This window comes from Sphingopyxis solisilvae (assembly GCF_015475875.1).
GTDB lineage: Bacteria > Pseudomonadota > Alphaproteobacteria > Sphingomonadales > Sphingomonadaceae > Sphingopyxis > Sphingopyxis solisilvae.
Window position 1 is genome coordinate 225251 of the sequence record NZ_JADKYM010000001.1, and the last position, 111420, is coordinate 336670.

Below are 111420 nucleotides of genomic sequence, written 5' to 3' on the forward strand. Positions count from 1 at the left end.
CAATCTACATGGTGGCCGTGGCCACTGCCGGTCTTGGCCTTGCAGGCTGCAACAGCAGCCCCGAAACGCCTGCCACCGAAACCACGACCGTTGCCGAGGGCGAAACTGTTGCCGCCGATGACGTCGGTGGCAATCCGATGGTGGGCGGCGCCGAAATGCTGGCGACCAAGAATATTGTCGAAAATGCGTCGGCATCGGGCGAGCACAAGACGCTGGTGACGGCGGTGAAGCAGGCCGGACTGGTCGAAACCTTGTCCGGTCCGGGGCCGTTTACGGTCTTTGCGCCGACCGACGCTGCTTTTGTGCAGGTGCCGCCCGTGACCCGCGATGGCTGGATGCGTCCGGCACAGAAAGAAGTGTTGGCGGGCGTGCTGAAATATCATGTCGTTCCCGGCAAGGTAACGGCCGCCGATCTGGCCGCGCGGATCACCGAGGGTGGCGGCAAGGCGGTGCTGAAAACTGTCGAAGGGCAGGATCTGACCGCGACCAAGAGCGGCGACGCGATCATCCTGACCAGCGCCAGCGGCAACAAGGCCGCGGTAACGCAGGCGGACGTCAACCAGTCGAACGGTGTCATCCACGTCGTCGACGCGGTGCTCGTTCCCAAAATGTAATATCGTCGCCGGGTAAAACCGGCGCGACGACATATTCTGTCGTGACCGGCCCGCATTTCTCTTGTCCGAGAGGTGCGGGCCGCATCTTTTGGCTGCTTTGGAGTCGACAGGTCCGAATGCGCACGGCAAGAGGTGCGCCAAGCGGAATCAGCAGGGGAGCGTGCCGTGGATTTCATCGCGATATTTTCGATTTTCATCCTGGCGTGCTTCGTCGGCTATTTCGTCGTCTGGTCGGTGACCCCGGCGCTGCACACGCCGCTGATGAGCGTGACCAACGCGATTTCGTCGGTCATCATCGTGGGTGCGCTGATCGCCAGCGCGGCGGCGGGTTCGGCCACGTCGAAATGGCTCGGGCTGGCGGCGGTCGTGATGGCCAGCATCAACATCTTTGGCGGTTTCGCGGTCACCGCGCGCATGCTGGCGATGTACAAGAAGAAGGAGCGCTGAGATGGACATCCAGTCGCTCCTTGCCGCCGCGACCGATGGTCATGGCGCGGTAAACCCCTGGGCCGCGGTCGCCTATCTGGTGTCGGGCGTCTTCTTCATCCTCGCGCTGCGCGGCCTGTCGTCGCCGGCGTCGTCGCAGCGCGGCAACCGGTTCGGCATGATCGGCATGACGATCGCGGTCGTCACGACACTGGTCACGCATGTGCCGATGAAGATTGGCGATGCGACCAACAGCTATGTCGGCATCGATGCCGTCGCCATGGCCGAAATCCTCGCCGCGATCGGCATCGGCGCGGTCATCGGCATCGTCATGGCGCGCCGCATCGCGATGACCGCGATGCCGCAGCTGGTCGCGGCGTTCCACAGCCTCGTCGGCCTGGCCGCGGTGGCGGTGGCTGCGGCGGCCTATCTCAACCCGCTGGCGTTCGGAATCGCAGACGCCGCAGGACAGATTTACACCGTCAGCCGCATCGAAATGGGGCTGGGCATCGCGATCGGTGCGATCACCTTTTCAGGTTCGGTCATTGCCTTCCTGAAACTCAACGGCAATATGTCGGGCGCGCCGATCATGCTGCCCGCGCGGCATGTCATCAACCTCGGCACGCTCGCTGCGATCATCGGCCTCGTCGCCTATTTCACCTTCGACCAGTCGCCTTGGGTGTTCTGGACCGTCACCGCATTGAGCTTCCTGATCGGCTTCCTGCTCATCATCCCGATCGGCGGCGCCGACATGCCGGTCGTGGTGTCGATGCTCAACAGCTATTCGGGGTGGGCCGCGGCGGCGATGGGCTTCACGCTGGGCAACACCGCGATGATCATCACCGGCGCGCTCGTCGGCTCGTCGGGCGCGATCCTGTCGTACATCATGTGCCGCGCGATGAACCGCAGCTTCATCAGCGTGATCGCGGGCGGCTTCGGCGGCGACGATGCCGCCGCGGGAGCGGGCGGGGCGAAGGAACAACGGCCGTGGAAGCCGGGCAGCGCCGACGACGCCGCTTTCCTGATGAGCCAGGCCGAAAATGTCATCATCGTTCCCGGTTACGGTATGGCGGTGGCGCAGGCGCAGCACGCGCTGCGCGAAATGGGCGACCTGCTCAAAAAGGAAGGCGTTAACGTTAAATATGCGATCCATCCGGTCGCGGGGCGCATGCCCGGCCATATGAACGTCCTGCTCGCCGAAGCGAATGTGCCCTATGACGAGGTGTTCGAGCTGGAAGACATCAACGGCGAGTTTGCGCAGTGCGACGTGGCGTTCGTCATCGGCGCCAACGATGTCACCAATCCTTCGGCGAAGACCGACAAGAGCTCGCCGATTTACGGCATGCCCGTGCTCGACGTCGAAAAGGCGAAGACCGTGCTGTTCGTGAAGCGCTCGATGGGCGGGGTTGGCTATGCGGGCGTCGACAACGACGTCTTCTACATGGACCAGACGATGATGCTGCTCGGCGATGCCAAGAAGATGGCCGACGACATTGTGAAGGCGCTGAACGGCGGCGGGCATTGACATAATCCGTCGCCCCCGCGAAGGCGGGGGGCGTTATGAAGCGTTTGCCCCTGCGGCCGCGTCCAGAGTCACCTGCCTCTGAACGCCCTTCGCGGGGGCGACGTGTTTCCATAAGGGTTTTTATGCGTAAAATCGGCCTGATCGGCGGCATGAGCTGGGCGTCGACCGAACTTTATTACCGGCACCTCAACAAGGGGGTGCAAAAGCGCCTTGGTACGGCTTGTTCGGCGCCGATCCTGATGGAAAGCCTGAACTATTGCGACCTGTCGCGGATTACGACCGACGAACAATGGGCGCACGCGAAGGACGTGCTGATTGCGTCGGCGCAGCGGCTGGAAGCGGCGGGAGCGACGGCGCTAATGATCGCCGCCAATTCGATGCACAAGGTGGCCGAGGATGTCGCCGCGGCACTCGCGATCCCGCTGATTCACATCGTCGACAAAACCGGCGAAAAGATGAAGGCCGACGGGATCAAGGCGGCAGCGGTCATCGGGACGCGCAACGTGATGACCGAGGCGTGGTTTCGCCAGCGGCTCGTCCGTCACGGGCTGACCCTGGCGCCCTATAATTCGGACCGCGCCGACGAAATCGACCGGATCATTTACGACGAACTGATGCAGGGCAAGGTCAACGAAGCGTCGCGCCGCACGATGAAGACCTTCATCACCGACATCGCCAAGCAAGACATCCAGGCGATCGTGCTCGCCTGTACCGAGCTCGTGATGCTGGTCGACCCCGACGCCAACGTCCTGCCGATCTATGACACGACGCGGATTCATGTCGCGGCGGGGGTCGACTGGATTTTGGGGGATGCGGGGTAGCTAGATCCTCCCTGTGGCGAAGCCATGGGGAGGGGGACCGTCCGCGAAGCGGATGGTGGAGGGGCCGCGAAGGTAGTGCAATTGCCCCTCCGTCAGCGCTTCGCGCTGCCACCTCCCCATGGATTCGCCACAGGGAGGATCAAAATTTACCCCATCTTCGTCCAGGTCACCGTGCGGCAGAACAGACTGACGCATCCCTTCATCGTCAGTTTGTTGCCGTTTACGCGCAGATGCGCCTTGTAATAACGGCCGTCCTCGGGGCTATAACCTTCACCCTTCCAGCCATCACCAGTCGGGGCGAGATCCCAATAGATCTGCATCCCTTCGACCTTGCGGTCGCGCTTGGCCTTGTCGGGATTGCGTTCGTCGCGTTGCCCTCCGGCCGGTTCCTTGACCAGCAAGCGGTCGATCCGTCCGCACATCCTGGCACCGCACGGCGCCATCGCGACAATCGCCTTGCCATCATCGGTTTTCCAGCGGCCCGTGATCGGCGCCGGTGCGGCGGCGAGCGACGGAACGGCAGCCAGCGCCACGAGCGTCAGCGAACAGCGATACAACAATGCGACCTCCCCGGTTTTTCGTTTTCGCCTACAGCCTTGTCAGCAACATGGCTTGGCAGGCACGCAGTCTTGCACCATGCTGGCAAAAAACAAGGGAGAGTCTGATGCGATTCCATCATCTCGTCGTATCGCTGGCGACAGCGCTGGTCATTGCCGCGCCGGTATCGGCCAAGACCATCAAGGTCAGCGCGGATACGACCGACGCCAACGAGAAGCTGCAGGAAGCGTTGATCCTGGCCGAACCGGGTGATGTCGTACAACTCGCGGCGGGGGTGTGGCAGTTGACCGACGGCTTGTCGCTCGCTGTCCCCGGCGTCACCATCCGCGGCGCCGGGGCGGGCGAGGGCGGATCGATCCTGGATTTTTCGGGTCAGGAGGGCGCGGGCGAAGGGCTGCTCGTCACGTCCGACGACGTGTTCCTGACCAATTTTGCCGTCGTCAACACCAAAGGTGACGGCATCAAGTCCAAGGGCGCCGACCGCATCGTCTATCACCAACTGCGCGTCGAATGGACCGCGGGGCCGAAGGAAACGAATGGCGCCTATGGCATTTATCCGGTCGAAAGCACCGACGTGCTGGTCGACAGCGTCTATGTGCGCGGCGCGTCGGACGCAGGCATCTATGTCGGCCAGTCGAAAAACATCATCGTGCGCGAATCGGTCGCGACCGAAAATGTCGCGGGGATCGAGATCGAGAACAGCTATAACGCCGACGTCCACGACAATATCGCGACAAAGAACACCGGCGGCATCCTGGTGTTCGACCTGCCGAGCCTGCCGATGCAGGGCGGGCACAATGTCCGGGTGTTCGAGAATATCATCAACGACAACAGCACGCCCAATTTTGCGCCCAAGGGCAACATCGTCGCGAGCGTGCCCACCGGTACCGGGGTGCTGGTGATGGCGAACCGCAACGTCGAGATCTTCGACAATATCTTTGACAATAACGGAACCGCCAATGTGATGATCGTCGGGTACCGCTACGAGCATAAGGATCCGAAGTACCAGCCGCTGCCCCGCGCGATCGTGGTGCGCGACAATGTGCATGGCAAGGCGGGTTATGCGCCGAAGTTTCCCGGCGGCGACCAGATCGCGGCGGCCATGGGCGGGGCGATCCCGCCGGTGCTGTGGGACGGGTCCGGCGATGCGATCGTGCTGGACAAGGTCGGTGTGCTGTCGCTCAACCTGCCCGACGTCGCGACGCCGCAAAGCGATGCCAAGCCGTCGCCGGCCGATTTGTCCAAAGGAACGCCGCCCGCACCGCTGCCGGCGATCAAGCTGCCCGAAAGCATGGAGGCGAAGGTTCGGTGAAGCACGTAGTTGCCGTACTGGCGGCGATGCTGCTGCCGGCGGCCAGCGCCGCGACGATTATTGAAGAGGGGCCTGACAAGGTCGCGATACTGGGCGACGCGAACCCTGCGAAGCTGTCCGAATTCGCTTTTGGTCTGGGCAATGGCAACGACCGTCCGCGCGGCGCCTATGCCTATTCACTGCGGACGCCGCTGTTCAGCGATTATGCGGAGAAGGATCGCTATATCTATATCCCGCCTGGAACCCAGGCTCGGCTCGGCGCGGACGGCGCAATCGCCTTTCCGGTTGGCACCGTAATTTTCAAAAGCTTTGGATGGCCCGACTGGAACGACGGCAGGCCGGTCGAGACGCGACTGCTGATCCGCCGTGAAAAGGGCTGGGTAGCGCTGCCCTATATCTGGGATGCCGACGGCAGAGATGCAACGCTGGCGCTGGGCGGGCGCCGGGTGCCGGTGGCGTTCAAGAGCCCCGATGGCCATACGCACAACATTCGCTACGCGGTGCCGAACATGAACCAGTGCAAGGAATGCCACAGCCTGAACGGGGCGATCGTGCCGATCGGTCCAAAGGCGGCGAACATCGATTTCGAGGCAGCGAGCGCGGCCTATCTGCCGCTTCCCTCCGCCGCGCGGTCGGTAGCCGCCATGCCGCGTTGGGACGACCCCGCGACCGGCAGCGTCGCCGACCGTGCGCGCGCCTATCTCGACGTCAATTGCGCGCATTGCCACAATCCGGCGGGCAGCGCGTCGAACAGCGGCTTGTTCCTGCGCTGGACCGACGATCCCTCCGGCGTCAATTACGGCATCGGCAAGCGCCCGACCGCGGCGGGTCGCGGCAGCGGCGGCATGGATTTTGCGATTGCGCCGGGCGACCCCGCGCATAGCTTCATGATCTATCGCCTCGAAAGCACCGATCCCGGCATCGCGATGCCCGAGGTCGGGCGGTCGACGGTGCATAAGGAAGGCGCGGCGTTGCTGCGGCAATGGATTGCCGAAATGCCGAAGGACGGCGGATAGCCTGACTTTCGCGTTTCCACATTTCGTCATTGCGAGGAGCGAAGCGACGCGGCAATCCAGCGCGTGCGTAAACTGCTCTGGATTGCTCCGCTACGCTCGCAATGACGTGGGTTTCTATGCCGACCGCTTGGCTCTAAGGAGCGTTGCATGACCCAACTCGTCCTCCACGATTACTTCCGCTCCTCGGCCAGCTATCGCGTTCGCATTGCATTGAACCTGAAAGGGCTGGATTACGAGCGCGTCGAGGTCAGCCTGATCGCGGGCGAGCAGCGCAGCGATGCCTATCTGGAGCTCAATGCGCAGGGTTTTGTTCCGATGCTGGTCGCCGATGGCGAACCGATCATTCAAAGCATGGCGATCATCGACTGGCTCGACCGTGCCTTTCCCGAACCGCGGCTGATCCCCGAAGCCGCGATGCCGCGCGCTGTCGCGCTGGCGCAGGCGCAGGTCGTGGCAAGCGATATCCACCCGCTCAACAATCTGCGCGTGCTCAAATATCTGACCAAGGATCTGGGGTTGAACGAGCAGACCAAGGACCGCTGGATCGCGCGGTGGATCGCCGAGGGGTTCGAGGCGCTGGAGGCAATGGCGGGCGACGGAACCTATCTGGGCGGCGACACCCCCAGCATCGCCGACTGTTGCCTGGTGCCGCAAATGTACAACGCGCGCCGGTTCGAAGTGCCGCTCGACGATTATCCGCGGCTGGTCGCGATCGACGCCGCGTGTATGGATCTGGAGGCGTTCCAGAAGGCGCATCCCGACGCGGTAAAGCCCGCGTGATCCGCCTGCTGACCGGGGTTGCGCTGCTGGTTATGCCTGCGGCGGTGGCGGCGCAGGACGTAGTGTCCGACGAAGCCCCGATATTGATTGCGGAGATGCGCCGTCCCGATCGACAGGAAATCGTCGTCACCGGCTCGGGCGCGCTGCGGCCCGCAAAGAGCGACGCAGTGCAGGGCATCGCACTGATCGGCAACCTCGACTCCGGCCTTGGTGCCCGGATCGAGAACCGCTTGCGTGACGAAACCGGGATCGTTCAGTTCCGGCGCAGCGACGGGCGCAGCGCGCATCCCACGAGCCAAGGCGTAACACTGCGCGGGCTGGGCGGAAATGCTTCCGCGCGTGCGCTGGTGACACTCGACGGTGTTCCGCAGGCCGATCCCTTCGGCGGTTGGGTCGCCTGGTCGGCTTACGATGCAGTCAACCTGGGTGGCATTATCGTCGCGCGCGGCGGCGGAGGAGGAGCGGACGGTCCCGGCGCGCTCGCGGGAACGATCGGGCTGTATTCGACGATGACCGACGGGATTGCCGCGAGCGCCGCCTATGGCAGCCGCGGTAGCTGGGACCTGTCGGCGAGTGCAGGGGGCGAGCTGGGTCATGGGCAGGTCGCGCTCGACGGCCGCTACAGCCGCGGCGACGGTTTCATTCCGATTTCGCAGGGCCAGCGTGGCCTCGTCGACCGCGCCGCGCCTTACGAACAGGGCGGCCTCGGCGTTCGCCTGCGTTTCGACGCGGGCGCCGCAAGTCGCATCGAAGCAAGCCTGCGCGGCTTCGCCGACCGCCGCGACCGCGGTACTGATTTCTCTGCGAGCAAGACCGACGGCGTCGATGCCAGCCTGCGTTTCGTCCACGACCCCGTCGGTGCGACGCAATGGCTCGCGCTCGCCTATGTGCAGGTTCGCGATTTCGACAGCGGTTTTGCGAGTGTCGCAGCCGGGCGGAACAGCGTCGCACCGGCGCTGTTCCAGCGCGTACCGGCGACCGGGCTGGGCGCCCGCTTCGAACTTCGCCCGGCGATCGGTGGCGCGAACCCGCTGCGCATCGGCGCCGACTGGCGCCGCACGTCGGGCCGGACCGAGGAGGATTTCTTTTTCAGCGGCGTCACGCCGGGACGCCACCGCATCGCGGGCGGCAGCAGCGACACGGTGGGCACGTTTGCCGAATGGACGTCGGGCGACCGCGGCGACGGCCTGCTCTGGACGTTCAGCGGTCGCCTCGACCGCTGGTGGCTGGGTACGGGGTATCGGCTCGAGCGCAATATCGGCGGACCGACGATCACCGATCTTCGTTTCAAGGCGCGCGAGGGCTGGGAGGGGAGCGGCCGCGTCGGCGTTCGCTGGACCTCGGGCGCGCTATCGTTGCGCGCAGCGGGCTATCGCGGTTGGCGCTTGCCCACGCTCAACGAACTTTACCGGCCCTTCCGGGTCGGCGCAGACGTGACCAACGCGAACGAGGCATTGGAGCCCGAGCGGCTGTGGGGCGGCGAGGTTGGCGCCGATTGGAACAGCGGCGACACGAAACTGTCGGTGACATTGTTCGCCAATCGCCTGACGAACGCGATCGCCAATGTGACCCTGGCGCCGAACCTCAACCAAAGACAGAATCTGGACGCCATCGACAGCAAGGGCGTCGAGGTCAGCGCCGAACAGCGGATCGGCCCGGCAACGCTTCGCGCAACTTACGCATTCACCGATGCCAAGGTTGATGCGTCGGGCGCCGCGATGCGGCTCGACGGGCGCCGTCCGGCCCAGATCGCGAAGCATGGCGGCAGTGTTTCGCTGCGCAGCAATGGTGACGGGCCGTTCGGGGGCTTTGCGACGCTGCGCTATGTCGGCAAGCAGAATGAGGATGATCTGGGGCTGTTGGTGCTGGGCGATGCGCTTACGCTTGACGCGGGGTTATCGTGGCGGCTGACCGATGCAATCAGCCTGGAGGCACGCGGCGAAAATCTGTTCGATGAACTGGTGCCCGCTGCCATCTCGTCGGCGGGGATTGTCGAGCGCGCGACGCCGCGGACGTTGTGGATCGGCGCGCGCTTGTCGTTCTGACCTTCACAGGACGCCGATTGTCGATAAGAACGAGGCATGGCCGCCAAAAAGCTGAACCTCGACAATTTCCTGCCCTATCGCCTGTCGATCGCGTCGAACGCGCTGTCGGAGCGGATCGCCGCCGAATATCAGAACCGCTTCGGGCTGAAGATCCCCGAGTGGCGATTGATGGCGGTGCTGGGGGAAGGGAAGCCAAAGACGCAGCGCGAGCTGGTCGAGGCGACGCGGATGGACAAGGTGACGGTCAACCGCGCCGCCAAGGCGCTGGCCGAACGCCAGCTGATCGCGCGGCAGGCGCATGCGGTTGACGGCCGCTCGCACCATCTGGAACTCACCGAAACGGGCTGGTCGCTGTACGACGCGATCGTCCCGGCGGCGCTTGCGAGCGAGGCGCAGCTGGAATCCAAGATCAGCGCTGCCGAGCGCGCGACGATGATGGCGATCCTCGCCAAGCTGACCGCCGCCGCCGAAGATTATGCCTGACCCGGCCTTTCGCGCCGCGCCGCCCGACGCGCTGCGCATCGAGCCGCTGGGCGAACTGACCGCGATTTTCGACCGGCGGTCGATGCAGACGCATCTGGTGGTGTCGCCGATGCCCGAAATCCTGGCGGCGATGGGGGCGGACGATTGGGACGCGGCGACGCTTGCGAAGCGGCTCGCCGAAAGCTTCGACTTCGACGGCGTGGATGATGTTCGGACGATCCTCGCCGAGCGGTTGAGCGAGCTGGCGGCGATGGGGCTGGTGGCGCACGCGTGAGGCACAATATCCGCATTGCGGTCGGCCCGGTGCAATTCCGTATCGGCAGCGACTGGGCCGAACCGATTTCGGCGCTGGAGCAATTATACGCCGGCTATCCGCAAGACGACGCGCGCCCCGCCGACGCCACCGTGCGGTTGTTCGCCGCGCGGCCGTGGCGCCGCTGGGTCCGGCCGTCGGTCCACATCGGCGGCGACTTCGTCGTTCCCGATGCGCTGCCGCTGCCGCTGTCGATGGGGCTGCTTGCGGCCGAGATGGGGATGAATTTGCAGGTCGCGCTCGGATGGCGGCGGCATATGCTGCTCCATGCCAGCGCGGTCGCGAGGGATGACCGCGCGCTGATCATGTCGGGCGAATCGGGGTCGGGCAAATCGACGCTCGCGGCGCTGCTCGGTGAGGGCGACTGGCGGTTGATGGGCGACGAATTTACGCTGATCGACCCGGCGAGCGGCGACGCGCTGGCCTTTCCGCGCGCAGTCAGCCTGAAGAATGAAGCGATTGCCGCGGTCGCGGCGCAGGTCGATGCCGCGCGATTGGGGCCGCTGATGGCGGGAACGCCCAAGGGCGACATCCGTCACCTGATCCCGCGCGCCGATGCGATTGCGGATATGCACGAACCCGCGCGGCCTACGCTGCTGCTGTTCCCGCGCTTCGGCGGCGCGGCAGCGATCGAGCCGATGGGCGAGGGCGAGGCCTTCGTACGGCTGACCGAGGCGTCGACCAATTATGTCGCGCTGGGCGAAGCAGGATTTGCGGCACTGACGCGGCTGGTGCGCGAGACGCCGGCGTTCGGCGTGTCCTATCCTGACAGCGCGACGGGTATCGCATTGGTCGAGCAGCTATGGGCCGAGGTAGCGAAGTGAGCGCAGTACAGACTTTCGTCGACCTGCTCGCCGGGCGCCGCGAGGCCGCCGCGTTAGCCCCACGCGAGTGGGACGGGGTGATCGGCGTCGCGCGCAGCGAGGCGATGCTGCCCACGCTCGCGCACCGGCTCGACGGCGCCGACCTGCCGCCGACCGTCGCGGCGCTGTTCGCCGACCAGCGCGCCGCCGCGGCGGTCGCGCAGCGGCAGGCGCTGTGGGAGGCCGAGATGGCGCGCCGCGCGCTGGCACCGCTAGGGATCGAATTTGTGCTGCTCAAAGGCGCGGCCTATGCCGCCGCGAACATGGCATGTGCGGCAGGGCGCCAGATCGGCGACCTCGACATATTGGTGCTCGCGTCGGATATCCGCCGCGCCGAAAACGCCTTGCTCAACGCCGGATGGGAATGGGTCAAATCGGACCCCTATGACGATTTCTATTATCGCGAACATATGCACGAGCTGCCGCCGCTGATCCACAAGTCGCGCGACCGGATGATCGACGTCCACCACACCATCCTGCCCCGCACCCACCGGATTACCCCCGATGCTTTGGCGCTGGTCAGCGATGCGGTGACGAGTGCGGGCGGCTTTGCCGTGCTGAATCCCGCCGACATGACGTGCCACTGCGCCGCGCATATGCTGGCCGATGGCGATTTGCAGGGTGGCCTGCGCAACCTGTGGGATTTCAACCTGATGACGCGCGATTTTGCCGCGGCCGATCCGCGGTTTTGGGAGCAGCTCGATGTGCGTGCGCGATTGCATGGGTTGCGTGATGCGGTGCAGCGTGCGGCGCGGATGTCGCGGGATCTGTACGGCGCGGTACTACCCGCAGGATGGAACGGGCCGGAGACGACCGACCGCTGGTTTCGCCAGCGCCTCGTCGCCCGCGACGACTGGGGGCGGGTGACCCGACCGCTGCTTGAGCAAGCCTTCTACATCCGCTCGCACTGGCTGCGGATGCCGCCGACGATGCTGGCGCAGCATTTATGGACCAAGTGGCGGAAGCGTTAGAGGCGCGTCAACAGCGGCACAAGGTCGTCGAAATGGTCGATGACATGATCCGCGCCAAGCTCGTCGGCAGGCCGATCCAGAAAGCCGAAGCTGACCGCAATGCTGGTCACCCCGGCGCTGTTGGCTGCCATCACGTCATAGATGCTGTCCCCGACAAACGCCGCACGGCCGCCGGCGCAGCGGGCGACCATTTCAATGATCGGCGCGGGGGAGGGCTTGGCGTTGCCTGGCCCCAATGTATCGCCGCCAATGATCGTCGCCATCCGCTCGGCCAGCCCGAGCTCGCCGAGCAGCTTGCGCGCCATATCTTCGCGCTTGTTGGTGACCACTGCGGTCTGTACCCCTAGCGCATCGAGCCGGTTCAGCGCCGCGATCAGGCCGGCAAAGGGCCGACTATGGACCGCGATATTGGCCTCGTAGAACCGCAGCAATTCGCGATAGAGCCGCTCGAAATCGCCGCCCGGAATGCCGCCGGTTGCGGCGAATCCCTGTTCGAGCATGTGCCGTGCGCCCAGCCCGATCATCGGCCGCACCTCGGCTTCCGACAGAGGCGCGCGCGCGGCGAGGCCCAGCGCATGGTTGACCGCCGCGCTCAGGTCGCCCGCGGTATCGACCAGCGTACCGTCAAGGTCGAAGCCGACGATCGCGAAAGGAAATCCGTTCATCGGCTGCGCATGGCGCGACGCTCTGGAAACCGCAATGATTTGCTGGCATGGCAGCGCGCATGAGCAATCCAATCGCCGCTATCGTCCTTGCCGCGGGCAAGGGGACCCGCATGAAATCCGACCTGCACAAGGTGCTGCACCCGATCGCCGGGCGACCGATGCTGCTGCACCTGATGGCCAGCGTCGACGCGCTGAACCCCGCGAAGAAGGTGGTGATTGTCGGCGACAAGGCCGATCAGCTCGAAGCCGCGCTCGGCGGCACCGCCGATCTTGCGGTGCAGGATCCGCAGCTCGGCACCGGCCATGCGGTGCAGCAGGCGGAAGGCGCACTCGCGGGTTTCGACGGCGATGTCCTGATCCTCTATGGCGACGTGCCGTTCGTTCCCACCGCGACGATGCAGGCGATGATCGACCGGCTCAATGCCCCCGACGCGCCCGCGGTCGTGGTGCTCGCGTTCGAGCCCGCCGATGCGCAGCAATACGGCCGCGTCATCACTGAAGGCGACCGCGTGACCAAGATGGTCGAGCATAAGGACGCGACCGACGCCGAGCGTGCAGTCCGGCTATGTAATTCGGGGCTGATGGCGGCGAAATCGGCGGACCTCTTCGCCTTGCTGGCGCGCGTCACCGACGACAATGCGGCAAAGGAATTTTACCTCGTCGATATCGTCAATATCGCCAATGCGGACGGGCGGCATTGTGCGGTGGTCGTCACCGACCCCTATGACGTCGCCGGGATCAACAGCCGCGGCGAACTTGCTGCGATGGAGAGCGAATGGCAGGCGCGGCGGCGGGTGCAGGCGATGGCCGAAGGCGCCAGCCTGATCGCGCCCGACACAGTGTGGTTCGCCTGGGACACGCAGCTGGGTCGCGACGTGCTGATCGAACCCAATGTCTTCTTCGGCCCCGGCGTCACCGTGGCAGGCAATGTGAAAATCCGCGCCAATTGCCATATCGAGGGCACCACGATCGGCACCGGCTGCGAAGTCGGCCCCTTTGCGCGGCTGCGCCCCGGCACGGTGCTGGGCGAAAAGGCCAAGATCGGAAACTTCGTCGAAACCAAAAAAGCGGTGCTGGGCCAGGGCGCCAAGGCGAACCACCTCACCTACCTCGGCGACGTCACCGTAGGCGCTGGCGCGAACATCGGCGCGGGTACCATCACCTGCAACTATGACGGCTATTTCAAATATCAGACGGTGATCGGCGAAAACGCCTTCATCGGCAGCAACAGCGCGCTGATCGCCCCCGTCACCATCGGCCGCGACGCGATTGTGGCTGCCGGCAGCGCGGTGTCACGCGACGTCGCCGCAGGCGACCTGCGCATGGTCCGCGCCGAGCAGCTGGTCAAGCCGGGCTGGGCCGACCGTTTTCACGACGCGATGCGCAAGAAAAAATCAGGCAAATAGCGCCATGCCGTTGCCGACGCTGACCACGCCGCGGCTGGTGCTGCGCCAGATCCGCCCGGACGACGCACCCGCGCTGTTCCCGGTGCTATCCGACCCCGAAGTGATGCAATGGTGGTCGAGCGGCCCGCATCAGTCGCTCGCCGAAACCGCCGACTATGTCGCATCGAACGCCGCCGAAGGGCAGGGCTTCGCCTGCTGGGCGATCACCCCGCACGACGATGTCGCGATCGGCTGGGTGATCCTGATCGACGCCAAGCCCGATGTGAAAGAAATCGGCTACATCCTGCACCGCGACCATTGGCGCGGCGGGATCGCGCGCGAAGCCGTGGCGCGCGTCATCGACTATGGTTTTGCCGAACTGAAGCTGCGACGCATCTTTGCCGATACCGATCCGGAGAACAGCGGATCGATCGCCCTGCTCGAACGGCTCGGCTTTCAATATGAAGGCCGTCTGCGCGGCGAATGGGAAACGCATATCGGCGTGCGCGATTCGCTGATTTATGGCTTGCTGCGCGACGAATGGATAATGGAGAAAAAGCCGTGACCGACCGCTATACCGACAAGCCGTTCCTGCGCTTTGTCGACGCCTGGGTGCTGAAAGCGATCGGACACCTGGATCCCGAGACCGAAACCTATTGCAAGGCGATGGTGCCGCAGCTCGAGCAAAGCTTTGGCTTGAAGGGCAGCTGGGAACAGATCGTCCAACAGCAGATGAAATTCGGCCCCGAACTGCCCGCGCAGATCCGCAAGATCTGGACTGACGGTAAGGCGCGCTTTGAAGAAGGCAACGGTGCTGCGCCCGATCCGGTGCAATTCGCCTATCTTTTCGTCGACAGGAATCTCCAGAAAGCTTGACATGATATCATGATATGATATCAGTATATCATGACTCGCATACTTACCGAGGTTCCGGACGAAGACGTGAAACGGCTCGACGCCATTGCGCGACGTGACGGCAAATCGCGCGCGGCTGTTTTGCGGGAAGCCATCCAGAATTATCTCGATGCCGGTTCCAAACAAGGCTTCGAGAAATATTTCGGCTTGTGGGAACGGCACGGTTCGCGCGTCGATGGTCTGGAATATGAACGCCAGTTGCGTGACGAATGGCCCGATGTCGGCGACATCGCGCCACCCAAAAAGAAACGCAGCGCCGCGTGAGCGAGCGCTTTTTCGATACCAATATCGTCATTGATATGCTGCACGATCGCCCTGCAGCATGGGCCGAGGTGCGTAACGTCACCCGCGCATGGATCAGCAGGATGACATGGATCGAGGTTATGTCGGGCGTTCCCGACAGCGCGGCGACTGAGACGGAGGAGTTTCTGCGTCTCTTTGCGATGAGCGAAATCGATGAAGAAATCGCCCGACGGGCGGCGGCGCTTCGCCATCAACGCAAGTCACTGAAATCGCCCGATGCCATCATCCTTGCTTCGGCACAGGTTTCTGGCCGTATTCTCGTGACAAGAAATACAAAGGATTTCCCGGCAGAAATGCCCGGCATCCGCGTCCCCTACAAAGTCGGATCAAAGGCAAAATAAATGTGCGGAATTATCGGAATTATCGGCAAGGACCAGGTCGCCGATCGCCTCGTCGACGGGCTGAAGCGGATGGAATATCGCGGCTATGACAGCGCAGGCGTCTGCACCGTGCAGGATGGCCAGCTGATCCGCCGCCGCGCCGAGGGCAAGCTGGCCAATCTGGTCAAGGAACTCGCGGGCAATCCCGCCTCCGGCACCGTCGGCATCGCGCACACGCGCTGGGCCACCCACGGTGCGCCGACGACGAGCAATGCGCACCCGCATGCGACGGGCGAGGTCGCGCTGGTCCACAACGGCATCATCGAAAATTTCAAGCCGCTGCGCGAAGCGTTGCAGGCGCGCGGCCGCAGCTTCGAGAGCGAGACCGATACCGAGGTCGTCGCGCATCTGGTGAGCGAACAGGTCGAGGCGGGCAAGTCGCCGCAGGAAGCGGTGCAGGCGGTGCTGCCGCAGCTCCGCGGCGCCTTCGCGCTCGCCATCGCCTTTCGCCAGCATCCCGACCTGCTCATCGGCGCGCGGCTCGGTTCGCCGCTCGTCGTCGGTTATGGCGAAGGCGAGACCTATCTCGGCAGCGACGCGCTCGCGCTCGCGCCGCTGACGCAGAAGATCGCCTATCTCGACGAGGGTGACTGGGTCGTCATCACCCGCGACGGCGCGCAGATTTACGACAGCGCGAACAACCCGGTAACGCGCGAAATCACGACCAGCGGCGTCACCGCCGCGGCGGTCGAAAAGGGCAATTACCGCCACTTCATGCAGAAGGAGATTTTCGAGCAGCCGACCGTCGTCGCGCAGACGCTCTCCTCCTACATCCGCCCGCTCGAACAGACCGTCGCGTTGCCGCAGATGGATTTTGACCTGTCGGCGATCGACCGCATCACCATCGTCGCGTGCGGCACCAGTTTCTATGCCGGGATGGTTGCCAAATATTGGTTCGAAACCTTTGCCCGCGTCCCCGTCGACATCGATGTCGCCAGCGAGTTCCGCTACCGCGACCCGGTGCTGCAACCCGGCGGGCTCGCGCTGTTCATCTCGCAATCGGGCGAGACCGCGGACACGCTCGCGGCGCTGCGTCACTGCAAGGCGAACGGGCAGACGATTGCGGTCGTCGTCAACGTCCCGACCAGCAGCATGGCGCGCGAGGCCGATCTGCTGTTGCCGACCCACGCCGGTCCCGAAATCGGTGTCGCCTCGACCAAGGCCTTTACCTGCCAGCTCGCGGTGCTCGCCGCGCTCGCCGCCCACCTCGCGCTCAAAAAGGGCAAGCTCAGCGCCGACGAGGAGCATGAGATCGTCAAACATCTGATCGAGGCGCCCGCCGCGCTCAACGCGGCGCTGAGCCACGACGACGACATTGCTGCGATGGCGCATCTAATCGCCCCGGCGCGCGACGTGCTCTACCTCGGCCGCGGCCCCGACTATCCGCTGGCGATGGAGGGCGCGCTCAAGCTCAAGGAAATCTCGTACATCCACGCCGAGGGCTACGCCTCGGGCGAAATGAAGCACGGCCCGATCGCGCTGATCGACGAATCGGTCCCGGTCATCGTCCTCGCGCCCAGCGGCCCGCTGTTCGAAAAGACCGTCAGCAACATGCACGAAGTGATGGCGCGCGGCGGCAAGGTCGTGCTGATTTCGGACGCCGACGGCATCGCCGAAGCAGGCGATGGCTGCATGGCAACGATCGAAATGCCCAAGGTCCACCCGCTCATCGCGCCGCTGGTGTATGCGGTGCCGGTGCAGCTGCTCGCGTACCATGTGGCGGTGGCGAAAGGGACGGACGTGGATCAGCCGCGCAATCTGGCGAAGTCGGTGACGGTGGAGTGAGCTGGGACACCACCTGCCACTGCGGCGCTGTCTCGGTGAGGCTTGCCAAGGCGCCCGAAGAAATCGCCGAATGCAATTGCTCGCTCTGCTTCTCGCACGGCATCCTCTGGGCCTATTACTCGCCGCGTGATGTCGTGATCGAAGGAAAGACGCGGACCTATAATCGCGCCGACCGTGCAAACCCCAATTCGGACCTGCATTTTTGCGCGACCTGCGGCTGCGTGACGCACTGGTCGGCGACCGCGGGGCTGATCGAGCGAATGGGCGGGGAGGTCGATATGATGGGCGTCAACATGCGGCTGTTCGATCCGGTGCAGCTCAGCGGGTTGAAGCTCAGCTTTCCCGATGGGCGCGGCTGGTCGGGTGAGGGGCCGTGGGGCTTTGTCCGCGACGCGGCGGTTATGCCCTGAATGGGCGGTTACGCCGCCGCGTTCGCCTGGGCCAGAATCGACTCCGCGACATCCTCGATCTTGCCGGCGACCAGCAGTGGTGCGCCTCCGACCATGCCGACCTGGGTCTGGCCATTTTCATAGTCGCGGAGCCAGGCGACATTTTCGGCGACGACCAGATAATTGCCGCCGCGCGACTTGAGTTCGATGAATTTCATGCCGATGTCTCCTGTTCGCCCGGGCTCTAGGTACGAAGTATGAAGATTGTAGGATTCTGATGAGCTTCGCCGCGATCATTTTCGATTTCGACGGTGTGATTGCCGACAGCGAGGTGCGCGCGAACCAGTCGCTCGCCGAAAGCCTGACCGCGGCCGGGATGCCGTCGACCTATGACGAGTGCCTGCGCGACAATTATGGCCACAACTGGCAGGAGACACAGCGGCGGATCGAGGCGCGCTTCGGGCGGGCGCTGCCCGCCGATTTTCGCGAGCTGCATCGCGAGCGCGCGCGGGGCCGGTTCATGGAGGGGCTTGACGCGGTCCCCGGCGCCGCCGATTTCCTCGCGACGCTGGGCCCGCTGCCGCGCGCGATCGCGTCGTCGAGCCGCGCCGAATATATTGGTTGGGCTCTCGGCTTATTCGGGCTGGGGCATCATTTCGGCGATCATGTGCACAGCGCCGACGGCTGGGAGCGCGGCAAGCCGTTTCCCGACATCTACCTCGCCGCCGCCAAGGGGCTGGGCGTCGATCCTGCACGGTGCCTGGCGATCGAAGACTCGCCGACTGGGGCGCAGGCGGCGCTGGCCGCGGGGATGACCGTGGTCGGCTTTTGCGGTGCGGGGCATATCGTTGATCGCGCCGCGCATGGCGAGATGTTGCGCGCCGTCGGGGTGCATCATGTGGCGCTGACCTTTGGTGAGATCGGGGCACTGACATTCGTCGCACGATAATCCTCCCCGTGGCGAAGCCATGGGGAGGGGGACCGTTCGCGAAGCGAATGGTGGAGGGGCATAGCGACGATAGCGCCGAAGGCCCTCCGTCAGCGCCTCGCGCTACCACCTCCCCATGGCTTCGCCACAGGGAGGATATTTGCAGCAAAAAAACGCTGTCCTACAAAATCCGGCTGGATTAGCCTGACATGTGCTTCGACCCCGAACACGGGACGAAAATGTGAATCGCGAGTGAAGTTGCGCAGTTTTCTGCCACTTTCCGACGAATCCCCAAGGAGAGAGCCCCGATGTGTACCGAAAAAATGGAAGCCGATCGCGACCGCGCCGGAATGCCCGTCGCGCGCCGCAGCTTTGCCGCGCTTGCGGGTGCGGGCGCGCTGATCGCGGCGCTACCGTCGCGCGCGATGGCGGGCAAGCCGGTGAAGGGCCGCGACGTCACAATCACCACCGCCGACGGCGTCTGCGATGCCTATTTCGTGGCACCCGCCGATGGGAAGCATCCCGGCGTGCTGATGTGGCCCGACATCCGCGGGCTTCGCCCCGCCTTTCGCCAGATGGCCGACCGCCTGGCGGGCGAGGGCTATGCGGTGCTGTGCGTCAATCCCTTCTACCGCTGGCAAAAAGCGCCGGTCGTCGATGCCGAAAACAACTGGGGCGTTCCTGCGGTGCGCGAGAAGCTCTTCGGCTATCTCAAGCTGCTGACAAAAACGCTGGTCGATACCGACGCCGCGGCGCATATCGCCTTCCTCGATGTGCAGAAAGAGGTCGACAAGACGCGCAAGCTTGCCACGACCGGTTACTGCATGGGCGGCCCGATGACGATCTACACCGCGGCGTTGAAACCCGATCGGGTCGGTGCGGCAGCAAGCTTCCATGGCGGCGGGGTCGGCACCGACAAACCCGACAGCCCGCATTTGCTGATCCCCGGCACGCGAGCGGGCTATCTGTTCGCGATCGCCGACAATGACGACAAGGAAGCGCCGAACGAAAAGGTCTTGCTCAAAGCGGTGCTGGAACCGCGCAAGCAATGGCACGAGGTCGAGGTGTATGCAGGCGCGATGCACGGTTGGTGTCCGCCCGATGGCCGTGCGTATAATGAGGCGGCGGCCGAAAAGGCGTGGGGACGAATGCTGGAACTGTTCAAAGCTGAACTAACATAGAGCGCCGCAGTTGAAGGAGGCAGCACAATGTTGTGGATAGCGGTTGGCCTATTTTTAGCTGCACTGTTGGTGATTGGATCTATCCGTCTCCAGGATTTCCGGCGTCAAAAGACACGTTATGGTGGCGATTCCGGGTATTCAACTTCGATGGTTGTTGGCGATGACAGTCCTGCACATGGGCGCGATGCTAACGCCGCCGATTGGGGCGGCAGTGAGGGAAGTTGCGGCGGTGGGGACGGCGGAGGAGGTGGCGACTAAAGGTCAGCGGCTCGCAGCGTAGCTCGCATAAACGCGATGACCGCCGCTCCCGAAGGTCATGACCTTATACGCCTCACGGTGGTCGCCGTGCTCCATCCCCGGCGACCCCATCGGCATCCCTGCAACCGCGAGGCCTTTGACGCCCTTGGGCTTTTCGCGGAGCAGGCGAGCGATTTCTTTGGCGGGGACATGGTCCTCGATCACATAGCCGCCGACGAGCACGGTGTGACAGCTGCGCAGCGCCTGCGGCACGCCCTGCTTGTCCTTGATCGCCGCCATGTCGGCCGAATTGACGATCACCGCCTTCTGCCCGAACGACGCTTTGACCTGTTCCAACCATTTGAGGCAGCAGCCGCAGCCCGCGTCGCGGAACATCGTCGGATTGGCAGCGTGGGCGCCACCGATGGTGGCAGAGAAGGCCGCGAGGGCGAAGAAGAAGCGGCGGGCGGGGGACATGGCAGGGTTCCTTGCTGAATTCGAACGAAGAGTAGCAGCCGCGGCGCGCCGCACAAGCGGTTCAGCCCATTGGATAAAGGATGTCTTTGCTCACTTTATGCAATGCCGTCATCACCTCGTCGCTCAGCACCAGATCCATCGCATCGAGGATCGGCTGGAGCTGGTCATCGGCGCTGACCCCGACGATCGTCGAGGCGACGAAGTCATGCTGTTTCGACCAGGCGGTCGCCATCGTGACCGGGTGCAGCCCGGCGTCTTCGGCGATCTGCAAATAGCGCGCGGTCGCGGCAAGGCTCTTCTCGTTGACGAAGCGCTGGCCCATCGCGGCCTGCCGCCCCTCCATCTTCAGATAGCGCGAGAAGCGCGCGCCCTCGGGTGTCGCACCGCCCTGATATTTGCCCGAGAGCACCCCGCCGGCGAGCGGCGAATAGGGGATCAGGCTGACGCCTTCCTGGCGACACACCTGTTTCAGCTCATCCTCGAAACGGCGGTTGTTGAGGCTGAAATTATTCTGGATGGTGTGATAGCGCGCTACGCCCAGCTGTTCCGACGCCGCAAGCGATTTCATCAGCCCCCAGCTCGTTTCGTTCGAGCAGCCGAGGATGCGGACCTTGCCGACGCGGACCAGCTCGTCGAGCGCGTCCATCACCTCGTCATAAGGCGCATCATGGTCAGGCCAGTGCGTCTGGTAGAGGTCGACATAGTCGGTTTGCAGCCGCGTCAGGCTGTCGTCGATCGCCTGGAAGATATTCTTGCGGTCGAGCGCGGTCATGCCGCCTCGGCATGGCGATTTGAACCACACATGGCTCGGCCCCGACACCTTGGTGGCCAGGATGATCGCGTCGCGCGGCTTGGTCTTCAGCCAGCGCCCGACGATCTCTTCGGTGCGGCCGACCCATTTGATGTCGGGTGGCACCGGATAACCCTCGGCGGTATCGTAGAAGTTGATCCCGGCCTCAAAGCAACGATCGAGGATGCGGAACGCCGCGGCCTCGTCGGTCTGGCTGCCAAAGGTCATCGTCCCCATGCAGATGTCGGACACATGGATGGCGCTCTTGCCAAGACGGCGACTCTGCATGGCTCTGTTCTCCGGTCAGAAGAGGGGAGCGCCGTCTTTAGGTTGCGGGATGCAACCTTGCAATCAGATCAGCAGCGCGAGCGATCCGACGAGCAGCATCGCCATCGTCCAGTTAAACGCGCGCAGCCGTGCCGGGCTGGACAGCCAGCCGCGCAGCACCTGACCCATCACCGCCCACAGGCTGGTCGAGGGCAGGTTGATCAGGCCAAAGATCACGGCGACGAGCAGCACCGCGCCCAGATTGCGGTCGGGCGCATAAAGCGCAATCGCGGTCAGCGCCATCGACCAGGCCTTTGGATTGACCCACTGGAACAGCATGGCCTGGACAAAAGTCATCGGCTTGCCGCGCGTGCCGCCTTCCGTATCGGGCGCCGCCGCGTTGGCGATCTTCCACGCCAGCCACAGGAGATAAGCGACGCTCACCACATTGAGCACGAGGTTCAGCACTGGAAACAGGTCGAACAGTCCCATCAACCCGACGCCGACCAGCACGATCATCAAAGTAAACCCGATGCCGACGCCGAGCGCGTGCGGCACCGTGCGGCGGAGCCCAAAATTGGCCCCCGACGCCATCAGCATCATATTGTTCGGCCCCGGCGTGATCGACGAAACGAGCGCGAAGGCGGCGAGCGCGGCGAGGGTGGTCTGACTCATGGACGCAACATAATCGGCATCTGGACGGTGCGGGTTGCAAAGAATCGCAAAAATTGCGTACTGGATGCAATCTATGAGCAAGATGGATGATATCAGCCGCAAAATATTGCGCGAACTGTCCTGCGACGGACGAATCTCGAACCTCGAACTCGCCGAGCGCGTCGGGCTTTCGCCTTCGGCCTGTTTACGGCGGGTGCAGGAACTAGAGCGGAGCGGGGTAATCACCGGCTATCGCGCCGCGATCGATCCGGCAAAGCTGGGGCTGGCTTTCATGGCGTATGTGACCGTCGGACTGTCGACCCACACCAAGAAGGCGCAGTCCGATTTCGAACAGGCGATGGCCGCGGCGCCCGAAGTGCGCGAGTGCCACAATGTCACTGGCGCAATCGAATATCTGCTGCGGATCGAGACCGCGGATCTGGCGGCGTACAAGCATTTTCACACCGAAGTGCTGGGCGTGCTGCCGCAGGTGCATTCGATCAGCACCTATGTGGTGATGGAGTCGACGAAAGACGAGCGGGCTTAGATTAGCCGTCGCCCCCGCCTTCGCGGTGGCGACGATGGTGCCTTGAACCGCGCCACCCGCCACCGCATATCGGTTTCATGACGAAACTTTCCTTCCTTGACCTCGTGCCCGTCACCGACACCGGCACGATCGCCCAGTCGCTTGCCAATGCCGCCGATCTTGCCCGCCATGCCGAGGCGCTCGGTTACCAGCGCTATTGGGTCGCCGAACATCATGGCATGGCGGGGATCGCCAGCGCGGCAACCGCGGTCGTATTGGCGCATATCGGGCAGGCGACCTCGACGATCCGGATCGGCGCGGGCGGGATCATGCTGCCCAACCATGCACCGATGGTGATCGCCGAACAGTTCGGGACGCTGGACGCGCTGTTTCCGGGGCGCATCGACCTGGGCCTGGGCCGCGCGCCGGGATCGGACGGCGTGGTGGCGCGTGCGCTCCGCCGCAACCTGGCGAGCGACGAGCGACAATTCCCGCAGGATGTCGTCGAATTGCAGGCTTTCCTTGCCGGTGACGACCGGCTCGGCATTCGCGCAGTGCCGGGCGAGGGGACCAATGTGCCGCTGTGGATATTGGGATCGAGTCTGTTCGGTGCGCAGCTCGCCGCGATGCTGGGGCTGCCCTATGCGTTTGCCAGCCATTTCGCGCCCGACGCGCTCGACGAAGCGCTCGACATCTATCGCCGCCAGTTCAAGCCGTCGGCGCAGCTTGCCGAGCCCTATGCCGCCGCAGCGTTCAATGCGTTCGCAGCCGACACGCGCGAGGAGGCCGAGTTGCTGGCATCGTCGCAGCAGCAGGCGTTCGTCGCGCTGCGTACCGGCAATCCTGGCAAGATGAAACCGCCGCTGGCAGGTTACAAGGACAGCCTGCCGCCCAACGCGCGCGCGATCCTCGACCATGTGCTGCAATGTTCGGCGGTCGGGACCGTCGATGACATCGCGGCGGGCCTGAAAGCCTTCGTTGCGCGCACCGGTGTCGACGAGGTTATCATCGCGTCGTCGATGTACGACCATTCTGCGCGCAAACGCTCGCTGGCGCTGACAATGGAGGCTGCCAAGCGTGCCTGACCGCGCTGTGTTGACGCACCTTGCGGCGCGGCAGTATAGGGACGGTCCGACCAAGGGCGGCCCAGCGGGGTCGCCTTTTTACTTTTGCCTGAAAGGTGCCTGCCATGTCGATCACGCCGCTCATGCCCGTTTACCCCCGGTGCGCTGTGCGTCCGGTGCGCGGCGAGGGCGCCTATCTGATTGGCGAGCGCGGCGAGCGGTATCTGGACTTTGCCAGCGGCATTGCCGTCAACCTGCTGGGCCACGGCCATCCGCATCTGACCAAGGCGATTCAGGAGCAGGCGGCAACGCTGATGCACGTGTCGAACCTTTACGGCAGCCCGCAGGGCGAGGCCTATGCCCAGCGCCTCGTCGACAACACTTTTGCCGATACAGTGTTCCTGACCAATTCGGGCGCCGAGGCGGTCGAATGCGCGATCAAGACGGCGCGCGCCTATCATTCGAGCGCCGGCAACGCGCACAAACATACGCTCATCACCTTCAACAACGCCTTCCACGGCCGCACGCTCGGGACGATTTCGGCGACCAATCAGGAAAAGCTGCGCAAGGGGTTCGACCCGCTGCTGCCCGGTTTCGCCTATTCGCCGTTCGACGATCTCAACGCCGCGCTTGACCTGGTCGACGACAATACCGCGGGCTTCCTGATCGAACCGATTCAAGGCGAGGGCGGCATTCGCCCTGCATCGCAGCCGTTCCTGCAGGGACTGCGTGACATCTGTAACGAACGCGACCTGATGCTCGTATTCGACGAGGTCCAGTGCGGCGTCGCGCGCACCGGCTCGCTTTATGCCTATCAGGAATTCGGCGTGACGCCTGACATCATGGCGAGCGCCAAGGGGATCGGTGGCGGTTTCCCGATGGGGGCGTGCCTGGCGACTGAGAAAGCGGCGCGCGGGATGGTTATCGGCACCCACGGTTCGACCTATGGCGGCAACCCGCTGGCGTGTGCCGCAGGGCAAGCGGTGCTCGACGTCGTTCTGGAAGAAGGTTTCCTCGATCAAGTCAAGGCGACCGGCGAACGGCTGCGCAGCGCGCTCGAGCAGCTGATCCCGAACCACGACCATCTGTTCGAAAGCGTTCGCGGCATGGGTTTGATGCTGGGCGTCAAGCTGAAGTCCGACAGCCGCGCCTTTGTTGCGCATCTGCGCGACAATCATGGCCTGCTCACGGTGGCAGCGGGCGACAATGTCGTGCGCGTGCTGCCGCCGCTCAACATCGAACAAAGCCATATCGACGAGTTCGTCGAGAAACTGTCGGCGGGCGCGGCGAGCTATACGCCGCCCGAGTCCTGATGCCCAATTTCCTGAACCTGTCCGATGCGGGCGGCGATGCCGTCGCTGCGATGATCGCCGATGCGATCGACCGCAAGGCGGCACGCGCCGGTTGGCCCAAGGCCAAGCCCGACGCCGACGCGCCGCTGGCCGATCATGTGTTGGCAATGGTGTTCGAGAAAAACTCGACCCGCACCCGCGCGTCGTTCGACATCGCGATCCGCCAGCTCGGCGGGGTGCCGATGATCCTCGACGCGGGTACGACCCAGCTCGGTCGCGGCGAAACGATCGCCGACACCGCGCGCGTCCTGTCCCGCTATGCCGATGCGATCATGATCCGCACCGACGATCATGCCAAGATCGAGGAACTGGCCGAATATGCCAGCGTCCCCGTCATCAACGGCCTGACCGACCTGTCGCATCCGTGCCAGATCGTCGCCGACCTGCTCACTATCGTCGAGAGCGGCAAGGCGCTCCCCGGACTCGAGCTCGCTTGGCTCGGCGACGGCAACAATGTGCTGGCATCGTTGATCGAGGCGGCGGGATTGTTCGGCTTCAATGTCCGCGCCGGCGTACCGCAGGGCTATGAACCCGATGCGGGTTTTGTCGAAGCGGCGCGCGCCAAGGGCGCGCGGATCGACATCTTGCGCGACGCGCGCGAAGCGGTTGCGGGCGCCGATCTGGTCGTCACCGACACCTGGGTGTCGATGGGGCAGGATCACGCCCACAACAAGCTGGCTGCGATGGCCCCCTATCAGGTCGATCAGCGCCTGATGAGCGCGGCAAAGGGCGACGCGCTCTTCCTGCACTGCCTGCCCGCGCATCGCGGCGAGGAAGTGGTCGACGCGGTGATCGACGGATCGCAGTCGCGGGTGTGGGACGAGGCAGAGAACCGCGTCCACGCGCAAAAATCGATCCTGCTATGGGCGCTTGGGAAGTTATGACCGACACCGTCGAAACCTGGTTCGACCAGCCGCTGCTGTTCACCATTGCCGAACGCCATGTGCGCGGCCGCTTCGTGCGGCTCGGTCCGACCCTGAACACCATCATCGGCGCGCATGATTATCCACCGGTCGCCGAAAAGCTGCTGGCCGAAGCGCTGGTGCTCACGGTGCTGCTCGGCTCGACCCTGAAAGACGAGAATGGCCAGCTGACCTTGCAGGCGCAGACCGGCGGCGGGCCGGTCGAACTGCTGGTGTGTGACTATCGCGCCGGCGAACTGCGCGGCTACCTCAAATTTGACGCCGAGCGGCTGGCGGAGGTTGGACCCGATCCGACCTTGTTCGCGCTGTTCGGCGAGGGTTTCCTTGCGATCACCTTTGACCAGTCGACGACCGCCGAACGCTATCAGGGCATCGTCCCGCTCGAAGGCAGCTCGATCGGCGAGGCAGCCGAACATTATTTCGAACAGTCCGAACAGATCCCCAGCCTTATCCGGCTGGCGGCGCGCCACGATCATGAGGCGGGATGCGTCGCCGGCGGCTTGCTGCTCCAGCATTTGCCCGAAGGAGAAGTCGGCCGCGACCGGTTGCACACACGCCACGACCACCCCGAATGGGAACATGCACGGACGATCGCCGCGACCCTAAAGGACGAAGAACTGACCGATCCCGCGCATTCGCTCGAAACGCTCGCCTGGCGGCTGTTTCACGAGGATGAAGTGCGCGTCGATCCGGGCGTTCCGGTGACCCGCGGTTGTCGGTGCAGCACCGAATATTTCGCCGGTGTCCTGGCACAGTTTCCCGCGGCGGAGCGGCAGGATATGGCTGACGATGCGGGGCAGATCGTCGTCGATTGCGCCTTTTGTTCGCGCATCTTTCCGATCCCGCTCGACGGCATTTCTTCGGCGGATTGACGACGAAACGGTCTCATCCAGCGCCAGGCGGTTGAAAAACGTGGCTGGCGTTGTTATCTGACATCGGACGGGGTCGCGTATCAGCCCGCAACGGGTGTCCGATGGATAGGTGCAATGGCGATCTTTTCTCCCCTGTTTCGATGGCCGCTTGCAGCGCTTGCGCTGGCAGGGGCGAGCGCGGTACCCGCCCAGGCGCCGTCGCTGGCGATGCTCGACACGCTCGAAAAGGGCAGCTGGCAGCTGCGCGAGCGCGGCAAGGACAATGTTTTGCAGACGATCTGTGTCGGCGACGCCCGCCGGATGATCCAGATCGAGCATCCGCGCGCAACCTGCTCGCGCTATATTATCGAAGACACGCCCAAGTCGGTCACGGTTCATTATACCTGCCCTGGCGCCGGGCACGGCCGCACCAGCATTCGCAACGAAACCAACCGGCTGGTGCAGATCGACACGCAGGGGATCGCCGACGGCAAGCCTTTCTCGCAGTCGATCGAAGCGCGCCGCACCGGACCCTGCTGACGGCAACCGCTCGTTAACCATTCGCCTGTAGACGGGACGGGTGACACACCGATGTGTGTCCTTCTCCCTAACGGCTTCATGCCGACCTGGGCCGTGTGACGATCGTCGCGCGGCCCGTTTCTTTTGGTGCGGTGCAACACGCGCCCCTTGCACGGTTGTCGGAGCAGGCGTATCGGGCGCCGATGCAAGATGTTGCCGGAAAAACCCTGATCGTCCTCTTGTCGGGCGGGCTTGACTCGATGGTGTGCGCTGGCCTTGCGCGCGAGGCGGGCGCGCGTATCGTCGCGCTGACGATCGACTATAACCAGCGCCACCGCGTCGAACTGGAGTCCGCAGCGCGGATCGCGGCCGAGGTCGGTGCGACGGAGCATATCGTGCTGCCGCTCGACCTGCGCCGGTTCGGCGGCTCGGCGCTGACCGCCGACATCGACGTGCCCAAGGACGGAGTCGGCGACGATATCCCGATCACCTATGTTCCGGCGCGCAACCTCATTTTTCTGTCGCTGACGCTGGGACTCGCCGAAGCGCGGCAGGCGCAGGACATCGTCATCGGCGTCAATGCGCTCGATTATTCGGGCTACCCCGATTGCCGCCCCGAATTTATCGCCGGCTTTGAGGAGCTCGCGCGGTTGGCGACGCGCGACGGCGACCGCGGCGTCGATTTCCGCATCCACGCGCCGCTCCAGCATATGACCAAGGCCGACATTGCTGCGGAAGCCGCGCGGCTCAAGATGGACGCGGCGATGAGCTGGTCGTGTTATGACCCGACGCCAGAGGGTTTCCACTGCGGTTATTGCGACAGCTGCCGGTTGCGGAGCAAGGGCTTCGCCGACGCCGGGCTGACCGATCCGACGCGTTACGCGTGATCGCATGACCTACGCCGTCAAAGAGATTTTTCTGACGCTGCAAGGCGAAGGCGCGCAGGCGGGACGCCGCGCAGTGTTCTGCCGCTTCGCTGGCTGCAACTTATGGACCGGACGCGAGCAAGACCGCGTCAGGGCGATCTGCAAGTTCTGCGACACCTATTTTGTCGGCACCGACGGGACGCTGGGCGGCAAATATGCGGATGCCGCGGCGCTCGCGGTGGTGATTGCCGAATGCTGGGGGGAAGGCGGCGACGATCGCTATGTCGTGCTGACCGGTGGTGAACCGATGTTACAGGTTGACGCCGCGCTGATTGACGTACTCCACGCGCACGGCTTCACGATCGCGATCGAAACCAATGGCACCTTCGCGGTGCCGCGCAGCATCGACTGGATTTGCGTCAGTCCCAAGGCCGGCAGCCCGCTGGTCCAGACCAGCGGTGACGAGTTGAAACTGGTCTGGCCCCAGCCGGGCAGCGATGTCGAACGGCTGGCGGGGCTCGATTTTACCCACCGGCTGGTCCAGCCGCTCGACGACCCGAACGCGGCCGAAAATGTCCGGCAGTGCATCGATCTGGTGATGGCCGACCCGCGCTGGCGGCTGTCGCTCCAGACGCACAAGAGCCTGGGGCTGCGATAAGGTCAGTCGGTCTTTTTCGCGGCGCTGTCGGTGGTCACGGCGCGTTTTGCGGCGGGTGCGGGAACTGCGTCAGGGTTGGCATCGGCATCCTCGTCGTTCGCGACGGGCTCGTCGGCTTCGGCATCGCTTTTGGTTGCGGCCTTTTTACCGCTGTCATCGGGAATGCTGTTATCGACCGCGGTGCCATCGGCGCTCGCATCGTCGAGGACGATCATCGCGTCGCTGACCGACCCCGGCTGGACCTCGACCGCGTCGAGCTTGGTGGTGGATTTGCCCGCCGGCTCGCCGCTGCCGCACGCGGCAAGGACGAGGAGCGGGAGCGATGCGAGGAGGACGCGTTTCATGCGCCGTTCCTAATCGCTCGACCGGAGCTTGTCGAGAAAGGCAGGCAGCGCGTCGGCCAGCGCGGCATCGACATCGGCGAACGATGCGGGCCTGCCCAGCGCGGCCAGGCTGGTGACGGGAAACTCGGCGATGCCGCATGGCACGATGCCGCCGAAATGCGACAGGTCGGGGGCGACGTTCAGCGACAGGCCGTGTAGCGTGACCCAGCGTTTGACGCGCACCCCGATCGCCCCGATCTTGGCCTCGCGACCATTCGCGTCGTCGGTCCAGATGCCGATGCGGCTGTCAGCGCGCCGCGCCGCCACGCCCAGCAGCGCCAGCGCGTCGATCACCCAACCTTCGAGCGCCGACACATAAGCGCGGACATCGCGACCGCGCTTTGTCAGGTCGAGCTGGACATAACCGACCCGCTGACCGGGGCCGTGATAGGTATAACGCCCGCCGCGACCCGCATCGTACACCGGAAATCGCGGATCGAGCAGCTCGGCGGGATCAGCGCTCGTTCCGGCGGTGTAGAGCGGCGGGTGTTCGAGCAGCCAGATGCGCTCTCCGGCTTGACCGGCATGGATCGCCGCGGCACGCGTTTCCATGTCGGCGAGCGCAGCCGCGTAATCGGTGAAGCCGTCAGTGATGATCCATTCGGGTGCCGCAAGTCCGTCCATCAGGCGCGCTATCTGGCCTGCCGCACCGTCCCGCGCAAGGGGGCAGGGCCGGACAATCGTCAGGGGTGGACAGATGCACCGAATAACGCCACCTTCGCGGCAACGAATATATAAAACGACGGGGTATCAATGACAAAATTCGACATGAGCGCGGCGTGGGACGACAGTATCCAGTTGCTGAAGTCGCATAGCGCGCTGATCGGCGCGATTGCGGGGGTGTTTTTCTTCCTGCCTGCACTCGCCGTGGCTTGGTTCGGCCCCACTCCGATCGAGCCGCCGGCGGGCGCAAGTTTCGAGCAGTCGATGGCGGCGTTGCGCGAGACCCTGCGGCAGATGGTACCAGGACAGATCGTCGTCGGCCTTTCGACGATCGTCGGTTCGGCAGCCATTTTGCGGCTGTGGCTGGCGCGCAGCGGCATCAGCGTCGGCGAGGCTTTAACCTTTGCGCTGCTGTTCTTTCCGACGCTGTTTGTGGTCCAGCTTCTGTCCGGCCTGGCCATCGGGCTCGGCCTGATCCTGCTGATCTTGCCGGGCCTTTACATGATCGGCCGCCTGACGCTGGCGGCGCCCAGCGTTGCCGACCGCAGCTATTACAACCCGATTCAGGCGCTGAAAACCAGCTGGGAACTGACGCGCGGCAACGGCTGGGCGATCTTCTTTTTCCTGTTTCTGGTGACTGTCGTCATCTTCATTGCGGCGATGATCGTCGGTTTGGTGGTCGGGCTGATTGCGGGGGCCGACGACGGGTTCGGACGGATGCTGGGCGGGGTGATCGAGGCCGGATTCGGCGCGATCGGCAGCCTGGTGTCTGTGGCGATCTCGGCGGCGGCGTATCGCCAGCTCGCCGTTCGTTCGGCGTCGGACGTGTTTCAGTAACATAAGCATTTTGATGCGATCTTTTCGGGGAATGGGGTTTTATAACAGGGGGGAAGAGCCATGATAAAAATGAGCATAGGAGCGGCCTTTTCGGAAACCTTTGCGTTTCTGAAGGCCAATTGGATGCAGATGCTGCTCTGGCTGGGCGGGGCAGTCGTTGTTGTCTGTTTGCTGGGCTGGTTGATGCTGCGCAACGCGATGACGACCATGATGATGGCGCAAGGCGATCCGTCGGCGGCTTTTGGCACCCTTGGCTCGTTTTTGCTTTTCGGGATCATCGCCGGGACAATCATTTATGCGGCGAGCCTGCTGATATGGCGCACGGGCCTGGTGGGCGGTGAACCAGCGAGCGATATCGGCTGGGGCATGGGCGCCGGCGCAGCCTTTATGTTCGCGCAATTCGTCGTTCAGATCGCGCTCGTCATTGTCATGTATATCGTGATGTTCATCATCGGTTTGCTGGCGCTGGCACTGTTCGGAGCCAGCGGCATGTCGTTGGAGAGCCTCGCGACCGGCGGTGCGTCAGCAGGGCTCATCTTGTTTGGCGCTATCTTCTACATTGCGCTGATCGCATTTTTCCTGTGGTTCTATGGCCGTCTGGCGGTCGCGGGGCCGCTGATGGCGGTCAACCGCTCGTCGAATCCCTTTTCGGCAATGGCGGAATCGTGGAGACTGACCAGCGCATCGCAGTGGACCATTGTCGGCTTCTATCTGCTACTGATCGTCTTGTTCGTGGTCGTCTTTTTCGTCCTGTCGATGGTTTTGGGCGGCGTGATGACAGCGATGGTGACGCCCGACGCGGGTTTCGGATCGATGGTCGGCGCGCTGATTGTCGCACTGCTGATCTACGTGCCGCTCGTCCTGATCTCTGTCTCGATACCGGCGGGTGTCTATCGGTCGATCAGCGTGAAAAGCAGTTCGGAGGTGTTCGGCTAGCGCCGACGGCCTGTGCCAGTGGCGACAGGGGGCGCTCCGGCAGCGGGGCGCCCTTTCTGCTAACTCAGCTCCATTTGGCGAGGGGCGGCAGGCTCATCAGGATCGCGTCGATGTTGCCGCCGGTCTTGAGCCCGAACAAGGTGCCGCGATCGTAAACGAGATTGAACTCGGCATAACGGCCGCGCCAGACCAGTTGCGCCTCGCGATCGGCTTCGGAGAAGCTCTGACCCATCCGGCGCCGTACGATTTGCGGGAAGACGTCGAGAAAGGCTTCGCCGACCGCTTGCGTCAGCTGAAAGTTACGATCGAACTCGGCATCGTCGCCGCATTCGAGATGATCGTAGAAAATGCCGCCGACGCCGCGGTGGACGCCGCGGTGCGGGATATAGAAATAGTCGTCGGCCCATTTGGCATAGCGTTCGTAGACGTCGGGGCCAAAGGGTGCGCATGCGGCGCGCAACCGCGCGTGGAATGCGTCGGTGTCTTCCGGATAGGGTATTGGCGGGTTGAGGTCGGCGCCGCCGCCAAACCAGCGCTTGGTCGTCACCAGGAAGCGGGTGTTCATATGCACCGCGGGAACATGCGGGTTCGCCATATGCGCGACGAGGCTGATCCCGGTGGCGAAGAAGCTGGGGTCTTCGCCGGCGCCGTGGATCGAGGCGGCGAAATCGGGGGCAAACTGGCCGCCGACGGTCGAGACATTGACCCCGACCTTTTCGAATATCTTGCCCGTCATCACGCCGCGCACGCCGCCACCGCCTTCACCGGGTTGCAGTCCTTCCGCCTCGCGATCCCACGGGGTGTAGGCGAAGCGCGCGTCGCTGCCCGCCTCGGCCTCGATGCTTTCGAACTCGGCACAGATCCGGTCGCGCAGCGATTCGAACCAGGTCCTCGCGGTCTGTTGCTGTGGGTCGAGCGAAATCATGCCGGAAAGCCTTTCGTTTGCCTGAGCGCTTCGGCGAGCGCGATGCCAGCCGCGACGGCGACATTCAAGGAGCGAAAGCCCGTCTGCATCGGAATGGCGACGCGCGCGGCGGCCGCGGCATGGACATGAGGCGGCACGCCCGAGGATTCGGCGCCGAGCAACAGGACATCGCTGGGTGCAAAGGCGAAGTCGGGCAGGGGCGTCGCGCCCGCGGTGGTGAGCAGTACGAGTCTCAGGCCCGCCCCGGCGCTCCCATCGTAAAAGCTGCCCCAGTCGGCGTGGCGGGTGACATTGGCGCGCACGGCATAGTCCATTCCTGCGCGTTTCAGCGCGCCGTCGGAGAAGGGAAAGCCGCACGGCTCGATGATGTGTGCCGGCACGCCGAAGCAGGCGGCCGTGCGCAGGATCGTTCCGACATTACCCGCAATATCCGGCTGAAACAGGGCGATTTCCATCGTCCCGCCATAGCCGCGCGTGGCAGCCAGATCGAGCGCCTTTACCGCCGGGTTGGCAGAGCGCGCGCCGAGCGGAAATTGCCTGTTGGCAAGCCCCGGATGTGCGGCTATCAGGCCCGCAATTCCCGGAGGGGCCGCCGGGGTGCGCCAATTCGTGCGCGCTTTGCAGGGCGACCCGGATCTTCGAGAACTTTGTTAGTTCACCCATGCAAGGGCAGTCGAATGGCCAGTGATCCCAATCCCAACGACGAGCAAGAAAACGGCGTCCGCCGTCGGGATTTCATCAATATCGCGGCAGTCAGTTTCGCCGGCGTCGGCGCCGTCGCGGTCGTCATGCCGCTTGTTGCGCAGATGAATCCGTCGGCCGACGTCCTCGCGCTGTCGACCACCGAAATCGATATTTCGGCGATCCAGCCGGGCCAGGCGATCAAGACCAGCTGGCGCAAGCAGCCGGTGTTTGTCCGCAATCTGACCACGGCGGAGATCGCCGAAGCGAACCGGGTGCCGATGAGCGACCTGCGCGAGCCGCAGTCGCTGGCCGACCGGACGAAGCCCGGCAAGGAAAACTGGCTGATTACGCTCGGTGTCTGCACCCACCTTGGCTGTGTGCCGCTTGGCGCCGCCGAAGGTGAGAACAAGGGCGACTATGGCGGCTATTTCTGCCCGTGCCACGGTTCGCACTACGATACCGCGGCGCGCATCCGCAAAGGCCCGGCGCCGACCAATCTGGTGGTGCCGCCGTATGCATTCACCAGCGATACCGTTGTGACGATCGGCTGAGGAGCGAGATAAGATGAGCTTTCCCTGGGCCAAACCCTACGAGCCGAAGCATCCGCTGATGAAGTGGATGGACGAGAAACTGCCGATCCCGCGTCTGGTCTACAATGCGACCGGCCCCGGCTACCCCGTCCCGCGCAACCTCAACTATTTCTGGAACTTCGGCGTTCTTGCCGGCGCTGCGTTGATGATCCAGATCATCACCGGCATCGTGCTGGCGATGCACTATGCGGCCAATGTCGGCGTCGCGTTCAATTCGGTCGAGCATATCATGCGCGACGTCAACGCCGGCTGGTTCATCCGCTATGCGCATATGAACGGCGCCAGCATGTTCTTCATCGTCGTTTACCTGCACATTTTCCGCGGTCTTTATTACGGATCATACAAGGCGCCGCGCGAAATGGTGTGGCTGCTGGGTGTGGTGATCTTCCTCCTCATGATGGCGACCGCATTCATGGGCTATGTGCTGCCGTGGGGGCAGATGAGCTTCTGGGGCGCGCAGGTCATCACCGGCTTCTTCTCGGCGATCCCGATCGTCGGTGAACCGGTGCGCCAGTGGCTGCTCGGCGGCTTCGTCCCCGACAACGCAACACTAAACCGCTTCTTCTCGCTGCACTATCTGCTGCCGTTCGTGATCCTGGGTGTGATCATCCTGCACATCTGGGCGCTGCATATCCCGGGGTCGAACAACCCGACGGGTATCGAGGTGAAGGACGAGCAGGACACTGTGCCGTTCCACCCCTATTACACTGCCAAGGACGGCTTCGGCCTTGGCGTGTTCCTGCTGGTGTTCGTCGCACTGACCTTCTTCAGCCCGAACATGCTGGGTCATGCCGACAATTATATCCCGGCGAACTCGCTGTCGACGCCGGCGCATATCGTTCCCGAATGGTATTTCCTGCCTTTCTACGCGATTTTGAAGGCCTTCACCTTCAACTTCCTGTGGATCGACGCGAAGCTGTGGGGCGTCATCGCGATGTTCGCATCGATCGCGCTGCTGTTCTTCCTGCCCTGGCTCGACAGTTCGCCGGTGAAATCGTCGACCTACCGCCCGCTGTACCGCATCTTCTTCTGGGTGCTGGTGGCCGACGTGCTGCTGCTCGGGGTGTGCGGCGCGATGCCGGCGGAACAGCCGTGGGTCATCCTCAGCCAGCTTGGCGCCATCTATTATTTTGCGCACTTCTTGGTGATCCTGCCGATCGTTTCGCGGATCGAACGTCCGCTGCCGATGCCGAATTCGATCACCGAAGCAGTTCTTGCCAAACATGCCGCCGACACCTCGTCGGCTCCGGCAGCGGCCTGAGCGCCAGACTTTAACAGGAGCTGATACAGCCATGGTTCGCCCGCTCGGATTTCTCGTCGGCCTCGGTTTCATTACCGCGCTGGTGCTCGCGATCTTTACGACGCCGCTCAAGAATGAACCCAATGTCGCCTATAGTTTCGTCAAGCATCCCCGGCATCTGAAGCTGGCGAGCGACGGCCTGATGCCGCATTGGGACAAGGCGCAGTTGCAGCGCGGCATGCAGGTTTACAAAGAGGTCTGTTCGGCCTGCCACAGCCTGAACCTCGTGGCCTTCCGCAACATCGCCGATCTCGGTTACACCGAAGGGCAGATCAAGACCTTCGCCAAGGGCTTTCAGGTTCCGTCGGTTAATCCCGATACGGGCGAGGTTGCGACGCGTGATGGCCTGCCGTCGGATCATTTCCCGGCGCCCTATGCCAATGACGTTGCGGCGCGCGCGGCGAACAACAATGCGATCCCGCCAGACCTTTCGCTGATCACCAAAGCGCGCGAAGGCGGCAAAGATTACATCTATTCGCTGCTGACCGGTTACCAGAACCCGCCGGCCAACCTGCCTACCGAGCTGAAGCCGGGGACGGGGCTCCACTACAACCCCTATTTCCCGAACCTGAACCTCGCGATGGCCAAGCCGCTGGCCGACAATCAGGTCACCTATGCCGATGGCACCAAGGCCAGCGTCGACCAGATGTCGAAGGACGTGACTGCGTTCCTCGTCTGGACCGCCGAACCGAAACTGGTGAAGCGCGTTCAGGTCGGCTGGGCGGTGTTCTTCTTCCTGCTGATCTTCACGGTCCTGGCTTATCTGTCGTACCGCAATATCTGGGCTGACAAGAAGCATTGAGGCAAAAGGGCAGGGTGATTGTGACCGCATGATCGCCCAGCCGCCTCAGCCCGACCTCGACCTGGCATCGTTGGTCAGCACCATCCCCGACTTTCCGAAGCCGGGCATTCAGTTTCGCGACATCACCACCTTGATCGGCGACGCCGCTGGTTTCGCCGAAAGTGTGCGTCGTTTGAGCGCCCGTGCCGCGGTGCATCGCCCCGACGTGATTGTTGCCGTCGAGGCGCGCGGCTTCGTGTTCGGCGCGGCCGTGGCTACGATGTTGGGCATGGGCCTTGTGCCCGTCCGCAAGGCGGGCAAGCTACCGGGTGTCACCATAGGGGTCGATTACGAACTCGAATATGGCGCCGACCGGCTTGAAGAATCTAACGGCCCTGGGGCGGCGAGCGGAGTTTGCGGTCATCCATCGATCTGCGCCAGACGTTTTTCATAGCGCCAAACATCAAGCGCAAAAACACCGTCCGGCAAGACCAGTTGGCTGGTGTAGATACAAGCGCGATGCCAGCCGCATTTTTCGTAGAAGCGAGCCGCCCGCTCGTTGCCTATCGCGCATGCAAGCCAGGCCGTCTCGACCGATCTTTCTGCCAATTTTGTTTCGGCATCGGCAATCAATAACTGAGCAAGCCCGCTGCCCCGCGATCGCGCATCAACATAGAATTGATTGAGTTCATCGCCATCGCACAGTGAAAAGCCGAGCGGGTCGCCTTCCGTCCCTACGACCCGCAAATGATCGGGTGCCAGCGAAAGCCGCTCAAGGAAATGTTCGTAGGTGCGGACTTTGGCAAGCTCCTCGGGTAAGACTCCGCGATGCGCGTCCTGCCAGCCTGCATACCACAGTCGTGCCAGGGGCTCGGTATCCGCGGGAACCGCGTCGCGGGCTTTCGTTGGTGTCATGCCGAGCCCGGACAATTCAGAAGTGGATTCGGATTTTCAGCTTCGCAACCGGCACTACCGTAACTGCGGGTGATGATCTCCAGCAAATGCCCGTCGGGGTCGTCGAAATATAGGCCGCGGCCATCGTCCCAGCGGTTGATTGCGCCGGGCTGCGTGTGAAAGGGGTCGGCCCAATAGGGAATATCGCGCCCGCGAATCCGCTCGAAAATAGCATCGAACTCGGCTTCGCTGACACGGAATGCGAAATGGCGGGACCTGATCGGCGGCGTATCGGGCAAGAAATCGAGTGATGTCTCGCCAATGGCGAGGACCGTGAAATGCGCGAGCTTGCGTGCAGGAGGAAGGCCGAGAATCTCGGCCAGAAAGGCCGCGCTCGCTGCGGGATCGCTGGCATGCACGATGGTATGATCGAGGACGACGGTCATATCACGGAGCTTAGCAAAACATTATCGCGACGCCAGTATATGATACCGTGGCCCGCGCCATTGGCGTGGCGCGCAGCTGGCAAACCCCGTTCCTGCGGAACGATAAAGCTCGCTCCCCGAGGTCAGGTCAGCGGTCGCGACGCCAGCGAAATGTTGTCAGAACGGCACCCAATTCTGCTTTTTGCGAAACTTCATGTAACCGACATTCGCGCCCAGCCGCGCGCCGACACCGACGCGGATCGGAATCAGGACGACGTCGCCGCGGCGCAGGTAGCTGGCGTTGAAGCCGCCAAGCAGATAGGCGGCGCCTTCGCCCGCCGGAAAGCGCTTGTAGAGATCTTCGCTGTCGAAGAGATTGTACACAAGAACAAAGGTGTTGCCCGCGTTCGCACCGGCGTCGAAGCCCACCGACGGGCCGGTCCAGTAGGTCGGCAACTCGCCTTCGATCTTGTGGTGGAGCGTGCCCGAACCGTAACGCACACCGAGCACGAGCGCGCCGCCGGCTTCGCGGCCGACGATATAGGCGTTGGGCTCGCCCTGTTTTTTAAGAATGTCCTCGATTAGCCCGGCCAGCCCTTGAGCGCCTTTGCCGAACAGGCCTTCGGCGGCTCCGATCAGATCATCCTGTTTATACGTCGCGGTGTTTTCGGTGACGACCGTCGTTGTCGACATATCACTACCGCCTGCCGCCGCACCCGCCGACGACTGATTACCGGTCGCGAGATCGCTGTCATAATATATGACTTCGTCGGATGGATCGTTCGATACCGACGGTGGCGGGGACGGTTTGTCGAGGTCGGCATCGATGGAAGTATTGGGGTCAAATTCCCGCATCTGCGCCGCGGAAGGGGCGGGGGCGAGCGCCAGACCAAGCGACGCCATCGCCGCAATGGCAAGGCTGGTGAATTTTTTCCGCATATTGGACCCCCAAATTTCAATCGGCGCTCGCGCACCAAAGCCAGCGTTAATCATGACTCGGTTTGTGCGGCGGGCAATGAACCGGCGATGACCCGAGTCGATTTTGCGCCAGACCGAATCGAATGCGCGCCAAAATGCACCGTCGCCGCGAAAACTTGTGCAATCTTAGGCGTTGCGGGGCGCGGAGCGCATGGCTATAGCGACCCGCCTAGGCCAGCCTGTCGTTAGCGCGACAGACCATGCGGAGACGTGGGTGAGTGGCTGAAACCAACGGTTTGCTAAACCGTCGTACTGGTAAATCCGGTACCGAGGGTTCGAATCCCTCCGTCTCCGCCACCTAATCCGCGAGCGATAAAGTCATTCCCGCCGGCCGAGCTGCTGGTACGGCCCTCGTTTTTCGGCATTGGCCATTGTACAGGTGTTCAGCGACGCGGTTCCAGCCACCAGCTTTGCCGCCAGCCATAGTCGGACGCGATCGCCGTGCCTGCCGCGTTGGTGGCCGGTTTGAAACGAAAGCGCTCCTCGATCAGGCGGCACGTTGTTTCGTCGAGCGCCGTATCACCGCTCGAACGGCTGACGCGGCAGCCCGAAACGCGCCCGCTTGGCTGGATCGTGAAACGAACCTCGACCTCACCGCCAACGCGCGCGCGGCTCGCACTGCGCGGATAATCGCGGTCACGGATCGCGCCGCTGTGCCAGATGGCTTTGCTGCCGCTGCCGGTTCCGGTGCCCGATCCACCGGCGCCGGTTCCATCGCCTTGCCCGCCCGCACCAGATCCGGCGCCGGGGTTCGGTGTCGCACCCGCAGATGCGTCGGTCGCGATACCGGGCTGCGGCGCGGCGGCGACCAAGGGCGTTATCGGCGGCAGCTTGGGCTTGGCGGCGGCGACGGGAGCGGCTTTTGCGTGTTGATTCGCTGGGGAGGGCTTGCCGCTCGCAGCGTCGCTGGCGGCGTTTTGCGGTACGACCGGCTCGGTCGGTGGCGCCGCCGGAATGGCGAGCGCTGCGATTGCCTGGCTCGCCTTGCGAACGACGTTGAGGTCGAGCCCGCTAACAAGACCGAAGCCGACCGCGACGACGGCAACCAAGACGCCGCCGGCCGACGTCAGCCGTTGTCGAACGGAAATCTGGCCTGAATAGCGCATCGACCCTGTACCTGCCGCGCGGTTGCGCGATCGGAAGGGTCTACAGGAAATCGTCTAGCGTGGACATGAACCGGTCGAACTGGTCATGGTGCAGCCAGTGGCCGGCATTTTCGAACTCGATCACCTTGGCGGTCTTGAAAGACGCGAGGCGTCCATCGCGTTCGGGGTTCGATGCCCAACTGTTCGCGCCATAGAGCAGCAGGGTGGGGCAGGTGATCGCGCCCCACAGCGCCGCAATGTCCTCCTGTGGCATGTCGAAAGCGGGCCAGACGTTGAGATAATTGTCGAACTTCCAGCTCCAGCTGCCGTCCTCGTTGCGGCTGATGCCATGGATGGTCAAGTGGCGCGCCTGCGCCTCTGTCAGGTAGCTGTTCTCTCCCATCATGCGCGCCAGCGCGTCGTCGAGCGTTTCATAACGGCGTGGGGTGCGTCCCGCGGCCTGCCGTTTGTCGTCGATCCATTTGCGGAAGCGTTCGGCGTAAGGCTTGGCCGCGCGTTCGGCGATAATCTTGGGCGACGGGCCGAGTCCTTCGATCGCGACCAGCTTGCGGACATTTTCGGGGTAGAGGCCGGTATAGCGCAGCGCGATATTGCCCCCCATCGAATGGGCGACGATGCTGACCGGCCCCAGATCAAGCTGATGGATCAGCTGCGCCAGATCATAGACAAAGCCGTCCATCGCGTAGTTGCCATCGGGCGACCAGGCGCTGTCGCCATGACCACGCAGGTCGGGGGCGATGATATGATAGCGGTCGCGCAGTTTTTCGGCGACCCAGTCCCAGTTGCGGCAATGGTCGCGCCCGCCGTGGACCAACAGCAGCGGCGGCGCGCCGCGATTGCCCCAATCGACATAGTGCAGCTTCAGCCGCTGTGAGATGAAGCTGTTCGAGGTGGGGCCGGCACTTGCCATCGGATCGTCCTTGCTGTCTGTTCCAGTTTCAAAAGGCGACCGATCGCAATCCGTCAACCCCGCATCATCGCCGATGTGCGGACGATATACGCCAAGGGAGAGAAGCATGACGACATTCCGCGATAATCTGCTGGCCGGTAAAACCGCCTTTGTTGCCGGGGGCACGAGCGGCATCAATCTGGGCATCGCCAAACGCTTTGCCGAGCTGGGCGCCAAAGTCGCGGTAGCAGGGCGCGACCCGGAGAAGGCGGCGCGCGCAGCGGGGGAGATCGGCGCGGGTGCAATCGGCCTGTCGGCCGATGTGCGCGATTATGCCGCGATTCGCGGGGCGATGGAACGGATCGCGGGCGAGCTCGGCCCCATGGACATCGTGATATCGGGTGCAGCAGGCAATTTCCTGGCGCCTGCACTCGGCATGTCGGCGAATGCGTTTCGCACGGTCGTCGATATCGACCTCAATGGCACCTTCAACGTTTTTCGCGGCTGTCACGATCTGCTCAATCGCCCCGGCGCGTCGCTGATCGCAATCACTGCGGGGCAGGCGGTCAACGCCTCGGCGCTGCAAGTTCATGCCTGCGCGGCCAAGGCGGGGATCAACCAGTTGATTCGCGTGCTCGCGCTCGAATGGGGGCCGGAGGTCAGGGTAAACGGCATCTCGCCGGGACCGATCGCCGACACCGAAGGGATGAAGCGGCTCGCCCCCGACGCCGCCACGCGCCAGTCGCATTTCGACCGCATCGCGATGAAGCGCTGGGGCAAGATCGAGGAGGTTGCCGAATCGGCGGTCTTCCTGTGCTCGCCTGCCGCGTCCTACATCACTGGGACGATCCTCGATTGCGACGGCGGCAGCCAGGTCGGCGACGCGTCGCGCGGTGATCTGGCGAAAGGAATGGCGTAAGTCGCAGCGGAACGTAAAAACGCCGCCAACCCGGCTGGGTGGCGGCGCTTTTAATGGTGGGCGTGGCAAGGATTGAACTTGCGACCCCTGCGATGTCAACACAGTGCTCTACCACTGAGCTACACGCCCATCCCTTGGGGTGACGCGCCCCCTAATATCCCCTGCCGCGCTTGGCAAGCCCTTCGCGCGATCGCGCGTCGTTATTGTTGGTGCGACCGGTCGCTCCGGCCGAAGAGCTGGTCGACCTCGCGGACCAGATCCTTGAGGTGGAACGGCTTCGACAGTAGCTTGGCCTGCGGCACATTTTCCTCGGCGCGCAGCGAGACCGCGGCAAAACCGGTGATGAACATCACCTGCGTCTGCGGTGCCGCCTTGGCCGTATGCTGGGCAAGCTCGATGCCGTCCATTTCGGGCATCACGATGTCGGACAGCAAAAGATCGAACGTACCCGAATCGATATAGGGAACCGCGGCGGTACCGCGATCGACCGCGGTGACATGATAGCCGGCGCTGGTCAGCGCGCGCGCGAGATATTCGCGCATCACGTCATCATCCTCGGCCAGAAGAATGCGAATCATGTTGAAATCTGTCCCCTGATCGCTCGAATTGGCCGGTTCCGGTCGGCAGCATCCTTAATGTCATATCCGCCATAGCGGCAGAGATTTAACAAATTGACTTGGCGGCGCTGGATTTGCACCCGCTTTTTTGCCACGTCCCGACGATGTATTCCAGCGCCCTCCCGTCCGCCGCCGTGGCGGTTCACCGTTCGGACGCGGCGACGCCGGTGGTGGTGTCGGTGCCCCATGCGGGACGGGTATATCCGCCCGAGATATTGGATGCGGCGCGGGTCGGGCAGCACGATCTCGAGCGGCTGGAGGATCGCTGGTGCGACCGGATTGCCGCCCGCGCGACTGCCGCCGGCGCGACGGTGGTCGAGGCCTATTGGGCGCGCGCGGTCGCGGACTGCAATCGCGGTGAGGGGCAGATGGCGCCGGGCGAAGTTGCGCCGACGATGCGGGCGCAATTTTCCGCACCGGGGCGCAAGGAACGGGCCGGGCTGGGCGTCGTGCCGACGCGGCTTGCCGATTGCGGCGCGCTTTGGAAACGGCCGATCGATCGCGCGGCTTTCGACTGGCGGCTTGAGCAGCTTCATCGACCCTATCACGCGGCGCTGGCCACCGCGTTGGCCGCAGCGCGGCGCAGCTTCGGACACGCCGTCCTGATCGACCTGCATTCGATGCCCCCGATTCCGCTTGGCCAGCCCGGTCACGGCGCGCGAATCGTCGTGGGCGATCATTTCGGCAAGACGGCGGGGGGCTGGCTGGTCGACGTCGTCAAGGATGCGGCGCGGGGCTTGAAGGTGCCCGTGTCGCTCAATCTTCCCTATGCCGGAGGTCATATTGTCCGGACCCATGGCCGCCCGTCGGACGGCGTTCATGCGGTGCAGGTCGAAATTGACCGCAGCCTCTATCTGACTGCGGAGCGCCAGCCCGATATGCGCCGCTGTGACGATCTGGCGCGCTGGTTCGCCACACTGGTTATAGCGGCGGCTCAATCCTTCCCCGATGCCGGTGCGCTTCCGCAAGCTGCTGAATAAAAAACCACCCCGTACCGAAGTACGAGGTGGCCAGGGTCCAGGGAGGACGCGCCCACGTCAATAATGACGGGACACTCGCCGCGATGGAAAGGGGGAAAACCATGGCGGCGTACGATCAATTTAGGCAATCGAGCCACGAGTTACAAGGTGAGAAGGTGCAGAATCTGCAACGAGCAGGAAATTGGTCGGGGAGAGAGGATTCGAACCTCCGGCCCCTGCCTCCCGAAGACAGTGCTCTACCAGGCTGAGCTACTCCCCGACCGTTCCGCGCTGCGACCCGAGGGGCGCTGCGAAGGCAGGGCGGTCCTCTAGACGTGCAATCGGCGAACTTCAAGCGCCAATCGGCACATTGGTCAGCATTGCCGCCACTACAGCAATCCGGCACTTCGAAAGCTGAAATGCCCGTCCGCAACGAAAATCAGATGATCGGCCAACGCGATATCCATTGTGCGCAGGAAATGCGCCGTTTCCTGTGTTGTCCGGGTGTCCGCGGCGCTCGGTCGCGCATCGCCCGACGGATGGTTATGCGCCATGATCACCGCGACGACGCCGCTGCCGATCAGGCTGCGCCAGCAGCGCGGCGGGATGATGCAGCGGCTGGCGTTGTCCCCGCCGGTGCGTTCGAGGCGAACGAGCCGGTCAAATGCGTCGAATCCTGCCAGCAGCAGCGTTTCGCGGTCGGCAGCGAAATGCGGGCGCAGCAGTTCGCGCGCAACGTCGTCTTCGACATCGGCGGCGATGAAACCCGCGATATCCGGCGAACCGGGCGGCTGGTGAATGGGCGAGAGCAGGTTCATCGTAAATGCCATGCGCGCGCCGCTCGGGCTCGCCAATCGGCGACTGCGCCGCTTTGGACCCTTTGTGATCCTATCCCTCCTGCGCCCTTGTCGGCATGACGCGCGCGGCCTAGCAAAGAATGACCAGCCTGGGAGCGAGTCTTGCCCGAATCCATCCATTATGAACTGCAATATCTCGATCTGATGCGCCGGATCTGGGTCGAGGGTGACGAGCGGGTCGATCGTACCGGGGTCGGGACGCGGTCGCTGTTCGGCGAAACGATGCGATTCTCGCTGCGCGACGATGCAATCCCGTTGCTGACGACGAAACGCGTCTATTGGAAGACGGCGCTGCGCGAACTGCTGTGGTTCCTGACCGGCGACACGAATATCCGCGCGCTTGTCTCGCAAGGCGTGAAGATCTGGACCGACTGGCCGCTCCAGAAATATCGCAAGGCGACAGGCAAGGCGATCAGCGCCGAGGATTTCGAGGCGCGGGTCATTGCCGATGATGATTTCGCCGCGCAATGGGGCGATCTTGGTCCGGTCTATGGCCATCAGTGGGTCAACTGGCCGCGCTACGAGCCGGCGGGCGAGGGGCTGTTTCGGCGGGCAAGTCAAGGGCATAACCAGATTGCGGCGTTGATCGACGGGCTGCGGAACAATCCCGGGTCGCGGCGGCATATTTTTACCGGATGGAACGTTGCCGATCTTGATCGCATGGCGCTTCCGCCCTGCCATATGACCTATCAATTCCATGTCCGCAGCGACGGCGGACTGTCGTGCCTGTTGTTCCAGCGCTCGTGCGATCTGGGGCTGGGCTTTGCCTTCAATGTGTTCGAGGCGGCGCTGCTAACACGTATGGTCGCCGATCAGTGCGGTCTGCATGCGCATGAGCTGGTGTGGACGGGCGGCGACGTGCATCTCTATCTCAATCACGCCGAACTGGTGGAGCAGCAGTTGGGACGGGTACCCGATGGCGCTCCCAAGCTTCGTATCAATCGCCGGCCGGATAGCATTTTCGGCTATAGTTTCGACGACTTCGCGGTCGAGGATTATGCGCCGCAGGCCCATATTTCGGCACCGGTGGCGGTCTGATCGCTGGCGTTGCATTCGTATGGCGACCGAAATATTATGTCGCCACGATGAAATATAACTAGGCGCTGATTCGCGCCGCAATGGGAAGACGATATGCCCGAAACGGATCGACGCCCGGCGACCAACCTGCCGCCGTTGTCGCTTCACATCCCCGAGCCGCGCTACCGCCCCGGCGACACACCGGACTTTGGCGATATTGTCGTTCCCGCCGTCGATGCGACGCCGCGACCATCGGAGGCAACGAAGCCCGATGCGATGCGCGACCTGTGCTACGGCCTCGTTCGGGTGCTCGATTTCGACGGGCAGGCCAAGGGCCATTGGGATCCCAAGCTGAGCCCCGAGCGGCTGCGCACGATGCTGCGCTACATGATGCTGGTCCGCGCCTTCGACGACCGCATGTTCCGCGCCCAGCGCCAGGGCAAGACCAGCTTTTATATGAAATGCACCGGCGAAGAGGCTACATCGGTCGCCTCGACGATGGCGCTCGACCGCGGCGACATGTGTTTCCCCAGTTATCGCCAGCAGGGCATTTTGATCGCGCGCGACTATCCGCTGATCCAGATGATGAACCAGATCTATTCGAACCGCGGCGATCATCTGTTGGGTCGCCAGCTGCCGATCATGTACTCGGCGCCTGAACAAGGGTTCTTCAGCGTTTCGGGCAATCTTGCGACCCAATATCCGCAGGCCGTGGGCTGGGCGATGGCGTCGGCTTCGAAAGGCGACAGCCGCATCGCGACGGTGTGGTGCGGCGAGGGATCGTCGGCCGAGGGGGACTTTCACTCGGCATTGACCTTTGCGACCGTCTACAACGCCCCGGTCATCTTCAACGTCGTCAACAACCAGTGGGCGATTTCCAGCTTTTCGGGCTTTGCGGGCGGCGAGCGCACGACCTTTGCGGCGCGCGCCGTGGGGTACGGCATCGCGGGGCTGCGCATCGACGGCAATGATCCGCTTGCAGTCTATGCCGCGACGCAATGGGCCGCGGATCGCGCCCGGACCAACAACGGCCCCACCCTCATCGAGCATTTCACCTACCGCAGCGAAGGGCATAGCACGTCGGATGATCCGAGCGCGTATCGCCCTGCCGACGAAGCCTCCGCATGGCCGTTTGGCGATCCGATCGCGCGGCTGCGCGAGCACCTCGAAACCTTGGGCGAATGGGACGCAGACCGGCACGAAGCGCAGCGGACCGAGCTTGAAGAGTTGGTAAAAACGACTCAGAAGCAATCGGAAAAGCTGGGTATTTTGGGGCATGGCATGCACCAGCCGTTTGAAACGATGTTCCAGGACGTGTTCGAAGATATGCCCTGGCATTTGCAGGAACAATGCACCCAGATGCTCGCCGAACAGGAAGCGAAGTTCGGCCCCGACTGGAAGCCCGAATGATGAGCGCCGATACGCAAACCGCGACCAAGACCATGAACATGATCGAGGCGATCAACAGCGCGATGGACGTGATGCTCGAACGCGACAGCAATGTCGTGGTGATGGGCGAGGACGTCGGCTTTTTCGGCGGGGTGTTCCGCGCCACGGCGGGGTTGCAGAAAAAACACGGGAAAACGCGCGTTTTCGATACGCCGATCAACGAATGCGGCATCATCGGGGTCGCGGTCGGGATGGGCGCCTATGGCCTGCGGCCGGTCCCCGAAATCCAGTTCGCCGATTATATCTATCCGGGGCTCGACCAGCTGGTCAGTGAAGCGGCGCGGCTGCGTTACCGCTCGGCCGCTGACTTCATCTGCCCGATGACGGTTCGCACGCCATTCGGCGGCGGAATCTTCGGCGGCCAGACGCACAGCCAGTCGCCCGAAAGCATCATGACCCACATCTGTGGTGTGAAAACCGTCATTCCTTCGAACCCTTATGATGCCAAGGGGCTGTTGATCGCGTCGATCGAGGATAATGATCCGGTCGTCTTCCTCGAACCAAAGCGCATCTACAACGGCCCGTTCAGCGGCTATTACGACCGTCCGGTCGAACCCTGGTCCAAACATGCTGCCAGCGCCGTGCCGGAAGGGCATTATCGTATCGAACTCGGCAAGGCTGCGACGGTGCGCGAGGGTGAAGCGCTGACCGTGCTCGCCTATGGCACGATGGTCCATGTCGTAAAGACAATTGTTGAAGAATTGAAGGTCGATGCTGAAATCATTGATCTAAGGACACTTCTTCCGCTCGACATCGATGCGATAGAGGCGTCGGTGAAGAAGACCGGGCGCTGTCTTGTGGTCCACGAGGCGACGCGTACCTCCGGTTTTGGGGCCGAGCTGGCCGCTTTGGTCCAGGAACGCTGCTTTTATCACCTCGAAGCCCCCGTCGAGCGCGTCACCGGGTTCGACACCCCCTATCCGCACAGCCTGGAATGGGCCTATTTCCCCGGTCCGGTCCGCATCGCGACCGCGCTGACCAAGATTTTGAAGGACTGACGCCGATGGCCCGCTATTCATTCCGTCTGCCCGACATTGGCGAAGGCATCGCCGAGGCAGAAATCGTCGCCTGGCACGTCAAAGTCGGCGAGCGCGTAGAAGAAGACGCGCAGCTTGCCGACATGATGACCGACAAAGCGACAGTCGAAATGGAATCGCCGGTGTCGGGGGTTGTCGTCGAACTGGCGGGCGAGGTCGGCGACCTGATCGCGATCGGATCGACGTTGGCGGTGATCGAGACGGACGTCGAGGGCGATGTCGAAGCGCCGCTGGTTGATACCGCCGCCGAGGCGCAGATCGAGGCGGAAACCCCCGGGGCGGAACAAGTGTCCGAGCCGAAGGTGACAGAGTTAACATCGAGCACCGCGGAGCCGGAGACGGCAGCAAAACCGAGCGAAGCGCCACCAGCACCCACGGCGCCCGCCGTTGTTGCCGGGCATGACGCCAAGGTACTCGCATCCCCCGCCGTCCGCGCCCGCGCGAGAGATTTGGGGGTCGATTTAGGCCAGGTGCATAGCGACGGCGACCGTATCCGCCACGCCGATCTCGACGCTTTCCTGCGCTACAGCGGCGGGCAGGGCTATCACAGCCCCGGCGCCAGCCGCGCTCGCGCCGACGAACCGATCAAGGTCATCGGCATGCGCCGCAAGATTGCCGAGAATATGGCGGCTTCGAAGCGGGCGATCCCGCATTTCACTTATGTCGAGGAAATGGACGTCACCGCGCTGGAAGATATGCGCGCCGATTTGAACGCCAATCGCGGCGCGCGGCCAAAGTTGACGATGTTACCTTTCCTGATCGTCGCGATTTGCCGGACGATCCCGCAGTTTCCGATGATCAACGCCCGCTATGATGACGAAGCTGGGGTGGTCACGCGCTATGGCGCGGTGCATCTCGGCATGGCGACGCAGACCGACGCCGGGCTGATGGTCCCTGTGATCCGCGACGCGCAAGACAAGAATGTCTGGCAATTGGCGAGCGAAATCGGGCGGTTGGCCGAGGCGGCGCGGACCGGCAAGGCAAAGGTGGATGAGCTTTCGGGATCGACGCTTACCATCACCTCGCTCGGCCCGCTCGGCGGTATCGCCACGACGCCGGTAATCAACCGGCCCGAGGTCGCAATTATCGGCCCCAACAAGATTGTCGAACGTCCGGTATTTGATGGCGACGATATTCGGCGGGCGAAACTGATGAACCTGTCGATCAGCTGCGACCACCGGGTGGTTGATGGCTGGGATGCCGCGAGCTACGTGCAGGCGCTGAAAAAGCTGATCGAAACGCCGGTTTTGCTGTTCGCCGATTGATAAGCCTAACCAACAACCGTTTGTGTCGAGCGTAGTCGAGACACGCCGAGGTCGTACATGCCTTCACGTGTCTCGACTACGCTCGACACGAACGGAATAGTGGGTGAGCTTATAGCCCCAGCCCCGCAAAGCTCGTCTGATCGAACTTCAGCTTGAACGTCACATAGGCACCCGACCGCGAATAGCGCGCATCTTCGAAATCGCGGTCGTGGAAACCAGCGAAATTATAGCCGAAGGTGATGTTGGCATTCTTCATCGGCGCCAGTGTGACGGTCGGCCCGCCCGCCCAGTTAACAGTGTCAGCATCGGTGCCGACGCGCACCGTGCCCGAGGCGCCGACATCGACATGCTCGCCCAGGTTGAGGCGAAAATCGGCGCCGATCAGGTTCGACCAGCCCTTGACGTCATCCGCGCCGAACTTGTCGAAATTGTAGCGCGTTCCCCAAAAAAGGCCGAATTCACCGCGTTCGTACCAAATGCGGCCAGCACCGCGGCGGTCGTTGCGGTCGCCAAGCGGCGTCCAGTTGACCGACAGGCTGTTCAGCAGGCGGCGGCTGGTCGCATCGCCGTCGATCGTCAGCGCACCGCCGCCGATCGGACCGGGACGACCCGCAATCGCGTCCCGCACCTTGTCCGAGCGGAACTCGCTCTTGTTGAGCCACGACACGCGCGAATCTGCGGGGCGATGCGCCCAGCTCATTTCGAAATGGATCACCTCGGTCGTCGGTGTCGTGCCGCTGCCGCTGGCTTTGGCGTAGGTGAACAGGGCGCCAAGTGCGCGGCCTTCGCCGAGCTGGCGCAAACCGCCGAGCGTCAGCCCGTAGCGATTCGCGATCTCGCCGTCGCGATACTCGGCGCGTCCCGTCAAAGTCCAGCGCTCGGTGCGATAGGTGGCGCCGGTGCTGATCGCGAGGAAATCCTCGGTCAGCGTACCATCGCCGCCGAGGAAACCGCCCGCAGCGGCAGGGTGGTTAACATTGATAACATCGACCGCACGGATGCCGCCCAAGGTGCGATTGCCGTCGACCGACACATCGACCGACCAGCGCTCACCCAGCTGCAGCGATTGCGACAGGCCATAGGCGGCAAAGCTGCGCGGGCCATATTCGCCGATTTGCTGCTGGTTGGCGGTCGCGAGCAGGCGCGCGCCCGACCAGGGTGTGAGGTCGAAGCCGAGCCGGGCGGTGCGCGCCTGTATGCGCTCACCGTCGGACACCTCGTAGCTGGCGACCAGATTGACTTCGCGATTGACGGCGAAGCGGGCGCCGAGGCGGTGCCGGGTCGGAAAGTCGACGCTCGCGTCGTCGCCGCTGACCGCAAATTCGGTCTGCGCGTCCAGTTCGAGGCGCTTGTCGAACAATCGCTGGGTGGCGCCGAACTGGGCGATGGTCGAACGGTTGCGTGACCCGTCCGACAAACGGTCGTCGGCGTGGGTCAGCCCGGCGCGCGCGGCGCTCGTGCCATTGTCATATTCTGCGAGCAGGCGCGCAGCACGACGACGTGAGCCGCGATCGAGATAATGTTCCTGCCATGCGCTGCCGGTCAGGGCCAGGTCGCGGGTCGCACGCAGGCGGGCATCGATGCCGAACTTGCGCGTTCCATCTTCACCCCGGTTCAGTTGGCCCGCGCCGAACCCGCTTTCGCGTTCGCGAATATAGGCCAGAAAATCGGCGGTCGGGCCATGGTGTTCGGCCTCGATCAGCCAAGCCTTTGCCGTTCCCCCAGCGCCGGATGCAACGCCGCCGTTCTGCGGCTTGGCGTCGCTCACCGCAAATTCCGCGCGGATTTCGCTGTCGGCGCCGGGGCGATAGCGTCCGTCGACGCCGGCGAGATTGGTTTTCACATTGCCATCCTCGTCATGGACGAAGGTAGCGCCAAGGCGCAGCTTTTCATCGTCCGACTGATAGCTGACACGACCGCCGGCATTCAGGACGCGCTGCCCGACGCCGTCGACCTCATATTCGGCGACGATGAACTGCGGATCCTGATCCGAGGAGCGGCTGAGCACCGGGCTGCGGAAACGGACGGTGCCGGACAGATAATCGATGTCATAATCGATGTGTCGCGTCATGCTGACACTGTTAACTATGCGCTCGCTGCGCACGCGGTCGCGCGTTTCGATCACGATGCGCTCGCTGTTCGGCAGGATATCGCGTGCTCCAAGCTGATAGGGGCCGGTCAGACCGTTGCCCTGGATCTCGTCACGGCGGAAACGATAGGGCGTATCGGCGACAAAGGCGGTCGCCGCTAGGTTGCGGCCGCGATATTCGGCCTTGCCGCCGTTCAGTGCGCGCTGGTAGCGAGCGAGTTGTGGTTCGGATATGCCGGTCTCGATATCGCCGAACATCGCATAGAATTGCGGACGCTCGAGGCGCAGATACAGCTTGCGCACCGACGCGGCGTCGTAGCGCGTCTCGTTGCGGTCGGCATAAATGGTGTAATAGGCGCGCGGGTCGATAACCCCGCCAAAGCGCGCCTCGTCGACCTCCTTGTCGCTGGCGTAGGCCAGCGTCATGAGCCATTTGCCCTGAATGCGACCCTTTGCATACAGCGCGAGACGTGCGTCGGCATTCAGGTCGTCGAGCGTCTCGGCGACGGACTCCATCCGGTCGTCGAGCGTGTTGTAACCCAGCGTCCCCGCCGCGAAGCCGACCACCGTCCAAGGACGGTCACCCGGATCGAGCCACATTTCGATCGCCTGTTTGCGCGTCACCCGGTCATCGCGGAAGGTGAACTCCATGGCGAGCGTACCCGAGGCGGTGGTCGGTTCCAGTTCGATATAGGCGATGCCGTCGTCGCCGTCGATTTTCCACACCGGCGGCGCGCGTTCCAGGCCGGAAAGCTGTCGCGCCTGCTGTGCGTCGGCTTCAACGGCGGGATAATAGGGGGCCGGGACACTGAAATCGCCCGTCAGGCCTGCTCGGATCGGCTTGCCGCTGCGGTCGGTAAAGCGCACCGCGATGACCGGCCGGGTGACGCCATCGGCAACCAGGCGCGACTTCTGGCGGATCAATGTCGCGCGCATCGGCGTGATCGAATAGTGAACGGTGCGCTCCAGCGTTTCGATGATGACACCGTTTACATCGTGGATTTCGGCGAAGAGGCGATTGTCGCCCTCGCGAATTTCGAGACCGCGCCACAGGCTGACCGCGACACTGCCGCCCTCGGACTTGCTGGTCCCGTCGAACGCCAGCGGGTCGGCTGCTTTCCCGTTGATCCGCAAAACTACCTTTTGGCCGGGCAGATGCTTGATCGCGGCGCGGATCGCCTTTGATCGCGGATTATGGCCGGTGGCGGGAAAGAGCCACGCGATACCGGGGGCTTCGCCCGCCAACCAGTCACGGCCGGCGCCGGCGGCTTCCGGGTCGCTCAGCACCTGCGGTGCGGCAATTGGCGACTGGATTGGTGCGGAGCGCGCTGCGCCGAGAACTGCACGGAAATCTGCCCGTTTCAGCGCCCCGCCGCGGCCCTCGACAAAGCGCGAGATGGCGCTGCCTGCACTTTGCGTCGAACGGGCGCAATCGACGGGCGTGCGATCGAAGGGGAGGGTGGACGGATCGATCTGAACGACATGCAGGCCGGGACGAACGCCCTCGAAATGATATCGGCCATCTTCGTCGGTGACGGCGTAGCTACCATCCTGGAGCATCACCCGTACCCCGGCGATGCCATCGGAACTGCCGGGGTCGACAGTGCAGCCGCCGTCGGTGACACGCCCGATGATCGTCATCCGGTCACCGAGCTGGTCGCGTTTGATTGCGATCGTGGCTTCGGCGACATTGCTGGTCGCACCGCGATTGTCGGCAGCACTGGCCCTGTTCAGCGCATTTCCGGGCCGGGCGGACACGATGACCTCGGCGAGATAGGTGATGAGGGACGTGCCCGAGGGGCCGATGGCCGGGACCGTTACGCGGAATTCACGTCCGTTGGCGGCGACCTCTGCTGCGGTGCGCGCGCCGTCGATCCGCACCGTGTCGCCGCGCAACCGCATCCCGACCGGCAAGATATCGCTCACCGTCACCGCGCCCGTGGTGCGCCGCGCTTCGCGGTTGGCGACTTCGATCCGATATTGCACGACATCGCCCGGCACTGCGACCTGCGTCGAGGTGGTCTTGCGCAGGATCAGGGGCAACCCCGGCTGGTCGACGGGAATATCGACGCGCACCGGCGCCGGGCTGTTCAGGGTAAAGGAATCGCCGTAGCTCGCGCCGCTGATGTCGTAGGGCAGACCGTCGTCGGGGCGGCGGAATCCCGCCAGATCGCCGGGACTCGCGGTCGACGGCGCGGTAAATGGCGCCGGCGGCTGAACGACCAGGCGATAGGTGCCTGGCGCGACAAAAGGAAAACGATAATCGCCCGGCGGGAAATTATAGACCGTGCCACCCGAATCGGTGACGCTTTGACCCGTGATGACACTGGACGGATAGGCGGACACCCCGTCATCGCCGAACACCCGCGCGGGTTGTCCGGTGGCGGTATCGATTATGGTGACGCGGCTGCCCGGCACGGGCGTGCCATCGCCGCTGTCGAACACGATACCAAAGGGGTCGACCAGGAAGCTTATCGTTGCGATCGCCAGCAGACTGGCGCTGGCCCGGTCCGACACGCGCAATGACAGCGGCGCCCCGGGATTTACCGACAGGCGGCAATCGCCCTGTACGACGGCGGGAGGCATACCGATGGTATTGATATAGCCGACGAATTCACCGCTGTTGTTTGCGGTTTCGGTCAGCGTGATTTGTTCGCGGTCGCCGTTTTCGAGTTCGAGCACAACGTCGAGCGTGTCGCGTTGTTGCGGGTCGATATTGGCCGAAGCAAGCATGACACCGACGACCAGCACTTCGCCTGCGCGAAAGCTGTTGCTGTTTTGCAGCGAGGCCGGCGCGGTGGAAATGCCTTCATAGACCCCGCCGAGCGGGATCGTGCCCGTCGCACTGCCGGCGCTGGCAATACCCACGGACTGGCGGACGCAACGCGTCGGCGCCAACGGCACCGACCGGTCGCCACCGCCGTTGGTCAGGCGATAGGTAGCGATGGAGGGCGGCGCAGGAGGGCGGGGGGTAACCGTCAGGTCGACGCGGTTCGATTGCACAAGACCGGGGCGGCCGTCATGCGTCCACGCCGCCGACGCGGTATTCGATATAACCTGCGCGCGCGCCGGAACCGTTGCCGGCAGCAGCGCTGCCGCAACCAGGGCGGTTACAAGTCCGATATATTTGCTGCGGAACGCCATGTCAGCTCCGAAGGGAGCAGCGGGAGACGGCTTGCGCCGCTGCCCAACTGCCCCGCTCGTCAACCGGTCAGTTGACCGTCGCGCGGAAAACCAGCGTGCGCGTCGCGCCCGCCGCGATCGTGGCGATCGTCCCCGACACGTTTGGCGCCGAATAGCTGCCGCCCGCGCTGCCGTCGGCATTACAGGTGGTGCCGGAAACCGTGCCGTTGAGCAGGATTGTCCCTGCATTGAAGGTCAGTTGGCCCGGCACGGGGTCGTTGATGACGACGGAGGTTGCTGCGGCGCCGCCGCTGTTGGCGATGGCGATGCAATACTCGACGACCGCACCCGGGATCAGCTTCGGATTCGTCGTATTGTTGAACGGATCCGAAATCACGCGGCTGGTCTTGGTGACCGTCAGCGTTGCCGTCTGGACGGTATAGTCGTCATTGGCGCTGTGGGCGCCGTCGCGCGCCGCGTCGTTGATCCCGGCGGTGTCGGCAAAGACCGTATCCTTGCCCGCCGTATTGGCCCCTGTCGTCTGCGTAATCGCTGCGCCAAGGCTTCCCGCCGTGCCGCCCTCGCGCGCTGTTGCGCGGAGCGTTACGCCCGCGACCGCATTGTTCGCCAGGCCCGCCGGAACATCGGCGACCACAAACAGGCGAATCGCCGTGTCAACGACGAGCTCGTCGATATAGGTCACGAGCTGGTCGCCCGGATCCCAGCTGCCGACGGTTCCGGTCACCGTATTGTCGCGGTAAATGCGCACATTGGTCACGTCGAACGTGTCGGTGCCGCCGTGCGCGGCGGTTCCGCCCACGATCTGCGACGCGTCGAGTGCGAAGTCGAGCACCTCGTTCGAGCTGTTGGTCAACTGGAACGTGGTGAACGCGTTGGTCTGCCCCGGCACCACAACCGTGGTGACATTGCCGACCTCTTCGACAAGCAGGTTGATCTTGCGGTCGACAACAAAATTGTTCGACGCCGATTGCTGTCCCTGCGCGACGCCACCGACCTGATAGTCGACGGTGGCGGTATTCGTAATCGTGGTCCCCGCGGTCGTTCCGGCAGCGAGTGCCGGGGTGGCGGCGAAACCCGAGATCGCCGCCAGACCGATGAGACCCACGGTGTTCAGCTTGCTGGTCATAGCTGAGCTCCTGGTTCTGGTCGATTGCCTTTTCCCCACCGCCGGCAATCATTATGCGGTTGTTTTTAAAGTGCTATTTTACAACTCCCCGAAACATCAGCTTGCCGGTTGCACCGGCCGGGATCGGCTTCTGGAACGCCCAGCGCAGATGCGTGACGTCGGCGGGTTGCGCGGGACGGCGCGTGCCGTCGGGCTGCGCGACCGTCAGTTCGTCCAGTTGACCCCAAGCCTGGCCACCGTCGACCGAGACGAGCGGGCGGGTGTCGCCCGCGTCGGCAAAACGCACCGCGTCGGGCAAGGGGTTGGTGATGACAAATTTGTCGGCCGGTTGCGCTCCGGCGTTGCGATAGTTCAAGACAAAGACCAACCGGTCGCCGGGAACGACAACTTTCGGTTCTTCAAGCAAAATCCGTTGCTTGCCTTGCGTGTCGGTGGTCACGCGTTCGACAAATACATCGTTGGCGAGCGCGACATGATTGGCTGCAAGGGCTTGCCCGGGCAACAGCGCGGCAAGCAGCAGGAAAAGGGTGTTGCGCATGTGCGTCTCCATCAGTCGATCGTGGTGCGGAAGGTGACGGTCCGGGTCTGGCCGCCGGCGATCGTGCCGAGCACGACATTGATCCGCGTTCCGTTAAAGTCGCCCGCGTCGGCATCGACCGCGTCGGACAGCGGCGTGCCGCCAAGCGTCATCGAACTGGCCACATAGCTGGTATTCGCCGGGATATTGTCGGTGATCGCCAGCCCGCTGACCGAACCGCTGCCCGCGACGGTCGCGACAATCGTGTAGGTGATTGTGGCACCGGGGATCGGGTCGGCGGTTCCGAGCGGATTGGTCACCACCGCCGATTTGACGAGCGTGACGGTCGCTGCGGACACGACAAATGCGCCATTATCGGTACCGTCGGCGCCGGTCGCGCCGACGACGGCATCGCCGCCGCCTTCGCCTTGGCCCGGAAACGCCGTTCCCGGAGCGCCGGTGCCGGTAACAGCGGCCGCAATCAGGCTGACAATGCCGCGATTGCCGTCAACCACGCTTCCCGGCGTTGTGGCGATAACGAATATTGTAACGCTTTCGTCAGGCTCGAGTTCGGGATCGTTGGCGCCGGGTATGTAAAGCGTGTCGGTCGCGGGATCGAATACGCCGTCGCCGTTGTCGATGTACAATTGGGTAACCGCTGGGTCGTAATCGTCGCCGCCGACGTTTGCGACGGTGCTCAACCGGAAACTTTCGACACCGTTGCCGTTGTTGGTAACCGAAAAGCTCAACACCTGGGCTGTGGCGCCCGGGGTGGTCGGCACGTCGGCCGGGTTATTCGAGGCGACGGTCACGTCGAGCAGTTCGTCGACCAACAGGTCGACACGGTTCGAATCGATCGTGGTCGTGCCTCCCCCGGTGTCGAAACTGGCCGAGGCCGTGTTGCTGATGGTCGAGCCCGCGCGCGTCCCCGCCGCTTCGGCCTGCGAGGGCAGGGCGAGCGCGACAAGAATGGCGAGCAATGAACAAGAGGGTAGAAGCTGATGCTTCGCGCCCCCCACAGGCGCTTTCATCATCATATTGACTCCGAAGAGGTTGGTCCTTGGAGCCCTCAGTCGACGAAAAAGGGTAATTTCTGGTTAAAAAGCAGGAAGAAAGACGTTTTCTGGTCCAAAAGGGGACAATCTGGCCCTGGCGTTGGACGCCGAACGGGCCGTCTGGCGCAAACTGTAAAGCTTGCGTAAGATGAGGCGGTTAACGCAGGAGGACGGGGTGAGGCAGGATCGTGGGAGCAAAGATGCGCGCCCGCCGTCGAACCCGCTGCACCAGATCGAAATCGACGATCTGCGCCGCGATCGCTTGCTGGCAGCGCTCACGCTGATCCTGGGGACAAGCTTTTGCCTTGGCTTGCCGTTTGCCTTGCAAGCCGGGGCGGAGTTTTTTCTGCCGTTGACCGCCGCGCTGGTCATTGCGATTGCGCTGGTTCCCTTGCTCGAATGGCTCGAGCGGCGTGGGGTGCCATCGGCGCTGGCCGCTTTCCTTTCGCTGGCAATGTTCCTGATGCTCATCAATGCCGCGTTGGCGATCATTGTCGTACCCGCGACCGGCTGGTTCGCAAGATTGCCCGAATCCATCCCGCGAATCCAAAGCAATGTGGCGCCGCTGATCGACTTTTACTCGAGCCTGCAGAATTTCGTCGACCGCACCCTGCTGTCGGTTGCAAGCGGCAGTGAAGCGACGGCCCAAGCCGTTGCCGCCACGGCGCCGACGTCGGTGGTCGACTATTTCATTTCCGCCGCCCCCGCCGCCGCGATCCAGCTGTTCTTTGCCGTTCTGGTGATCTTTTTCTTTCTCGCGGGGTGGACGCGGCTTCGCAAGGGTACGATTCGCCGCCGCGGCAGCTTTGACGGCGCGATGCAAACCGCGCGGGTGATCCAGAATGTCGTCGATGCGACGGCCGACTATCTGGCGACGATCACGATGATCAACGCGGTGCTCGGGCTGGTCGTCGCCTTGCTATTGTGGGCGCTGGGTATGCCTTCGCCGTTCATGTGGGGCGGTATCGTTTCTCTGTGCAATTTCGTGCCCTATATCGGCCCGATCGTCGCGTCTATCCTGCTGGGCATGGGGGGGTTGATGACGTTTGACGCGGTCGGGCTGGCCCTGCTGCCAGCGCTGCTCTTCATCGGCGTGCATACGGTCGAGGCCAATCTGATTACGCCGCTGGTGCTGGGCAAGCGACTGACGATCAATCCCTTGCTGATTCTGGTCTCGCTCAGCTTTTGGGGATGGGTGTGGGGTGCGCCGGGCGCATTGCTTGCCGTGCCATTGTTGCTGATCCTGCAAACGGTTTTGCAGTCGACCGGCACTCCTGATCTGGCTGGATTTTTGTTCGAACGGGGAACGCTGACGACGACCGACGATGTGCGCGATCGATTAAATCGAAACGAAGGGCAAAGCGACGGTTGACAGGTCGAAGCGCGCCGCATATTGGCGCTGCTCCCAAGCACACGCGGGTGTAGCTCAGTTGGTTAGAGTGCCGGCCTGTCACGCCGGAGGTCGCGGGTTCGAGCCCCGTCACTCGCGCCATTCCTTGTCCGGATGGACGGAATGGCCACCGCAGCTTGGGATCATCGCATCGCCGGAAATGAACGTCTGAAGCAGCGCTTCAGGCGCGCCACCGCCCGAGTTCCATCCAGCGCAGCAGCGGCTTCAGCGGCAGGATCCAGACGACCCCCGCGATCAGATAAAATACCGCCTGCACCAGTACCGGCCAGGTGCCGACCCATGGCGACAGGCTGGCGACGATCGCGGTCCATCCGGCGATCAGCAGCAGGATCAGCAACATGCCGGCCGGTTTGCGCCAGCTTGGCTGGGGATGGCCCTTGGCGGGGTCTTGATGATCCGGGTTCAAAGGCGGTCTCCGCAAAAGATGAATTCTTGTTCGGTCAATACGGCGTCGAGCGACATGTCGGTCGATTCGCGCGGTACCTCATCGATTTCCTGTACCGACCAGCCTATCCCGATCCGCAGCATCACGGGATGGGCAGCGAAGTAGCGATCATAATGGCCGCCGCCCTGGCCGATCCGGCCACCGCGACGGTCGAACCCCACAAGGGGGCAAAAGATGATGTCCGGCGTGGCAGCGGACGCGGTGTCGGCGGGTTGCCGGGTGTTCCATGGCCCATTTTCCAGCGGTTCGCCGGTTCGCCAACGTTTAAAGCTCATGGCATCGACGCGGCCCGCATGATGGGGCAGCGCGAGCGCGCCCGCGTCCGCCAGACCGGCGAACAGCGACAGGATGTCGGGCTCGTCACCCCACGCGACATAGGCGCCGATAGTGGCATGAGCGGCGAGAGCATCGGTCAGCGGCGCAGGGAGCGAGCGAAATGCCGCCAATTGCGCCATGGCGTCTAGATTTGCGACAAAATGCTTGCGCCGAAAGCGCAGCTTCTCGCGCCATTCCTGTTTTTTCTGGACCAGATCGGCGGACAAGGGGGACATCGCCTCCTGTGCGACATGTGCTGGGGTTGGTTGGCGGGACCGCCGAGGTCGTTTGCTGGAAGATCCTCTGACGCCAGTAACGTCAGGTGGGAACCATGTACGTCGGACCAGGGTCCGGGCAGGGACAGCTCCCTAGGATGATGTATCGCCTCAGGGATATTCGCAAAAGCTCGTGCCGGGCAGAACCCGCCGCGACCTATTTAGGGTCGCGGCTGCCTCCGCTCAAGGGAATTGCTCGACTTTCGTCGCAAGCGCCTCGATCCGGTCGGCAATCTGCCGCAACGCGCGGTCGTGCGACGACGGCGCCGCGGGCGCGGCCGCAGCGCCGTTCGATCGCAGATCCGCCAGTTCTTTGAGCGCCGCGGCTTCGCGGGCAACGGCCGCGCGCAACTCGTCGCGCGCTGCTTGCTCGCGGCTCTCGGCCAGCGCAACGGCAGCACGCAGCGAATCGGATTGCGGCTCGGCCTTGTCCACTTTGCCCTTGGCCTCCTGCGCTTCGTCGGCGAGCATCAGCGCCGCGAACAGCAGCTGGCGTACCTCGGTCCCGCCTTGGACGCCGCGCGCCTTTTCATCCACCGCCGCTGCCAGCTGGAGCAACTGGGTTTCTTCGCCGTCGGCGCAATGGACGTCATAGGGACGACCCGCAATGGTCAGCTTGACGTCAGCCACGGTCAGCCTCCGCAATCAACCGGTCGAGTTCGCCGATGACGGCTGCCACCTCGGCCTTTAGCGCCGACTGGTCGGCAGCAGGTTCCGCGACCGAAGGCGATGTGCGGGTGGATGCGTTGGCCAACGCCTTTTCAATGCGGCTGAGCGCCCGTTCGATGCGCCCGATGGCCAGGCTGGATTCGTCAAGGTCGAGTTCCATAGGTAGAGGGTTAGCAGCGCTGGAAGGGGGGTGCAATTGCCCTCTCGGTCCAAAATGCGCCGATTTTCCTGTCGCAGCGGTTGACTCCTGACCGCGCCGCCGCAAAGGGCTGTGCGCATTCAGTCGGGCTTTGCATCCGGCACCCGCCCAGCCTTTTCCGGGGGAATAATGACACTGCCCGAACGTCAGCTCGCCAATGCCATCCGCGCGCTTGCGATGGATGCTGTCCAGGCCGCGAACAGCGGCCATCCGGGGATGCCGATGGGCATGGCCGACGTCGCCACAGTCCTCTATTCGGATTATCTGAAGTTCGATCCGACCGACCCGAAATGGGCCGATCGCGACCGATTCGTGCTGTCGGCGGGGCATGGCTCGATGCTCGCTTATGCGACGCTGCACCTTGCGGGCTATGCGCGGCCGACGATCGACGACATCCGCAATTTCCGCCAGCTCAACAGTCCATGCGCGGGCCATCCCGAAAATTTTGAGCTGGAAGGCATCGAAACGACCACAGGGCCGCTGGGGCAGGGGCTCGCCACCGCGGTGGGCATGGCAATTGCCGAGCGGCACCTGAACGCACTCTATGGCGACGATCTGGTCGATCACCGCACTTGGGTCATCGCAGGCGACGGCTGCCTGATGGAAGGCATCAACCACGAAGCCATTGGGTTGGCGGGGCATTTGCAGCTCGGTCGAATGACCGTGCTGTGGGACGACAACAAGATAACCATCGACGGGTCGACCGACCTGTCGACGAGCGAAGACATTGCGGCGCGCTATGCCGCGACCGGCTGGCATGTCGAGAGCTGCGACGGCCATGATCCCGCCGACATCCGCCGCGCGATCGACGCCGCGATCGCCGATCCGCGCCCGTCGCTGATCGCGTGCCGGACGATCATCGGTTTCGGCGCGCCGAACAAGCAGGGTACGTCGGCAACGCACGGTGCGCCGCTCGGCGCTGACGAGATTGCCGCGGCGCGGACCGAGCTCGGCTGGACCGCCGAACCTTTCATCATCCCGGCAGATATTACATCGGCCTGGGCGGCCTTTGGCGAAAAGGGCAAGGCGCTTCATGCCGAATGGAATGATCGCCTTGCAAGCAACGAAAAGAAAAAGGAATTTGAAGATCGCCTGAGCGGTAAGATCGTTCCGGGCGATGCCTTCAAGGCCTATCTCGACGGGCTGGTGGCCGAGCCGCCGAAAGTCGCGACGCGCAAGGCTTCGGAGAACACGCTGAGCGCGCTCACTGCCGATATTGCGGCACTCGTCGGTGGCAGCGCGGACCTTACCGGGTCGAACAACACCAAAACACCGTCTACCAAGCCGCTGACAAAAGGCGATTATTCTGGGCGTTATATCTATTATGGTATCCGCGAATTCGGCATGGCTGCAGCAATGAACGGCATGGCGCTTCACGGCGGCGTCATTCCCTATGGCGGCACCTTCCTGGTGTTCGCCGACTATTGCCGCGCCGCGATCCGCCTGTCGGCATTGCAGCAGCAACGCGTCGTCTATGTGATGACCCACGACAGCATCGGGCTGGGCGAGGACGGCCCGACGCACCAGCCGATCGAGCACCTCCAGTCGCTACGCGCGATGCCCAACCTTCTCGTGATGCGCCCCGCCGATGCGGTCGAGACCGCCGAATGCTGGGAGCTGGCGCTGGCGCAGGAGGGCCGTCCGTCACTTCTGGCACTGACGCGCCAGAATCTGCCGCCGCAGCGTCATGACGTCACGGAAAATCTCTGTGCGAAAGGCGGTTACCGCCTTCGCGCGGCGTCCGCTGCACGCAAGGTCGTGCTGGTCGCGACCGGTTCGGAGGTCGCGCTTGCCCTCGATATTGCCGACAAGCTCGAGGCCGCGGGCCACGGCGCCGACGTCGTCTCGATGGTATCGACCGAATTGTTCGACGAACAGGACGCCGCTTATCAGGCCGACATCCTGCCCCCCGACGCGCTGATCGTGTCGATCGAGGCGGGCACGACCTTCGGATGGGAACGCTACACCGGCCGCGACGGCTTGCGCTTCGGCATCGACAGCTTTGGCGCATCGGCGCCGATCGATGATTTGTATGCGCATTTCGGCCTGACAGTCGATGCGATCGCCCCCAGGATTTTGGCAAAGCTCGGCGATTAAGGACGGGCTGGCCCCACGCAGAAAGGAATTTTCGACATGGCAGTGAAAGTTGCAATCAACGGTTTCGGACGCATTGGCCGCAATGTGGCGCGCGCCATCCTCGAACGGACCGACCATGGCCTCGAACTGGTGTCGATCAACGATCTGGCCGACGCGAAGGCAAATGCCCGCCTGTTCCAGCGCGATTCGGTCCACGGCCCGTTCAATGGCACGGTCGAAGTCGACGGCAATGACCTGATCGTCAACGGCAAGCGCATCCAGGTGACCGCCGAGCGCGATCCCGCCAAGCTGCCCCATGCCGCAAACGGCATCGACATCGCCCTGGAATGCACGGGCTTTTTCACCGACCGCAAGGGCGGCCAGGCGCATCTCGACGCCGGCGCCAAGCGCGTCCTGATCTCGGCCCCCGCGAAGGAAGTCGACCTGACCGTCGTCTATGGCGTGAACCACGACAAGATCGGCGCCGAGCATGTCATCGTCTCGAACGCGTCGTGCACCACCAACTGCCTCGCGCCGATGGCCAAGGTGCTGCACGAAAAGATCGGCATCGAGCGCGGTCTTATGACCACGATCCACGCCTACACCAACGATCAGAAGATCCTCGACCAAATCCACTCGGATCCGCGCCGCGCCCGCGCCGCGGCAATGTCGATGATCCCGACCAGCACCGGTGCGGCGGTTGCAGTCGGCCTCGTCCTGCCCGAACTCAAGGGCAAGCTCGACGGCTCGTCGATCCGCGTCCCGACCCCCAATGTCTCGGTCGTCGATCTGACCTTCACCCCCAGCCGCGACACGAGCGCCGAAGAGGTCAACAAGTTGCTGAAGGAAGCCGCCGAAGGCGAGCTCAAGGGCGTGCTCGGCTTCACCGACGAGCCGCTGGTCTCGATCGATTTCAACCATGATGCGCACAGCTCGACGATCGACAGCCTCGAAACCGCGGTGATCGACGGCAAGCTGGTGCGTGTGCTCAGCTGGTACGACAATGAATGGGGCTTCTCGAACCGCATGATCGACACCGCGGGCGTGATTGCCAAGTTCCTCTGAACCAAAAGGAAAGCAGCGATGACCGCGTTCAAGACCCTCGACGACATCGGCGACGTCACCGGCAAACGCGTGCTCGTGCGCGTCGACCTGAATGTCCCGATGATCGACGGCGCGGTTGGCGACAAGACGCGGATCGAGGCGGCGATGCCGACGATCCGCGAATTGTCGGACAAGGGCGCGATCGTCCTGCTACTCGCGCATTTCGGGCGGCCGAAGGGCGCCAAGAACCCGACCCAATCCTTGAGCCTCGTCATGGGTGGGGTCGAGGATGTGCTGGGCCATTCGGTAATGTATATTCCCGAAGCGGTGGGAGAGGGCGCCAAGGCGGGTATTGCGGTGCTCGCGCCCGGCGACGTCGCGGTGCTGGAAAACACGCGCTTCTATCCGGGTGAGGAAAAGAACGACCCGGCTTTCGCCGATGCGCTCGCCGAAATCGGCGATTTCTATGTCAATGATGCCTTTTCGGCGGCGCACCGGGCCCATGGCTCGACCGAGGGCATTGCGCATCGCCTTCCGGCCTATGCGGGCCGCGCGATGGAGGCCGAACTGAAGGCGCTCGACGCGGCGCTCGGCAATCCGGTGCAGCCGGTCGCCGCGGTGGTCGGCGGCGCCAAGGTTTCGAGCAAGATCGACGTACTGCGCAATCTGGTCGGAAAGGTCGATCACTTGATCATCGGCGGCGGCATGGCGAACACCTTCCTCGCCGCCCGCGGAGTCGATGTTGGCAAGTCATTGTGCGAACATGAGCTGGTCGATCCGGCGAATGCAATCTTTGACGCCGCCGATGCCGCGGGCTGCACGATCCATCTCCCGTATGACGTCGTGGTGGCGAAGGAATTTGCCCCGAACCCGCCGACGCGCACCGTTAACGTGCATGAGGTTGCCGCCGACGAGATGATCCTCGATATCGGCCCCGCCGCGACCGAAGCTTTGGCGGACGTGCTCAAGAATTGCCGCACGCTCGTGTGGAACGGCCCGCTCGGTGCGTTCGAAACGCCGCCGTTCGACACCGCGACGGTTGCGCTCGCGAAAACCGCTGCTGCGCTGACGCGCGAAGGTTCGTTGATCTCGGTGGCCGGGGGCGGCGATACGGTCGCGGCGCTCAATCATGCCGGGGTCGCCAAGGATTTCACTTTCGTTTCCACCGCTGGCGGCGCCTTTCTCGAATGGATGGAAGGCAAGCCGCTGCCGGGCGTGGACGCACTGAAGACCTGAGTTTCGGCGCATATTTGCATCCCGGTAGCGGGATCGCTATGCGCGCCGCCACATACGTATGCAAACCCACGGAGACGTTATGACCACCGCCAATGCCGCCATGCTGGAGCAGATCAAATCGGGACAGGGCTTTATCGCCGCGCTCGACCAGAGCGGCGGTTCGACGCCCAAGGCGCTGAAGGGCTATGGCATCGAGGCAGACGCCTTTTCGAACGACGAGGAAATGTTTGCGCTGATCCATGCGATGCGCAGCCGCATTGTCACAGCGCCCTGCTTCAACGGCGAGAAGGTGATCGGCGCGATCCTGTTCGAGCGCACGATGGATGGCGAAGCGGGTGGCAAGCCGGTGCCGACGCTGCTTTGGGAACGCGGCGTGGTGCCGTTCCTGAAGGTCGACAAGGGGCTCGAGAACGAAGCGAACGGCGTTCAGCTGATGAAAGCCAACCCCGATCTCGATGCGTTGTGCGCGCGCGCCGTTGCCAAGGGCGTGTTCGGGACGAAGATGCGCAGCGTCGTGAACCTCGCGAACGCTGAGGGCGTCAAAGCGATCGTCGAACAGCAGTTCGCCGAAGCCAAGCGCATCGCGGCGCACGGGCTGGTGCCGATCATCGAACCCGAAGTGAACATCCAGAGCGCCGAACGCGATGGCGCCGACCGACTGTTGCTCAACGAAACGCTGGCTGCCCTGGACGCGTGGGACGGGGCGCCGGTGATGCTCAAACTGTCGCTGCCGACCGAGGCGGGGCTGTTCCAGCCGCTGGTCGACCATCCGAAGGTGCTGCGCGTCGTCGCGCTGTCGGGCGGCTTCGCGCGCCCCGAAGCCTGCGCCGAGCTGGCAAAGAATCCGGGCATCATCGCAAGCTTCAGTCGTGCGCTGCTGGAAGACCTTCGCCACCAGATGAGCGACGACGAATTCGACAAATCGCTCGGCGGCGCCATCGACGAAATTCACGCGGCCTCGGTGGCCTGACATGATGGAGCGCCCAAAATGAGCGGGGGGTGGCAAGCCGTCGATGACTATATTGTCGGCAAATTGCTCGGCGCCGACGACGTGCTTGCCGCCACCCTCGCCAACAACGCCGCGCACGGCCTGCCGCCGATCGACGTTTCGGCGGCGCAGGGCAAGATGCTGTACCTGCTGGCGCAGATCGCAAGCGCCAAAACCATCCTCGAGATCGGGACACTCGGCGGCTATTCGACGATCTGGCTGGCGCGGGCGCTGCCCGAGGACGGTCGTTTGGTCACGCTGGAGCTGGAACCGCACCATGCCGCTGTCGCGTGGACGAATCTGGAACGCGCCGGGGTGGCCGCGAAAGTCGATGTTCGCGTCGGACCGGCGATCGACAGTCTGGCCGCGATGATCGACGAAGCGCCATTCGACTTCCTCTTCATCGACGCGGACAAGCAGAACAACGCGAATTATGTGCGCGAGGCAATCCGGCTCGGGCGACCGGGAACGACGATCGTCGTCGACAATGTCGTGCGCGAAGGCGGGGTGCTGGAGGTCGACAGCGACGACGAGAAGATCGTTGGAACGCGCGCCCTGTTCGACATGCTGAGCGCCGAGCCGCGGCTCGACGCGACCGTCGTGCAGACGGTCGGCGCGAAAAAATGGGACGGATTTGTGTTGGCGCGGGTGCGTTAACAGGCCGCTATCCCTCCTCGTCATTGCGAGTGAAGCGAAGCAAACCAGAGCGGTTTACGCACACACTGGATTGCCGCGTCGCTGCGCTCCTCGCAATGACGAGGCTTGGAAACACCTAAAGCCCGCCAGCGAAACGGAACGAGAAGCGATAATCCTCAGGCTTTAGCGCGACATTCGTCATCTTGTCCGGGCGCACCGACTCCAGCGTAATGCTGCCATCAGCAAGCGGGGTCGCCTCGCCCAGCGTGACCTCGAAAGGCTGCTTTTCGCCATTGCCGCGGATCCACAGCATTTGCACGCGCACCCGCCCCGCCCAGATGCAGCGGGCGTTCATCGGGCAGCGGCTGTCTTCCAGCACCGCGACGGGTTTGATGATCGGCCCGTCGGCATAGGCTGTTTGGCCAAGTGCGACATCGCTGGCATCGGCTAGGGGCGTTTGGGCGGACGTTGTTGCGCAGGCCGACAAGGTGAGGGCGGTGAGGGCGACGGGTATCGCAAGGTGGATCAGGTTCTGCATTTGCGGCTTCGTGAACCCGTCGCTATGAACCCGCCATGACCCAAGCCACCCGTATTCCAAGCCAACTTTACCTCATCTCGCCGCTGGATGTCGGCGGTGATTTTCCCGATCAGTTGACGGCAGCGCTGGATGCCGGACCGGTCGCTGCGTTTCAGTTTCGCGTCAAAGGCTTGGAGCAGCACGAGGCGGCACGGCTGGCCGAACCGTTGCAGGCGATCTGTGCGGCGCGGGGCGTCGCCTTAATCGTCAACGACGATATCGCGCTCGCGAAGCGGCTCGGCGCCGACGGCGTCCATTTGGGGCAGGGCGACGGCGACCCGAAAGAGGCACGCCGGATTCTTGGCCCCGACGTCCAGATCGGTGTGACCTGTCACGCCAGCCGCCATCTGGCGATGGAAGCGGGAGAGGCGGGCGCTGACTATGTCGCCTTCGGGGCATTTTACCCGACGACGACCAAGGCGGTCGAGCATCACGCCGACCCCGAAATCCTGACCTGGTGGCAGGGCATGTTCGAACTGCCATGCGTGGCGATTGGCGGGATCACGGTTGCCAATGCACGGCCCCTGATCGAAGCAGGCGCCGATTTTCTAGCGGTATCGGGCGGAGTTTGGGCGCATCCCGAAGGTGCGGCCGATGCGGTCCGGACATTTACTGCGCTGATGAACGATCAGCCCGCCGGATAATCGCGCGCTGTTTTTTCCGGCGTGTCGTTCGATGGCGTTGGCAGCGCGCCATCCTTCCGCCAGCCGAACAAGCCCGCGCAAGGCGCCGGGCGTGTCTTTGGTGCTGAACTGTTTCCGCCGGGTTGCGGTGTTATCCGGGAAAGATCGATACTCGTCATGGCGCCGATATGGCGCGAACGCGCGCTGCCATATTGTATCGATGCGTCAAATCCGGTTCGGTTCGTCGCTTCTGGCGCTTTGGTCCAATCGGCTTGCCTGAACCGCCGCGGGCCGCTACAGGCGCGCACCTGATACCGCCTGCCGTCGGGCGCGCGGTTTGCTCTTTCCATCCTTGAACAGCGAGTGTGCGCGATGAAAATCACCGGCGTTGAAATCCGTCCCGGCAATATTATCGAATATGAAGGCGGTATCTGGAAGGTCACCAAGATCCAGCACACCCAGCCGGGCAAGGGCGGCGCCTATATGCAGGTCGAAGCCAAGAACCTGATCGACGGGCGCAAGCTTAACAACCGCTTCCGCAGCGCCGATACGGTCGAAAAAGTTCGCCTCGACACCAAGGATTTCCAGTTTCTCTATGCCGAGGGTGACGATCTGGTGTTCATGGACAAGGATAGTTTCGAGCAGATCAACATCTCCAAGGATGTCGTCGGCGACGCCCACGAGTTTCTGCAGGACGGCATGGATGTCGTGCTCGAACTTTGGGAAGAACGCCCGATCTCGGTCGAACTGCCCGAAACGATCGAAGCGACCATCGTCGAGGCCGACGCGGTGGTAAAGGGCCAGACTGCTTCGTCGTCTTACAAGCCCGCGATCCTCGACAATGGCGTGCGCGTGATGGTGCCGCCGCACATCACCAGCGGCACCAAAATCGTCGTGCATGTGTACGACCGCGAATATGTGCGGCGTGCCGACTGATTGAGTTCCCCTCCCGCTTGCGGGAGGGGCTAGGGGAGGGTCTGTTGAGGGACAGGCCTTCTTCGGAATGCAACATTCCCTCCCGCGCTCAGAGGCACGTGACTCTGAGCGCCCCCACCCGCAAGCGGGAGCGCGGAGTAAAGACAATGGCCGTATCTGGCATCATCACCGTCATGGAACGCGCCGCGCGCAAGGCGGGCACCAAATTGCGCCGCGACTTCGGCGAGATCGAGCATCTGCAGGTCTCGCAAAAGGGTCCTGCTGATTTTGTGTCGAAGGCCGATCAGGCCGCCGAGCGCACCCTGTACGACGAACTCGGTCGCGATCGGCCCGGCTGGGGTTTTCTGATGGAAGAGGCCGGCGAGATCGCCGGTGAACCGGGCAAACCGCGTTTCATTATCGATCCGCTCGACGGCACGTCGAACTTCCTGCACGCCATCCCGCATTTCGCGATTTCGATTGCAGTGCAGGAACCGAAGCTGGGCGGCGGCTGGGGCGATGTCACCGCCTGCCTGATCTATCAGCCGGTGACCGACGAAAGCTATTGGGCCGAACGCGGACGCGGCGCCTGGCTGCACGACCGGCGGCTGCGCGTGGCGTCGCGCCGTCAACTGAACGAATGCCTGGTTGCAACCGGCATTCCGTTCATGGGCCATGGCGATTTTGCGCAATGGAGCCGCATTTTTGGTGCGGTGGCGCCCGAGGTTGCCGGGATTCGTCGCTTTGGCGCCGCCAGTCTCGACCTCGCGTGGGTTGCCGCGGGCCGCTATGACGGTTTTTGGGAAAGCAATCTGCAGCCGTGGGACGTGGCGGCAGGCATGTTGCTGGTTCGCGAAGCAGGCGGTTTCGTCACCGACTTCCGCGGCGGGGACCGCGCGATCGAACGGAGCGAGTTTATCGCGGGGAGCGCCGCGGTGCATTCCAAGCTGCAAAAACTGGTCGCAGGCGCGCTGCGCAACGCTTGAATCTATCCGTCATTCCGGTTTTCGCCGGGGTGACGTGTTTGGATGAGGTCACTTCTCGAACACAAACTCGCGGAAACTGTCCATCAGCGATGCCCAGGTGTTGAGCGTCTCGCCGACATTTTCGCGCGGGATGCCCGCGAAGTCGAGGTCGACATCCATTTCCAGCACGGGATCGCCCACATCGTCGCGGTAGGCGCGGGCAAATCGTTTTTCCTTGTTCCACTTGTTCAGCTGTTCGAGCGTCACGTCCTTGGTATCGCTGAACCCCATATAATATTGCAAAGTCTTGCACATTTTTCCGTCCTCGCAGTTCATGAACAGGACGAGAAACTTCAGGCCGTTGCGGTTGCTTTCGATATAGGGATCGTCGCCGGCTTTGCTGACGATCGTCGCCGGCCAGCCCTGCGACTCGACGATCGCCTTGATCGTTGCCGGATTGGTCGCGTTGATCAGTTCGGCGCGCGCCGGTGCAGCGGCGAACACGGCAAGCAAGCCCAGGGCAAACGCAGCGTGTGTGGCGTGGCGTGTCATGAAACCCCCTGGTCAGAACCGCGCCCGGCGGCGCAAGAATATGCGATTGTTTGCCGCAATTATCACAGCGGTAGCGGCTATCGCCAGTGCCCGTTGTGCTTTTGGTCACAAAGGCGCGAAAATCATGCCCGCGGTGCTTGCGAGGCGCGACCTGCTGGCCTAAAGCGCCCGCATAAACGGGGTGACAAACACCTCAAACCAAGACTGCGAGCTCCCATGGTCGATCTGACGCAATATCTGCCGATCCTGATATTCCTGGTCATTGCGGTCGGGTTGTCGACGGCATTCGTGTTCCTGCCGATGGGCGTGGCGCGACTGACCGGTGCGCACCAGCCCGAACCGGCGAAATTGACCGAATATGAATGCGGTTTTCCGGCGTTTGAAAATGCGCGAAGCCAGTTCGATGTCCGCTTCTATCTGGTCGCCATTCTGTTCATCATTTTTGACCTCGAGGCGGCGTTTCTGTTCCCTTGGGCCGTCAGCCTGGGCGAGATCGGCTGGGAAGGCTGGGGGGCCATGATGGTATTCCTCGCCATTCTTACGGTCGGGTTCATTTATGAGTGGAAGAAAGGGGCGCTGAATTGGGAATGAGCAATTCGAGCATCCTGATGCCCGGCCAGATGCCGGTCGCGCCGGGCACGAATCCCGACCAAAGCTTTTTCGACGATCTGAACGGCGAGATCGGGGACAAGGGCTTTCTCGTCACTTCGACCGAGGATCTGTTCAACTGGGCGCGCACCGGCTCGCTGTGGTGGATGACCTTTGGCCTCGCGTGCTGCGCGGTCGAGATGATCCACGTCAACATGCCTCGGTACGACATGGAGCGCTTCGGCGTGGCGCCGCGCGCGTCCCCGCGCCAGTCCGACGTGATGATCGTCGCGGGCACGCTGTGCAACAAGATGGCCCCCGCGCTGCGCCGCGTTTACGACCAGATGTCCAACCCGAAATATGTCATTTCAATGGGCAGCTGCGCCAATGGCGGCGGCTATTATCATTATAGCTATTCGGTGGTGCGCGGCTGCGACCGTATCGTGCCTGTGGACATCTATGTCCCCGGCTGCCCGCCGACCGCCGAAGCGTTGCTCTATGGCGTCATGCAGTTGCAGCGAAAGATTCGCCGCGTCGGAACGATTGAACGCTGATGGCCCATAATGCTCCCCTGGTGGCACCGCGCAAGACGCTGGCCGCCGAACTCAAAAAAGCAATCGGCAAAGATCTGCTCGCGCATGATTTTGCGGCCGACGAGGACAGCATCACGGTCCAACGGGACGCGATTGCAGGCGTTATGGTCAGCTTGCGCGACGGGCTAGAGTATCAGCAACTGATGGAAATCGCAGGCGTCGACTATCCTGAACGGCTCGAGCGGTTCGAGGTCGTCTATCACCTGCTCAGTGTGACGCGGAATCATCGCCTGCGCGTCCGTGTATCGACCGACGAGGCGACGCCGGTGCCGAGCATCGTGCCGGTGTGGCCCGTAGCGGGCTGGCTCGAGCGAGAAGTGTTCGACATGTACGGCGTGCTGTTCAGCGGCAATCCCGACCTGCGCCGCATTTTGACCGATTACGGGTTCGAGGGTCACCCGCAGCGCAAGGATTTTCCGCTGACCGGCTATGTCGAGCTGCGTTATTCGGAGGAGGACAAGCGCGTCGTGCAGGAACCGGTGCGGTTGGCACAGGATTTCCGCAACTTTGACTTCCTGTCCCCGTGGGAAGGCGCCGACTATGTGCTGCCGGGCGACGAAAAGGCGGGCGGGACGGGCGAGGCGCCGGGCAAGGGCGCGCCGACGCCGATGACCGCGAAAGAGGTCAAGGCCGCCGACGACAAGACCAAGGCGCCGCCGCCGCCCACCCCGAAAACGACTGAAAAGCCTGCCGATACGGGCGCGGGTAACAAGGCGAACAAGGCAGCGGCCAAGCCGAGCAAGGATGGCGCGAAGGCTAGGGCGGACGGCGAATCCAAGACCCCCGCGACCAGGAAAGCCGAGAAGGCTGGGCCCAAGGCGAAAGCACCCGCCAAGCCGCGCGCGCCGCGCAAGCCGAAAACGGGAGGTGACGCATGACCGACGCTCCTCAGGTCAAGCACCACGGCAGCGACATGTTCGAGGGCTATCCGGTCGATACCGCGAACACCGCGGGCGACCAGGCCGTGACCAATTACACGATCAACTTCGGCCCGCAGCACCCCGCGGCGCACGGCGTGCTGCGCATGGTGATGGAGCTCGACGGCGAGATCATCGAGCGCGTCGATCCGCACGTCGGGCTGCTCCACCGCGGCACCGAGAAACTGATCGAGCATAAGACCTATTTGCAGGCTTTGCCCTATTTCGACCGGCTCGACTATTGTTCGCCGCTCGGCATGGAGCACAGCTATGTGCTGGCGATCGAGAAACTGCTCGATCTGGAGGTTCCGGACCGCGGGCAGTATCTGCGCGTGTTGTTTGCCGAACTGACGCGCATCTGCAACCATATGCTCAACATCGGCGCGCACGTCATGGACGTTGGCGCAATGACACCCAACCTGTGGGTGTTCGAGTTGCGCGAGGATTGCCTCAACTTCTTTGAGCGCGCGTCGGGCGCGCGGATGCACTCGGCCTATTTCCGCCCCGGTGGCGTCCATCAGGACGTCCCCGAAAAGCTGCTCGTCGATATCGGCGAATGGTGCGAAACGCGCCTGCCCAGGCTGTTTGGCGATGCGATGAGCCTGGTCGTCGACAACCGTATCTTCAAGCAGCGCAATGTCGATATCGCGACGGTCAGCAAGGAGGATACGCTGGCATGGGGCTTCTCGGGCCCGATGATCCGCGGTGCCGGCATTCCCTGGGATTTGCGGAAGTCGCAGCCCTACGATGCCTACGCAAAGATGGATTTCGAGATTCCGGTGGGGACGCGCGGCGACTGTTACGACCGCTTCATGGTCCGCGTTCAGGAAGTGTACCAGTCGGCGAAGATCATCTTGCAGTGCATCAATCAGATGCCCACCGGCCCGGTCGCGAGCCTCGACCGCAAGGTCGTGCCGCCGAAGCGCGGCGAGATGAAGCAGTCGATGGAATCGCTGATCCATCACTTCAAGCTTTATACCGAGGGCTTCCACGTCCCCGCGGGCGAAGTCTATGTCGCGACCGAAAGCCCCAAGGGCGAGTTCGGGGTCTATCTGGTGAGCGACGGCACCAACAAGCCGTATCGCTGCAAGATCCGCCCGACGGCGTTTTCGCACCTGCAGGCGATGGATTTCATGTGCAAGGGTCACATGCTCGCGGACACCACTGCGATCATCGGCGCGATCGACGTCGTGTTCGGGGAGTGTGATCGGTGAGTGTCGCTCTGCTCTTGGCAGCTATGGTGTCGCAAGGCTCAACTGATGCGCCGATCACCGCGGAAACCACAGCGCGCAAGTTCGTGGCCGCCGTGACGCGTGGAATCGACCCGGTCGGCGCGGGTATTGTTCCGTCGCTGACGGCAGAACAGTCGGAGCAGCTAAAGGCGCTTCAACCGTGCAAGTTCAGCCTGCTTGGAACGAGCACAAAACAGCGCGCGCGTATCCTTTGGCAATGCGCAGCCGGGCGCGACGAAAAAGCCTGGATGACTCAACTTACTTTTGTAGATGCGGCAATTACCTCGGTCGAGATCGAACCGTTGGTAAAGCGCCCGGTGGCACGGTGATCAATGGCTGACGCACCCCAAATTCCCGACGAAGCCGAAACCCGCGCGCGCTGGGGCGCTTTTGCGTGGACGGCGGAAAATGCCGAAAAGGCGAAGGCCGTCATCGCGCGCTACCCCGCGGGGCGCCAGCGTTCGGCGGTGATGCCGCTGCTCGACCTCGCGCAGCGCCAGGTCGGCGCCGAGACGCAGACGCAGGGCTGGCTGCCCGTGCCGGTGATCGAATATGTCGCGGCGCAGCTCGATATGCCGTTCATCCGCGCCTATGAGGTCGCGACCTTCTATACCATGTATAATCTCGCGCCGGTTGGCCGCTATCATGTTCAGGTCTGCGGGACGACGCCGTGCCTGCTGCGCGGGTCGGACGATGTGATGGCCGCGTGCAAGAACCGCGGCATGATGAAGGGCAAGACCACCCCCGACGGCCTGTTCACGCTGACCGAGGTCGAGTGCATGGGCACCTGCACCAACGCACCGATGGTCCAGATCAACGACGATAATTACGAAGATCTCGATTTCGACAGCATGTCGCGCATTCTCGACGACCTCGCGGCGGGCAAGCAGCCCAAGACCGGCACGCAGAACCCGCAGCGCCACACGAGCGAGCCCGAGGGCGGGCCGACGACGCTGAAAGAGATGGTCAAGGCCAACCACGACTACAGGAGCGAATGGTGATGGGCGCTCTGAACATCCTCCCCGCTTGCGGGGAGGGGGACCGCGCGAAGCGTGGTGGAGGGGGGCTGCGGCCTCACGCGACGACGGCGGGCCACGACAGCCCCCTCCGTCAGCCGCTGCGCGTCTGCCACCTACCCATGAATGGGGAGGATTTGGCATGAGCCTCGCCGACAAAGACCGCATTTTCACCAATCTCTACGGCTTCCAACCATGGAACCTCAAAGCCGCGCAGGCGCGCGGCGATTGGGACAAGACCAAGGATCTGATGAAGCGCGGCCAGGACGCGATCATCGAGGAGATCAAGGCGTCGGGGCTGCGCGGGCGCGGCGGCGCGGGCTTCCCGACCGGACTCAAATGGTCGTTCATGCCGAAGGAGCCGCGCGCCGACCGCCCGAGCTTCCTCGTCATCAACGCCGACGAATCTGAGCCGGGTAGCTGCAAGGACCGCGAGATTATCCGCCACGATCCGCACAAGCTGATTGAGGGCGCGCTGATCGCGGGCTTCGCGATGCGCGCGCGCGCGGCGTACATCTATATTCGCGGTGAGTTCATCCGCGAGGCCGAGACGTTGTTTGCGGCGGTGCAGGAGGCGTATGACGCCGGCCTGCTCGGCAAGAATGCGGCGAAATCGGGCTATGATTTCGACGTCTTTGTCCACCGCGGCGCCGGCGCCTACATCTGCGGCGAAGAAACCGCGATGATCGAAAGCCTCGAGGGCAAGAAGGGCCAACCGCGCCTGAAGCCGCCGTTTCCGGCGGGAGCGGGCCTGTATGGCTGCCCCACCACGGTGAACAATGTCGAGAGCATCGCGGTCGTCCCGACGATCCTGCGCCGCGGCGCGCCGTGGTTCGCCAGCTTCGGGCGCGAGAATAACAAGGGCACCAAGCTGTTCCAGATCAGCGGCCATGTGAACAAGCCGTGCGTCGTCGAGGAAGAGATGAGCATCCCCTTCCGCGAGCTGATCGACAAGCATTGCGGCGGCATCCGCGGCGGCTGGGACAATCTGCTCGCCGTGATTCCCGGCGGCTCGTCGGTTCCGCTGGTGCCTGCAGCCGAGATCATGGACTGCCCGATGGATTTCGACGGGCTGAAAGCCGTCGGATCGGGCCTTGGCACCGCGGCGGCGATCGTCATGGATAAATCGACCGACGTCGTCCAGGCGATCAGCCGCATCAGTTACTTCTACAAGCATGAAAGCTGCGGGCAATGCACCCCGTGCCGCGAAGGCACCGGCTGGATGTGGCGCGTCATGGAGCGCCTGCGCACCGGCGACGCCGACATCAGCGAAATCGACACGCTGTACGATGTGACCAAGCAGGTCGAAGGCCACACCATCTGCGCACTCGGCGATGCCGCGGCGTGGCCGATCCAAGGCTTGATCAAACATTTCCGCCCCGAAATCGAACGCCGCATCCGCGAGAATGGCAGCGTGCTGGAGGCGGCGGAGTGAGCAAAACTAACGCCGTCATATTGCTGTTGGGCGCCGCGGTCGGCATTTCCAGTCCGGCGGCCGCGCAATTCGACCATCCACCCGAGATGCGGAAGGGCGGATCGGTCGACCGCAAATTTATGTCCACCGCCAGATGTTTGGTCGATGGCCAACCGTCGCGAGCGGAGCAATTGTTGACCGCCGAGCCGGGCAGTGAGGCGGAGGGCAAAGCACTCCTTGAAATAGTCCGCGCAGCGCCTTTTTGCGCTGAGGACAGAAGTATGACGCGCGCGCCGACCACTACATGGCGCGGCGCGATAGCTGAGGCCGCCTATATTCGCGGCTCTGATCGAGCGCGGCCCTCATCGATCTCGCTAGCAAGCGGCCGACCTGATTGGCTTGCCTCGCCGGGTGCCACACTCTTCGCGGTTGCCCAATGTGCCGTCGAACGTGCGCCCATCGAGGCGGATCGGCTGATTCGGACAAAATGGCGGTCAGCGGAGGAAGCACGCGCAGTTGGTGATTTGCTCCCCACGCTGCGCGCCTGTGGCAACGGCGCCAAGGCGAATTTCGACCGGGTGTCAATTCGCGGCACGATCGCCGAGGGGCTTGTTCGAGCGCAGGGCGCCGCCGAGGGAAATAAGTAAATGCCTAAAGTCACCGTAGATGGCGTAGAACTCGACGTCCCGCAGGGCGCCACCGTCCTGCAGGCGTGCGAGCTGGCGGGGAAGGAAATTCCGCGCTTCTGCTATCATGAGCGCCTGAGCATCGCGGGCAATTGTCGCATGTGCCTGGTCGAAGTCGCGCCCGGCCCGCCGAAGCCGCAGGCGTCGTGCGCGCTGCCGACCGCCGAGGGGCAGATCATCAAGACCGACAGCCCGATGGTGAAGAAGGCGCGCGAGGGGGTGATGGAGTTCCTGCTCATCAACCACCCGCTCGACTGCCCGATTTGCGACCAGGGCGGCGAATGCGATCTGCAGGACCAGAGCATCGCCTATGGCCGCGGCGCGACGCGCTATGACGAGAATAAGCGCGCGGTGACCGAAAAATATATGGGTCCGATCGTCAAGACCGTGATGACCCGCTGCATTCAGTGCACGCGCTGCGTCCGCTTTGCGGAGGAAGTCGCGGGCGTGGAGGACATTGGCGCGATCTATCGCGGCGAAAATATGCAGATTACCAGCTACCTCGAACATGCGGTCGCGAGCGAGCTGTCGGGCAATATCGTCGACCTGTGCCCGGTCGGCGCGCTGACGAGCAAACCCTATGCGTTTGAAGCGCGGCCGTGGGAACTGACCAAGACGCTGGGCATCGACATGATGGACGCGGTCGGCACCAACGTCCGCATCGACGCGCGCGGGCGGCAGGTGCTGCGCGTGTTGCCGCGGATCAACGACGATGTGAACGAGGAATGGGTGAGCGACAAGACGCGCCATCATGTCGACGGCCTGACCCGCCGCCGCCTCGACCGGCCCTATGTCCGCAAGGGCGGCCAGATGGTCGAAGCGACGTGGGCCGAAGCGTTCGAGGCGATCAAGGCGGTGCACGCGGGCTCGTCGGTCGCGGCGATCGCGGGCGACCTGGTCGATTGCGAGACGATGTTCGCGGCCAAGGCGCTGGTGACCGCGCTCGGCGGCAATCTGCTCGAAGGGCGCCAGACCGGGCTCGACTATGACGTCACCAGCCTGTCGGCGGTCAATTTCAACACGACGATCGCCGAGGCCGAAAATGCCGATGTGATCCTGCTCGTCGGCACGAACCTGCGCTGGGAAGCGCCGCTCATCAACACGCGCGTCCGCAAGGCGGTGTGGAAAAAGGGCGCAAAGGTCTTCGCCATCGGCCCCGAAACCGACCTCACCTACAAGACCGAGTGGCTGGGTGACGACGCCGCGCTTGTCGCGAAGCTGCCGAAGCATGTCACCGATGCGCTGAAAGGCGCCGAGCGGCCGATGTTGATCTTCGGCGGTGGCGCCTTGTCGGTGCCCGGCGTCCACGGCGCGGGGCTCGTGCTCGCCAAGGCGGTGAGCGCGGTCAAGGACGGTTGGAACGGCTTCAACGTCGTGCATTTCTCGGCGGCGCGCATGGGATCGCTGATGCTCGGTTACGGGCTGCCCGGCGGGATCAAGGATGTGATCGCGGCGAAACCGAAGCTCGCTTTCTTCCTCGGCGCCGACGAGGTCGATTTTGCGGCTTTCGCAAAGACGTTCAAAGTCTATGTCGGCCATCATGGCGACAAGGGCGCGCATGCCGCCGACGTCATCCTGCCCGCCGCAGCGTGGACTGAAAAAGACTTTACCACGGTCAACACCGAGGGCCGCGTCCAGCGGAGCGAGAAGGCGGTGTTCGCGCCCGGCGACGCGCGCGAAGACTGGAGTATTTTCCGCGCGCTAGCCGATGCACTTGGCGTGTCGGTGGGCTTCGACAGCTTCGACGACTGCCGCGCGGCGATGATCGCGGCGGTGCCCGCCTTGGGTATCGAAGGTCTCGCCGATTATGGCTGGTCGGTGCCCAAGCTGCCCGCGAAGCCCGAGGCGCGCGCGATCCCGTCGCCGATCAAGGATTTCTACCTCACCAACGCCATCTGCCGCGCGTCGCCGACGATGCAGCGCTGCTCGGAAGAGTTGGTGCATGGTGTGGATTTTGCGGAGGCGGCGGAATGACCGCGGCTACATCTTTAAGCCCTTCTCCCCTTGCGGGAGAAGGATACGGAGCCTTGCCGCTGCGAGCGGCTAGGCGCAGTTGGATGAGGGGTAGCGCGCCGCAGGCGCGGGCGGTCGCGGCGCGACCGCATACCCCTCACCCAGCTTCGCCTAGGCGGCCGAGCCGCCAAGTCTTCGCAACCCTCTCCCACAAGGGGAGAGGGGAAAGGGTTGCGTTCCGATGACTGAATTCTTCCAATCGCTCGGCATGTCCTACGAATGGGCGTGGGGCGTCGCGACCGTCGCGGGCATCCTCCTCATCGCGCTGCCGCTGATGCTTGCGGTCGCGATGATCATTTATGCCGACCGCAAGATCTGGGCGGCCATCGCGCTGCGTCGCGGGCCGAACGTCGTCGGTCCCTTCGGGCTGCTTCAATCGTTCGCTGACGGCCTCAAGGTGTTCCTGCAGGAAACGATCATCCCGACCGGCGCGAACCGCGGGCTGTTCCTGATCGCGCCGATCATCACGTTCACCGTCGCGCTGATGGCGTGGGCGGTGATCCCGTTCAATTCGGGCGCGGTGCTCGCCGACATCAATGTGGGGCTTCTCTACATCCTCGCGGTGTCGTCGCTTGGCGTTTACGGCGTCGTGCTGTCGGGCTGGGCATCGAACTCGAAATATCCTTTCTTTTCGGCGATGCGCGCCGCGGCGCAGATGATTTCCTATGAAGTCTCGATCGGTTTCATCCTGGTTTGCGTCGTGCTTTACGCCGACAGCTTCAACTTGAACGAGATTATCAAGGCGCAGCAGGGACACGGGCTGGGAATCGTCAACGCCTTTGGCTTTAATTTGCTGCTGTTTCCCATCGCGGTGATCTTCCTGATCGCCAGCCTCGCCGAAACCGCGCGCGCGCCGTTCGACTTGACCGAGGCCGAAAGCGAGCTCGTCGCAGGGTATCAGACCGAATATAGTTCGATGGCCTTCGCGCTCTTCTGGCTCGGTGAATATGCGAACGTCCTGCTGATGGCGACGCTGAACGCCATCCTGTTCTGGGGGGGCTGGCTGCCGCCGATCGACTGGGCACCGCTCTATGCCGTGCCGGGCATCGTCTGGCTGTTCGCGAAGATCCTGTTTTTCTTCTTCGTGTTCAGCTGGGTCAAGGCAACCGTTCCGCGCTACCGCTACGACCAGTTGATGCGGCTGGGCTGGAAAATCTTCCTGCCGATCTCGCTGATCTGGATCTTCCTGATTTCCGGCTGGCTGATGCTGACGAGGTATTCATGAGTTACTTAGGTCATCTCGTCAAAAGCTTCACCTTGTGGGAGTTTGTGAAGGCGCACGCCCTCACGCTCAAATATTTCTTCAAGCCGAAGGCGACGATCAACTATCCGTTCGAGAAGAACCCGCTGAGCCCGCGCTTCCGCGGCGAGCATGCGCTGCGCCGTTATCCGAACGGCGAGGAGCGCTGCATCGCGTGCAAGCTGTGCGAAGCGGTGTGCCCGGCGCAGGCGATCACGATCGAGGCCGAGCCGCGCGACGACGGCAGCCGCCGCACGACGCGCTACGACATCGACATGACAAAGTGCATCTATTGCGGCTTCTGTCAGGAAGCATGCCCGGTCGATGCGATCGTCGAGGGACCGAACTTCGAATTCGCGACCGAAACGCGCGAAGAATTGCTTTATGACAAGGCCAAGCTGCTCGCCAATGGCGACAAATGGGAACGCGCGATTGCGGCCAACCTTGCCGCCGACGCGCCCTATCGATAAGGGCGCGCGCAGATGATCCAGCTTATCGCCTTTTACCTGTTCGCGACCATCGTCATCGCCTCTGCGGCGATGGTGATTTTCGCTCGCAACCCCGTCCACAGCGTCATGTGGCTGATCCTCGCCTTCTTCAACGCGGCGGGGCTGATGCTGCTCGCGGGGGCCGAGTTCATCGCGATGCTGCTCGTCATCGTTTATGTCGGTGCAGTCGCGGTGCTGTTCCTGTTCGTCGTGATGATGCTGAACATCGATTTTGCCGAATTGCGCGCCGGATTTGTGCGCTACCTGCCGCTGGGCGCGCTGGTCGCGATCATTTTGGCGGCCGAACTGATCTTTGCGGTGGGCGCCTGGAATGCGGGCGGGGTCGATCTGGCCGTGCGGGCGGCGCCGGTGGTGACCGACAAGAGCAATATCGAGCAGCTCGGTGAATTGCTCTACACCAAATATATCTTTCTGTTCGAGGCCGCCGGCATCGTTCTGCTTGTCGCAATGATCGGTGCCATTGTGCTGACGCATCGCGAACGCGGCGGTGTGCGTGTCCAGAATGTTTCGGCACAGACCCGGCGGCGTCCGGGCGATGCGACGCGTCTGGTCGATCCGGGCAGCGGGCAGGGGGTTGAACTGTGATTTCGGTCGGCCATTATCTCGCCGTTTCGGCGGTGCTGTTCACGCTCGGCGTGCTCGGCATCTTCATCAACCGCAAGAATATCATCGTCATCCTGATGGCGATCGAACTCATTCTGCTCGCGGTGAACATCAACCTCGTCGCGTTCAGCGCTGCGCTGAACGATCTGGTCGGTCAGGTTTTTTCGATGTTCGTGCTCACCGTCGCGGCGGGCGAGGCCGCGATCGGGCTCGCCATTCTTGTGATCTATTTCCGCGGCCGCGGCACCATTGCGGTCGATGACGCCAACCGGATGAAGGGGTAAGCCGGTGATTCAGGCGATCGTTTTCCTGCCGCTGCTCGCGGCACTTGTTGCAGGGCTGGGCCAGCGGGCCATCGGGCCGTTTGCCGCCAAGCTCGTCACCACGGGCGCACTGTTCACCAGCTGCGCGCTCAGCTGGCCGATCTTCCTCTCTTTCGTGTTCGGCACGGGCGAGGCCGAAGTCGTGACCGTGCTGCACTGGGTTTCGTCGGGCGCGCTCCAGTTCAACTGGGAACTGCGTGTCGATACGCTGACCGCGGTGATGCTCGTCGTCATCACCACGGTTTCGGCGCTCGTCCACCTGTATAGCTGGGGCTATATGGAGGAGGATCCGGACCAGCCGCGTTTCTTCGCCTATCTCTCGCTTTTCACCTTTGCGATGCTGATGCTGGTGACCGCGAACAATCTGGTCCAGATGTTCTTCGGCTGGGAAGGCGTCGGTCTCGCATCCTATCTGCTCATCGGTTTCTGGTACAAGAAACCCAGCGCCAACGCCGCGGCGATCAAGGCGTTTGTCGTCAACCGCGTCGGCGATCTGGGTTTCATGCTCGGTATCTTCGGCACCTTCCTGGTCTTCGGCACCGTCTCGATCCCCGAAATTCTGGCCGCCGCGCCGGGCATGGCGGGCAGCACCATTACCTTCATGGGGATGCGTCTCGACACGATGACGATCCTCTGCCTGCTGCTGTTCATCGGCGCGATGGGCAAGTCGGCGCAGCTTGGCCTGCACACCTGGCTTCCCGACGCGATGGAAGGGCCGACCCCGGTGTCGGCGCTGATCCACGCCGCGACGATGGTCACTGCGGGCGTGTTCATGGTGTGCCGCCTGTCGCCGATGTTCGAGACCGCGCCGATTGCGCTGGGGGTCGTCACCTTCGTCGGCGCCGCGACGTGCCTGTTCGCGGCAACCGTCGGCACGACGCAATGGGACATCAAGCGCGTCATCGCCTATTCGACCTGCTCTCAGCTCGGCTATATGTTCTTTGCGGCGGGCGTCGGCGCCTATGGCGCGGCGATGTTCCACCTGTTCACGCACGCCTTCTTCAAGGCGCTCCTGTTCCTGGGCGCCGGGTCGGTGATCCACGCGATGCACCATGAACAGGACATGCGCTATTATGGTGGTCTGCGGAAACATATCCCGATCACCTATTGGGCGATGATGGCGGGTACGCTGGCGATCACCGGGGTCGGTATCGCGGGGGTCGCGGGCTTTGCCGGCTTCCATTCGAAGGACGGCATTCTCGAGGCGGCCTTTGCCGCAGGCGGCGGCGGCGTGATCGCTTTCTGGGTCGGCATCTTTGCCGCGCTGCTGACAAGTTTCTATTCGTGGCGCCTCGTCTTCCTGACCTTCTATGGCAAGCCGCGCTGGGAACAGAGCGAGCATATCCAGCATGCGGTCCACGACGATCATGCCCATGGCGATCACGCACATGCGGCGCACGACGATAATGGCCATGGCGGGGCCAGCGACGGCACGGCGGGTTATCACCCGCACGAAAGCCCGCTAACGATGCTGATCCCGCTGATCCTGCTGTCGGTTGGCGCGGTGTTTGCGGGCTACGCGTTCAAATATCAGTTCATATACCCCGAAACAGGGCTGGCATTCTGGAACGGCAGCATGCTCGCCTATGATGCCGAGTTGATGCACCTGGCGCATGAAGTGCCGCTGTGGGTAAAATGGACGCCGTTTGCGGTGATGGCGATCGGCCTGTTCCTCGCGTGGAACAGCTATATCCGCAACACCACCTTGCCCGCGCGCTTCGTGGCGCAGTTCAGGCTGCTCCACCAGTTCCTCTACAACAAATGGTATTTCGACGAGCTGTACAATGTCCTGTTCGTGAAGCCCGCCTTTGCGATCGGCCGCTTCTTCTGGAAGCGCGGTGACGAGCAGACCATCGACCGCTTCGGCCCCGATGGCGCGGCGGCGCTTGTCCAGGGCGGCACGCGGCTCGCGGCGCGGCTGCAATCGGGTTATGTTTATGGATATGCGTTTGTGATGCTGCTCGGGCTTGTCGGCTTGGCCAGCTGGGCCATGGTGAAATTCCTGTGAGCGGCTTTCCGATCCTTTCGCTGATGCTGGCGGTGCCCACCATCGCCGCGATCGCCTGCCTGTTTGCGGGCGACCGTACCGCGCGCTTCATCGCGCTCGGCGCGACGCTGGCGACCTTTGTGCTCGGCTGCATCCTGTGGGCGAATTTCGACATCGGCGGCGCGCAATGGCAGTTCACCGAGCGTGCCGACCTGTTCGGGCGGTTCAGTTGGGCGCTCGGCATCGACGGCATGGCGCTGATGCTGATCATGCTCAGCGTGTTCCTGATGCCGCTATGCATCCTGGCCAGCTGGGACGCGATCAAGGAGCGCGTCGGCCTTTACATGGCGATGTTCCTGGTCATGGAAACGATCATGATCGGCGTCTTCATGGCGCAGGATCTGTTGCTGTTCTACATCTTCTTCGAGGCTGGCCTGATCCCGATGTATTTCATCATCGGCATCTGGGGCGGCGCGAACCGCAAATATGCGGCATTCAAATTCTTCCTCTACACGCTGCTCGGGTCGGTGCTGATGCTGATCGCGATGATTGCGATGATCATGGAAGCGGGCACAACCGACATCCCGACGCTGCTGAATTACGATTTCCCGCCGGAAATGCAGACGTGGCTCTGGCTCGCCTTCTTCGCCAGCCTGGCGGTCAAGATGCCGATGTGGCCCGTCCACACCTGGCTTCCCGACGCGCATGTGCAGGCACCGACCGCTGGGTCGATGATCCTCGCAGGCGTGCTCTTGAAGCTCGGCGCCTATGGCTTCCTGCGTTTCATGATGCCGATGTTCCCCGACGCCTCGGCGCAGCTGATGTGGCTGGTCTTCGGCCTGTCGATGGTCGCGGTGGTCTACACCAGCCTCGTTGCGCTGGTGCAGAGCGACATGAAAAAGCTGATCGCCTATTCGTCGGTCGCGCATATGGCGATCGTCACTGCCGGCCTCTTCGCGTTCAACCAGCAGGGGATCGAGGGTGCACTGATCATCATGCTCAGCCACGGCGTCGTTTCGGCGGCGCTCTTCTTCTGCGTCGGCGTGATCTATGACCGGCTGCACACGCGCGAGATCGATCGCTACGGCGGGCTTGCCGTGAACATGCCGGCTTATGCGCTGTTCTTCATGCTGTTCACCATGGCGTCGATCGGCCTGCCGGGGACGAGCGGTTTCGTCGGCGAATTCCTGAGCCTGCTCGGCATCTATGAAGCGTCAAGCGTCGTCGCCTTTGTCTGCACCACCGGCATCATCCTCGGCGCCGCATACATGCTCTATCTCTACCGCCGCGTCGTGTTCGGCGAACTCACCAAGGACGATGTGAAGGCAATGCCCGATCTCAACCCCCGCGAATGGGCGGTCATGGCGCCGCTTGCCGCCGTGGCGCTGTGGATGGGCGTCTATCCCGAAAGCTTCCTCGCGCCGATGCGCGGCGATGTGACCACGGTTGTCGCGCGCCTTGCGCCGACCAAACCGGCGGGTGATGCGCGCCTTGCGATCGGCAAACCGGCGCCGGCGAAGGCACAGGGTGAAACCGCCCACGGCGCTGGCCATGCGGGAGGCGTCCAATGACCGCCGATCTCGCTCTCATCTGGCCCGAACTGATCCTCACGATCGGCGGGCTGATCACCCTGATGCTCGGTACCTTCCTCGGCGACCGGCAGGTCGGCCTGTACCAGCTGAGTGCGCTGTTGACGCTGGCCGCGGCCGCGGCGGCGGTCGTCGCGCTGTTCGGGGTCGAAGCGTCGGTCTTTTCCGATACGCTGGCCGTCGATGCGTTCGGCGGCTTTGCCAAGCTGCTGATCTATGCCGCCAGCGTCATGTGCATCCTGATCGCACCGCGTTTCTTTGGCGGAACGATGCGCGCCGAATATCCGGTGCTAATCCTGTTCGCCGCACTGGGCATGGGGGTCATGGCTTCCTCGCGCGACCTGATGACGCTGTATGTCGGGCTCGAACTCAACAGCCTTGCCGCCTATGTGCTTGCCAGCTTCATGCGCCACGACGACCGGTCGAGCGAGGCGGGACTCAAATATTTCGTGCTCGGCGCGCTGGCGTCGGGGATGCTGCTCTATGGCATCTCGCTGCTGTACGGCTTCACCGGCACGACCGCGTTTGACGGCATCGCCGCGGCGATGGGCGCCGAGCTGAACATCGGCCTGATCTTTGGTATCGTGTTTGTTCTCGCGGGGCTTGGTTTCAAGATCAGCGCTGTGCCGTTCCACATGTGGACGCCCGACGTGTACGAGGGTGCGCCGATACCGGTGACGACCTTCTTTGCCAGCGCACCAAAAGTCGCTGCCATGGCGCTGATGACGCGCGTCGTCATCGACGCGATGGGTCCCGCGGTCGGCGCGTGGCAACAGATCGTCATCTTCCTCGCCCTGGCATCGATCATCGTCGGGGCGGTCGGTGCGATCGGGCAAAAGAATATCAAGCGGTTGCTGGCCTATTCGTCGATCAACAATGTGGGCTTCATGCTCATCGGTCTCGCCGCCGGGACCCAGGCTGGCGTCGAGGCGATTCTGACCTATCTGCTGGTCTATGTGGTCACCACGATCGGAGCTTTTCTGGTCGTGCTCCGGCTGCGCGATGCCGCCGGGAACCAGATCGAGAGCATTCCGGCGCTTGCCGGTCTGTCGCAGCGCCGTCCCGGCCCCGCAGCGGCGATGGCGGTGTTCCTGTTCAGCCTTGCGGGCATCCCGCCGCTGTTTGGGTTCTGGCCGAAATATCTGGTGTTCGAAGCTGCGGTGAATGCGAACCTCGTGCCCTTGGCGGTCGCGGGGATCGTCGCGTCGGTGATCGGTGCCTTTTATTACATCGCGATCATCAAAACGATGTACTTCGACGATAAATCGGAGACCGAGATTCCCGCGACGGGCGGGGCGATCGTCGAAGACGCCGTCATCACCGCCAGCGCGTTGTGGCTGTCGGTTATCGGCTATCTGTTCATTCCGGTGCTGGCTGTCGTTTCGGCAAATGCCGCGGCGGTGCTGTTCTGATCCCGCTGATCGAGCGGGTCCAGCAGACAGGTTCGACCAACGCCGACCTGCTGGCTCGGCTGTCCGGCGGCGAGCATGTCGGCGAGGGGCATTGGCTGGTTGCCGATCGCCAGACCGCGGGGCGTGGCCGCCTCGGCCGCAACTGGAACGACGGGCAGGGCAATTTCATGGGCTCGACGGTGGTCCACCTGACCGTCGGCGATCCGCCCGCGTCGACGCTCGCGCTGGTGGCAGGCGTTGCGCTCGCGAAAACGGTGGCGGCTCTGGCGCCGCAGGTGGCGACGCAGCTGAAATGGCCGAACGACTTGCTGGTCGGCAGCGCGAAATGCGCCGGCATATTGATGGAGCGGGCGGGCAGTTCGGTGGTGATCGGCATCGGCGTCAATCTCGTGTCGGCGCCGCAACTGCCCGACCGTCCGACCTCCACGCTGGCTGGTGAAGGAACGCCGATCGACCGCGATCACTTTGCCCGGGCATTGGGGATCGGCATGATCGACGCGCTATGGACGTGGCGACACGAAGGGACGGCGAGCATCGTCCGCGCCTGGTTGCCGCTGGCGCACCCGCTCGGCACACCGCTCCGCGTGTCCGAACAGGGCATCGACGGGCTGTTCGAGGGACTCGCCGACGATGGCGCGCTGCGCTTGCGCCGCGCCGATGGGGAGACCATGCTGGTTCACGCCGGCGACGTCGAATTGCGTCGCCCGGTCGGGGAGGGAAGTTAGATGCTGCTCGCGATCGACGTCGGCAACACCAATGTGAAATTTGCGCTGTTCGAGGAAAGCGGCTTGCGCGCCCGCTGGCGGATTGCCACTGACGACCGGCGAACCGCAGACGAATATATGGTCTGGCTCGACCAATTGCTGCGCATCGAGGGCCATGACCGCGCGCAAGTCGACGCCGTCATTATTTCGACCGTCGTCCCGCGCGCACTGCATAATCTGCAGCTGCTGGCGCATAAATATTTCGGCGTCGAAGCGCTGATCGCCGGACGCGGGACCGTCGGCTGGGGCATCGCGCTCAAGGTCGACGAGCCGCAGTCGGTCGGAGCCGACCGTGCGGTCAATGCGATTTCGGCGCAGGCGGTGGAGCCCGGTCGGGACAAGCTCGTCATCAGTTTCGGCACCGCGACGACGCTCGACCATATCGGCCCCGATGGCGCCTATCTCGGTGGCATCATCGCACCGGGCGTCAATCTGTCGCTCGAAGCGCTCGTGGCCGCGGCGGCGAAACTGCCGCGCATCGCGATCGAAGCGCCCGCGACGGCCAGCGTCATCGGCCGCACCACCGAAAGCCAGATGCTGATCGGCGTCTATTGGGGTTATGTATCGATGATGGAAGGCCTGATAAGGCGAATGAAATCCGAAATCGGCAAGCCGCTCACCGTCATCGCAACCGGCGGCCTCGCCACCTTGTTTCAGGAACAGGCGCATCTGTTCGACCGCATCGAGCCCGATTTGACGCTCAACGGGCTGATGCACCTCTATAACCAACGGAAGCAGAAAATATGACCACTCCAGGCAAGGAGCTGCTTTTCCTCGCGCTCGGCGGCTCGGGCGAGATTGGCATGAACGCCAATTTGTACGGCTGCGACGGCAAATGGATCATGCTCGATCTGGGCGTGACCTTCGGCACGCATGATTATCCGGGCATCGACATCATCATGCCCGATCTGGAATTTATCGAGGATCGCAAAAAGGATCTGCTCGGCATCGTCCTGACCCACGGGCACGAGGATCATATCGGCGCCTTACCCTATCTTGCCGCCGACCTTGGCGTGCCGCTCTATGCCAACCGCTTCACCGCCGGACTGATCGCCAACAAGCTGGCCGAGGAAGGGCTTGAGAAGGAGGTCAAGATCAAAACCGTCGATATCGACGCGCATTTCCAGCTTGGCCCGTTCGGCATCCGCCTGATGCCGCTGGCACACTCGATCCTCGAGATGAGCGCGGCGGTGATCGACACGCCCTACGGGCGCGTATTCCACACTGGCGACTGGAAGCTCGACGCCGATCCGGTGCTCGGCACGCCCTCGAGTGCCGCTGCCTTGACCGCGATTGGCGACGAAGGCGTTGATTTCCTTGTCGGCGATTCGACCAACGCGTTCAATCCAGAGGCATCGGGGAGCGAAGGCGATCTGTACGACGGGCTGCTGACCGCGGTCGGCAACGCCAAGGGGCGGGTGATTGTCACCACCTTTGCCTCGAACGCGGCGCGGCTCAAGACGCTGGGCCGCGTCGCTACGGCAACCGGGCGCACGCTGTGTGTCGCCGGACGCTCGCTCGACCGTATTTTGGGCGTGGCGCGGTCGGTCGGTTATCTCAAGGACTTCCCGCCGACGGTCGATTTCGACGAAGCGATGCGCCTGCCGCGCGACAAGGTGATGGTGATCGCCACCGGCGGGCAGGGCGAACCGCGCGCGGCGCTGGCGCGGATGGCGTCGGACAGCCATCAGATCAAGCTGACGCCGGGCGATACCGTCGTCTTTTCGTCGAAGCAGATTCCGGGCAACGAGGTTGCGATCGGGCGGATCATGAACCAGCTTGCGGCGAAGGACATTCTGACCGTCACCGAGAAGCAGGCGCATATCCATGTCAGCGGCCACCCGGGGCAGCCCGAACTCGCGGCGCTCTATGGCTGGCTGCGCCCGAAGCTGGTGGTGCCGGTGCATGGCGAGATACGCCATATGCACGAACAGGCGCGTTTCGCGCTCGAACGGGGCGTTCCCGATGCGCTGATCCAGGAAAATGGCGACCTCGTCCGGCTGGCCCCCGGCCCGGCACAGATCATCGAGCGCGTCCGCGCAGGCAGGCTGATCCTCGACGGTGATGTCATCCTTCCCGCCGATGGCGAAACGATGGGCGAGCGCCGCAAGCTGGCGCTGCACGGCCATATCACCGTCGCTGTCATCTTTACGGGCCAACGCTTCAGCGACGCGGCGGTCAGCTATCGCGGCGTACCGGTCGAGGATGAGCGTGAGGCGTTCATTGACGAAATGCGCGAAGCGGCTGAGCAGGCCGCCGTCGTCCCGGCGCGCGACGAGGAAAAGCTGCGGGAGGCCATCCGGCTCGGCGTGCGCCGGGTGGCGACCGACTGGACCGGCAAGAAGCCGGTCGTCGATGTCATGCTTGTACGAATCTGAACGGACGTATCGCGATGAAATGGACCTCCGCCCTCGCCATCTATCTGTTGTTCCTCGCGCTCAGCGCCTTTTTCGTTCTGCCCTTTCACGGACGCAAGGCCGCCGACGACGACACGCCGTTGGTAAAGGGGCAGGATCACGGGGCGCCCGCAACCTTTCGACCGGCGCGCATATTACTGCAAATGACGATCGTCGCGACGATCGGATTTGCAATCTATTACGCCGCTTATGTGAACGGCTGGGTGAATCCCGACGTATTGGCCGGTCGGGCATGAGCACGCGCGCGCGTCAACGATAGCTCAGTTCCGCAGTCGGTCGATCGCCTGCGCCAGCGCCACATACAGCTTGCCAATATCTGACGACAGCAAGGTCACGCTGATCGCCGATCCGTCGCGCGCGCCGATCAGCAGGCGCAGCATGGCTTCGAAATCGTGGATGAACTGGTTCACCGACGCGTGGAAGCCGTCGTCATTCTGGTAGAGGCGCAGGATTTCCTTGGCCTCGCCATTCTCGATCAGCTTGACCGCGCGGCGCGCGAACACGCCGCGGTCGCCCTTCAGATAGGCGTCCCATGCTGTGTCGCTGACTTCGGTCGACAGGATCTTGGTGACGTCGATCGCGGTCGATTTCAGCGCCTCGGTCAGCAGCCCGACCTGCTTGGCGAGCGAATCACGGTCGGATGCGGCGATCGCCTGTTCGGCCTCGGCAACGCGCTGTTCGACGCTGGCGCTGGTGTCCATGATCGTGATCAGCTGGCGCATCAGCCGGTCGGCTGCGCCGTTCGCCGCCGAAACGGCGCGCGCCGATGCTTCTTCGATCGCGGTCAGTTGCGCCATGATCTCGGTCTTGAACGCGGCATCGATCGCCTCTGTCGCGGTCGCCTGCATTGCTTCACGCGCCCCGGCGACCAGTTTTTCGAGTGTCTGGCGCGCTTCCTCGGCCGCGGAATCGGCAGTCGCGCGGACCTCGCCCAGCGTCGCAATCATCCGCGCGCCGCCTTGTTCGGAAAATTCGTCGGCACCGGCGCGCAGTTTTGCCAGCGCCGCTTCGGCGTCAGCCAGCGACCCGTTGATCCGGTCCGCCAACGCCCGCTGACTAGCCGCATGGTCGGCCATCTGCACTTCATTCGCCTTGAGTGTCGCCTGCACCGCGTTGACATGCGACATGGTCGATTGCGCGACGAGTTCCGACGCATCGAGCATCGGACGAAGCTGCGCCAGCGCCGTTTGCGTCGTCTTGCCGTGCGACGTCATCCGGTCGAGCGCGTGCGGCAGCGTCTCGTCAAGCTCGCGCGTCACTGCGTCGAGTGCGATCAGCAACGATTCAGCCTGCGAAATCAGCTGGTGCGAAAGGCTGTTGCCGCTTTGCACTTCGGCCATGAACGCGCCAAGCTGGGTCTTGGTATCCTCGATAGCACGCCCGATCACGCCGGTGCTTGCGCTTACGCTGACGTCGAGCACTTCCAGTTGCTGGACAACGTCCGCGACATGCGCCGTTACCCGCGACGCCAGTACATCGCTGGCGTCGGCATGTTCGGACAATTGAATACCAAGGGCATCGCCGGCCGCACGTGCAGCGGCGAGCTTTGCGTCCATATGCGCGCCGGCCTTGTCGACGCCGTCACGAAAGTCCTGCCAAGCCTGGTCGATCCGGCTCGTCATCGCCGAAAGCGTGGAATCCAGATCCGCGCGAATGGTCGCTCCGGCACCGGTCATTTGCGCAAGTGCGGCGCCATGTGCGTCGGTCACCGCCGACGATGCCGACACCAAGCCTTCTTCGGTCGCTTGGCTCTGCTCCTGCAAGGCCACTACTGCTTCCAACAGGCTGGCTGTCGCCGCTTCTCCGGTCCGGCTGGTCGCTGCCGCGGCTTCGCCGAGCTCGGCCAGCTTCGCCTCGAGGTTGGCGCCCTGTTGATGCGCGACCAGACCGGCCTCGCGGAAATTCACTGCAAGTCGCTGCGCGACATCGTCGATCCGCGGCAGGCCGGCGAGCAGCCCGTCCATCCGTTGAAGCGCCACGTCGCCCGACCGCGCGAGTTGGTCGTGCGCGTTCGCGATCACCGACGCGTTGCTGGCCAGTTTGTCGCTGCTTTCATTCAACCGCATCACGGTATCGAGCCCGAGCTGCTGGACGATTTTGGCTTGCTCACTGAGCTGTTTTTGCGCGTCGGCGAGATGCAGCCCCAGCGAGTGCATCGATTGATTAAGCGCCAAATTCTCTTCGCGTAGCGCCGTCGCGACGCGGGCGAAGCGCGCCTGTTCGGAGCGACCCGAGCGCAGCAGTGCCATCCAGAGCACCGCAAGGAGCGTGAGAGGCATCGATATCATCGCGATCAATATCGGCCAATTGCCGATTGCGGGCGTCTCAATGAAGCCGTCGGTCGCCATATAAAAGGCAAACAAGGTCCAGCCGAGACCGAGCAGGGCAAACAGGGTAGGAACGCCGCGGTCGCGCCACGCCGAAGCCCGTTGCCCCGCTTCGTCCGCGTAGACGCTGACATCTTCGACCGCGTCTAGCGACGACATATCGAGCCATTCGCGTTCGACCGGTGCCGCCGCTCCGGGTGCGGGCGCCGTTTCAGGCGGCGCGACGTCGGCTTGCGCGGCGCTGTCAGCTTCCTGGATTTTGGCCGAATCCCGCCACAACCCGACGATTTTCTTGTCCCCCGTCATTCGGACATCTTAGCATCAAATGGCCGTCTTGAAACGGAAACTTAACCACAAGCTGGCAAGGCTGTGGAATGTCGTTCGATAGCGGCCCCCTCGATCGGTATCTCAGCGCGGCGGTCGGCGACGATCCCGCGATGGCGCTCGATCTGCGCAGCGCTTTCACGGGCAGCGCACGCGACCTTGCCGACCTCATGCGGCGCGCGCGCTGCGATGCCAATTGGGAAGTTGCGGCGCTGCGTCTAAAGGGACTTGCCGCGACATTTGGAATTGTCGCGCTGATCGAACTCGCCGAGCAGGCGATTGCCGGAGCGCCCGGTGATCCGCTCGTCCTGCGCCAGATCAACGAGGCGATCGACGGCATCGCCTGACTTCGCGTCCGGGTTCAATTCCGGTTCAGCCGCCTTCCTCCAAACCAATTATCGACGTACGCTGTCTTGCCTTGGCAACGCGACGGGTTTAGCCGCGTTATGAACGCGCGCAGTACCCCGTAGCGACGGGCGAGCTGCCGAATTCTGAGGAGAGATTTCATGTTTGACCGTTTTCGCTCGATGCCCGCGACGGCGATGACCGCGGTACTTGGCTGTGCGCTGATGGCCACTGCGACGCCGGCCGCTGCGCAAAAGAAGGAAAAGCCGAAAAAGGAAGAAGCAGCCAAGGGCAAGCAATTGACGGCCAGCAAGGGCTTTGCACCCGCCCTGAAAAAGATGACCGATGCCAAGACGGCGAACGATGCGGCCGCCCTGCAAGCCGCGCTGAGCGAGGGGCAGGGGGCGGCCTCGACGCCCGACGACAAATATCTCATCGGTTTCTACCAGCTTCAGCTCGGTATTTTGAACAAGGACCAGACGCTGCAGGCCACGGGCCTGGATGCGATGATCGAGTCGGGCCTCACCCCGCCGGAAAATGTGGGCACCTATAATTTCTATTCCGGCAATTTTGCTTATGGCGCCAAGGATTATGCCAAGGCGATCCAGCGGCTCGAGGCAGCCAAGGCGGGCGGCTCGACCGAATCGGCGCTCGCGCCGATGCTGATGGACAGCTATCTGAATGCGGGGCAGATCGATCAGGGGTGGGCGATCGCCAAGGCCGGCATCGACGCCGCGCGGGCGGCGGGCACAAAGCCGTCGGAAGAACTTTATGTTCGTCCGGCGCAAGCGTTCCAGAAGGCGAACCGGACGAACGAGATGCTCGACGTGCTGACGATGCGCGTCCAGGATTATCCCACGCCTGCGACCTGGCGAAATACGCTATATATCCTTCTGCAACAATCGGGTGGCGACAAGGATATGAACCTTGATGTGCTGCGCCTGATGCGCGCGACGAACGCCATGACGCAGCGCGCGGAGTTTCTGGAATATGCCGGTCTGGCAACCGAAGCGGGCTACCCGAGCGAGGTTGTGGCGGTTATCAAGCAGGGGCAGAGCAGCGGCGTAATCCCGCGCAATGACACCCATTTCGGCGGCATTCTGGAATCGCAGACTCCGCGTGCGGCAAGCGATGCCGCGGCAGTGGCAGCCGATGCCGCGAAACCCGCGACGCTCGGCAATCCGCGGGCGGCGCGTGCAACTGCCGACGCCCTCGTCGGCAGCGGCGATGTCGCCAAGGCGATTCCGCTTTACGAAGCCGCGCTTGCGGCCAGCCCCGGCGATCCGCTGATCCAGTATCGCTTGGGGGTAGCGCAGGCGCTGGCGGGCCAGACCGACGCTGCGGTCGCGAGCCTTGCCAAGGTGCAGGGCAATCGCCAGCGACTGGCCCAGCTGTGGACGGTCCGCGCCAAGGCAGGAACTGCCCCGGCCAGCTGATTCGCGACGGGATAGCCGAAGGAATGGGGGCGGTGTTCGATCGCGAACGCCGCCCCCATTCATTTTTTGCCGCTTTTTTGCGATCAGCCTTCGACCGGGATCCCGGCCAGCTGCTTGGCGGTGCGGATCGTCAACGATGTTTTGACGCTGGTTACATTCGGGGCCGATGTCAGATGGGCAGTCAAAAACGACTGAAAACTCTGAAGATCCCGTGCCACCACCTTCAGCAGAAAATCGATCTCGCCGTTGAGCATGTAACATTCGCGAACCTCGGCCAGTCCGCCGACATAGTCTTCGAATGCCTTGAGGTCGGCTTCCGCCTGGCTGCGTAGGCTCACCATCGCAAAAACCGTTATGCCATAGCCAAGTTTCGCCGGGTCGAGGTCGGCATGATAGGAGCGTATGACGCCTGCCTCCTCAAGCGCCCGGACCCGGCGCAGGCATGGCGGCGCTGTCAGCCCAACCATCTGAGCCAGTTCGACGTTGGTCATCCGACCGTTTTTTTGCAGCTCTGCCAGTATCTGGAGGTCGATCTGATCGAATTTCTGACTCGCCATCGTTGAAACATCCGCTTTCCCAAACTGCGATCACCATAATATTATTTCAGCCGATTGCAATTGTCCCACAATGTGACGTGGCCAGCGAACCCACTTTCATGACCGGCGGATTCACGCTAGCCGGTAAACATACAGTAACCAACGACAGAGGGTGTGGGGCGGGTTTTGCGTGACTGGTGACTCGATGATCGCGACCATCCTGCGGCAAGCGCCTGCGGATCGCCGCGCCAGCATCGCAGCCTGGCGCCAAATCTCCGATATTCTGGCTCAACGCGGCAATCAACTGGCTGATGACGATATTCGTCGCAGTTTGCATGCGCTAGCCCTGTTGCGGCCGCAGGTGCCCGAGTCGGTGCGCCGCGAATGCGCGCGGGCGGTGGCACGGCACGGTCGCTTTGCACCGCTCGTCGCGCTGTATGCCAATGACGTCGCATCGGTTTCGGCCGCCATTCTGCAAACGGTGCAATTGTCCGAAGCCGACTGGCTGGCGATGCTGCCGACAACGGGAGCGACAGCGCGATCCGTGCTGGCGGGACGACGCGACCTGCCGCAGGCCGTCTATCGCGGTCTCGCCAGCATGGGTAGCGCGTCGGTTGCCTTGCCGCAGCCGGACATCGAACTGGTGGACGAGCGTCAGACCGAGGCAGCAAATACTCCTGAAGCGGGAAGTAGCCAGATCAGCGAACTCGTCCGCCGGATCGACAAATTCCAGTCAACCCGCGTTCAACCGGCGCAAACCGGCTCCGACCGGACGCCGCGTTCGGCCTTTGTATTTGAAACGGGCGCCGACGGCGTCGTCCACTGGGTGGACGGAATAACTCGCGGCGCGGTCATCGGGCTTTCCATCGCCGACGCCGCGTTCGGCGGTGAACCGGGAACCGACGGAGTTGCGGCGGGGGCATTTCGCCAGCGGGCCGAAATTCTCAACGCGCGGATGATGCTGGAAGGAAGTGTGGCCGATGCCGGCGAGTGGCGCTTTTCCGCGCTACCCTGGTTTGATCCAGCAACCGGGCAGTTTCGCGGCTATCGGGGCAGCGCCCGCCGCCCGCACCGCAGCGAACAGCCGTACCGACAGCCGGATTCTGCCGATCCGGGTGACTCGATCCGTCAGTTGATTCACGAGTTACGCAGCCCGCTCAACGCAATATCAGGCTTTGCCCAGATCGTTGCCGGCCAGATGTTCGGCCCGGTCAGTCAAAGCTATCGCCGCATGGCCGAAACGATCGTTGCCGACGCGGGGTCGGTGCAAACGATCATTGACGATCTGGAAACGGCGGCGCGCGGCAGCCGGGCAGCTTCTCCCCTTCAAGATACGGGAAGCGTGGTCGATGTTGCCCATATCGTTGCGCAGGTGGAAGGCGATCTCGCCGAGCTTTTGCGCGACCAAGGCGTCGATCTCAGCATTTCGCGTATCGGAGGTCCCTTCACGGGACTGGCGAACGATGCCGATGTGCGGCGGATGGTGGGCCGTCTGCTGACCGCGTTGGTCGACGTCTCTGAACCCGGTTCTATCCTTGTCGGCCAGCTCGTCACCGAAATGCCGCACGACGATATGTTGCAACTGCGGATCGTACGTCCGGCGGCCATCCGCTTCGCCACCGCCGCCGACCTGCTCGATCCGGGCTTCAGCCCGGAGGGCGAAGCGCCGAGTGCGACCGTCCTCAGCCTGGGCTTCTCGCTGCGGCTGGTGGACAGCCTCGCGCGCGCGGTCGGGGGACGCCTCGACATCGGGCATAACGCCTTGACCTTGCACCTGCGCTCGGCCACCTCGAAGAGCGAAGCCGAACGGGAAGTTCAACAGGGCGAATAGCCCGGTCGGCTGCGGCGAAGGGGGGCGTTGTGCAGCCTGCGGGCGATTTCTTTACCGAGCCGGCTGCGGCCGATGTGGTCAAGCTCGCCTCCGGCGAGCGTCCCCGATTCTGGGTCACTATCGATACCGAAGAAGATTTCGACTGGACCGCTCCATTTGCGCGTACCGGCTATCGCCTGACCTCGGTGCCGGCGCTCGCTGCGTGTCAGAGCTATTTTGAGCAAGCGCAAGTTTGCCCGATCTATCTTGTCGACTGGCCGATCGTCGCCGATGACCGCGCGGTCGGAATCCTCGGTGAGGGACAGGCGAACGGTACGTGCGACATTGGCGCGCAGCTTCACCCATGGGTGACGCCGCCGCACGACGAGGATGTTAGTGCGCACAACAGCTATGCGGGCAATCTGCCACTGGCGTTGCAGCGCGCCAAGATGGCGATGCTGCGCGACACCATCGCCGAACGGTTCGGCACGGCGCCCACGGTCTATCGCGCGGGCCGTTACGGGCTTGGTTTCGAAACGGCTACGATGCTGGCGGAGTTGGGGTTCCTTTGCGACACCTCGGTACGCTCGGGGTTCGATTATCGCGCCGGACATGGTCCCGACTATCGCAATGCCCGGCTTGAGCCGTGGTGGGTCGATACGACCGCGGGTGCGGTTCTAGAAGTGCCGGTGACTACGGTTTTCGGCGGTTTGCTCGGCCGGGCCGGTCGCCGCGTTTATCACCATATCGCCCGCAACGGCACCCGCGCCGGCGCGGCGCTGGCGAGGCTCGGGATCGTCGAACGCATTGCGCTGACGCCGGAGGGTATTCCCGCCGAGCGCGCCCGCAAGGCGATCGACATCGCTGTCGACCGGGGCTTGCCGGTGTTGAATTTCTCGTTCCACTCGCCGTCGCTGCAGCCGGGCAACACGCCCTATGTGCGCAGCGACGCCGATCTCGACCGTTTTTATCGCTGGTGGGACGCGGTGCTCGACCATCTGGCACGCCGCGGGGTTGAACCGACAACGTCCACCGGGATATTGGCGCTCGCCGAACGGACCCAAACACGGCCCTAGCCTTGGCGCTTGCCAATCGGCAGCGCGCTCCGCTATCGCCCTTGCACCCCTGCCGGGTTTCCAACGGGGGCCTGTAGCTCAATGGTTAGAGCTGGCCGCTCATAACGGCTAGGTTGCGGGTTCGAGTCCTGCCGGGCCCACCAATTTTTCTTGCCAAACGCCCCGCGCCGCGGTCCACTGTCCATCGGAAGGAGAGGGGCATGGGCAAGCGGCGGACGATCCTGATCGGGGGGCTCGCAGTCATCGCGGTGACCGTGGCAACCGTAGCGGTACGCACCGCCACTTTTGAACCAGCGGAAATTGCCGACGGCAGTGATGTCCGGCTGGCCGCAGCGCCGCTCTACGACATCGATACCGCCGCCAGAAATCTGAGCGCAGCGACGCAGATCCGGACCATCTCGCATCAGGATCCCGCGGATGACGATGTCGGAGAATGGGACCGCCTTCACGGCTGGCTTGCGACAACCTATCCGGCGATCCATGGCGCGATGGGCCGCACGATTCTGCCCAACCGGACGCTGATCTATCATTGGCCAGGCAGCGATGCGGCGCTGGCGCCGATCATCCTGATGGCGCACCAGGATGTCGTGCCCGTAACCGAGGGGACCGAGGGCGACTGGAAATATCCGCCCTTCGCCGGAACGGTCGCCGAAGCCGCGGTATGGGGCCGCGGAACCGTCGACGACAAGGGATCGCTGGTCGCGCTGTTCGAGGCGCTGGAGGCGCTGGCGAGGCAGGGGTTCCGGCCGAAACGCGGCGTTTACCTGGTATCGGGTCACGACGAAGAGGTTGGCGGGTCGGGCGCTGCCGCCGCGGCTGCAATGTTGAAGGCGGAGGGCGTGAAGGCAATCTTCACCTTGGACGAAGGCAGCATCATATTGACCGATACGCCGGTGATCGACGGTCCGGCAATCATGATCGGGATCGCCGAAAAGGGCTATGCGACGCTGAAGATTACCGCGAAAACGCCCGGTGGACACAGTTCGATGCCGCCCGCGGAGACCGGTGTCGGGACGCTGGCGCGCGCGATCACGGCGATCACCGAAAAGCCGTTCCCGATCGAGCTTCAGGGGCCAGGTGCGGCGATGCTTGCGGCACTGGCGGCGGACAAGGGCGGGACGACCAAAATGGCCGTTGCCAATCCGTGGCTGTTCGGCCCGATCCTGAAACGCGAGGTTGCCGGAACGCCGTCAACCGCGGCGGCGTTCCGAACCACGATTGCACCGACGATGCTGGAGGGCAGCCCCAAAGAGAATGTGCTGCCGCAGACCGCCAACGCGCTGATCAATTATCGCATCGCGCCGTGGAACCGCTCCGCCGACATCATGGCGCGGGCCAAGGAGGCGGTCGGCGATCTGCCGGTGGAACTGGCATGGGTCAAGCCGCCGCGCGAACCGTCGCGCGTGTCGTCGACCAATTCTCAGGGCTGGAAATGGATCGCCGCCGCCGCGCGCGCCGATGCGCCGAATGCGGTACTGTCGCCCATCCTGGTCGTCGGCGGCACCGACAGTCGCAGCATGGAACCGGTGTCGGAGGACGTTTACCGGTTCATGCCGATGCACTTTTCCCTGAAGGAATCGGCGATGATCCATGGCACGAATGAACATATGACAATCGACAGCCTGAGGCGAATGATCGATTTCTATGCGCGGCTGATCGCCACCTCGGCGGGATAAAATCTGGCGGTCGGGGAGGTCAGTGGTCGGGGAGACAGGATTCGAACCTGCGACATCCTGCTCCCAAAGCAGGCGCGCTACCGGGCTGCGCTACTCCCCGACTACTGGTGGGCGCCTTAGACAGCGGGCGAGCGCAAGTCTATCCCGCCGTTGCAAAAGGCAAAGAAAAAGGCGGCCTTCCCAAAGGAAGACCGCCCGTTTCTCGTTTCAGTCAACGCCCCGAAGGGCTGTGACTTACTTCTTTTCTTCAGCCGGAGCAGCAGCGGCGTCGGCCGGAGCGGCAGCAGCGGCGTCGGCCGGAGCGGCAGCTTCGGCACCGGCGGCAGCAGCTTCGGCGCCAGCGGCAGCGGCTTCAGCGCCGGCGGCAGCGGCGTCAGCGCCTTCTTCAGCAACCGCTTCAGCGGCCGGAGCTTCGGTGGTGGCTTCTTCAGCAGCCTTTTCACCGCAAGCGGCGAGGGCGAACATGCTGGCAGCAACAGCGATAGCAGCAAACTTCTTCATGATGTGTGGGCTCCCTAAAATGCCTTTCCGCGTTGGGGAAAGTTCCCGTCCCGCGAGCGGCGGGATTTAGCCGTTCCATATGGATCGTCAACAAAAATAATTGAGATGGGCAGCGAGCGCCAAAAACTGTCATTTTTCGGGATTAGCCCACAGCGCCTGCCAATCGCGCGACGCCCAAGAATCATGGACACCTCACGAGTTTGGCGCCGACGGCAGGCTGCGATTGCCAATCGGACGCCCATTCGCTAACCGGCGCGCAACTCTCCGGCCGCCGACGCGGCCCAGCCTTTACCGGAGCATTTTCATGGCCGCCCAATATAGTTTCGTGATGAAGGGTCTGACCAAGACCTATCCCGGCGCGCAAAAGCCGACGCTCAACAATTTGAGCCTGCAATTCTATCCCGACGCCAAGATCGGCATCGTCGGCCCGAACGGCACCGGCAAATCGACGCTGATGAAGATCATGGGCGGCATCGACAAGGATTTCACCGGCGAAGCATGGCCCGGCGAAGGCATCACCGTCGGCTATCTGGCGCAGGAGCCGCAGCTCGACCCGACCAAGACGGTCAAGGAAAATGTCATGGACGGCGTCCGGCCCGTCGCCGACATGATGGACCGCTTCAACGAGATCAGCGCGCTGATGGCCGATCCGCCGACCGACGCCGATTTCGACGCGTTGATGGAAGAAATGGGCACGCTCCAGGAAAAGATCGACGCGGTCGACGGCTGGACGCTCGACAACCAGCTCGAAATCGCGATGGAGGCGCTGCGCTGCCCGCCGGGTGACTGGAGCGTCGAAAATCTTTCGGGCGGTGAAAAACGCCGCATTGCGCTCACGCGTCTGCTGCTCGAAAAGCCGTCGATCCTGCTGCTCGACGAACCGACCAACCACCTTGATGCCGAAAGCGTCGCGTGGCTGGAGAAACATCTCGTCGATTATCCGGGCAACGTCATCCTGGTCACCCACGACCGCTATTTCCTCGACAATGTCGTGAACTGGATCCTCGAACTCGATCGCGGCCGCTATTTTGTCTATGAAGGCAATTATTCGACCTATCTGGAAAAGAAGGGCAAGCGCCTCGAACAGGAAGCGCGCGAGGATCAGGGCCGCCAGAAGGCGATCCGCGACGAACTCGAATGGATTCGGCAGTCGCCCAAGGCGCGTCAGGCCAAATCGAAGGCGCGTATCAAATCGTTCGACCAACTCGTCGAAGCGCAGGAAAATCGCGCGCCGGGCAAGGCGCAGATCGTCATTCAGGTGCCCGAGCGCCTCGGTGGCAAGGTGATCGAGGTCAACAATATCTCCAAGGCCTATGGCGACAAGCTGCTGTTCGAGGATCTGTCCTTCACGCTGCCGCCGGGTGGCATCGTCGGCGTTATCGGCCCCAACGGCGCGGGTAAATCGACGCTGTTCAAGCTGATCACCGGGCAGGAACAGCCCGATAGCGGGAGTGTCAGCATCGGCGATACCGTTCGCCTCGGCTATGTCGACCAGAGCCGCGACGCGCTCGACCCGAACAAGAATGTCTGGGAAGAGATTTCGGGCGGCCACGACATGATGAATATCGGCAAGCACGAGATGCAGACGCGCGCCTATGTCGGCGCCTTCAACTTCAAGGGCACCGACCAGCAGAAAAAGGTCGGGCAGCTGTCGGGCGGCGAACGCAACCGCGTCCATATGGCCAAGATGCTGAAACAGGGCGGCAACGTCCTGCTGCTCGACGAACCGACCAACGATCTCGATACCGAAACGCTCGCGGCACTCGAAGAGGCGCTCGAAAATTTCGCGGGCTGCGCGGTGGTGATCAGCCACGACCGCTTCTTCCTCGATCGCCTCGCGACGCACATTCTGGCGTTCGAGGGCGACAGCCATGTCGAATGGTTCGAGGGCAATTTCGAGGCCTATGAAGAGGACAAGATCCGCCGTCTGGGTGAAGGCGCGACACGTCCGCACGCGACGACGTACAAGAAATTGTCGCGCTGATCGCGATGGGGGAAGAGGCAGCCATATCGTCGAGTGCGATCCGCATGGATGCGGACGCGCTCAACGCCTTTATGGCCGAGGCCTTTCCCCAATCGGAGCCGGGCTCGCGCGGCTATGTGGTCTCGGCTGCGCCCGGCCATGTGCAGGCGCGGATGGACCCGACCGACAAGGCGCTCCGCCCCGGCGGACTGATTTCGGGACCGACCCAGATGGGCTTCGCCGACATGGCGGCCTATGCACTCGTCCTCGCCCATATCGGACCCGTGGCGATGGCGGTGACGAGCGCGCTCAATTATCAGTTTCTGCGACCGTGCCGTCCGGGATCGCTGTTCGCCGACGCGCATATGCTCCGCCTCGGCAAACGGCTTGCGGTCATGGACGTGCGGATCTGGACCGACGACCCGCTAAAGCCAGTGGGACAGGCGAATGTGACCTACGCGATTCCCTGATCCGTCACGCCGCGGCGCGGAAATCGCCGCTTGCATCGTCCAGCACATGCAGCACGCCATCGCTGATCGCGAAAAAGGCGCCGCGCAGTTTCAGCGTCCCGCGCGCTTCCTTTTCCTGAATGCAGGGGAAGGTGCGCAGGTTCGCAAGGCTGACGCGCACCGCCGCCATTTCCATCGCACGGCCCGCCTCGCGGCTGCCGATGTCGCTATGCTCGGCCCGCACCGTGTCGCTTGCGTCGTCGAGCAGCGCGATCCAGTCGGCGATGAAGCCGCCTCGGCCGGGCTCGGCGCCGGCCATCGTGCGGTGGAGCGCTGCGTTACAGCCGCCGCACAAGCCGTGGCCCATCACGACGATTTCCTCAACCTTCAGGAACTGCACGGCAAATTCCAGCGCTGCCGAGACCCCGTGGCGCCCCGGCGTCGTTTCGAACGGCGGCACCAGCGCCGCGACGTTGCGGACGACAAAGATTTCGCCGGGGTTGGTGTCGAAAATCTGCGACGGTTCGACGCGGCTGTCGGAGCAGGCGATCACCATCACCTTGGGCGATTGCCCCTCGGCCAGTTCGTTCCAGCGGTCGCGCTGTTCCTGCCACCCGCCGCTACGGAAACGGCGATAGCCCTCGATCATGTCGGCAAAGTGAGTCATGGCCGCCCCATAGCATAGGTAGAGAGGTTGAGAAGAGGGGCAGAGGGGACTATGTGGGCGCGATGAACGCTCCTGCATCCCCCGCCGCTACCCCGAGCCAGCGTGCGCGCAAGCCCGACTGGATTCGCGTCAAGGCACCGACCAGCCCCGGCTATGCCGAAACGCGCAAGCTGATGCGCGAGCTCAACCTTCATACCGTGTGCGAAGAGGCGGCGTGCCCGAACATCGGCGAATGCTGGACGAAGAAGCACGCGACGGTGATGATCCTTGGCGACACCTGCACGCGCGCCTGCGCGTTCTGCAACGTCAAGACGGGGATGCCGCGTCCGGTCGACCTGCTCGAACCCGAGCATACCGCGATTGCCGCCGCGAAGATGGGGCTGACGCACATCGTCATCACCTCGGTCGATCGCGACGACCTGCCCGACGGCGGCGCGAGCCAATTCGTGAAGGTCATCAATGCGCTGCGCCGCGAAACGCCGCAGACGACGATCGAAATCCTCACCCCCGATTTTCGCAACAAGCCCGAAAGCGCTGTCGCGGCGATCGTCGATGCGCGTCCCGACGTCTATAATCACAATCTCGAAACCGTACCGCGGCTGTATCCGACGATCCGTCCCGGTGCTCGCTACTACGCCTCTCTCCGCCTGCTCGAAAGCGTCAAGCGCCGCGACCCGTCGATCTTCACCAAGTCGGGCATCATGCTCGGGCTTGGCGAGGAGCGGATGGAGGTGCATCAGGTGATGGACGATATGCGCAGCGCCGACATCGATTTCATGACGATGGGCCAATATCTGCAACCGACGCCGAAGCACGCCAAGGTCATCGACTTCGTGACGCCGCAGGCGTTCGACGCCTATGCGCAGATCGCGCGTGCCAAGGGCTTCCTGCAAGTCGCTTCGTCGCCGCTTACACGCTCCAGCTATCACGCGGGCGACGATTTCGAACGGATGCGCGCGGCGCGCGCGGCGCAGCTGGCGCGCGTGGCCGGCTGAACCCCGCTTGCCCAGGCATCACGAGACGCGCGAGCTGCCCTACAGCGCCGAACAGATGTTCGCGCTCGTCACCGATATCGCGCGCTATCCCGAGTTTCTGCCGTGGGTCGTCGCGCTGCGCATCCGCAGCGACAGCGAGCATGAGGCGGTCGCCGACATGATCGTCGGCTTCAAGGGACTGCGTGAAAGCTTTTCGTGCCGCGTCCACAAGGAGCGCCCGCGCGAGGTCACGGTTACCTATATCGACGGGCCGATGCGGCACCTCGATAACCGATGGCAATTCACGCCGACCGACGACGGCGGGTGTCGCGTCGATTTCATGGTCGACTTCGCCTTTCGCAACCGGCTGTTCGAAACGCTTGCGGGACAGATGTTCGACAAGGCGCTGCGCAAGATGATTGCCGCGTTCGAAACGCGCGCCGATGCGCTTTACGGCGCCGGCAGCGCGATGTCGTCGGACGGGCGCAGCTCGTCGCGCTCCGGCTGAAGCAGGTCGAGCGCAAACAGCGTCGCGGCGTGCCGGATCGCCGCGCGGTCGGCACCGTCGAACTGAACGCGCTGGGTGAAATAATCGTCGGGATCCTGACCGCGCAGCGCGCGCGCGAACACGACAAGGCCCACCGGTTTTTTTTCGGAGCCACCACCGGGGCCCGCGATGCCGGTGATCGCCACCGCGATATCGGCATCGCTGTTCGTCAGCGCCCCCGTCGCCATCGCCCAGGCCGTGGCGAGCGAAACTTCGCCGAAAGTTTCCAGAATCTCGCTACTGACGTCGAGCTGGCTTTGCTTGGCGTGGCCCGAATAGGTGATGAAGCCGGCTGAAAACACATCTGAGCTGCCGGCGATGTCGGTGAGCGCCGCGCTGACCATGCCGCCGGTGCAGCTTTCCGCCACCGCGATCTTGCGACCGGCAGCGCGGTTGTTGGCGAGCACGCTGGTTGCCAGCGTATTGCGCACGGCAAACCGCGTTTCATCGTCAGGCAGCACGGTCAGTTCTCCGGAAGGCGCAGGGTCGCGGCGGCCTGTGCGGCGATCCCCTCGCGGCGGCCGGTAAAACCCAGCCGCTCGGTCGTCGTTGCTTTCACACTAACGCGTTCGCACGGAATCGCAAGGATTTCGGCGATGCGCGCCCGAATGGCGGGTCGATGCGGGCCGATCTTGGGTGCCTCGGCAATGATTGTCAGGTCGACATGCTCGATCTGCCCGCCGCGTTCGACAACGCGGCGCGCGGCGAACTCCAGAAAGCGGTACGAAGCCGCGCCGCGCCATTCCGGATCGCTCGGCGGGAAATGGTCGCCAATATCGCCGTCCGCGAGTGCGCCGAGGATCGCATCGGTCAGCGCGTGGAGCGCGACGTCGGCATCGCTGTGACCTTCAAGTCCATGACTATGGGCGATTTCTATGCCGCCAATGCACAAGGGCTTGTCCGGCACCAGGCGATGAACGTCATATCCCATGCCGACGGCGGTTCGTGTCATCGCATCGATCCCCAATAGCCCCGCGAGTATCGCCATATCGTCGGCATATGTCAGTTTGTGGAGCCGCGCGTCACCCGGCACGGCAGCCACATCGATGCCGAGCCGGCGGACCATCTGGGCATCGTCGGTGGCCGAACCTTCTTGCGCGCCGTCATGCGCGCGCCGCAGCATGGCCAGCCGGAATGCCTGCGGCGTCTGGACGCGAGCGAGGCCGTTGCGATCGACAATGTCGCCCGCCAATGCGGTTCGCCGTTCGACGAGCGTGTCGGGGACCGGCAGCACCGGGATCGCCGCATCATGCGTCTCAAGCGCCGCCAGCATCCGGTCGATCATGGCGGCGGACAGACCGGGCCGGGCCGCGTCATGGACCAGCACGCGCGTGTCGTCACTGCGGTCGGCCAGCGCCGCCAGCGCATTCGCGACCGACTCCTGCCGCTCCCGGCCCGGCGGCACTGATACCCAGCCGTCGGGGACCCCGCCGACCGCCGTCACGACGTCATCATGCGCGACCAGAACCCCGCCGGCGATCGAAGGATGTCCGGCCAAGGCATCGAGGCTCCAGCGCAGGACGGGCTTGCCGCCCAGCACGGCCAGCTGCTTGGGCGTACCGAGCGCGGCGCGCGTGCCTGTTCCCCCGGCGAGCAGGATCGCGAGGGCCCCGGACGCGGAAGCGGGCGAAGAGTCGGTCATCAACCGCGCCGGTTAGCGCAGCCGCGCCTTGCGGGAAAGCGGCTTAGTGTGTAGGGGCTGCTCAAATTTTAGGCAATTTCGACGAAAGCTCCCGCCATGGCGCCGCTGCGGCCCATCCAGATCGGTAATATCACCATCGCGGATCCCGTGATCCTCGCGCCGATGACGGGCGTCACCGACCTGCCGTTTCGCAAGCTCGTCCGTTATTATGGCTCGGGGCTCAACGTTACCGAGATGATCGCGAGCCAGGCGGCGATCCGCGAAACGCGCCAGTCGATTCAGAAAGCGGCGTGGGACCCGGTCGAAGAGCCAGTATCGATGCAGCTGGTCGGCTGCACCCCCTATGAAATGGGCGAGGCGGCGAAGCTCAACGAAGACCGCGGCGCGTCGATCATCGACATCAATATGGGCTGCCCGGTGCGCAAGGTGACCAACGGTGACGCGGGATCGGCGCTGATGCGCGACCTGAAGCTTGCCGCGGCGCTGATCGATAGCTGTGTGAAGGCCGTTTCGGTGCCGGTGACGGTCAAGATGCGCATGGGCTGGTGCCACGACAGCCTGAACGCCCCCGAACTCGCGCATATCGCCGAGGATCTGGGCGCGAAGCTCGTCACCGTCCACGGCCGCACGCGCAACCAGATGTACCGCGGCGAGGCCGACTGGGGTTTTGTGCGCAAGGTCAAGGATGCGGTGTCGATCCCCGTCATCGTCAACGGCGACATCTGCTCCGCCGACGATGCGCGGACCGCGCTGGCGCAAAGCGGCGCCGATGGCGTCATGATCGGTCGCGGCGCCTATGGTCGCCCCTGGCTGCTCGGCCAGGTCATGGCGGCACTGCGCGGCGAGGGTGACCGGCCCGATCCCGGCCTCGACGAACAATATGACGTCATTACATCGCATTATCGCGCGATGATCGACCATTATGGCGAAGTGACCGGGGTCAATATGGCGCGCAAGCATCTGGGCTGGTACGTCAAGGGGCTGCACGGGTCGGCCGAGTTCCGCAACAAGGTCAACCAGATCCCGACCAGCCGCGGGGTGCTGGAGGCGCTGGAGGCATTTTACGGCCCGCATCTGACCAAGGCCGCTGCGTGACCGCTCTCACGTCGAGCATCCCGACGTTCGACCATGACGAGCTGATCCACTCGCACCCCGTACCGACCGTGTTGATTGACCGCGGCGGGGTGATCCTGTTCGTCAACGCCGCGGCCGAACAGCTTTGCAACGTCAGCCGCTCAGCGATGGTCGGCCGCGTTGTTTATGACGTCATCCAGATGGATCGCAGCTATCGCCAGCGCATGAGCGATGTGGCGACCGCCGCGCTGTTCGCGCATCGGGCCGAAATTTCGGTCGGCGGGCGCCGTTCGATTTTCGTCGATATGCAGATGGTCCCCTATGGTCACAGCGGACATCGCATATTGGCGTTGGTTCCTGCCACGAGCGATGCCGAATTGATGGGTGGCGCGATCGGGCGATCGGGCCGCGCCGCCGGTGCCGCGGCGTCGATGCTGGCGCATGAAATCAAGAACCCGCTGGCCGGGATCAAGGGCGCCGCGCAATTGCTCGCGCGCAAGACCGACGCCGGCGGCGAGCGATTCACGACCTTGATCTGCGCCGAAGTCGACCGGATTGCGACCCTGATCGACCAGATGGAGCATTTTTCGCGCGGACAGCCGATCGCCTGCACGCCGATCAACCTCTATCAGCCCATCCATCAGGCAATAGAAACCGCCCGCGTGCGCCAGTTTACCGGCGTCCGCTTTGTCGAGGATTTCGACCCTTCGCTGCCGATGGTGCACGGCAATCATGACGCCATGGTGCAGATTTTGCTCAATCTGGTCACCAACGCCTGCGAAGCGCTGGGCGGGCGCGACGACGGCGTGGTCCGGATCGCCACCGCCTATCGTCACGGACTTTCGATCGACAATGGCGACGGCCGCGGCCGCATCGCGCTGCCGATCGAGGTCAGTGTCAGCGACAACGGCCCCGGCGTACCAGCCGACATTCGCGGCGACCTGTTCGATCCGTTCGTGACGACAAAGCGCGAAGGTCGCGGCTTGGGCCTGGCTCTCGTCGCCAAACTGGCGCGCGACATGGGCGGGACGGTCCAGCATATGCGCGACGGCGAATGTACCCGCTTTCGCGTCCATTTGCCGGTGGCGTTGAAGGGACAGGCGGCGTGAGCGTGGAAAGGACGATATTGCTGGTCGAGGATGATCCCGCGATCGCGCTGATCATCCGCGAAACGCTCGTCGGCGAATGCCGCCGTCTTGTGTCGGTCGGCAGCGTCGCCGAACGCAATGCCTGGCTGGCCGATCATCGTCCCGATCTGGTGATCACCGATGTGGTGCTTCCCGACGGCGACGGCATCAATTCGCTGCGGATCGACGCTGCGATCCCGGTGATCGTCCTGTCGGCGCAAAATACGCTCGATACCGCCGTGCGCGCGACGGGGATCGGCAGCTATGACTATCTGCCCAAACCGTTCGACCTCGACGAACTGACCGCCAGCGTCCGCGCGGCTCTGCAGCGACCGGCGGAAACCGCTGCCGGCGGCGATCCTGCGCAAGCCGACAGCCATGGGCTGGTCGGCCGTGCGCCCGCGATGCAGGCGGTCTATCGCACCATTGCGCGCCTCGCGTCGAACGATCTGGCGGTGCTGATTCTGGGCGAATCGGGAACGGGCAAGGAGGTCGTGGCGCGGGCGATCCACGCCACGGGGCTGCGGCGCAGCGGACCATTTGTGGCGATCAACATGGCCGCCATCCCGCGCGAGCTGATCGAAGCGGAATTGTTTGGCCACGAAAAGGGCGCTTTTACCGGTGCCCATAGCCGCAGCGCCGGGCGGTTCGAACAGGCTGCGGGTGGCACGCTGTTTCTCGACGAGATCGGCGACATGCCGCTCGAGGCGCAAACGCGCCTGCTGCGCGTGTTGCAGGTCGGCGAATATTCGACCGTCGGCGGCAACCAGGCGCTGCGCGCCGATGTGCGGGTCATCGCCGCGACGCACCGCGACATGCGGACGCTGGTTGCCGACGGCCGTTTCCGCGAAGACCTGTTCTACCGGCTCAACGTGATCCCGGTGACCTTGCCGCCCCTGCGCGAGCGGCGCAGCGACATCGCCGCGCTGGTCCGTCACTTCGTCGAGGAGGGGCGCCGCGCCGGGCTGCCCGACCGCCAGTTCGCGCCCGACGCGATGCAATGGCTCGAACGCTATGACTGGCCGGGCAATGTGCGCGAGCTTGGCAATGTCGTGCAGCGGCTGGCGGTGCTTTCGCGCGACACGGTGGTGACCGTCCGCGACGTCGAGACGGTGTTGCGCGACAATGGCGAGAACGGCGCCGTCGCGGCACCCGCGGACCTGATCGCGCGCGCCGTCGACGACTGGACGCGCGAGCAACTGGCCGCGTCGGAAAGTGATGGCGATCTTCACGCCCGGCTCGAGGCGATCGTCGAAGCCGCGCTGTTCCGCCGCGTGTTGCGCGATGTGCGCGGCAACCAGCTGGAGGCGGCACGGCGGCTTGGCATCAACCGCAACACGCTGCGCAAGCGGCTGGGCCAGTTGGCGATCGACCCCTCGCAGCCCTGACACCGCCTTCATAGCCTGCCGCCGCGCCTGTTGATCGCGGGCAGCGCAGTTTGTGTGTTTTCTATGCAACAGGTTTGTCGTAGCGTGGCCACAATGGCGCTCACGGCTCCCCCTGCGACCGACACCGATTCTCCCGCCGATGACGCGCGTTCGGGTTTCTGGCGCTTTGCCGCGCCCGAATATTACACGCTCGCGCTGATCCTCAGCATCGGCATCGCAACCTATGCCTTCGTCACGGGCGATGCCCAAAGCGAGGAATTGCTCACCCCGGCGCTGGTCGCGGCGATCATGGTGGCCAATCTGGTGCCGGCGATGGCGCTGATCGTGCTGATCGGCAGCCGCATCGCGCGCGCCCGCGCAGTCCGATCGATGGAGGGCGGCAACGGACGGCTGCACGTCCGTCTGGTTGCGCTGTTTTCGCTGATCGCGGCGGCGCCGACGCTGTTGGTCGTGATATTTGCGTCGTTGCTGTTCCAGTTCGGGGTGGATTTCTGGTTCTCCGACCGGTCACGCGGGATGTTCGAAAATGCCGCAAGTCTTGCGGAAGGTTATTTTCAGGAAAACCAGCGTCAGGTCGGCGACAACACGATCGCAATGGCGAAAGACCTCGGCGATTTTCTCGATCGTACGTCGACGAGCGATCCTCGGTTTTCAAATTTTTATCTGCAGCAAGTTGTTGTGCGCAATCTGAACGAATCGGCCGTGATCGAGATGGGCGCCGATGGTGTTGCCCGTACCGCTGCGGCAATTGATCCTGACGATCGGGCTGCCGATAATCGCCTGACGCCGTTGATGATCAGCCGTCTTGAAGCGGGTGAACAGGTGGTGATCGTTCGCCAGCCGGACCGGATCGAAGCCGCGACCCGTTTGCCAGGTGCGCAGCGCGCCTATGTCTATGCCTCGCGCGATTTCAACGTGCCGGGGTTTCAGCAATCGATCCGCGCGGGCACGGTTCTCGCTGACTATAACGCACTATTCAACCGGTCCCAGCTGTTGCAGCTCCAGTTCAATGGAGCGCTCTACCTCGGCTCGCTGTTGCTGCTGGCGCTTGCGGTGGTTGCCGCCATCGTCGTCGCAGACCGGATCGTTCGGCCTTTGGGAACCTTGATCGGGGCGACGCGCACGGCTGCAGGCGGCGATCTTTCGGTGCGCGTGACGCCGCCCGTGCGCGACGATGAAATTTCGGTGCTGACCCGCGCCTTCAATCGCATGACCGAACAGTTGCAGGGTCAGACCGGCACGCTGGTCAGCGTCAACGAGCAGCTGGAGGCACGGCGCAGTTTTATCGAAGCGGTGCTGAGCGGCGTGTCGTCTGCGGTCGTATCGGTCGATCGCGACCACCGCATCCAGCTCGCCAATGCGGCGGCTGAGCGGTTGATCGGCCAGTCGGTTGACAGTCTGACCGGGCGCCCGCTGTCGGAGGTCGCGCCCGAACTGGCGCAACTGCTGAACGGCGAGGGACGCGAGGCGATCGTTCAGCTCGCGCGCGCCAACGCCGAACCCGCGACGCTTGCCGCCAAGGCGGTGGCGCAGGGTGACGGTTTTGTACTGAGTTTTGAAGATATTACCCAGCAGTTGCTCGACCAGCGCCGCGCCGCCTGGTCCGACGTTGCGCGGCGGATCGCACACGAAATCAAAAACCCGCTGACCCCGATCCAGCTCGCCGCCGAACGCCTCCAACGCCGTTTCGGCGACAAGGTCGAAGGCGACGCCGCGACGTTCAAGAAACTGACCGACACCGTTATTCGTCAGGTTCACGATATGCGGCGGATGGTCGACGAATTTTCCAGCTTTGCACGGATGCCCAAGCCGACTTTCGGGGTCGAGGATGTTCGCGACATCCTGCGCCAGTCGGTATTCCTGTTCGAGGTCGCAAGACCCGACATCCAATTCGCTGTAACCACGCCCGACCGGCTCGAACCGCTGGTCTGCGACCGGCGCCTGTTGTCGCAAGCGATGACGAACATTGTAAAAAATGCGGTTGAAGCGATTGAAGAAAAGCAAAAAAATACCGATGATGAAAATGTCGGCCATATCGACGCAACGATCGAAGTCGGCGAGGAGAGCGAACTGGTCATCACCGTTGTCGACGACGGCATCGGGTTGCCGCAGGCGCGCGATGCGATCGCCGAGCCTTATATGACGACGCGGCAAGGCGGTACCGGTCTGGGCCTCGCCATCGTCAAAAAGATCGTCGAGCAACATTATGGGGAACTGGAATTTTTCGATAATCCGGCGGGGCAGGGGACGTGCGTCAGGCTGACGCTGCACCCCGACCGCCTGCGCGCATTGGCCGGCACGGGTGAGGAAACGAGCACTGCGCGGGCAGAATCGGTTCCGGGGCGGCTCCGCAACCGGCAGGACAGAGAAGATTATGGCGCTTGATATTCTGATCGTCGATGACGAACGCGACATTTGCGACCTCGTCGCCGGCGTCATGGAAGACGAAGGTTATGAGGCGCGCACCGCCTCCGACAGCGATTCGGCACTCGAAGCTATCCGCCAGCGGCGCCCGTCGCTCGCGCTGATCGACGTCTGGCTTCAGGGTTCGCGGCTCGACGGGTTGGGGTTGGTCGAGGCGATCAAGGCGTTCGATCCGACAATACCGATTATCGTGATTTCCGGCCACGGCGGACTCGACACGGCCGTCGCGGCAATCCGGCGCGGTGCATTCGACTTCATCGAAAAGCCGTTCGAGGCGTCGCGCCTGCTGCATCTGGTCGCGCGTGCGACCGAGAATGAGCGGCTGAAGTTCGAATATGAGCAATTGCGTGAGAAGGCGGGGCCGTCGGACGAACTGACGGGGACCAGCGCGGCGATCAACAATGTCCGCGCGACGCTCAAGCGCGTTGCGGGGACCGGCAGCCGGGTACTGATCACCGGCGCCGCGGGGGTCGGCAAAGAGGTCGCCGCGCGCGTCCTGCACGGCTGGAGCGGACGTCACAGTGCCCCGTTCCGGGTCATCTCGTCGGCGCGAATGGATCCGGAGACGGTCGAAACCGAACTTTTCGGTTCGGAAGCGGACGACGGCGCGATCCGCGTCGG

The 111420-nt window shown here is 63.5% G+C and carries 116 protein-coding genes, 6 tRNA genes and 1 pseudogene (2 of these 123 only partly in view); 87 read left to right on the forward strand and 36 right to left on the reverse strand.

What is annotated here, in order from left to right; translation table 11 throughout:
- From IR187_RS01105 to IR187_RS01120, 4 genes are all read left to right on the forward strand, one after another.
- Positions 1-614, forward strand: partial view of a fasciclin domain-containing protein gene (locus IR187_RS01105; RefSeq protein ID WP_194952860.1) — the 3' portion only. It extends 10 nt beyond the left edge of the window; only the last 614 of its 624 coding nucleotides appear in the window; its start codon lies off the left edge, out of view; its stop codon occupies positions 612-614.
- A gap of 165 nt (positions 615-779) precedes the next feature.
- Positions 780-1061, forward strand: coding sequence for a proton-translocating transhydrogenase family protein (locus IR187_RS01110; RefSeq protein ID WP_194952861.1), 282 nt, complete (start codon positions 780-782; stop codon positions 1059-1061).
- A 1-nt stretch (position 1062) separates the two neighbouring features.
- Entirely contained in the window at positions 1063-2565 is a 1503-nt protein-coding gene (locus IR187_RS01115) for an NAD(P)(+) transhydrogenase (Re/Si-specific) subunit beta (protein WP_194952862.1), read from the forward strand.
- 122 nt (positions 2566-2687) lie between these two features.
- Positions 2688-3386 (forward strand): aspartate/glutamate racemase family protein, encoded by a 699-nt coding sequence (locus IR187_RS01120; RefSeq protein WP_194952863.1) that lies wholly within the window; start codon positions 2688-2690, stop codon positions 3384-3386.
- A gap of 146 nt (positions 3387-3532) precedes the next feature.
- Here the strand turns inward: IR187_RS01120 and IR187_RS01125 are convergent, their stop codons facing one another.
- On the reverse strand, positions 3533-3943 hold the full coding sequence (locus IR187_RS01125) for a DUF2147 domain-containing protein (RefSeq protein ID WP_228765434.1): 411 nt from the start codon (positions 3941-3943) through the stop codon (positions 3533-3535).
- Between the two features lie 107 nt (positions 3944-4050).
- On the opposite strand from IR187_RS01125, the gene IR187_RS01130 reads away from it, so the two are divergent.
- From IR187_RS01130 to IR187_RS01165, 8 genes are all read left to right on the forward strand, one after another.
- Complete coding sequence (locus IR187_RS01130; protein WP_194952865.1) at positions 4051-5256, forward strand: parallel beta-helix domain-containing protein; 1206 nt, start codon at positions 4051-4053, stop codon at positions 5254-5256.
- Positions 5253-6272 (forward strand): SO2930 family diheme c-type cytochrome, encoded by a 1020-nt coding sequence (locus tag IR187_RS01135; RefSeq protein WP_194952866.1) that lies wholly within the window; start codon positions 5253-5255, stop codon positions 6270-6272. Before IR187_RS01130 ends, IR187_RS01135 begins: the two co-directional genes overlap by 4 nt.
- A 147-nt stretch (positions 6273-6419) precedes the next feature.
- Positions 6420-7052, forward strand: coding sequence for a maleylacetoacetate isomerase (gene maiA / locus IR187_RS01140; RefSeq protein ID WP_194952867.1), 633 nt, complete (start codon positions 6420-6422; stop codon positions 7050-7052).
- The gene (locus IR187_RS01145; protein ID WP_194952868.1) at positions 7049-9097 is read left to right on the forward strand and encodes a TonB-dependent receptor; all 2049 of its coding nucleotides are present in this window, start codon (positions 7049-7051) and stop codon (positions 9095-9097) included. The genes maiA and IR187_RS01145 overlap by 4 nt, the downstream gene beginning before the upstream one ends.
- 36 nt (positions 9098-9133) lie before the next feature.
- A complete protein-coding gene (locus tag IR187_RS01150) occupies positions 9134-9580 on the forward strand; it encodes a MarR family winged helix-turn-helix transcriptional regulator (RefSeq protein ID WP_194952869.1) in 447 nt (148 codons plus the stop codon).
- Positions 9573-9854 carry an HPr-rel-A system PqqD family peptide chaperone gene (locus tag IR187_RS17050; RefSeq protein ID WP_194952870.1) on the forward strand — a complete coding sequence of 94 codons (282 nt, stop codon included), beginning with the start codon at positions 9573-9575 and terminating at the stop codon, positions 9852-9854. Before IR187_RS01150 ends, IR187_RS17050 begins: the two co-directional genes overlap by 8 nt.
- Complete coding sequence (locus tag IR187_RS01160; protein ID WP_194952871.1) at positions 9851-10717, forward strand: HprK-related kinase A; 867 nt, start codon at positions 9851-9853, stop codon at positions 10715-10717. Before IR187_RS17050 ends, IR187_RS01160 begins: the two co-directional genes overlap by 4 nt.
- Positions 10714-11727, forward strand: a complete 1014-nt coding sequence (locus tag IR187_RS01165; protein WP_194952872.1) for a nucleotidyltransferase domain-containing protein — start codon at positions 10714-10716, stop codon at positions 11725-11727. The genes IR187_RS01160 and IR187_RS01165 overlap by 4 nt, the downstream gene beginning before the upstream one ends.
- Here the strand turns inward: IR187_RS01165 and IR187_RS01170 are convergent.
- Positions 11724-12392 carry an HAD hydrolase-like protein gene (locus tag IR187_RS01170; protein ID WP_194952873.1) on the reverse strand — a complete coding sequence of 223 codons (669 nt, stop codon included), beginning with the start codon at positions 12390-12392 and terminating at the stop codon, positions 11724-11726. The two genes, IR187_RS01165 and IR187_RS01170, sit on opposite strands and share 4 nt — an antisense overlap.
- A gap of 59 nt (positions 12393-12451) precedes the next feature.
- Between IR187_RS01170 and glmU the strand changes: the two genes are divergently transcribed.
- From glmU to IR187_RS01205, 7 genes are read left to right on the forward strand one after another with little or no spacing between them, the layout of a single operon-like run.
- Complete coding sequence (gene glmU / locus IR187_RS01175) at positions 12452-13798, forward strand: bifunctional UDP-N-acetylglucosamine diphosphorylase/glucosamine-1-phosphate N-acetyltransferase GlmU (RefSeq protein ID WP_228765435.1); 1347 nt, start codon at positions 12452-12454, stop codon at positions 13796-13798.
- A 4-nt stretch (positions 13799-13802) separates the two neighbouring features.
- Positions 13803-14342, forward strand: a complete 540-nt coding sequence (locus tag IR187_RS01180; RefSeq protein WP_194952875.1) for a GNAT family N-acetyltransferase — start codon at positions 13803-13805, stop codon at positions 14340-14342.
- Positions 14339-14653: a hypothetical protein gene (locus IR187_RS01185; RefSeq protein ID WP_194952876.1), complete on the forward strand. Its 315-nt coding sequence runs from the start codon at positions 14339-14341 to the stop codon at positions 14651-14653. The genes IR187_RS01180 and IR187_RS01185 overlap by 4 nt, the downstream gene beginning before the upstream one ends.
- Positions 14654-14683: 30 nt before the next feature.
- Positions 14684-14956 carry a ribbon-helix-helix domain-containing protein gene (locus IR187_RS01190; RefSeq protein WP_194952877.1) on the forward strand — a complete coding sequence of 91 codons (273 nt, stop codon included), beginning with the start codon at positions 14684-14686 and terminating at the stop codon, positions 14954-14956.
- Positions 14953-15336: a type II toxin-antitoxin system VapC family toxin gene (locus IR187_RS01195; RefSeq protein ID WP_194952878.1), complete on the forward strand. Its 384-nt coding sequence runs from the start codon at positions 14953-14955 to the stop codon at positions 15334-15336. Before IR187_RS01190 ends, IR187_RS01195 begins: the two co-directional genes overlap by 4 nt.
- Positions 15337-17160: a glutamine--fructose-6-phosphate transaminase (isomerizing) gene (glmS, locus tag IR187_RS01200; protein WP_194952879.1), complete on the forward strand. Its 1824-nt coding sequence runs from the start codon at positions 15337-15339 to the stop codon at positions 17158-17160.
- A complete protein-coding gene (locus IR187_RS01205) occupies positions 17157-17570 on the forward strand; it encodes a GFA family protein (RefSeq protein ID WP_194952880.1) in 414 nt (137 codons plus the stop codon). The genes glmS and IR187_RS01205 overlap by 4 nt, the downstream gene beginning before the upstream one ends.
- An 8-nt stretch (positions 17571-17578) precedes the next feature.
- Here IR187_RS01205 and IR187_RS01210 read toward each other — a convergent pair whose 3' ends face one another.
- Positions 17579-17767: a hypothetical protein gene (locus IR187_RS01210; protein ID WP_194952881.1), complete on the reverse strand. Its 189-nt coding sequence runs from the start codon at positions 17765-17767 to the stop codon at positions 17579-17581.
- Positions 17768-17826: 59 nt separating this feature from the next.
- On the opposite strand from IR187_RS01210, the gene IR187_RS01215 reads away from it, so the two are divergent.
- Positions 17827-18498, forward strand: a complete 672-nt coding sequence (locus IR187_RS01215; protein WP_194952882.1) for an HAD family hydrolase — start codon at positions 17827-17829, stop codon at positions 18496-18498.
- A 287-nt stretch (positions 18499-18785) separates the two neighbouring features.
- Entirely contained in the window at positions 18786-19658 is an 873-nt protein-coding gene (locus IR187_RS01220; RefSeq protein WP_194952883.1) for a dienelactone hydrolase family protein, read from the forward strand.
- A gap of 261 nt (positions 19659-19919) precedes the next feature.
- On the opposite strand, the gene IR187_RS01225 is transcribed toward IR187_RS01220, so the two are convergent.
- The 3 genes from IR187_RS01225 to IR187_RS01235 all read right to left on the reverse strand — a co-directional run bounded on the left by IR187_RS01225 (position 19920) and on the right by IR187_RS01235 (position 22104).
- The gene (locus tag IR187_RS01225; protein WP_194952884.1) at positions 19920-20372 is read right to left on the reverse strand and encodes a DUF411 domain-containing protein; all 453 of its coding nucleotides are present in this window, start codon (positions 20370-20372) and stop codon (positions 19920-19922) included.
- A gap of 61 nt (positions 20373-20433) precedes the next feature.
- The gene (locus IR187_RS01230; RefSeq protein WP_194952885.1) at positions 20434-21450 is read right to left on the reverse strand and encodes an aldo/keto reductase; all 1017 of its coding nucleotides are present in this window, start codon (positions 21448-21450) and stop codon (positions 20434-20436) included.
- Positions 21451-21513: 63 nt separating this feature from the next.
- Entirely contained in the window at positions 21514-22104 is a 591-nt protein-coding gene (locus IR187_RS01235; protein WP_194952886.1) for a LysE family translocator, read from the reverse strand.
- Positions 22105-22177: 73 nt separating this feature from the next.
- Here IR187_RS01235 and IR187_RS01240 point away from each other — a divergent pair, with 73 nt between their 5' ends.
- The 8 genes from IR187_RS01240 (at position 22178) to queE (ending at position 28842) form a co-directional block, all read left to right on the forward strand.
- Positions 22178-22630 carry an Lrp/AsnC family transcriptional regulator gene (locus IR187_RS01240; RefSeq protein WP_194952887.1) on the forward strand — a complete coding sequence of 151 codons (453 nt, stop codon included), beginning with the start codon at positions 22178-22180 and terminating at the stop codon, positions 22628-22630.
- A 77-nt stretch (positions 22631-22707) separates the two neighbouring features.
- Complete coding sequence (locus IR187_RS01245; protein WP_194952888.1) at positions 22708-23694, forward strand: LLM class flavin-dependent oxidoreductase; 987 nt, start codon at positions 22708-22710, stop codon at positions 23692-23694.
- 104 nt (positions 23695-23798) lie between these two features.
- Positions 23799-24986: an aspartate aminotransferase family protein gene (locus tag IR187_RS01250; protein ID WP_194952889.1), complete on the forward strand. Its 1188-nt coding sequence runs from the start codon at positions 23799-23801 to the stop codon at positions 24984-24986.
- A complete protein-coding gene (gene argF, locus IR187_RS01255; protein WP_194953030.1) occupies positions 24983-25909 on the forward strand; it encodes an ornithine carbamoyltransferase in 927 nt (308 codons plus the stop codon). Before IR187_RS01250 ends, argF begins: the two co-directional genes overlap by 4 nt.
- Positions 25906-26820, forward strand: a complete 915-nt coding sequence (gene hslO, locus IR187_RS01260) for an Hsp33 family molecular chaperone HslO (RefSeq protein WP_194952890.1) — start codon at positions 25906-25908, stop codon at positions 26818-26820. The genes argF and hslO overlap by 4 nt, the downstream gene beginning before the upstream one ends.
- A gap of 114 nt (positions 26821-26934) precedes the next feature.
- A complete protein-coding gene (locus tag IR187_RS01265) occupies positions 26935-27339 on the forward strand; it encodes a DUF3617 domain-containing protein (RefSeq protein WP_194952891.1) in 405 nt (134 codons plus the stop codon).
- 182 nt (positions 27340-27521) lie between these two features.
- Positions 27522-28205 (forward strand): 7-cyano-7-deazaguanine synthase QueC, encoded by a 684-nt coding sequence (gene queC, locus IR187_RS01270; RefSeq protein ID WP_194952892.1) that lies wholly within the window; start codon positions 27522-27524, stop codon positions 28203-28205.
- Between the two features lie 4 nt (positions 28206-28209).
- Positions 28210-28842: a 7-carboxy-7-deazaguanine synthase gene (gene queE, locus IR187_RS01275; protein ID WP_194952893.1), complete on the forward strand. Its 633-nt coding sequence runs from the start codon at positions 28210-28212 to the stop codon at positions 28840-28842.
- 2 nt (positions 28843-28844) lie between these two features.
- On the opposite strand, the gene IR187_RS01280 is transcribed toward queE, so the two are convergent.
- The gene (locus IR187_RS01280; protein ID WP_194952894.1) at positions 28845-29186 is read right to left on the reverse strand and encodes a hypothetical protein; all 342 of its coding nucleotides are present in this window, start codon (positions 29184-29186) and stop codon (positions 28845-28847) included.
- A 9-nt stretch (positions 29187-29195) separates the two neighbouring features.
- The gene (gene lipB / locus IR187_RS01285) at positions 29196-29849 is read right to left on the reverse strand and encodes a lipoyl(octanoyl) transferase LipB (protein WP_194952895.1); all 654 of its coding nucleotides are present in this window, start codon (positions 29847-29849) and stop codon (positions 29196-29198) included.
- Positions 29850-29978: 129 nt separating this feature from the next.
- Here lipB and IR187_RS01290 point away from each other — a divergent pair, with 129 nt between their 5' ends.
- On the forward strand, positions 29979-30725 hold the full coding sequence (locus tag IR187_RS01290; RefSeq protein WP_194952896.1) for a glycerophosphoryl diester phosphodiesterase membrane domain-containing protein: 747 nt from the start codon (positions 29979-29981) through the stop codon (positions 30723-30725).
- A 183-nt stretch (positions 30726-30908) separates the two neighbouring features.
- Positions 30909-31661 (forward strand): glycerophosphoryl diester phosphodiesterase membrane domain-containing protein, encoded by a 753-nt coding sequence (locus IR187_RS01295; protein ID WP_194952897.1) that lies wholly within the window; start codon positions 30909-30911, stop codon positions 31659-31661.
- Between the two features lie 64 nt (positions 31662-31725).
- Here the strand turns inward: IR187_RS01295 and hemF are convergent, their stop codons facing one another.
- Both hemF and IR187_RS01305 read right to left on the reverse strand, forming a co-directional pair.
- Positions 31726-32586, reverse strand: coding sequence for an oxygen-dependent coproporphyrinogen oxidase (gene hemF, locus IR187_RS01300; RefSeq protein WP_194952898.1), 861 nt, complete (start codon positions 32584-32586; stop codon positions 31726-31728).
- Positions 32583-33041 (reverse strand): tRNA (cytidine(34)-2'-O)-methyltransferase, encoded by a 459-nt coding sequence (locus tag IR187_RS01305; RefSeq protein WP_194952899.1) that lies wholly within the window; start codon positions 33039-33041, stop codon positions 32583-32585. Before IR187_RS01305 ends, hemF begins: the two co-directional genes overlap by 4 nt.
- A 222-nt stretch (positions 33042-33263) precedes the next feature.
- On the opposite strand from IR187_RS01305, the gene petA reads away from it, so the two are divergent.
- From petA to IR187_RS01325, 4 genes and pseudogenes are all read left to right on the forward strand, one after another.
- On the forward strand, positions 33264-33821 hold the full coding sequence (gene petA / locus IR187_RS01310; protein ID WP_194952900.1) for a ubiquinol-cytochrome c reductase iron-sulfur subunit: 558 nt from the start codon (positions 33264-33266) through the stop codon (positions 33819-33821).
- A 13-nt stretch (positions 33822-33834) separates the two neighbouring features.
- On the forward strand, positions 33835-35121 hold the full coding sequence (locus IR187_RS01315; RefSeq protein ID WP_194952901.1) for a cytochrome b: 1287 nt from the start codon (positions 33835-33837) through the stop codon (positions 35119-35121).
- A 31-nt stretch (positions 35122-35152) separates the two neighbouring features.
- Entirely contained in the window at positions 35153-35962 is an 810-nt protein-coding gene (locus IR187_RS01320) for a cytochrome c1 (protein WP_194952902.1), read from the forward strand.
- 28 nt (positions 35963-35990) lie between these two features.
- Positions 35991-36335, forward strand: a pseudogene (locus IR187_RS01325) (adenine phosphoribosyltransferase); the annotation flags it as partial.
- Between the two features lie 26 nt (positions 36336-36361).
- Here IR187_RS01325 and IR187_RS01330 read toward each other — a convergent pair.
- The 3 genes from IR187_RS01330 to IR187_RS01340 form a co-directional block, all read right to left on the reverse strand.
- Complete coding sequence (locus IR187_RS01330; RefSeq protein ID WP_228765437.1) at positions 36362-36871, reverse strand: GNAT family N-acetyltransferase; 510 nt, start codon at positions 36869-36871, stop codon at positions 36362-36364.
- Entirely contained in the window at positions 36853-37281 is a 429-nt protein-coding gene (locus IR187_RS01335) for a VOC family protein (RefSeq protein WP_194952904.1), read from the reverse strand. Before IR187_RS01335 ends, IR187_RS01330 begins: the two co-directional genes overlap by 19 nt.
- A 156-nt stretch (positions 37282-37437) precedes the next feature.
- A complete protein-coding gene (locus tag IR187_RS01340) occupies positions 37438-38199 on the reverse strand; it encodes a DUF1134 domain-containing protein (RefSeq protein ID WP_194952905.1) in 762 nt (253 codons plus the stop codon).
- A gap of 243 nt (positions 38200-38442) precedes the next feature.
- Between IR187_RS01340 and IR187_RS01345 the strand changes: the two genes are divergently transcribed.
- A tRNA-Ser gene (locus IR187_RS01345) sits at positions 38443-38535 on the forward strand.
- Between the two features lie 86 nt (positions 38536-38621).
- Here the strand turns inward: IR187_RS01345 and IR187_RS01350 are convergent.
- Complete coding sequence (locus IR187_RS01350) at positions 38622-39344, reverse strand: energy transducer TonB (RefSeq protein WP_194952906.1); 723 nt, start codon at positions 39342-39344, stop codon at positions 38622-38624.
- A 40-nt stretch (positions 39345-39384) separates the two neighbouring features.
- Positions 39385-40254 carry an alpha/beta fold hydrolase gene (locus IR187_RS01355; RefSeq protein WP_194952907.1) on the reverse strand — a complete coding sequence of 290 codons (870 nt, stop codon included), beginning with the start codon at positions 40252-40254 and terminating at the stop codon, positions 39385-39387.
- Between the two features lie 106 nt (positions 40255-40360).
- On the opposite strand from IR187_RS01355, the gene IR187_RS01360 reads away from it, so the two are divergent.
- On the forward strand, positions 40361-41152 hold the full coding sequence (locus IR187_RS01360) for an SDR family oxidoreductase (protein ID WP_194952908.1): 792 nt from the start codon (positions 40361-40363) through the stop codon (positions 41150-41152).
- A 54-nt stretch (positions 41153-41206) separates the two neighbouring features.
- Here IR187_RS01360 and IR187_RS01365 read toward each other — a convergent pair.
- Together IR187_RS01365 and cpdR are read right to left on the reverse strand one after the other, a co-directional pair.
- A tRNA-Val gene (locus IR187_RS01365) sits at positions 41207-41281 on the reverse strand.
- Positions 41282-41352: 71 nt separating this feature from the next.
- Positions 41353-41730: a cell cycle two-component system response regulator CpdR gene (cpdR, locus tag IR187_RS01370; protein ID WP_194952909.1), complete on the reverse strand. Its 378-nt coding sequence runs from the start codon at positions 41728-41730 to the stop codon at positions 41353-41355.
- A gap of 143 nt (positions 41731-41873) precedes the next feature.
- On the opposite strand from cpdR, the gene IR187_RS01375 reads away from it, so the two are divergent.
- Positions 41874-42749 carry an N-formylglutamate amidohydrolase gene (locus tag IR187_RS01375; protein WP_228765438.1) on the forward strand — a complete coding sequence of 292 codons (876 nt, stop codon included), beginning with the start codon at positions 41874-41876 and terminating at the stop codon, positions 42747-42749.
- A gap of 182 nt (positions 42750-42931) precedes the next feature.
- Here IR187_RS01375 and IR187_RS01380 read toward each other — a convergent pair.
- Both IR187_RS01380 and IR187_RS01385 read right to left on the reverse strand, forming a co-directional pair.
- Positions 42932-43008 (reverse strand) — tRNA-Pro (locus IR187_RS01380).
- Positions 43009-43117: 109 nt separating this feature from the next.
- Entirely contained in the window at positions 43118-43546 is a 429-nt protein-coding gene (locus tag IR187_RS01385) for a JAB domain-containing protein (protein WP_194952910.1), read from the reverse strand.
- A gap of 141 nt (positions 43547-43687) precedes the next feature.
- Here IR187_RS01385 and thyA point away from each other — a divergent pair, with 141 nt between their 5' ends.
- The 4 genes from thyA (at position 43688) to IR187_RS01405 (ending at position 48353) form a co-directional block, all read left to right on the forward strand.
- Positions 43688-44623 (forward strand): thymidylate synthase, encoded by a 936-nt coding sequence (gene thyA / locus IR187_RS01390; RefSeq protein WP_267463743.1) that lies wholly within the window; start codon positions 43688-43690, stop codon positions 44621-44623.
- Between the two features lie 93 nt (positions 44624-44716).
- On the forward strand, positions 44717-46012 hold the full coding sequence (locus tag IR187_RS01395; protein WP_194952911.1) for a thiamine pyrophosphate-dependent enzyme: 1296 nt from the start codon (positions 44717-44719) through the stop codon (positions 46010-46012).
- On the forward strand, positions 46012-47049 hold the full coding sequence (locus IR187_RS01400) for an alpha-ketoacid dehydrogenase subunit beta (RefSeq protein ID WP_407699060.1): 1038 nt from the start codon (positions 46012-46014) through the stop codon (positions 47047-47049). The genes IR187_RS01395 and IR187_RS01400 overlap by 1 nt, the downstream gene beginning before the upstream one ends.
- 5 nt (positions 47050-47054) lie before the next feature.
- A complete protein-coding gene (locus IR187_RS01405; RefSeq protein ID WP_194952912.1) occupies positions 47055-48353 on the forward strand; it encodes a dihydrolipoamide acetyltransferase family protein in 1299 nt (432 codons plus the stop codon).
- A 109-nt stretch (positions 48354-48462) separates the two neighbouring features.
- On the opposite strand, the gene IR187_RS01410 is transcribed toward IR187_RS01405, so the two are convergent.
- From IR187_RS01410 to IR187_RS01425, 4 genes are all read right to left on the reverse strand, one after another.
- Positions 48463-53586, reverse strand: coding sequence for a DUF11 domain-containing protein (locus tag IR187_RS01410; protein WP_194952913.1), 5124 nt, complete (start codon positions 53584-53586; stop codon positions 48463-48465).
- 67 nt (positions 53587-53653) lie between these two features.
- Positions 53654-54712, reverse strand: coding sequence for a DUF11 domain-containing protein (locus IR187_RS01415; RefSeq protein ID WP_194952914.1), 1059 nt, complete (start codon positions 54710-54712; stop codon positions 53654-53656).
- A 73-nt stretch (positions 54713-54785) separates the two neighbouring features.
- Positions 54786-55250 carry a hypothetical protein gene (locus tag IR187_RS01420; RefSeq protein ID WP_228765439.1) on the reverse strand — a complete coding sequence of 155 codons (465 nt, stop codon included), beginning with the start codon at positions 55248-55250 and terminating at the stop codon, positions 54786-54788.
- 11 nt (positions 55251-55261) lie between these two features.
- Positions 55262-56263, reverse strand: a complete 1002-nt coding sequence (locus IR187_RS01425; RefSeq protein WP_194952916.1) for a DUF11 domain-containing protein — start codon at positions 56261-56263, stop codon at positions 55262-55264.
- A gap of 169 nt (positions 56264-56432) precedes the next feature.
- Between IR187_RS01425 and IR187_RS01430 the strand changes: the two genes are divergently transcribed.
- Both IR187_RS01430 and IR187_RS01435 read left to right on the forward strand, forming a co-directional pair.
- Entirely contained in the window at positions 56433-57656 is a 1224-nt protein-coding gene (locus IR187_RS01430) for an AI-2E family transporter (RefSeq protein ID WP_194952917.1), read from the forward strand.
- Between the two features lie 43 nt (positions 57657-57699).
- A tRNA-Asp gene (locus IR187_RS01435) sits at positions 57700-57776 on the forward strand.
- 79 nt (positions 57777-57855) lie between these two features.
- Here IR187_RS01435 and IR187_RS01440 read toward each other — a convergent pair.
- The 4 genes from IR187_RS01440 to IR187_RS01455 all read right to left on the reverse strand — a co-directional run bounded on the left by IR187_RS01440 (position 57856) and on the right by IR187_RS01455 (position 59559).
- Positions 57856-58101 carry a DUF2842 domain-containing protein gene (locus IR187_RS01440; protein WP_267463744.1) on the reverse strand — a complete coding sequence of 82 codons (246 nt, stop codon included), beginning with the start codon at positions 58099-58101 and terminating at the stop codon, positions 57856-57858.
- Positions 58098-58691, reverse strand: coding sequence for a 5-formyltetrahydrofolate cyclo-ligase (locus IR187_RS01445; protein WP_194952918.1), 594 nt, complete (start codon positions 58689-58691; stop codon positions 58098-58100). The genes IR187_RS01440 and IR187_RS01445 overlap by 4 nt, the downstream gene beginning before the upstream one ends.
- Before the next feature lie 222 nt (positions 58692-58913).
- Positions 58914-59360: a cell division protein ZapA gene (locus tag IR187_RS01450; protein ID WP_194952919.1), complete on the reverse strand. Its 447-nt coding sequence runs from the start codon at positions 59358-59360 to the stop codon at positions 58914-58916.
- The gene (locus tag IR187_RS01455) at positions 59353-59559 is read right to left on the reverse strand and encodes a hypothetical protein (protein WP_194952920.1); all 207 of its coding nucleotides are present in this window, start codon (positions 59557-59559) and stop codon (positions 59353-59355) included. The genes IR187_RS01450 and IR187_RS01455 overlap by 8 nt, the downstream gene beginning before the upstream one ends.
- 168 nt (positions 59560-59727) lie before the next feature.
- Here IR187_RS01455 and tkt point away from each other — a divergent pair, with 168 nt between their 5' ends.
- The 5 genes from tkt to IR187_RS01480 all read left to right on the forward strand — a co-directional run bounded on the left by tkt (position 59728) and on the right by IR187_RS01480 (position 65599).
- Positions 59728-61695, forward strand: coding sequence for a transketolase (gene tkt, locus IR187_RS01460; RefSeq protein WP_194952921.1), 1968 nt, complete (start codon positions 59728-59730; stop codon positions 61693-61695).
- A 36-nt stretch (positions 61696-61731) separates the two neighbouring features.
- Positions 61732-62739 (forward strand): type I glyceraldehyde-3-phosphate dehydrogenase, encoded by a 1008-nt coding sequence (gene gap, locus IR187_RS01465; protein WP_194952922.1) that lies wholly within the window; start codon positions 61732-61734, stop codon positions 62737-62739.
- Positions 62740-62757: 18 nt separating this feature from the next.
- Entirely contained in the window at positions 62758-63954 is a 1197-nt protein-coding gene (locus tag IR187_RS01470) for a phosphoglycerate kinase (protein ID WP_194952923.1), read from the forward strand.
- Positions 63955-64033: 79 nt separating this feature from the next.
- Positions 64034-64924, forward strand: a complete 891-nt coding sequence (locus IR187_RS01475; RefSeq protein ID WP_407699058.1) for a fructose bisphosphate aldolase — start codon at positions 64034-64036, stop codon at positions 64922-64924.
- Between the two features lie 18 nt (positions 64925-64942).
- A complete protein-coding gene (locus tag IR187_RS01480; RefSeq protein ID WP_194952924.1) occupies positions 64943-65599 on the forward strand; it encodes an O-methyltransferase in 657 nt (218 codons plus the stop codon).
- A gap of 115 nt (positions 65600-65714) precedes the next feature.
- On the opposite strand, the gene IR187_RS01485 is transcribed toward IR187_RS01480, so the two are convergent.
- Entirely contained in the window at positions 65715-66116 is a 402-nt protein-coding gene (locus tag IR187_RS01485; RefSeq protein ID WP_228765440.1) for a hypothetical protein, read from the reverse strand.
- Positions 66117-66151: 35 nt separating this feature from the next.
- On the opposite strand from IR187_RS01485, the gene thiE reads away from it, so the two are divergent.
- The 3 genes from thiE to IR187_RS01500 all read left to right on the forward strand — a co-directional run bounded on the left by thiE (position 66152) and on the right by IR187_RS01500 (position 68679).
- On the forward strand, positions 66152-66799 hold the full coding sequence (gene thiE / locus IR187_RS01490; RefSeq protein ID WP_194952925.1) for a thiamine phosphate synthase: 648 nt from the start codon (positions 66152-66154) through the stop codon (positions 66797-66799).
- Positions 66800-67150: 351 nt separating this feature from the next.
- A complete protein-coding gene (gene efp, locus IR187_RS01495) occupies positions 67151-67714 on the forward strand; it encodes an elongation factor P (RefSeq protein ID WP_194952926.1) in 564 nt (187 codons plus the stop codon).
- 146 nt (positions 67715-67860) lie between these two features.
- Complete coding sequence (locus tag IR187_RS01500) at positions 67861-68679, forward strand: inositol monophosphatase family protein (protein WP_194952927.1); 819 nt, start codon at positions 67861-67863, stop codon at positions 68677-68679.
- A 48-nt stretch (positions 68680-68727) separates the two neighbouring features.
- Here the strand turns inward: IR187_RS01500 and IR187_RS01505 are convergent, their stop codons facing one another.
- Complete coding sequence (locus IR187_RS01505; RefSeq protein WP_194952928.1) at positions 68728-69210, reverse strand: YbjN domain-containing protein; 483 nt, start codon at positions 69208-69210, stop codon at positions 68728-68730.
- Between the two features lie 216 nt (positions 69211-69426).
- Here IR187_RS01505 and IR187_RS01510 point away from each other — a divergent pair, with 216 nt between their 5' ends.
- The 20 genes from IR187_RS01510 (at position 69427) to IR187_RS01605 (ending at position 88749) form a co-directional block, all read left to right on the forward strand.
- On the forward strand, positions 69427-69801 hold the full coding sequence (locus IR187_RS01510) for an NADH-quinone oxidoreductase subunit A (RefSeq protein WP_194952929.1): 375 nt from the start codon (positions 69427-69429) through the stop codon (positions 69799-69801).
- The gene (locus IR187_RS01515) at positions 69798-70352 is read left to right on the forward strand and encodes a NuoB/complex I 20 kDa subunit family protein (protein ID WP_228765441.1); all 555 of its coding nucleotides are present in this window, start codon (positions 69798-69800) and stop codon (positions 70350-70352) included. Before IR187_RS01510 ends, IR187_RS01515 begins: the two co-directional genes overlap by 4 nt.
- A complete protein-coding gene (locus IR187_RS01520; RefSeq protein WP_194952930.1) occupies positions 70352-71269 on the forward strand; it encodes an NADH-quinone oxidoreductase subunit C in 918 nt (305 codons plus the stop codon). Before IR187_RS01515 ends, IR187_RS01520 begins: the two co-directional genes overlap by 1 nt.
- Positions 71270-71304: 35 nt before the next feature.
- A complete protein-coding gene (locus IR187_RS01525) occupies positions 71305-72522 on the forward strand; it encodes an NADH-quinone oxidoreductase subunit D (protein WP_194953039.1) in 1218 nt (405 codons plus the stop codon).
- Positions 72519-72869: a hypothetical protein gene (locus tag IR187_RS01530; protein ID WP_194952931.1), complete on the forward strand. Its 351-nt coding sequence runs from the start codon at positions 72519-72521 to the stop codon at positions 72867-72869. Before IR187_RS01525 ends, IR187_RS01530 begins: the two co-directional genes overlap by 4 nt.
- A 3-nt stretch (positions 72870-72872) precedes the next feature.
- Entirely contained in the window at positions 72873-73541 is a 669-nt protein-coding gene (locus IR187_RS01535) for a complex I 24 kDa subunit family protein (RefSeq protein ID WP_194952932.1), read from the forward strand.
- 157 nt (positions 73542-73698) lie between these two features.
- Positions 73699-74991, forward strand: coding sequence for an NADH-quinone oxidoreductase subunit NuoF (gene nuoF / locus IR187_RS01540; RefSeq protein ID WP_194952933.1), 1293 nt, complete (start codon positions 73699-73701; stop codon positions 74989-74991).
- Complete coding sequence (locus IR187_RS01545; RefSeq protein ID WP_194952934.1) at positions 74988-75617, forward strand: hypothetical protein; 630 nt, start codon at positions 74988-74990, stop codon at positions 75615-75617. The genes nuoF and IR187_RS01545 overlap by 4 nt, the downstream gene beginning before the upstream one ends.
- The gene (gene nuoG / locus IR187_RS01550; protein ID WP_194952935.1) at positions 75618-77630 is read left to right on the forward strand and encodes an NADH-quinone oxidoreductase subunit NuoG; all 2013 of its coding nucleotides are present in this window, start codon (positions 75618-75620) and stop codon (positions 77628-77630) included.
- A 220-nt stretch (positions 77631-77850) separates the two neighbouring features.
- Positions 77851-78894, forward strand: a complete 1044-nt coding sequence (nuoH, locus tag IR187_RS01555; RefSeq protein ID WP_194952936.1) for an NADH-quinone oxidoreductase subunit NuoH — start codon at positions 77851-77853, stop codon at positions 78892-78894.
- Positions 78891-79379 carry an NADH-quinone oxidoreductase subunit NuoI gene (gene nuoI, locus IR187_RS01560; RefSeq protein ID WP_194952937.1) on the forward strand — a complete coding sequence of 163 codons (489 nt, stop codon included), beginning with the start codon at positions 78891-78893 and terminating at the stop codon, positions 79377-79379. Before nuoH ends, nuoI begins: the two co-directional genes overlap by 4 nt.
- Positions 79380-79391: 12 nt before the next feature.
- Complete coding sequence (locus IR187_RS01565) at positions 79392-80003, forward strand: NADH-quinone oxidoreductase subunit J (protein WP_194952938.1); 612 nt, start codon at positions 79392-79394, stop codon at positions 80001-80003.
- A complete protein-coding gene (nuoK, locus tag IR187_RS01570) occupies positions 80000-80305 on the forward strand; it encodes an NADH-quinone oxidoreductase subunit NuoK (RefSeq protein ID WP_058456728.1) in 306 nt (101 codons plus the stop codon). The genes IR187_RS01565 and nuoK overlap by 4 nt, the downstream gene beginning before the upstream one ends.
- A gap of 4 nt (positions 80306-80309) precedes the next feature.
- Positions 80310-82352 (forward strand): NADH-quinone oxidoreductase subunit L, encoded by a 2043-nt coding sequence (gene nuoL / locus IR187_RS01575; protein ID WP_194952939.1) that lies wholly within the window; start codon positions 80310-80312, stop codon positions 82350-82352.
- On the forward strand, positions 82349-83902 hold the full coding sequence (locus IR187_RS01580; RefSeq protein ID WP_194952940.1) for an NADH-quinone oxidoreductase subunit M: 1554 nt from the start codon (positions 82349-82351) through the stop codon (positions 83900-83902). Before nuoL ends, IR187_RS01580 begins: the two co-directional genes overlap by 4 nt.
- A complete protein-coding gene (nuoN, locus tag IR187_RS01585) occupies positions 83899-85332 on the forward strand; it encodes an NADH-quinone oxidoreductase subunit NuoN (RefSeq protein ID WP_194952941.1) in 1434 nt (477 codons plus the stop codon). Before IR187_RS01580 ends, nuoN begins: the two co-directional genes overlap by 4 nt.
- Positions 85254-86057, forward strand: coding sequence for a biotin--[acetyl-CoA-carboxylase] ligase (locus IR187_RS01590; RefSeq protein ID WP_194952942.1), 804 nt, complete (start codon positions 85254-85256; stop codon positions 86055-86057). Before nuoN ends, IR187_RS01590 begins: the two co-directional genes overlap by 79 nt.
- Positions 86058-86843, forward strand: coding sequence for a type III pantothenate kinase (locus tag IR187_RS01595; protein ID WP_194952943.1), 786 nt, complete (start codon positions 86058-86060; stop codon positions 86841-86843).
- Positions 86840-88474, forward strand: coding sequence for a ribonuclease J (locus IR187_RS01600; RefSeq protein WP_194952944.1), 1635 nt, complete (start codon positions 86840-86842; stop codon positions 88472-88474). The genes IR187_RS01595 and IR187_RS01600 overlap by 4 nt, the downstream gene beginning before the upstream one ends.
- 14 nt (positions 88475-88488) lie before the next feature.
- Complete coding sequence (locus tag IR187_RS01605; protein WP_194952945.1) at positions 88489-88749, forward strand: DUF1467 family protein; 261 nt, start codon at positions 88489-88491, stop codon at positions 88747-88749.
- Between the two features lie 24 nt (positions 88750-88773).
- Here the strand turns inward: IR187_RS01605 and IR187_RS01610 are convergent, their stop codons facing one another.
- Positions 88774-91146 carry a hypothetical protein gene (locus IR187_RS01610; protein ID WP_194952946.1) on the reverse strand — a complete coding sequence of 791 codons (2373 nt, stop codon included), beginning with the start codon at positions 91144-91146 and terminating at the stop codon, positions 88774-88776.
- A gap of 68 nt (positions 91147-91214) precedes the next feature.
- On the opposite strand from IR187_RS01610, the gene IR187_RS01615 reads away from it, so the two are divergent.
- Positions 91215-91511 (forward strand): Hpt domain-containing protein, encoded by a 297-nt coding sequence (locus IR187_RS01615; RefSeq protein ID WP_194952947.1) that lies wholly within the window; start codon positions 91215-91217, stop codon positions 91509-91511.
- Between the two features lie 159 nt (positions 91512-91670).
- Positions 91671-92945 carry a tetratricopeptide repeat protein gene (locus IR187_RS01620; RefSeq protein ID WP_194952948.1) on the forward strand — a complete coding sequence of 425 codons (1275 nt, stop codon included), beginning with the start codon at positions 91671-91673 and terminating at the stop codon, positions 92943-92945.
- 83 nt (positions 92946-93028) lie between these two features.
- On the opposite strand, the gene IR187_RS01625 is transcribed toward IR187_RS01620, so the two are convergent.
- On the reverse strand, positions 93029-93502 hold the full coding sequence (locus tag IR187_RS01625) for an Lrp/AsnC family transcriptional regulator (RefSeq protein WP_194952949.1): 474 nt from the start codon (positions 93500-93502) through the stop codon (positions 93029-93031).
- A 184-nt stretch (positions 93503-93686) separates the two neighbouring features.
- Between IR187_RS01625 and IR187_RS01630 the strand changes: the two genes are divergently transcribed.
- The 4 genes from IR187_RS01630 (at position 93687) to IR187_RS01645 (ending at position 98043) form a co-directional block, all read left to right on the forward strand.
- Positions 93687-95312, forward strand: a complete 1626-nt coding sequence (locus tag IR187_RS01630) for a sensor histidine kinase (RefSeq protein WP_194952950.1) — start codon at positions 93687-93689, stop codon at positions 95310-95312.
- 29 nt (positions 95313-95341) lie between these two features.
- Positions 95342-96367 carry a polysaccharide deacetylase family protein gene (locus tag IR187_RS01635; protein WP_194952951.1) on the forward strand — a complete coding sequence of 342 codons (1026 nt, stop codon included), beginning with the start codon at positions 95342-95344 and terminating at the stop codon, positions 96365-96367.
- A gap of 67 nt (positions 96368-96434) precedes the next feature.
- Positions 96435-96510 (forward strand) — tRNA-Ile (locus tag IR187_RS01640).
- A 57-nt stretch (positions 96511-96567) separates the two neighbouring features.
- Positions 96568-98043 (forward strand): M20 family peptidase, encoded by a 1476-nt coding sequence (locus IR187_RS01645; RefSeq protein ID WP_194952952.1) that lies wholly within the window; start codon positions 96568-96570, stop codon positions 98041-98043.
- Positions 98044-98066: 23 nt separating this feature from the next.
- Here the strand turns inward: IR187_RS01645 and IR187_RS01650 are convergent.
- Together IR187_RS01650 and IR187_RS16685 are read right to left on the reverse strand one after the other, a co-directional pair.
- Positions 98067-98143: transfer RNA gene (locus IR187_RS01650), tRNA-Pro, on the reverse strand.
- Between the two features lie 16 nt (positions 98144-98159).
- Complete coding sequence (locus IR187_RS16685; RefSeq protein WP_228765442.1) at positions 98160-98486, reverse strand: hypothetical protein; 327 nt, start codon at positions 98484-98486, stop codon at positions 98160-98162.
- Between the two features lie 362 nt (positions 98487-98848).
- Between IR187_RS16685 and ettA the strand changes: the two genes are divergently transcribed.
- Positions 98849-100528 (forward strand): energy-dependent translational throttle protein EttA, encoded by a 1680-nt coding sequence (ettA, locus tag IR187_RS01660; RefSeq protein ID WP_194952954.1) that lies wholly within the window; start codon positions 98849-98851, stop codon positions 100526-100528.
- Between the two features lie 5 nt (positions 100529-100533).
- Entirely contained in the window at positions 100534-100977 is a 444-nt protein-coding gene (locus tag IR187_RS01665) for a PaaI family thioesterase (protein WP_194952955.1), read from the forward strand.
- Positions 100978-100981: 4 nt separating this feature from the next.
- Here IR187_RS01665 and IR187_RS01670 read toward each other — a convergent pair whose 3' ends face one another.
- The gene (locus tag IR187_RS01670) at positions 100982-101623 is read right to left on the reverse strand and encodes a carbonic anhydrase (protein WP_194952956.1); all 642 of its coding nucleotides are present in this window, start codon (positions 101621-101623) and stop codon (positions 100982-100984) included.
- Between the two features lie 62 nt (positions 101624-101685).
- Here IR187_RS01670 and lipA point away from each other — a divergent pair, with 62 nt between their 5' ends.
- Both lipA and IR187_RS01680 read left to right on the forward strand, forming a co-directional pair.
- A complete protein-coding gene (gene lipA / locus IR187_RS01675) occupies positions 101686-102618 on the forward strand; it encodes a lipoyl synthase (RefSeq protein ID WP_194952957.1) in 933 nt (310 codons plus the stop codon).
- 7 nt (positions 102619-102625) lie between these two features.
- Positions 102626-103105, forward strand: a complete 480-nt coding sequence (locus tag IR187_RS01680; protein WP_194952958.1) for a type II toxin-antitoxin system RatA family toxin — start codon at positions 102626-102628, stop codon at positions 103103-103105.
- Here IR187_RS01680 and IR187_RS01685 read toward each other — a convergent pair.
- On the reverse strand, positions 103048-103605 hold the full coding sequence (locus IR187_RS01685; protein ID WP_194952959.1) for a CinA family protein: 558 nt from the start codon (positions 103603-103605) through the stop codon (positions 103048-103050). The genes IR187_RS01680 and IR187_RS01685 overlap by 58 nt on opposite strands.
- Before the next feature lie 2 nt (positions 103606-103607).
- Positions 103608-104786, reverse strand: a complete 1179-nt coding sequence (locus IR187_RS01690; protein ID WP_194952960.1) for a bifunctional 2-C-methyl-D-erythritol 4-phosphate cytidylyltransferase/2-C-methyl-D-erythritol 2,4-cyclodiphosphate synthase — start codon at positions 104784-104786, stop codon at positions 103608-103610.
- A gap of 96 nt (positions 104787-104882) precedes the next feature.
- On the opposite strand from IR187_RS01690, the gene dusB reads away from it, so the two are divergent.
- The 5 genes from dusB to ntrX form a co-directional block, all read left to right on the forward strand.
- The gene (dusB, locus tag IR187_RS01695; RefSeq protein WP_194952961.1) at positions 104883-105881 is read left to right on the forward strand and encodes a tRNA dihydrouridine synthase DusB; all 999 of its coding nucleotides are present in this window, start codon (positions 104883-104885) and stop codon (positions 105879-105881) included.
- Positions 105878-106969 (forward strand): two-component system sensor histidine kinase NtrB, encoded by a 1092-nt coding sequence (locus IR187_RS01700; protein ID WP_194952962.1) that lies wholly within the window; start codon positions 105878-105880, stop codon positions 106967-106969. Before dusB ends, IR187_RS01700 begins: the two co-directional genes overlap by 4 nt.
- Positions 106966-108375, forward strand: a complete 1410-nt coding sequence (locus tag IR187_RS01705) for a sigma 54-interacting transcriptional regulator (protein WP_194952963.1) — start codon at positions 106966-106968, stop codon at positions 108373-108375. The genes IR187_RS01700 and IR187_RS01705 overlap by 4 nt, the downstream gene beginning before the upstream one ends.
- A 93-nt stretch (positions 108376-108468) precedes the next feature.
- Positions 108469-110760 carry a sensor histidine kinase gene (locus IR187_RS01710; RefSeq protein WP_228765444.1) on the forward strand — a complete coding sequence of 764 codons (2292 nt, stop codon included), beginning with the start codon at positions 108469-108471 and terminating at the stop codon, positions 110758-110760.
- On the forward strand, positions 110750-111420 hold the 5' end (the start) of the coding sequence (gene ntrX / locus IR187_RS01715) for a nitrogen assimilation response regulator NtrX (RefSeq protein WP_194952965.1). It continues 709 nt past the right edge of the window; the window shows 671 of its 1380 coding nt (coding positions 1-671); the start codon lies at positions 110750-110752; its stop codon lies off the right edge, out of view. Before IR187_RS01710 ends, ntrX begins: the two co-directional genes overlap by 11 nt.

What these genes read in the sequence shown, in the direction of transcription:
- IR187_RS01230 (WP_194952885.1), bottom strand. Translation starts at nt 21,450, where the DNA reads ATGCAGAGTCGCCGTCTTGGCAAGAGCGCCATCCATGTGTCCGACATC.
- ettA (WP_194952954.1), top strand. Translation starts at nt 98,849, where the DNA reads ATGGCCGCCCAATATAGTTTCGTGATGAAGGGTCTGACCAAGACCTAT.
- IR187_RS01190 (WP_194952877.1), top strand. Translation starts at nt 14,684, where the DNA reads ATGACTCGCATACTTACCGAGGTTCCGGACGAAGACGTGAAACGGCTC.
- nuoF (WP_194952933.1), top strand. Translation starts at nt 73,699, where the DNA reads ATGAGCCTCGCCGACAAAGACCGCATTTTCACCAATCTCTACGGCTTC.
- gap (WP_194952922.1), top strand. Translation starts at nt 61,732, where the DNA reads ATGGCAGTGAAAGTTGCAATCAACGGTTTCGGACGCATTGGCCGCAAT.
- nuoN (WP_194952941.1), top strand. Translation starts at nt 83,899, where the DNA reads ATGACCGCCGATCTCGCTCTCATCTGGCCCGAACTGATCCTCACGATC.
- IR187_RS01375 (WP_228765438.1), top strand. Translation starts at nt 41,874, where the DNA reads ATGTATTCCAGCGCCCTCCCGTCCGCCGCCGTGGCGGTTCACCGTTCG.
- IR187_RS01115 (WP_194952862.1), top strand. Translation starts at nt 1,063, where the DNA reads ATGGACATCCAGTCGCTCCTTGCCGCCGCGACCGATGGTCATGGCGCG.
- glmU (WP_228765435.1), top strand. Translation starts at nt 12,452, where the DNA reads ATGAGCAATCCAATCGCCGCTATCGTCCTTGCCGCGGGCAAGGGGACC.
- IR187_RS01240 (WP_194952887.1), top strand. Translation starts at nt 22,178, where the DNA reads ATGAGCAAGATGGATGATATCAGCCGCAAAATATTGCGCGAACTGTCC.
- IR187_RS01500 (WP_194952927.1), top strand. Translation starts at nt 67,861, where the DNA reads ATGGCCGTATCTGGCATCATCACCGTCATGGAACGCGCCGCGCGCAAG.
- IR187_RS01320 (WP_194952902.1), top strand. Translation starts at nt 35,153, where the DNA reads ATGGTTCGCCCGCTCGGATTTCTCGTCGGCCTCGGTTTCATTACCGCG.
- IR187_RS01420 (WP_228765439.1), bottom strand. Translation starts at nt 55,250, where the DNA reads ATGCGCAACACCCTTTTCCTGCTGCTTGCCGCGCTGTTGCCCGGGCAA.
- IR187_RS01520 (WP_194952930.1), top strand. Translation starts at nt 70,352, where the DNA reads ATGGCCCATAATGCTCCCCTGGTGGCACCGCGCAAGACGCTGGCCGCC.
- IR187_RS01220 (WP_194952883.1), top strand. Translation starts at nt 18,786, where the DNA reads ATGTGTACCGAAAAAATGGAAGCCGATCGCGACCGCGCCGGAATGCCC.
- IR187_RS01630 (WP_194952950.1), top strand. Translation starts at nt 93,687, where the DNA reads ATGATCGCGACCATCCTGCGGCAAGCGCCTGCGGATCGCCGCGCCAGC.
- hslO (WP_194952890.1), top strand. Translation starts at nt 25,906, where the DNA reads ATGACCGACACCGTCGAAACCTGGTTCGACCAGCCGCTGCTGTTCACC.
- IR187_RS01565 (WP_194952938.1), top strand. Translation starts at nt 79,392, where the DNA reads ATGATCCAGCTTATCGCCTTTTACCTGTTCGCGACCATCGTCATCGCC.
- IR187_RS01710 (WP_228765444.1), top strand. Translation starts at nt 108,469, where the DNA reads ATGGCGCTCACGGCTCCCCCTGCGACCGACACCGATTCTCCCGCCGAT.
- IR187_RS01600 (WP_194952944.1), top strand. Translation starts at nt 86,840, where the DNA reads ATGACCACTCCAGGCAAGGAGCTGCTTTTCCTCGCGCTCGGCGGCTCG.
- IR187_RS01355 (WP_194952907.1), bottom strand. Translation starts at nt 40,254, where the DNA reads ATGGCAAGTGCCGGCCCCACCTCGAACAGCTTCATCTCACAGCGGCTG.
- IR187_RS01625 (WP_194952949.1), bottom strand. Translation starts at nt 93,502, where the DNA reads ATGGCGAGTCAGAAATTCGATCAGATCGACCTCCAGATACTGGCAGAG.
- IR187_RS01445 (WP_194952918.1), bottom strand. Translation starts at nt 58,691, where the DNA reads ATGTCCCCCTTGTCCGCCGATCTGGTCCAGAAAAAACAGGAATGGCGC.
- IR187_RS01120 (WP_194952863.1), top strand. Translation starts at nt 2,688, where the DNA reads ATGCGTAAAATCGGCCTGATCGGCGGCATGAGCTGGGCGTCGACCGAA.
- IR187_RS01350 (WP_194952906.1), bottom strand. Translation starts at nt 39,344, where the DNA reads ATGCGCTATTCAGGCCAGATTTCCGTTCGACAACGGCTGACGTCGGCC.
- IR187_RS01295 (WP_194952897.1), top strand. Translation starts at nt 30,909, where the DNA reads ATGCTGCGCAACGCGATGACGACCATGATGATGGCGCAAGGCGATCCG.
- IR187_RS01280 (WP_194952894.1), bottom strand. Translation starts at nt 29,186, where the DNA reads ATGAAACGCGTCCTCCTCGCATCGCTCCCGCTCCTCGTCCTTGCCGCG.
- IR187_RS01670 (WP_194952956.1), bottom strand. Translation starts at nt 101,623, where the DNA reads ATGACTCACTTTGCCGACATGATCGAGGGCTATCGCCGTTTCCGTAGC.
- maiA (WP_194952867.1), top strand. Translation starts at nt 6,420, where the DNA reads ATGACCCAACTCGTCCTCCACGATTACTTCCGCTCCTCGGCCAGCTAT.
- IR187_RS01385 (WP_194952910.1), bottom strand. Translation starts at nt 43,546, where the DNA reads ATGAACCTGCTCTCGCCCATTCACCAGCCGCCCGGTTCGCCGGATATC.
- IR187_RS01470 (WP_194952923.1), top strand. Translation starts at nt 62,758, where the DNA reads ATGACCGCGTTCAAGACCCTCGACGACATCGGCGACGTCACCGGCAAA.
- tkt (WP_194952921.1), top strand. Translation starts at nt 59,728, where the DNA reads ATGACACTGCCCGAACGTCAGCTCGCCAATGCCATCCGCGCGCTTGCG.
- IR187_RS01245 (WP_194952888.1), top strand. Translation starts at nt 22,708, where the DNA reads ATGACGAAACTTTCCTTCCTTGACCTCGTGCCCGTCACCGACACCGGC.
- lipB (WP_194952895.1), bottom strand. Translation starts at nt 29,849, where the DNA reads ATGGACGGACTTGCGGCACCCGAATGGATCATCACTGACGGCTTCACC.
- nuoI (WP_194952937.1), top strand. Translation starts at nt 78,891, where the DNA reads ATGAGTTACTTAGGTCATCTCGTCAAAAGCTTCACCTTGTGGGAGTTT.
- IR187_RS01410 (WP_194952913.1), bottom strand. Translation starts at nt 53,586, where the DNA reads ATGGCGTTCCGCAGCAAATATATCGGACTTGTAACCGCCCTGGTTGCG.
- queC (WP_194952892.1), top strand. Translation starts at nt 27,522, where the DNA reads ATGCAAGATGTTGCCGGAAAAACCCTGATCGTCCTCTTGTCGGGCGGG.
- nuoH (WP_194952936.1), top strand. Translation starts at nt 77,851, where the DNA reads ATGACTGAATTCTTCCAATCGCTCGGCATGTCCTACGAATGGGCGTGG.
- thiE (WP_194952925.1), top strand. Translation starts at nt 66,152, where the DNA reads ATGACCCAAGCCACCCGTATTCCAAGCCAACTTTACCTCATCTCGCCG.
- IR187_RS01340 (WP_194952905.1), bottom strand. Translation starts at nt 38,199, where the DNA reads ATGCGGAAAAAATTCACCAGCCTTGCCATTGCGGCGATGGCGTCGCTT.
- IR187_RS01425 (WP_194952916.1), bottom strand. Translation starts at nt 56,263, where the DNA reads ATGATGAAAGCGCCTGTGGGGGGCGCGAAGCATCAGCTTCTACCCTCT.
- IR187_RS01620 (WP_194952948.1), top strand. Translation starts at nt 91,671, where the DNA reads ATGTTTGACCGTTTTCGCTCGATGCCCGCGACGGCGATGACCGCGGTA.
- IR187_RS01645 (WP_194952952.1), top strand. Translation starts at nt 96,568, where the DNA reads ATGGGCAAGCGGCGGACGATCCTGATCGGGGGGCTCGCAGTCATCGCG.
- nuoG (WP_194952935.1), top strand. Translation starts at nt 75,618, where the DNA reads ATGCCTAAAGTCACCGTAGATGGCGTAGAACTCGACGTCCCGCAGGGC.
- IR187_RS01485 (WP_228765440.1), bottom strand. Translation starts at nt 66,116, where the DNA reads ATGCAGAACCTGATCCACCTTGCGATACCCGTCGCCCTCACCGCCCTC.
- IR187_RS01430 (WP_194952917.1), top strand. Translation starts at nt 56,433, where the DNA reads ATGAGGCGGTTAACGCAGGAGGACGGGGTGAGGCAGGATCGTGGGAGC.
- IR187_RS01400 (WP_407699060.1), top strand. Translation starts at nt 46,012, where the DNA reads ATGAGCGCCGATACGCAAACCGCGACCAAGACCATGAACATGATCGAG.
- IR187_RS01225 (WP_194952884.1), bottom strand. Translation starts at nt 20,372, where the DNA reads ATGTCCCCCGCCCGCCGCTTCTTCTTCGCCCTCGCGGCCTTCTCTGCC.
- lipA (WP_194952957.1), top strand. Translation starts at nt 101,686, where the DNA reads ATGAACGCTCCTGCATCCCCCGCCGCTACCCCGAGCCAGCGTGCGCGC.
- IR187_RS01525 (WP_194953039.1), top strand. Translation starts at nt 71,305, where the DNA reads ATGTTCGAGGGCTATCCGGTCGATACCGCGAACACCGCGGGCGACCAG.
- IR187_RS01605 (WP_194952945.1), top strand. Translation starts at nt 88,489, where the DNA reads ATGAAATGGACCTCCGCCCTCGCCATCTATCTGTTGTTCCTCGCGCTC.
- IR187_RS01455 (WP_194952920.1), bottom strand. Translation starts at nt 59,559, where the DNA reads ATGGAACTCGACCTTGACGAATCCAGCCTGGCCATCGGGCGCATCGAA.
- IR187_RS01150 (WP_194952869.1), top strand. Translation starts at nt 9,134, where the DNA reads ATGGCCGCCAAAAAGCTGAACCTCGACAATTTCCTGCCCTATCGCCTG.
- IR187_RS01235 (WP_194952886.1), bottom strand. Translation starts at nt 22,104, where the DNA reads ATGAGTCAGACCACCCTCGCCGCGCTCGCCGCCTTCGCGCTCGTTTCG.
- IR187_RS01405 (WP_194952912.1), top strand. Translation starts at nt 47,055, where the DNA reads ATGGCCCGCTATTCATTCCGTCTGCCCGACATTGGCGAAGGCATCGCC.
- IR187_RS01170 (WP_194952873.1), bottom strand. Translation starts at nt 12,392, where the DNA reads ATGAACGGATTTCCTTTCGCGATCGTCGGCTTCGACCTTGACGGTACG.
- IR187_RS17050 (WP_194952870.1), top strand. Translation starts at nt 9,573, where the DNA reads ATGCCTGACCCGGCCTTTCGCGCCGCGCCGCCCGACGCGCTGCGCATC.
- IR187_RS01360 (WP_194952908.1), top strand. Translation starts at nt 40,361, where the DNA reads ATGACGACATTCCGCGATAATCTGCTGGCCGGTAAAACCGCCTTTGTT.
- IR187_RS01510 (WP_194952929.1), top strand. Translation starts at nt 69,427, where the DNA reads ATGGTCGATCTGACGCAATATCTGCCGATCCTGATATTCCTGGTCATT.
- IR187_RS01690 (WP_194952960.1), bottom strand. Translation starts at nt 104,786, where the DNA reads ATGACCGACTCTTCGCCCGCTTCCGCGTCCGGGGCCCTCGCGATCCTG.
- IR187_RS01610 (WP_194952946.1), bottom strand. Translation starts at nt 91,146, where the DNA reads ATGACGGGGGACAAGAAAATCGTCGGGTTGTGGCGGGATTCGGCCAAA.
- IR187_RS01315 (WP_194952901.1), top strand. Translation starts at nt 33,835, where the DNA reads ATGAGCTTTCCCTGGGCCAAACCCTACGAGCCGAAGCATCCGCTGATG.
- IR187_RS01130 (WP_194952865.1), top strand. Translation starts at nt 4,051, where the DNA reads ATGCGATTCCATCATCTCGTCGTATCGCTGGCGACAGCGCTGGTCATT.
- IR187_RS01180 (WP_194952875.1), top strand. Translation starts at nt 13,803, where the DNA reads ATGCCGTTGCCGACGCTGACCACGCCGCGGCTGGTGCTGCGCCAGATC.
- IR187_RS01335 (WP_194952904.1), bottom strand. Translation starts at nt 37,281, where the DNA reads ATGACCGTCGTCCTCGATCATACCATCGTGCATGCCAGCGATCCCGCA.
- IR187_RS01665 (WP_194952955.1), top strand. Translation starts at nt 100,534, where the DNA reads ATGGGGGAAGAGGCAGCCATATCGTCGAGTGCGATCCGCATGGATGCG.
- glmS (WP_194952879.1), top strand. Translation starts at nt 15,337, where the DNA reads ATGTGCGGAATTATCGGAATTATCGGCAAGGACCAGGTCGCCGATCGC.
- IR187_RS01475 (WP_407699058.1), top strand. Translation starts at nt 64,034, where the DNA reads ATGACCACCGCCAATGCCGCCATGCTGGAGCAGATCAAATCGGGACAG.
- IR187_RS01535 (WP_194952932.1), top strand. Translation starts at nt 72,873, where the DNA reads ATGGCTGACGCACCCCAAATTCCCGACGAAGCCGAAACCCGCGCGCGC.
- IR187_RS01615 (WP_194952947.1), top strand. Translation starts at nt 91,215, where the DNA reads ATGTCGTTCGATAGCGGCCCCCTCGATCGGTATCTCAGCGCGGCGGTC.
- IR187_RS01505 (WP_194952928.1), bottom strand. Translation starts at nt 69,210, where the DNA reads ATGACACGCCACGCCACACACGCTGCGTTTGCCCTGGGCTTGCTTGCC.
- IR187_RS01305 (WP_194952899.1), bottom strand. Translation starts at nt 33,041, where the DNA reads ATGGAAATCGCCCTGTTTCAGCCGGATATTGCGGGTAATGTCGGAACG.
- IR187_RS01290 (WP_194952896.1), top strand. Translation starts at nt 29,979, where the DNA reads ATGACAAAATTCGACATGAGCGCGGCGTGGGACGACAGTATCCAGTTG.
- IR187_RS01515 (WP_228765441.1), top strand. Translation starts at nt 69,798, where the DNA reads ATGAGCAATTCGAGCATCCTGATGCCCGGCCAGATGCCGGTCGCGCCG.
- IR187_RS01395 (WP_194952911.1), top strand. Translation starts at nt 44,717, where the DNA reads ATGCCCGAAACGGATCGACGCCCGGCGACCAACCTGCCGCCGTTGTCG.
- IR187_RS01480 (WP_194952924.1), top strand. Translation starts at nt 64,943, where the DNA reads ATGAGCGGGGGGTGGCAAGCCGTCGATGACTATATTGTCGGCAAATTG.
- IR187_RS01595 (WP_194952943.1), top strand. Translation starts at nt 86,058, where the DNA reads ATGCTGCTCGCGATCGACGTCGGCAACACCAATGTGAAATTTGCGCTG.
- cpdR (WP_194952909.1), bottom strand. Translation starts at nt 41,730, where the DNA reads ATGATTCGCATTCTTCTGGCCGAGGATGATGACGTGATGCGCGAATAT.
- IR187_RS01265 (WP_194952891.1), top strand. Translation starts at nt 26,935, where the DNA reads ATGGCGATCTTTTCTCCCCTGTTTCGATGGCCGCTTGCAGCGCTTGCG.
- IR187_RS01250 (WP_194952889.1), top strand. Translation starts at nt 23,799, where the DNA reads ATGTCGATCACGCCGCTCATGCCCGTTTACCCCCGGTGCGCTGTGCGT.
- IR187_RS01210 (WP_194952881.1), bottom strand. Translation starts at nt 17,767, where the DNA reads ATGAAATTCATCGAACTCAAGTCGCGCGGCGGCAATTATCTGGTCGTC.
- hemF (WP_194952898.1), bottom strand. Translation starts at nt 32,586, where the DNA reads ATGATTTCGCTCGACCCACAGCAACAGACCGCGAGGACCTGGTTCGAA.
- IR187_RS01215 (WP_194952882.1), top strand. Translation starts at nt 17,827, where the DNA reads ATGAGCTTCGCCGCGATCATTTTCGATTTCGACGGTGTGATTGCCGAC.
- efp (WP_194952926.1), top strand. Translation starts at nt 67,151, where the DNA reads ATGAAAATCACCGGCGTTGAAATCCGTCCCGGCAATATTATCGAATAT.
- dusB (WP_194952961.1), top strand. Translation starts at nt 104,883, where the DNA reads ATGGCGCCGCTGCGGCCCATCCAGATCGGTAATATCACCATCGCGGAT.
- queE (WP_194952893.1), top strand. Translation starts at nt 28,210, where the DNA reads ATGACCTACGCCGTCAAAGAGATTTTTCTGACGCTGCAAGGCGAAGGC.
- IR187_RS01415 (WP_194952914.1), bottom strand. Translation starts at nt 54,712, where the DNA reads ATGACCAGCAAGCTGAACACCGTGGGTCTCATCGGTCTGGCGGCGATC.
- petA (WP_194952900.1), top strand. Translation starts at nt 33,264, where the DNA reads ATGGCCAGTGATCCCAATCCCAACGACGAGCAAGAAAACGGCGTCCGC.